Annotated in this window: 103 protein-coding genes, 2 tRNA genes and 1 pseudogene (2 of these 106 only partly in view); 48 read left to right on the top strand and 58 right to left on the bottom strand. The window is 55.0% G+C overall.

Annotated features, from left to right (window positions below; all coding sequences use genetic code 11):
- Together purH and ACO6S1_RS04165 are read left to right on the top strand one after the other, a co-directional pair.
- On the top strand, positions 1-1,208 hold the 3' portion of the coding sequence (gene purH / locus ACO6S1_RS04170; RefSeq protein ID WP_422345073.1) for a bifunctional phosphoribosylaminoimidazolecarboxamide formyltransferase/IMP cyclohydrolase. Its footprint begins 385 nt before the window's first position; 1,208 of the gene's 1,593 nt are visible here — the last part of the coding sequence; the start codon falls outside the window, past its left edge; it ends in the stop codon at positions 1,206-1,208.
- A gap of 146 nt (positions 1,209-1,354) precedes the next feature.
- Positions 1,355-1,966: a PEPxxWA-CTERM sorting domain-containing protein gene (locus ACO6S1_RS04165; RefSeq protein WP_422345072.1), complete on the top strand. Its 612-nt coding sequence runs from the start codon at positions 1,355-1,357 to the stop codon at positions 1,964-1,966.
- 77 nt (positions 1,967-2,043) lie between these two features.
- Here ACO6S1_RS04165 and ACO6S1_RS04160 read toward each other — a convergent pair whose 3' ends face one another.
- The 9 genes from ACO6S1_RS04160 to purE form a co-directional block, all read right to left on the bottom strand.
- Entirely contained in the window at positions 2,044-2,451 is a 408-nt protein-coding gene (locus ACO6S1_RS04160) for a DUF3035 domain-containing protein (RefSeq protein ID WP_422345071.1), read from the bottom strand.
- A 66-nt stretch (positions 2,452-2,517) separates the two neighbouring features.
- Positions 2,518-3,039 (bottom strand): signal peptidase II, encoded by a 522-nt coding sequence (lspA, locus tag ACO6S1_RS04155; RefSeq protein ID WP_422345070.1) that lies wholly within the window; start codon positions 3,037-3,039, stop codon positions 2,518-2,520.
- Positions 3,036-5,957, bottom strand: a complete 2,922-nt coding sequence (gene ileS, locus ACO6S1_RS04150) for an isoleucine--tRNA ligase (RefSeq protein ID WP_422345069.1) — start codon at positions 5,955-5,957, stop codon at positions 3,036-3,038. The genes lspA and ileS overlap by 4 nt, the downstream gene beginning before the upstream one ends.
- A gap of 73 nt (positions 5,958-6,030) precedes the next feature.
- Positions 6,031-7,014, bottom strand: a complete 984-nt coding sequence (locus ACO6S1_RS04145) for a glycerophosphodiester phosphodiesterase family protein (RefSeq protein ID WP_422345068.1) — start codon at positions 7,012-7,014, stop codon at positions 6,031-6,033.
- Entirely contained in the window at positions 7,011-7,931 is a 921-nt protein-coding gene (locus ACO6S1_RS04140; protein WP_422345067.1) for a bifunctional riboflavin kinase/FAD synthetase, read from the bottom strand. The genes ACO6S1_RS04145 and ACO6S1_RS04140 overlap by 4 nt, the downstream gene beginning before the upstream one ends.
- 8 nt (positions 7,932-7,939) lie before the next feature.
- Positions 7,940-9,154: a dipeptidase gene (locus ACO6S1_RS04135; protein WP_422345066.1), complete on the bottom strand. Its 1,215-nt coding sequence runs from the start codon at positions 9,152-9,154 to the stop codon at positions 7,940-7,942.
- The gene (locus ACO6S1_RS04130) at positions 9,151-9,645 is read right to left on the bottom strand and encodes a dihydrofolate reductase (protein ID WP_422345065.1); all 495 of its coding nucleotides are present in this window, start codon (positions 9,643-9,645) and stop codon (positions 9,151-9,153) included. The genes ACO6S1_RS04135 and ACO6S1_RS04130 overlap by 4 nt, the downstream gene beginning before the upstream one ends.
- A gap of 35 nt (positions 9,646-9,680) precedes the next feature.
- Positions 9,681-10,751, bottom strand: a complete 1,071-nt coding sequence (locus tag ACO6S1_RS04125) for a 5-(carboxyamino)imidazole ribonucleotide synthase (protein ID WP_422345064.1) — start codon at positions 10,749-10,751, stop codon at positions 9,681-9,683.
- 9 nt (positions 10,752-10,760) lie between these two features.
- Positions 10,761-11,249: a 5-(carboxyamino)imidazole ribonucleotide mutase gene (purE, locus tag ACO6S1_RS04120; protein WP_422345063.1), complete on the bottom strand. Its 489-nt coding sequence runs from the start codon at positions 11,247-11,249 to the stop codon at positions 10,761-10,763.
- 280 nt (positions 11,250-11,529) lie between these two features.
- On the opposite strand from purE, the gene ACO6S1_RS04115 reads away from it, so the two are divergent.
- Positions 11,530-12,051 (top strand): GGDEF domain-containing protein, encoded by a 522-nt coding sequence (locus ACO6S1_RS04115; RefSeq protein ID WP_422345062.1) that lies wholly within the window; start codon positions 11,530-11,532, stop codon positions 12,049-12,051.
- Positions 12,052-12,069: 18 nt separating this feature from the next.
- Here the strand turns inward: ACO6S1_RS04115 and gpmA are convergent, their stop codons facing one another.
- The 4 genes from gpmA to ACO6S1_RS04095 all read right to left on the bottom strand — a co-directional run bounded on the left by gpmA (position 12,070) and on the right by ACO6S1_RS04095 (position 16,978).
- The gene (gpmA, locus tag ACO6S1_RS04110) at positions 12,070-12,756 is read right to left on the bottom strand and encodes a 2,3-diphosphoglycerate-dependent phosphoglycerate mutase (protein ID WP_422345061.1); all 687 of its coding nucleotides are present in this window, start codon (positions 12,754-12,756) and stop codon (positions 12,070-12,072) included.
- Positions 12,757-13,044: 288 nt separating this feature from the next.
- Positions 13,045-14,118, bottom strand: a complete 1,074-nt coding sequence (locus tag ACO6S1_RS04105; protein WP_422345060.1) for a HupE/UreJ family protein — start codon at positions 14,116-14,118, stop codon at positions 13,045-13,047.
- The gene (locus ACO6S1_RS04100) at positions 14,111-14,962 is read right to left on the bottom strand and encodes a peptidyl-prolyl cis-trans isomerase (RefSeq protein ID WP_422345059.1); all 852 of its coding nucleotides are present in this window, start codon (positions 14,960-14,962) and stop codon (positions 14,111-14,113) included. The genes ACO6S1_RS04105 and ACO6S1_RS04100 overlap by 8 nt, the downstream gene beginning before the upstream one ends.
- 108 nt (positions 14,963-15,070) lie before the next feature.
- A complete protein-coding gene (locus tag ACO6S1_RS04095) occupies positions 15,071-16,978 on the bottom strand; it encodes a DUF3604 domain-containing protein (protein WP_422345058.1) in 1,908 nt (635 codons plus the stop codon).
- Between the two features lie 272 nt (positions 16,979-17,250).
- Between ACO6S1_RS04095 and ACO6S1_RS04090 the strand changes: the two genes are divergently transcribed.
- The 8 genes from ACO6S1_RS04090 to ACO6S1_RS04055 all read left to right on the top strand — a co-directional run bounded on the left by ACO6S1_RS04090 (position 17,251) and on the right by ACO6S1_RS04055 (position 27,672).
- Positions 17,251-19,731: a TonB-dependent receptor gene (locus ACO6S1_RS04090; RefSeq protein ID WP_422345057.1), complete on the top strand. Its 2,481-nt coding sequence runs from the start codon at positions 17,251-17,253 to the stop codon at positions 19,729-19,731.
- 348 nt (positions 19,732-20,079) lie between these two features.
- Positions 20,080-21,240 carry a TonB-dependent receptor gene (locus ACO6S1_RS04085; RefSeq protein WP_422345056.1) on the top strand — a complete coding sequence of 387 codons (1,161 nt, stop codon included), beginning with the start codon at positions 20,080-20,082 and terminating at the stop codon, positions 21,238-21,240.
- A 30-nt stretch (positions 21,241-21,270) separates the two neighbouring features.
- The gene (locus tag ACO6S1_RS04080; RefSeq protein WP_422345055.1) at positions 21,271-22,659 is read left to right on the top strand and encodes a TonB-dependent receptor domain-containing protein; all 1,389 of its coding nucleotides are present in this window, start codon (positions 21,271-21,273) and stop codon (positions 22,657-22,659) included.
- A 122-nt stretch (positions 22,660-22,781) separates the two neighbouring features.
- Positions 22,782-23,942 carry an iron-containing alcohol dehydrogenase gene (locus tag ACO6S1_RS04075; protein ID WP_422345054.1) on the top strand — a complete coding sequence of 387 codons (1,161 nt, stop codon included), beginning with the start codon at positions 22,782-22,784 and terminating at the stop codon, positions 23,940-23,942.
- The gene (locus tag ACO6S1_RS04070; protein WP_422345053.1) at positions 23,932-24,375 is read left to right on the top strand and encodes an acyl-CoA thioesterase; all 444 of its coding nucleotides are present in this window, start codon (positions 23,932-23,934) and stop codon (positions 24,373-24,375) included. Before ACO6S1_RS04075 ends, ACO6S1_RS04070 begins: the two co-directional genes overlap by 11 nt.
- Before the next feature lie 24 nt (positions 24,376-24,399).
- Complete coding sequence (locus ACO6S1_RS04065) at positions 24,400-25,542, top strand: acyl-CoA dehydrogenase family protein (protein WP_422345052.1); 1,143 nt, start codon at positions 24,400-24,402, stop codon at positions 25,540-25,542.
- 41 nt (positions 25,543-25,583) lie between these two features.
- Positions 25,584-26,498, top strand: a complete 915-nt coding sequence (locus tag ACO6S1_RS04060) for a DMT family transporter (RefSeq protein WP_422345051.1) — start codon at positions 25,584-25,586, stop codon at positions 26,496-26,498.
- A gap of 7 nt (positions 26,499-26,505) precedes the next feature.
- Positions 26,506-27,672 carry a winged helix-turn-helix domain-containing protein gene (locus tag ACO6S1_RS04055; RefSeq protein ID WP_422345050.1) on the top strand — a complete coding sequence of 389 codons (1,167 nt, stop codon included), beginning with the start codon at positions 26,506-26,508 and terminating at the stop codon, positions 27,670-27,672.
- A gap of 9 nt (positions 27,673-27,681) precedes the next feature.
- On the opposite strand, the gene ACO6S1_RS04050 is transcribed toward ACO6S1_RS04055, so the two are convergent.
- Positions 27,682-28,239, bottom strand: coding sequence for a hypothetical protein (locus ACO6S1_RS04050; RefSeq protein ID WP_422345049.1), 558 nt, complete (start codon positions 28,237-28,239; stop codon positions 27,682-27,684).
- Between the two features lie 251 nt (positions 28,240-28,490).
- Here ACO6S1_RS04050 and ACO6S1_RS04045 point away from each other — a divergent pair, with 251 nt between their 5' ends.
- A complete protein-coding gene (locus ACO6S1_RS04045; protein ID WP_422345048.1) occupies positions 28,491-30,662 on the top strand; it encodes an autotransporter assembly complex protein TamA in 2,172 nt (723 codons plus the stop codon).
- Positions 30,662-34,843 (top strand): translocation/assembly module TamB domain-containing protein, encoded by a 4,182-nt coding sequence (locus ACO6S1_RS04040; protein WP_422345047.1) that lies wholly within the window; start codon positions 30,662-30,664, stop codon positions 34,841-34,843. Before ACO6S1_RS04045 ends, ACO6S1_RS04040 begins: the two co-directional genes overlap by 1 nt.
- Positions 34,844-34,889: 46 nt before the next feature.
- Here the strand turns inward: ACO6S1_RS04040 and ACO6S1_RS04035 are convergent, their stop codons facing one another.
- The 5 genes from ACO6S1_RS04035 to map all read right to left on the bottom strand — a co-directional run bounded on the left by ACO6S1_RS04035 (position 34,890) and on the right by map (position 40,816).
- Positions 34,890-35,516, bottom strand: a complete 627-nt coding sequence (locus ACO6S1_RS04035) for a hypothetical protein (RefSeq protein ID WP_422345046.1) — start codon at positions 35,514-35,516, stop codon at positions 34,890-34,892.
- A gap of 140 nt (positions 35,517-35,656) precedes the next feature.
- Complete coding sequence (gene glnA / locus ACO6S1_RS04030; protein ID WP_422345045.1) at positions 35,657-37,069, bottom strand: type I glutamate--ammonia ligase; 1,413 nt, start codon at positions 37,067-37,069, stop codon at positions 35,657-35,659.
- Between the two features lie 81 nt (positions 37,070-37,150).
- Positions 37,151-37,489 (bottom strand): P-II family nitrogen regulator, encoded by a 339-nt coding sequence (locus ACO6S1_RS04025; RefSeq protein ID WP_108811770.1) that lies wholly within the window; start codon positions 37,487-37,489, stop codon positions 37,151-37,153.
- A gap of 235 nt (positions 37,490-37,724) precedes the next feature.
- Positions 37,725-39,887, bottom strand: coding sequence for a PQQ-dependent dehydrogenase, methanol/ethanol family (locus ACO6S1_RS04020; RefSeq protein ID WP_422345044.1), 2,163 nt, complete (start codon positions 39,885-39,887; stop codon positions 37,725-37,727).
- Between the two features lie 101 nt (positions 39,888-39,988).
- Positions 39,989-40,816 carry a type I methionyl aminopeptidase gene (gene map, locus ACO6S1_RS04015; protein WP_422345043.1) on the bottom strand — a complete coding sequence of 276 codons (828 nt, stop codon included), beginning with the start codon at positions 40,814-40,816 and terminating at the stop codon, positions 39,989-39,991.
- A 121-nt stretch (positions 40,817-40,937) separates the two neighbouring features.
- On the opposite strand from map, the gene ACO6S1_RS04010 reads away from it, so the two are divergent.
- On the top strand, positions 40,938-42,656 hold the full coding sequence (locus ACO6S1_RS04010) for a sulfatase-like hydrolase/transferase (RefSeq protein ID WP_422345042.1): 1,719 nt from the start codon (positions 40,938-40,940) through the stop codon (positions 42,654-42,656).
- A gap of 132 nt (positions 42,657-42,788) precedes the next feature.
- Complete coding sequence (locus ACO6S1_RS04005) at positions 42,789-43,547, top strand: competence/damage-inducible protein A (RefSeq protein WP_422345041.1); 759 nt, start codon at positions 42,789-42,791, stop codon at positions 43,545-43,547.
- Between the two features lie 2 nt (positions 43,548-43,549).
- Here the strand turns inward: ACO6S1_RS04005 and ACO6S1_RS04000 are convergent, their stop codons facing one another.
- Together ACO6S1_RS04000 and ccmA are read right to left on the bottom strand one after the other, a co-directional pair.
- Positions 43,550-44,197, bottom strand: a complete 648-nt coding sequence (locus ACO6S1_RS04000; protein WP_422346132.1) for a heme exporter protein CcmB — start codon at positions 44,195-44,197, stop codon at positions 43,550-43,552.
- Positions 44,197-44,835, bottom strand: coding sequence for a heme ABC exporter ATP-binding protein CcmA (ccmA, locus tag ACO6S1_RS03995; protein ID WP_422345040.1), 639 nt, complete (start codon positions 44,833-44,835; stop codon positions 44,197-44,199). Before ccmA ends, ACO6S1_RS04000 begins: the two co-directional genes overlap by 1 nt.
- A 54-nt stretch (positions 44,836-44,889) precedes the next feature.
- Here ccmA and ACO6S1_RS03990 point away from each other — a divergent pair, with 54 nt between their 5' ends.
- Complete coding sequence (locus tag ACO6S1_RS03990) at positions 44,890-45,186, top strand: 4a-hydroxytetrahydrobiopterin dehydratase (protein ID WP_422345039.1); 297 nt, start codon at positions 44,890-44,892, stop codon at positions 45,184-45,186.
- A gap of 10 nt (positions 45,187-45,196) precedes the next feature.
- Here ACO6S1_RS03990 and ACO6S1_RS03985 read toward each other — a convergent pair whose 3' ends face one another.
- Positions 45,197-46,030: an SDR family oxidoreductase gene (locus ACO6S1_RS03985; RefSeq protein ID WP_422345038.1), complete on the bottom strand. Its 834-nt coding sequence runs from the start codon at positions 46,028-46,030 to the stop codon at positions 45,197-45,199.
- 117 nt (positions 46,031-46,147) lie between these two features.
- Between ACO6S1_RS03985 and ACO6S1_RS03980 the strand changes: the two genes are divergently transcribed.
- Genes ACO6S1_RS03980 through ACO6S1_RS03970 form a run of 3 tightly spaced genes read left to right on the top strand, consistent with a single transcriptional unit; the run spans position 46,148 to position 49,020 of the window.
- Complete coding sequence (locus ACO6S1_RS03980) at positions 46,148-46,948, top strand: ATP-binding cassette domain-containing protein (protein ID WP_422345037.1); 801 nt, start codon at positions 46,148-46,150, stop codon at positions 46,946-46,948.
- A complete protein-coding gene (locus tag ACO6S1_RS03975; RefSeq protein WP_422345036.1) occupies positions 46,945-48,492 on the top strand; it encodes an ABC transporter permease/substrate-binding protein in 1,548 nt (515 codons plus the stop codon). Before ACO6S1_RS03980 ends, ACO6S1_RS03975 begins: the two co-directional genes overlap by 4 nt.
- Positions 48,493-49,020, top strand: a complete 528-nt coding sequence (locus ACO6S1_RS03970; RefSeq protein ID WP_422345035.1) for a hypothetical protein — start codon at positions 48,493-48,495, stop codon at positions 49,018-49,020.
- 96 nt (positions 49,021-49,116) lie between these two features.
- Here the strand turns inward: ACO6S1_RS03970 and ACO6S1_RS03965 are convergent, their stop codons facing one another.
- Positions 49,117-49,734 carry a DNA-3-methyladenine glycosylase family protein gene (locus ACO6S1_RS03965; RefSeq protein WP_422345034.1) on the bottom strand — a complete coding sequence of 206 codons (618 nt, stop codon included), beginning with the start codon at positions 49,732-49,734 and terminating at the stop codon, positions 49,117-49,119.
- A gap of 103 nt (positions 49,735-49,837) precedes the next feature.
- On the opposite strand from ACO6S1_RS03965, the gene ACO6S1_RS03960 reads away from it, so the two are divergent.
- Entirely contained in the window at positions 49,838-50,155 is a 318-nt protein-coding gene (locus tag ACO6S1_RS03960) for a 2Fe-2S iron-sulfur cluster-binding protein (protein WP_422345033.1), read from the top strand.
- A 69-nt stretch (positions 50,156-50,224) separates the two neighbouring features.
- On the opposite strand, the gene ACO6S1_RS03955 is transcribed toward ACO6S1_RS03960, so the two are convergent.
- On the bottom strand, positions 50,225-51,154 hold the full coding sequence (locus ACO6S1_RS03955) for a hypothetical protein (protein ID WP_422345032.1): 930 nt from the start codon (positions 51,152-51,154) through the stop codon (positions 50,225-50,227).
- Entirely contained in the window at positions 51,155-51,907 is a 753-nt protein-coding gene (gene rlmB / locus ACO6S1_RS03950; RefSeq protein ID WP_422345031.1) for a 23S rRNA (guanosine(2251)-2'-O)-methyltransferase RlmB, read from the bottom strand. It lies immediately after the preceding gene.
- Between the two features lie 155 nt (positions 51,908-52,062).
- Here rlmB and ACO6S1_RS03945 point away from each other — a divergent pair.
- A tRNA-Tyr gene (locus ACO6S1_RS03945) sits at positions 52,063-52,148 on the top strand.
- Positions 52,149-52,219: 71 nt separating this feature from the next.
- Here the strand turns inward: ACO6S1_RS03945 and ACO6S1_RS03940 are convergent.
- The 4 genes from ACO6S1_RS03940 to ACO6S1_RS03925 all read right to left on the bottom strand — a co-directional run bounded on the left by ACO6S1_RS03940 (position 52,220) and on the right by ACO6S1_RS03925 (position 56,591).
- Positions 52,220-53,449, bottom strand: a complete 1,230-nt coding sequence (locus ACO6S1_RS03940; protein WP_422345030.1) for an acetyl-CoA acetyltransferase — start codon at positions 53,447-53,449, stop codon at positions 52,220-52,222.
- An 11-nt stretch (positions 53,450-53,460) separates the two neighbouring features.
- Positions 53,461-54,918: a carotenoid oxygenase family protein gene (locus tag ACO6S1_RS03935; protein ID WP_422345029.1), complete on the bottom strand. Its 1,458-nt coding sequence runs from the start codon at positions 54,916-54,918 to the stop codon at positions 53,461-53,463.
- A 122-nt stretch (positions 54,919-55,040) separates the two neighbouring features.
- Positions 55,041-55,949, bottom strand: a complete 909-nt coding sequence (locus ACO6S1_RS03930) for a winged helix-turn-helix transcriptional regulator (RefSeq protein ID WP_422345028.1) — start codon at positions 55,947-55,949, stop codon at positions 55,041-55,043.
- Between the two features lie 567 nt (positions 55,950-56,516).
- Positions 56,517-56,591 (bottom strand) — tRNA-Thr (locus ACO6S1_RS03925).
- A 105-nt stretch (positions 56,592-56,696) separates the two neighbouring features.
- On the opposite strand from ACO6S1_RS03925, the gene ACO6S1_RS03920 reads away from it, so the two are divergent.
- On the top strand, positions 56,697-56,840 hold the full coding sequence (locus tag ACO6S1_RS03920) for a hypothetical protein (RefSeq protein ID WP_422345027.1): 144 nt from the start codon (positions 56,697-56,699) through the stop codon (positions 56,838-56,840).
- Positions 56,841-56,847: 7 nt separating this feature from the next.
- On the opposite strand, the gene ACO6S1_RS03915 is transcribed toward ACO6S1_RS03920, so the two are convergent.
- On the bottom strand, positions 56,848-57,333 hold the full coding sequence (locus tag ACO6S1_RS03915) for an acyl-CoA thioesterase (RefSeq protein ID WP_422345026.1): 486 nt from the start codon (positions 57,331-57,333) through the stop codon (positions 56,848-56,850).
- A 76-nt stretch (positions 57,334-57,409) separates the two neighbouring features.
- Positions 57,410-59,191, bottom strand: a complete 1,782-nt coding sequence (locus ACO6S1_RS03910) for an aminopeptidase P family protein (RefSeq protein WP_422346131.1) — start codon at positions 59,189-59,191, stop codon at positions 57,410-57,412.
- A gap of 182 nt (positions 59,192-59,373) precedes the next feature.
- Here ACO6S1_RS03910 and ACO6S1_RS03905 point away from each other — a divergent pair, with 182 nt between their 5' ends.
- Positions 59,374-61,446, top strand: a complete 2,073-nt coding sequence (locus ACO6S1_RS03905; RefSeq protein ID WP_422345025.1) for a S9 family peptidase — start codon at positions 59,374-59,376, stop codon at positions 61,444-61,446.
- Entirely contained in the window at positions 61,443-61,841 is a 399-nt protein-coding gene (locus ACO6S1_RS03900) for an acyl-CoA thioesterase (protein ID WP_422345024.1), read from the top strand. Before ACO6S1_RS03905 ends, ACO6S1_RS03900 begins: the two co-directional genes overlap by 4 nt.
- 3 nt (positions 61,842-61,844) lie before the next feature.
- Here ACO6S1_RS03900 and ACO6S1_RS03895 read toward each other — a convergent pair whose 3' ends face one another.
- Genes ACO6S1_RS03895 through hemC form a run of 3 tightly spaced genes read right to left on the bottom strand, consistent with a single transcriptional unit; the run spans position 61,845 to position 64,520 of the window.
- Entirely contained in the window at positions 61,845-62,819 is a 975-nt protein-coding gene (locus ACO6S1_RS03895) for a mitofilin family membrane protein (RefSeq protein ID WP_422345023.1), read from the bottom strand.
- Positions 62,820-62,877: 58 nt separating this feature from the next.
- Complete coding sequence (locus tag ACO6S1_RS03890; protein WP_422345022.1) at positions 62,878-63,564, bottom strand: uroporphyrinogen-III synthase; 687 nt, start codon at positions 63,562-63,564, stop codon at positions 62,878-62,880.
- Entirely contained in the window at positions 63,561-64,520 is a 960-nt protein-coding gene (gene hemC, locus ACO6S1_RS03885) for a hydroxymethylbilane synthase (RefSeq protein WP_422345021.1), read from the bottom strand. The genes ACO6S1_RS03890 and hemC overlap by 4 nt, the downstream gene beginning before the upstream one ends.
- A gap of 41 nt (positions 64,521-64,561) precedes the next feature.
- Between hemC and tsaD the strand changes: the two genes are divergently transcribed.
- The 3 genes from tsaD (at position 64,562) to ACO6S1_RS03870 (ending at position 68,253) form a co-directional block, all read left to right on the top strand.
- The gene (gene tsaD, locus ACO6S1_RS03880; protein ID WP_422345020.1) at positions 64,562-65,596 is read left to right on the top strand and encodes a tRNA (adenosine(37)-N6)-threonylcarbamoyltransferase complex transferase subunit TsaD; all 1,035 of its coding nucleotides are present in this window, start codon (positions 64,562-64,564) and stop codon (positions 65,594-65,596) included.
- Positions 65,593-66,588, top strand: coding sequence for an NAD(P)H-dependent glycerol-3-phosphate dehydrogenase (locus tag ACO6S1_RS03875; protein WP_422345019.1), 996 nt, complete (start codon positions 65,593-65,595; stop codon positions 66,586-66,588). The genes tsaD and ACO6S1_RS03875 overlap by 4 nt, the downstream gene beginning before the upstream one ends.
- Before the next feature lie 147 nt (positions 66,589-66,735).
- Positions 66,736-68,253 carry a lipopolysaccharide biosynthesis protein gene (locus tag ACO6S1_RS03870; protein ID WP_422346130.1) on the top strand — a complete coding sequence of 506 codons (1,518 nt, stop codon included), beginning with the start codon at positions 66,736-66,738 and terminating at the stop codon, positions 68,251-68,253.
- A 21-nt stretch (positions 68,254-68,274) separates the two neighbouring features.
- On the opposite strand, the gene ACO6S1_RS03865 is transcribed toward ACO6S1_RS03870, so the two are convergent.
- The gene (locus ACO6S1_RS03865) at positions 68,275-69,273 is read right to left on the bottom strand and encodes an adenosine kinase (RefSeq protein WP_422345018.1); all 999 of its coding nucleotides are present in this window, start codon (positions 69,271-69,273) and stop codon (positions 68,275-68,277) included.
- 107 nt (positions 69,274-69,380) lie between these two features.
- Here ACO6S1_RS03865 and ACO6S1_RS03860 point away from each other — a divergent pair, with 107 nt between their 5' ends.
- A complete protein-coding gene (locus ACO6S1_RS03860; RefSeq protein ID WP_422345017.1) occupies positions 69,381-70,079 on the top strand; it encodes an EI24 domain-containing protein in 699 nt (232 codons plus the stop codon).
- Between the two features lies 1 nt (position 70,080).
- The gene (locus ACO6S1_RS03855; RefSeq protein WP_422345016.1) at positions 70,081-70,449 is read left to right on the top strand and encodes a hypothetical protein; all 369 of its coding nucleotides are present in this window, start codon (positions 70,081-70,083) and stop codon (positions 70,447-70,449) included.
- On the opposite strand, the gene queG is transcribed toward ACO6S1_RS03855, so the two are convergent.
- Complete coding sequence (gene queG, locus ACO6S1_RS03850) at positions 70,427-71,575, bottom strand: tRNA epoxyqueuosine(34) reductase QueG (protein ID WP_422345015.1); 1,149 nt, start codon at positions 71,573-71,575, stop codon at positions 70,427-70,429. The genes ACO6S1_RS03855 and queG overlap by 23 nt on opposite strands.
- Before the next feature lie 44 nt (positions 71,576-71,619).
- Between queG and ACO6S1_RS03845 the strand changes: the two genes are divergently transcribed.
- Positions 71,620-72,600: an ABC transporter ATP-binding protein gene (locus tag ACO6S1_RS03845; RefSeq protein WP_422345014.1), complete on the top strand. Its 981-nt coding sequence runs from the start codon at positions 71,620-71,622 to the stop codon at positions 72,598-72,600.
- The gene (locus tag ACO6S1_RS03840) at positions 72,597-73,799 is read left to right on the top strand and encodes an ABC transporter permease (RefSeq protein ID WP_422345013.1); all 1,203 of its coding nucleotides are present in this window, start codon (positions 72,597-72,599) and stop codon (positions 73,797-73,799) included. Before ACO6S1_RS03845 ends, ACO6S1_RS03840 begins: the two co-directional genes overlap by 4 nt.
- Here ACO6S1_RS03840 and ACO6S1_RS03835 read toward each other — a convergent pair.
- Complete coding sequence (locus ACO6S1_RS03835) at positions 73,796-74,404, bottom strand: PEPxxWA-CTERM sorting domain-containing protein (protein ID WP_422345012.1); 609 nt, start codon at positions 74,402-74,404, stop codon at positions 73,796-73,798. The two genes, ACO6S1_RS03840 and ACO6S1_RS03835, sit on opposite strands and share 4 nt — an antisense overlap.
- Before the next feature lie 217 nt (positions 74,405-74,621).
- Here ACO6S1_RS03835 and ACO6S1_RS03830 point away from each other — a divergent pair, with 217 nt between their 5' ends.
- Both ACO6S1_RS03830 and msrB read left to right on the top strand, forming a co-directional pair.
- Positions 74,622-75,935: a cytochrome P450 gene (locus tag ACO6S1_RS03830; protein ID WP_422345011.1), complete on the top strand. Its 1,314-nt coding sequence runs from the start codon at positions 74,622-74,624 to the stop codon at positions 75,933-75,935.
- Positions 75,936-76,035: 100 nt separating this feature from the next.
- The gene (gene msrB / locus ACO6S1_RS03825; protein ID WP_422345010.1) at positions 76,036-76,542 is read left to right on the top strand and encodes a peptide-methionine (R)-S-oxide reductase MsrB; all 507 of its coding nucleotides are present in this window, start codon (positions 76,036-76,038) and stop codon (positions 76,540-76,542) included.
- A 10-nt stretch (positions 76,543-76,552) separates the two neighbouring features.
- Here the strand turns inward: msrB and ACO6S1_RS03820 are convergent, their stop codons facing one another.
- The 5 genes from ACO6S1_RS03820 to ACO6S1_RS03800 form a co-directional block, all read right to left on the bottom strand.
- Positions 76,553-76,936 carry a VOC family protein gene (locus ACO6S1_RS03820; RefSeq protein ID WP_422345009.1) on the bottom strand — a complete coding sequence of 128 codons (384 nt, stop codon included), beginning with the start codon at positions 76,934-76,936 and terminating at the stop codon, positions 76,553-76,555.
- 48 nt (positions 76,937-76,984) lie between these two features.
- Positions 76,985-78,775: a hypothetical protein gene (locus tag ACO6S1_RS03815; RefSeq protein ID WP_422345008.1), complete on the bottom strand. Its 1,791-nt coding sequence runs from the start codon at positions 78,773-78,775 to the stop codon at positions 76,985-76,987.
- Between the two features lie 2 nt (positions 78,776-78,777).
- On the bottom strand, positions 78,778-80,148 hold the full coding sequence (locus ACO6S1_RS03810) for a sulfatase-like hydrolase/transferase (protein WP_422345007.1): 1,371 nt from the start codon (positions 80,146-80,148) through the stop codon (positions 78,778-78,780).
- Positions 80,145-80,603: a GtrA family protein gene (locus ACO6S1_RS03805; RefSeq protein WP_422345006.1), complete on the bottom strand. Its 459-nt coding sequence runs from the start codon at positions 80,601-80,603 to the stop codon at positions 80,145-80,147. Before ACO6S1_RS03805 ends, ACO6S1_RS03810 begins: the two co-directional genes overlap by 4 nt.
- Before the next feature lie 131 nt (positions 80,604-80,734).
- Positions 80,735-82,297, bottom strand: a complete 1,563-nt coding sequence (locus tag ACO6S1_RS03800; RefSeq protein WP_422345005.1) for an NAD(P)/FAD-dependent oxidoreductase — start codon at positions 82,295-82,297, stop codon at positions 80,735-80,737.
- Between the two features lie 334 nt (positions 82,298-82,631).
- Between ACO6S1_RS03800 and ACO6S1_RS03795 the strand changes: the two genes are divergently transcribed.
- Together ACO6S1_RS03795 and ACO6S1_RS03790 are read left to right on the top strand one after the other, a co-directional pair.
- Complete coding sequence (locus ACO6S1_RS03795) at positions 82,632-82,889, top strand: YjhX family toxin (RefSeq protein WP_422345004.1); 258 nt, start codon at positions 82,632-82,634, stop codon at positions 82,887-82,889.
- Between the two features lie 11 nt (positions 82,890-82,900).
- Positions 82,901-83,380 carry a GNAT family N-acetyltransferase gene (locus ACO6S1_RS03790; protein WP_422345003.1) on the top strand — a complete coding sequence of 160 codons (480 nt, stop codon included), beginning with the start codon at positions 82,901-82,903 and terminating at the stop codon, positions 83,378-83,380.
- Between the two features lie 56 nt (positions 83,381-83,436).
- Here ACO6S1_RS03790 and ACO6S1_RS03785 read toward each other — a convergent pair whose 3' ends face one another.
- The 3 genes from ACO6S1_RS03785 to ACO6S1_RS03775 form a co-directional block, all read right to left on the bottom strand.
- On the bottom strand, positions 83,437-84,753 hold the full coding sequence (locus ACO6S1_RS03785; protein ID WP_422345002.1) for a hypothetical protein: 1,317 nt from the start codon (positions 84,751-84,753) through the stop codon (positions 83,437-83,439).
- Entirely contained in the window at positions 84,753-86,003 is a 1,251-nt protein-coding gene (gene nhaA, locus ACO6S1_RS03780) for a Na+/H+ antiporter NhaA (RefSeq protein WP_422345001.1), read from the bottom strand. The genes ACO6S1_RS03785 and nhaA overlap by 1 nt, the downstream gene beginning before the upstream one ends.
- A gap of 282 nt (positions 86,004-86,285) precedes the next feature.
- Positions 86,286-86,957, bottom strand: coding sequence for a TetR/AcrR family transcriptional regulator (locus tag ACO6S1_RS03775; RefSeq protein WP_422345000.1), 672 nt, complete (start codon positions 86,955-86,957; stop codon positions 86,286-86,288).
- A gap of 424 nt (positions 86,958-87,381) precedes the next feature.
- On the opposite strand from ACO6S1_RS03775, the gene ACO6S1_RS03770 reads away from it, so the two are divergent.
- Positions 87,382-88,185 (top strand): LytR/AlgR family response regulator transcription factor, encoded by an 804-nt coding sequence (locus ACO6S1_RS03770; RefSeq protein ID WP_422344999.1) that lies wholly within the window; start codon positions 87,382-87,384, stop codon positions 88,183-88,185.
- 190 nt (positions 88,186-88,375) lie between these two features.
- Positions 88,376-91,330 (top strand): TonB-dependent receptor, encoded by a 2,955-nt coding sequence (locus ACO6S1_RS03765; RefSeq protein WP_422344998.1) that lies wholly within the window; start codon positions 88,376-88,378, stop codon positions 91,328-91,330.
- Positions 91,331-91,420: 90 nt separating this feature from the next.
- On the opposite strand, the gene ACO6S1_RS03760 is transcribed toward ACO6S1_RS03765, so the two are convergent.
- From ACO6S1_RS03760 to ACO6S1_RS03750, 3 genes are all read right to left on the bottom strand, one after another.
- Positions 91,421-92,197 (bottom strand): glucose 1-dehydrogenase, encoded by a 777-nt coding sequence (locus ACO6S1_RS03760; RefSeq protein WP_422344997.1) that lies wholly within the window; start codon positions 92,195-92,197, stop codon positions 91,421-91,423.
- An 88-nt stretch (positions 92,198-92,285) separates the two neighbouring features.
- Entirely contained in the window at positions 92,286-93,032 is a 747-nt protein-coding gene (locus tag ACO6S1_RS03755; protein WP_422344996.1) for a class I SAM-dependent methyltransferase, read from the bottom strand.
- A 290-nt stretch (positions 93,033-93,322) separates the two neighbouring features.
- A complete protein-coding gene (locus ACO6S1_RS03750; RefSeq protein ID WP_422344995.1) occupies positions 93,323-94,258 on the bottom strand; it encodes an NAD(P)/FAD-dependent oxidoreductase in 936 nt (311 codons plus the stop codon).
- A 137-nt stretch (positions 94,259-94,395) separates the two neighbouring features.
- Between ACO6S1_RS03750 and ACO6S1_RS03745 the strand changes: the two genes are divergently transcribed.
- Genes ACO6S1_RS03745 through ACO6S1_RS03735 form a run of 3 tightly spaced genes read left to right on the top strand, consistent with a single transcriptional unit; the run spans position 94,396 to position 96,599 of the window.
- Positions 94,396-94,755, top strand: a complete 360-nt coding sequence (locus ACO6S1_RS03745; RefSeq protein ID WP_422344994.1) for a thiol-disulfide oxidoreductase DCC family protein — start codon at positions 94,396-94,398, stop codon at positions 94,753-94,755.
- Positions 94,755-95,249 carry a DUF427 domain-containing protein gene (locus ACO6S1_RS03740; protein WP_422346129.1) on the top strand — a complete coding sequence of 165 codons (495 nt, stop codon included), beginning with the start codon at positions 94,755-94,757 and terminating at the stop codon, positions 95,247-95,249. The genes ACO6S1_RS03745 and ACO6S1_RS03740 overlap by 1 nt, the downstream gene beginning before the upstream one ends.
- 3 nt (positions 95,250-95,252) lie before the next feature.
- The gene (locus ACO6S1_RS03735) at positions 95,253-96,599 is read left to right on the top strand and encodes an ABC1 kinase family protein (protein ID WP_422344993.1); all 1,347 of its coding nucleotides are present in this window, start codon (positions 95,253-95,255) and stop codon (positions 96,597-96,599) included.
- A 7-nt stretch (positions 96,600-96,606) separates the two neighbouring features.
- On the opposite strand, the gene ACO6S1_RS03730 is transcribed toward ACO6S1_RS03735, so the two are convergent.
- From ACO6S1_RS03730 to dcm, 4 genes are all read right to left on the bottom strand, one after another.
- Positions 96,607-97,509: a hypothetical protein gene (locus ACO6S1_RS03730; RefSeq protein WP_422344992.1), complete on the bottom strand. Its 903-nt coding sequence runs from the start codon at positions 97,507-97,509 to the stop codon at positions 96,607-96,609.
- A gap of 129 nt (positions 97,510-97,638) precedes the next feature.
- A complete protein-coding gene (locus ACO6S1_RS03725; RefSeq protein ID WP_422344991.1) occupies positions 97,639-98,862 on the bottom strand; it encodes a type II restriction endonuclease in 1,224 nt (407 codons plus the stop codon).
- The gene (locus ACO6S1_RS03720) at positions 98,849-99,316 is read right to left on the bottom strand and encodes a very short patch repair endonuclease (protein WP_422344990.1); all 468 of its coding nucleotides are present in this window, start codon (positions 99,314-99,316) and stop codon (positions 98,849-98,851) included. The genes ACO6S1_RS03725 and ACO6S1_RS03720 overlap by 14 nt, the downstream gene beginning before the upstream one ends.
- Positions 99,309-100,544, bottom strand: coding sequence for a DNA (cytosine-5-)-methyltransferase (gene dcm / locus ACO6S1_RS03715; protein WP_422344989.1), 1,236 nt, complete (start codon positions 100,542-100,544; stop codon positions 99,309-99,311). The genes ACO6S1_RS03720 and dcm overlap by 8 nt, the downstream gene beginning before the upstream one ends.
- 783 nt (positions 100,545-101,327) lie before the next feature.
- On the opposite strand from dcm, the gene acnA reads away from it, so the two are divergent.
- From acnA to ACO6S1_RS03700, 3 genes are read left to right on the top strand one after another with little or no spacing between them, the layout of a single operon-like run.
- Positions 101,328-104,006, top strand: coding sequence for an aconitate hydratase AcnA (acnA, locus tag ACO6S1_RS03710; RefSeq protein ID WP_422344988.1), 2,679 nt, complete (start codon positions 101,328-101,330; stop codon positions 104,004-104,006).
- Positions 104,007-104,050: 44 nt separating this feature from the next.
- Complete coding sequence (locus ACO6S1_RS03705) at positions 104,051-104,704, top strand: carboxymuconolactone decarboxylase family protein (protein ID WP_422344987.1); 654 nt, start codon at positions 104,051-104,053, stop codon at positions 104,702-104,704.
- Positions 104,701-105,249 (top strand): VOC family protein, encoded by a 549-nt coding sequence (locus ACO6S1_RS03700; protein WP_422344986.1) that lies wholly within the window; start codon positions 104,701-104,703, stop codon positions 105,247-105,249. The genes ACO6S1_RS03705 and ACO6S1_RS03700 overlap by 4 nt, the downstream gene beginning before the upstream one ends.
- Here ACO6S1_RS03700 and ACO6S1_RS03695 read toward each other — a convergent pair.
- A complete protein-coding gene (locus ACO6S1_RS03695) occupies positions 105,241-106,011 on the bottom strand; it encodes a sulfite exporter TauE/SafE family protein (protein WP_422344985.1) in 771 nt (256 codons plus the stop codon). The two genes, ACO6S1_RS03700 and ACO6S1_RS03695, sit on opposite strands and share 9 nt — an antisense overlap.
- A 68-nt stretch (positions 106,012-106,079) precedes the next feature.
- Positions 106,080-106,718, bottom strand: coding sequence for a TetR/AcrR family transcriptional regulator (locus ACO6S1_RS03690; RefSeq protein WP_422344984.1), 639 nt, complete (start codon positions 106,716-106,718; stop codon positions 106,080-106,082).
- Positions 106,719-106,876: 158 nt separating this feature from the next.
- On the opposite strand from ACO6S1_RS03690, the gene ACO6S1_RS03685 reads away from it, so the two are divergent.
- From ACO6S1_RS03685 to ACO6S1_RS03675, 3 genes and pseudogenes are all read left to right on the top strand, one after another.
- Positions 106,877-108,439: a DUF389 domain-containing protein gene (locus ACO6S1_RS03685; RefSeq protein WP_422344983.1), complete on the top strand. Its 1,563-nt coding sequence runs from the start codon at positions 106,877-106,879 to the stop codon at positions 108,437-108,439.
- A 77-nt stretch (positions 108,440-108,516) separates the two neighbouring features.
- A pseudogene (locus ACO6S1_RS03680) lies at positions 108,517-109,895 on the top strand (DUF4139 domain-containing protein).
- 113 nt (positions 109,896-110,008) lie between these two features.
- Complete coding sequence (locus tag ACO6S1_RS03675; protein WP_422344982.1) at positions 110,009-111,595, top strand: DUF4139 domain-containing protein; 1,587 nt, start codon at positions 110,009-110,011, stop codon at positions 111,593-111,595.
- A gap of 193 nt (positions 111,596-111,788) precedes the next feature.
- Here the strand turns inward: ACO6S1_RS03675 and ACO6S1_RS03670 are convergent, their stop codons facing one another.
- Together ACO6S1_RS03670 and ACO6S1_RS03665 are read right to left on the bottom strand one after the other, a co-directional pair.
- Complete coding sequence (locus ACO6S1_RS03670; protein ID WP_422344981.1) at positions 111,789-112,205, bottom strand: acyl-CoA thioesterase; 417 nt, start codon at positions 112,203-112,205, stop codon at positions 111,789-111,791.
- Entirely contained in the window at positions 112,198-112,497 is a 300-nt protein-coding gene (locus tag ACO6S1_RS03665) for a hypothetical protein (RefSeq protein ID WP_422344980.1), read from the bottom strand. Before ACO6S1_RS03665 ends, ACO6S1_RS03670 begins: the two co-directional genes overlap by 8 nt.
- Positions 112,498-112,635: 138 nt before the next feature.
- On the opposite strand from ACO6S1_RS03665, the gene ACO6S1_RS03660 reads away from it, so the two are divergent.
- Positions 112,636-113,064, top strand: a complete 429-nt coding sequence (locus ACO6S1_RS03660) for a CBS domain-containing protein (RefSeq protein WP_422344979.1) — start codon at positions 112,636-112,638, stop codon at positions 113,062-113,064.
- A gap of 41 nt (positions 113,065-113,105) precedes the next feature.
- The gene (locus ACO6S1_RS03655) at positions 113,106-114,344 is read left to right on the top strand and encodes an adenylate/guanylate cyclase domain-containing protein (protein WP_422344978.1); all 1,239 of its coding nucleotides are present in this window, start codon (positions 113,106-113,108) and stop codon (positions 114,342-114,344) included.
- A 2-nt stretch (positions 114,345-114,346) separates the two neighbouring features.
- Here ACO6S1_RS03655 and ACO6S1_RS03650 read toward each other — a convergent pair whose 3' ends face one another.
- Together ACO6S1_RS03650 and ACO6S1_RS03645 are read right to left on the bottom strand one after the other, a co-directional pair.
- Positions 114,347-115,153 carry a sugar phosphate isomerase/epimerase family protein gene (locus tag ACO6S1_RS03650; protein WP_422344977.1) on the bottom strand — a complete coding sequence of 269 codons (807 nt, stop codon included), beginning with the start codon at positions 115,151-115,153 and terminating at the stop codon, positions 114,347-114,349.
- A 43-nt stretch (positions 115,154-115,196) separates the two neighbouring features.
- On the bottom strand, positions 115,197-115,343 hold the end of the coding sequence (locus ACO6S1_RS03645; RefSeq protein ID WP_422344976.1) for a lipopolysaccharide biosynthesis protein. It continues 1,365 nt past the right edge of the window; only the last 147 of its 1,512 coding nucleotides appear in the window; the start codon falls outside the window, past its right edge — the gene reads right to left on this strand; it ends in the stop codon at positions 115,197-115,199.

Genomic DNA, 115,343 nt, shown 5'->3' with positions numbered 1-115,343 from the left:
TTGGCGGACCCAGCATGGTGCGCAGCGCGGCGAAAAACCATGATTTCGTGACCATCGTTACCGACCCGTCAGATTACGACACCTTGCTGGCGGAACTGAAGGAAAGCGGCGGCGCTACCAGCATCGCTTTCCGCAAGAAAATGGCGGCAAAGGCCTTTGCCGCGACCGCCAGCTATGACGGCATGATCGCACAATGGTTCGGCTTTGCCGATCAGGGCCAGATGTTCCCGCCGACCCTGCCGCTCACGATGAGCCAGCCGACCGAATTGCGCTATGGCGAAAACCCGCACCAGATGGCGGCGCTCTATCTGCCCGATGGTCCTTCGGCCAAGGGCATTGCACAGGCTGAACAATTGCAGGGCAAGGCGCTGAGCTATAATAATTATAACGACGCGGACGCGGCGCTGGAACTGGTCAGCGAGTTTCGCGATGGCCCGCCTACGGTGGTGATTGTCAAACATGCCAATCCCTGCGGTGTAGCAAGCGGTGACAGTATCTTGGAAGCCTACAAGCAAGCACTTGCTTGCGACAGCGTCTCGGCCTTTGGCGGGATCATCGCAGTGAACCGGCCGCTGGACGGTGCGGCTGCGCAAGCGATGACGGGCATTTTCACCGAGGTCGTCTGCGCCCCCGAAGCCGATGCGGATGCGCGCGCAATTTTTGCGAAGAAGAAAAACCTCCGGCTCTTGCTGACCGGCGACCTGCCAGACCCGGCGCGCGGCGGCATCGGCCTGAAGACGATAGCGGGCGGCTATCTGCTGCAATCGCGCGACAATGGTCAGATTGCCGAAGATGACCTGAAATGCGTCACCAAGCGAGAGCCGAGCGCGCAGGAAAAAGCGGACTGCCTGTTCGCCTGGACTGTCGCGAAACATGTGAAGTCCAACGCCATCGTCTATGCCAAAGACGGCGCTACGGCTGGCGTGGGCGCAGGGCAGATGAACCGGCTCGAATCCGCGCGCATTGCGGCGTGGAAAGCCAAAGACGCGGCGGAAAAAGCTGGCTGGAACGAAGCACGAACCATCGGCTCCGCGGTGGCTTCTGATGCCTTCTTCCCCTTTGCTGACGGCTTGATGGCGGCGGTCGAGGCTGGCGCAACAGCGGTTATTCAACCAGGCGGCTCGATCCGTGATGATGAGGTTATCGCGGCGGCCGACGAAGCCGGTCTGGCGATGCTGTTCACCGGGATGCGGCACTTTCGGCATTAACGGCAGAAGTCCGTACCTTTGACCGTCTCATTATGGGACGCAAGAAAATTGCACTATGGTGTAAAATCTGTTAACGGGCCAGTGGGTTCGCTAAATTCGCGGCATGTTCGGCTGTCCGGCCGGCAAGCCCAATAAAAGGGATAATCATGAAAAAAATACTTCTTGCCTCTGCAGTTGTGGCAGCCGCGGGCATGACCGCGCCAGCACAAGCTGCCAACATTCTTGTCAATGGCGACTTCGAAAGCGGCGATCTGTCGCCCTGGTTCCAGGACCGCGAACTTGGCGGCACAGTGGATTGGGCAACGGGTTCCAGTTTCGCTCGGACAGGCGCGTTCGGTGCAGGTAATTTCGGCAATTATGAATTGCGTCAGAATTTCGCTGGCGTCGCGGGCTCGGATATTACTGAAGCTTCGATCTGGGTCCGGCATATGAATTCGTCCAATGGCGCGGCCGTGGCTTTTGCCTTCTTCTACGATGATAATACGGAAAACCAGTTTGTCCTTTCCACATCGTCATCAGATTATGAATTTTTTGATCTGACCAGCCAGCTGGATGTTACAAAAACCCTCGTCGCCTTCTCGCTTTTCGGCAATAGCGGTAATAATGTCGAAGCGGCGATCGATGATGCGCAGATCCTGACAGCCATGGCTGCGGTGCCTGAGCCGGCCACATGGGCATTCATGATCTTTGGCTTTGGTGCCATCGGTTCTGCCATGCGTCGCCAACGTAAGGTCAATGTAAAAGTCAGCTACGCTTAAACGGCGCCAGCAACAGAAAAGAAAAACCCCGTCGGAGCGATTTCAGCGGGGTTTTTTCATGTCTGCGATCAGCGTGTTTATTCCGGCGTGGCGGCCTGAGCGTTTTGCCCATCACCTTCCGGCGCGGCGATAATGTCGCGGGTTACGCTGCCTTTATCGACAGTAAACGTATCGGCATCGCCCACGGAAGAGCGGATGCCGGCATCGGCGTCACCGGCCTGACCAACAATCGCGGACTCGGTCACGCTACGGGCTTGTGCTCCGCCAAACATGGCTTCCAGGGTCTGCTGCTGCACGCCGCCGGTCTGGGGACGCGGTTGACCGGGTTGTGGAGGTGTCAGACCGAAATCGGGGGGAATGACCAGGGGAGGCTGGCGCGAGACGGCGAATTCGTCAGGACGGTCGCGGTCAAACAGGCCGCTGGAGCCGCATGCGGATAGTCCGACCAGCGAAACCAGGCTGATACCGATAATAGATTTACGCATATTCACTTCCCTCAAAATTACTTGCCCTGCATGCACAAAGCTCTTTGGCTGGCTCTTTGCCACGGGTCAACTGTCGCCAAGCTGAATATTATCTTGGTCCGGCTTTTCGCGTATAAACAGCGCGCGTGCAAGCAGGATTACGACCCCGATGGAAATGCACGCATCGGCGACGTTGAAAATCAGGAACGGACGGAAATCGCCGATATGCAAATCCGCAAAATCAGCGACATAGCCGAGCCGAGCGCGATCCAAAATATTGCCCATCGCGCCGCCGAGAACGAACGAAAGCGCAATAATGTCCCACTTCGCCTTTTCCCGCCACATCCAGATCAGCACCGCAACAGCGATCAGGCCGGTCAACGCGACCAAGGCCCAGCGCTGGAAATCTGTCGAAGCGGTCAGGAAACCCATCGAAACGCCGTAATTTTCCGCCCAGGTCAGGTTGAAAAAGGGCAGCAGCTCAATCTGGCCCTTGGCTTTCAGATCGAGCGGAAACATCACCATATACTTGGTGAACTGGTCGATGATGAAGATCAGGACCGCGACAACAAGGCCGGCGATCCGGTATTTCGATACGGCTTCGGTCATGCGTTAAGAACCCCATCACAACGGCCGCATAGCGCGCCATCTTCTTCTACATCGGGCAACAAGCGCCAGCAGCGGCCGCATTTGCTGTGCTCCGTTTTGGTCACGGTGATCTCCGCGCCATCCTTCACATCGGCGACGATGCAGATTTCAGTAAACTCTTCGGCGGATAGCGACAGTTCGGACAATGGATAGGTGACTTCTGCTTCCAGACTGGAGCGGATTGTCTTTTCCCGACGCAGGGGTTCTATCGCTTCGGTAATTGCCGAGCGTTGTGCTGCCACAATATCCCATTTGCTGGATAATTCGACATCGTCCCAACCGCGATCCATCTCTGGCCATTCTTTCAAGTGGATCGAGTCATTCTCATCCGGGAAGCGGCTCTGCCAAATTTCCTCTGCGGTGAAGACCAACACCGGTGCGATATACCGGGTTAGGGCGTGAAACAGGATATCCATGACTGTCCGGTACGCCATGCGTTTCGGATCGTCGGCTGCATCGCAATAGAGACAGTCTTTACGAATATCGAAGAAGAAGGCGCTAAGATCATCATTCACGAAATCACTAAGTGCTCGCATATAAGGACCGAAGGCGAAATTATTAACATGCTCACGTAGGTCGGCATCGAGACGATATAGCTTGTGCAGCACATAACGCTCCAGCTCCGGCATATCGGCGACGGCCACCCGCTCACTTTCCTCAAAATCGCTGAGACCGCCGAGCATATAGCGGAAGGTGTTGCGCAATTTGCGATAGCTGTCGGTGACGCCTTTGATGATTTCATCGCCGATCCGGTGATCCTCGGTGAAATCGACGCTCGCGGCCCAGAGGCGCAGGATATCGGCACCATTGACGTTGATAATCTTCTGCGGATCAAGCGTGTTGCCAAGCGACTTCGACATTTTCTTGCCGTTTTTGTCGAGCGTCATGCCGTGGGTCAGCACCGCCTTGTAGGGCGCATGACCGCGGGTGCCGCAGGACTCCAGCAGGCTCGACTGGAACCAGCCGCGATGCTGGTCGCTGCCTTCCAGATACAGGTCAGCCGGTGTCTGATGATCCGGCCATTTGCCGCTTTCCAGCACAAAGCTATGGGTGCAGCCGCTGTCAAACCAGACGTCGAGAATATCGGTGATAACCTCATAATCATCGAGGCTGTACTTGTTGCCGAGAAATTCCTGATGGTCGGCATCGAACCAGGCATCAGCACCGCCGGTTTTAAAGGCCGCGATAATCCGTTCGTTGACCGCCGGGTCATTGAGATAGTCGCCGGTCTTGCGATCGACATAAAGCGCAATCGGCACGCCCCAGGCGCGCTGGCGGCTCAGCACCCAGTCCGGGCGGCCTTCGACCATGGATTCCAGACGGCGTCTGCCGCGTTCCGGTACGAAGCGCACTTTGTTGCGGATTTCGTCCAGGGCAATGTTACGCAGGGTAGCGGCGACGCCTTCGGCATGGCCGACCACCAGTTCCCTCTCCCCTTCAGGGGGGAGGGTTAGGGTGGGGGGAACATCGCCTTGACTGCCCCTCTCCCAACCCTCTCCCCTGAAGGGGAGAGGGCTATCCATCGGCACAAACCATTGCGGCGTGCAGCGATAGATGATCTTCGCTTTCGAGCGCCAGCTATGCGGATAGCTATGCTGAAAATCATCGCTGGCCGAGAGCAGGGCGCCCGCTGCACGCAGGTCTTCGCAAATCGGACCCGTGCTGCTTACAAATTTCTTGTTGATCACCCCGCCTGCACGCTCGTCCCCGCGCGGCAGCCAGTCCCAGTCCTCGCGATACACGCCATCCGCATCGACGGCGAATACCGGGTTGATGCCGTTGGCTTTACACAGTTCGAAATCATCCTCGCCGTGGTCGGGGGACATATGAACGAGGCCGGTGCCGGCCTCGGTGGTGACGAAGTGCGAGCCGTCGAGGAAGGGTCGAGGCTTGGTGTAGAAATCGCTGTCCGGGAAGGTGTCTGCCATCGGGTGCTTGGCGATAGCGCCAGCGAGTTGGGAGCCTTTGCCTTCCCAGTAAATTTCGTTCATCTCAGGAGTTGCGAACCGTCCATGTAACTCGCCGGACTCAACCAGTTGCTTGGCGACCAGATGTTTTTTACCACTGTGCTCGCCGAGTAAGACGTATTCAACATCCGCTCCATAGGCGAGCGCCTGATTGACAGGGATTGTCCAGGGCGTTGTCGTCCAGATCACCGCATGCGCGCCGACCAGTTCCGGCGCATTCGGCGCTTCAACAATCTCAAACGCCACGTCAATCTGGGTCGAGGTAATATCCTCATATTCCACTTCGGCTTCTGCCAGCGCGGTTTTCTCGACCGGCGACCACATCACCGGTTTCGCGCCGCGATAGAGCTGTCCCGCTTCGGCAAATTTCAGAAGCTCCGCGACAATCGCCGCTTCGGCATCATAATCCATCGTCAGATAGGGCTTGTCCCACTGCGCCAAAATGCCGAGCCGTTTAAATTCCTCGCGCTGCACATTGACCCAATTGTCCGCATAGGTACGGCATTCGGCGCGAAATTCGCTCGCCGGAACGTCGTCCTTATTGCGCTTTTTCTTGCGATATTGTTCCTCGATCTTCCACTCGATCGGCAGGCCATGACAGTCCCACCCGGGCACAAAAGGCGCATCCTTGCCGAGCAAATTCTGGCTGCGGACAACCAAATCCTTGAGCGTCTTGTTCAGGCTATGACCGATATGGATATTGCCATTGGCATAAGGCGGACCGTCGTGGAAAATGAACTTTTCCCGTCCCTCACGCGCTTTACGCAGCTTCTCATAAAGCCCAATTTTCTGCCAGCGCTCCAGAATCGCCGGTTCCTTATTCGCAAGGCCGGCTTTCATCGGGAAATCGGTTTTCGGCAGGAAAACCGTGTCTTTATAATCGCGCTCTTTGGCGGGTGCATTATCGGTCATGATTGGCGGGGATTAGGCGAGGCAGCGCGCGGGCGCAAGCGGGATTTCACGGTCGCCCGATCGCCTCGATCGGCTAGCGAATAAGGGCTGGCCCGACCTTCCTGATATCATCGACCATGACATAGCCGTTAAAGCTGACCGGAATGTCCGTCAGCTGATGGCCTTCGGTCAGTCCGCGTGTCGATTCGTGATCGTTCATCGGGCCGATTATCAGCGTGCGCGCACCCACCGCTTCCATCCGGGCCGTGGTGCGGTTGGGCCATCCGGCGAAGGCCCATTGATAGTCGAGGGGAACCACCAAAGTGCCGTTTTTGCAGCTATCGGGCGTTATGCCGAGCCAGCCCATCCACAGATAATCTTTGGTGCAGGCTTTGACGTCCGGTTTTGACCAGGCCCAGATGCCGGGCACAAGTTGCTTCATGCGCTTGACCGGGGCTTCGCCGCCGTAAAACCCGTCGCCTTCCTTCAAAGGGTCGCGACCGGCCGCTTTCAGGATCGCATAGAGTTGATCGGCCTCGTCCGGGTTTTTGCTTTTGAAGTTGAACAGAAACGGCCTGAAGGTTTCTGATGCCAGTGCCTCTTCGACGGTAGGAATTTTGCCGATGCCCTTGCCGCGCAGGGGAAAAGTCTGACCGCCGTCAGATGAATAGCCATAGCCGATATCAAGCGCTTGCAGTTCCGCCAATGTCAGATCTCTCGTCTTTCCCTTGCCATCGGTCCGGCAATCGACGGTCCAGTCATGGAACAGCACCATTTTACCATCCCTGGTCGGGGCAACATCAACCTCCACCATATCCGCCTGCATGTTAACTGCTGCGCGAATGGAATGAATCGTATTTTCAAAAATTTCCAGATCTTCCTGGCCCGGGAGCATGCGAATGGCGGTGCAGTCATCTCTGCCCACACCCGTCGGATCATAGATATGGTGGACTCCGCGATGAGCGATCATCTTGAACTGGCCCTCGGGCACCGGTGCCCAGCGAGAGGAATTGAGCAGCATCATCGTTAGAAAGGTCATCCAGATAATCCCGAGTGACCAAAGGATTTTACGCTTCATGTTAGTATTGTTCGGGCCTTGTCGCAGTCTATTGCCATTTGCGCCATCAACGCATCGAGATCGTCAAATTTCGCTTCGCCGCGCAGGAAGTGGTGCAATTCCACTTCAACCGTCTGGCCGTAAAGATCTTCGGAAAAGTCAAAGAAATAAGGTTCGAGCAATTCCTTGGGCGGATCGAAACTTGGCCGAATACCCAGATTGGCTGCCCCGTTGACGACGCGGCCATCGGGCAGCCGGCCCTTTACCGCATAGATTCCGTATTTCGGCCGCAGATAATGGTCAATGTCGATATTGGCGGTAGGATAGCCGAGCTTGCGGCCATTTTTATCGCCGTGAATAACCGGGCCTTCAATGGCAAAGGGTCGCGTCAGCAGCGCGGTCGCCGTCTCGCAATCGCCCGCCTTCAACGCTTCGCGGATACGGCTGGAGGAGATGACTTCGGTGCTGTCGCTAACCGGGCCAACGGCCTTGGTCGACAGACCCAGAGGCGCGCCGAGCTGTTTCATCACGCCAACATTGCCTGCGCGACCCTTGCCAAAGGTGAAGTCTTCACCGGTGACGATGCCGGCTGCGCCAAAGCGCTCGACGAGCAATTTGGTCACGAAATCCTCTGCGGTGGTGCCAGCCAGTTCGCCGCCAAATTCAAACACCAGCATCGCATCTGCACCGGCGGCGGTGAACAGCCGTTCACGCTGGTCGAGGGTGGTCAGACGAAAGGGAGGCGCGTCGGGTTGAAAATACCGAACGGGATGCGGATCAAAGGTTGCGATGATTGCCGGTCGGCCCTCGGCCTTCGCCCAGTCGATCGCGGTTTGGGCAACCGCCTGATGGCCTTTGTGAAAGCCATCAAAATTGCCCAAAGCGATGATCGCTCCGCGCAGCTCGTCCGAAATTCTGTTTTGCCCACTCAACCGCATGATTTGCGCTATTGGCCAGTTTCGGTGGTTTGTTCAACCGCTTGTTTGGGTAAATCTTTTAACGGCATCAGGCCCTGTCGCAAAACGCGCAGGGCATTCCCGCCCATTACAGCGCGAATTTCCGTTTCGCTGAAACCTGCCTCCATCAATGCCTGGGTGACGTGAACGATACCGCTGGTATCAAAGCGGGTCGTGACAGCGCCGTCAAAGTCCCCGCCCAGCGCGGCATGCTCAATTCCAACAAGATCGCGGACATGTTTGACGGCTTTGGCGACGGTTTTCGGATCGGTGTCACACATGGCTCCGTCCCAATAACCAAGCCCGATGACGCCACCGGTTGCGGCCACGCCCCTGATCTCGTCATCTGTCAAATTGCGATTAACGCTGCAGACCGCCTGCACGCCGCCATGGCTCGATACCACCGGCCGCCGCGCCATTTTCAAGATATCAGCAACTGTTGCCCGGCTACTGTGGGCAATGTCGACGATCATCCCCTTATCTTCCATGTCGCGGACAATCTGCCGGCCAAAGTCGGTCAGCCCGCCTTTTTCTTCCCCGTGCATGGAACCGGCCAGCTCATTGTCAAAAAAGTGCACGAGCCCCGCCATTCGCATGCCGGAGTCATAAAGTGTTTGCAGATTTTCGCGTTTGCCTTCCAATGTCTGCAAACCTTCGGCGGAAAACATCACGCCGATCACTTTTTCCCCGTTGGAGCGCGTTGTCGCCAGGCCATCGACATGAGAAGGCGTGCTGATCGCGGCTATCGCTCCATCAGAATCGGCCACTGCGCGGTCAAGCTTGGTGGCATGCCATAATTGGCGTTCCAGCAATGATTGCCAGGTACGTATGGGTTGCAACTGCGCGATGGCGAGCATTGTGATATTGTCGGTTTCGGCGCTGTTGCTATCGTAATTCTGGTCTTTGGGCGTTTTGGTAACACTGGAGAATATTTGCAGCCCGACATTGCCGTCCTGCATGCGTTTCAGGTCGACATGGCCATAATCGACGCTGTCGGTTATCTTGCGTTTCCATAGCAGGGTATCGCTGTGAAGATCGACGATCATCAGGCTGTCATGCAGCTTCTGTGCTTCGGCGGAAATTTCCGGCAACGGCTCGCCGTCAATCATATTGGTCTGTTTTTCAAATATGCTCGGCGCAAAAGTGAAAAAGGCCGCCGCACCGACAATCAGAACGATCACCAATCCAACGACAAATTTCTTCATGCCTGTTTCCGTTTTAACGTGACAAAGGAAAAGGCAGGTTTGCCATCCTTGGCGTCATAGCTCTCTCTTTCAGTTTCTTGCCAAATGGCAGGATCAAAACTGTCCATAACGGTGTCCCCTTCCACTTCAACATGCACTTCGGTGAGCGCAATACGGTCGGCTTTTGGTAGAAAGAGCCGGTAAATTTCAGCACCACCAATGACGGCGATATGCGGAGCGTTGGCGGTCTTTAAAGCATCCCGAATATCATGCACCACTTCCGCGCCTTCGGCTTCCCACTGTGTATCACGGGTCAGGACGATATGGCGTCGTCCGGGCAACAGGCCGGGCAGACTGTCAAAAGTCTTGCGCCCCATGATCATCGGTTTGCCTTGCGTCAGTGATTTGAAGTGCCGCAGGTCGGCTGGCAGGTGCCAGGGCATGGTACCGTCTTTGCCAATGACCCCATTGTCAGCGCGCGCAAGGATCAGGATGATTTCTGGATGGTTCATGAAATGCGCCTAGCTTAGATCAAACCTTGTGCAAATCAGAAAAACAATTTCGTGACATGACCCATTTTCCTGCCCGGGCGACTTTCACCTTTTCCATATAGATGAAGGTGGTTGGCCGGGTCCGAAAGCAGCGTCTGCCATTGGTCCGCATCACCGCCAATCAGGTTGGTCATTTCGACTTTTTCAGCGGCGAGCCCGGTATCGCCAAGCGGCAATCCGCAGATGGCCCGGATATGGTTTTCAAACTGGCTGGTGACCGCGCCTTCGATCGTCCAGTGTCCGCTATTATGGACGCGCGGGGCCATTTCGTTGAAAACGGGGCCGTCAGTGGTGGCGAAAAACTCGCAGGTCAGCACACCGACATAGTTCATCGCCTCTGCCATTTTGGCGGCCAGTGCACGGGCGGCTTGTTCCTGTGCGATGATTTCCGTCGGCGCGGGCACGAGCGATTGGGCCAATATGCCATCTTCATGGATGTTATGCGGCGTATCCCAGTAACCGATGATACCATCTTGTCCGCGAACCAGGATGACCGAAAATTCGTGAGAGAAAGTTACAAAACCCTCTGCCACACAAGGCTGATGTCCGACGGAATCCCAATGGGCGGTCAAATCGTCGCCCGGTTTTATTCGCGCCTGACCCTTGCCATCATAGCCCATGCGGATGGTTTTCAAGATGGCGGGCGCGCCCACCTCATCCACTGCTTTTTCGAGCGATTCCCGATCCGTTACTTCAGCAAAAGGGGCGGTCGTGCCGCCATGAGCGCGCGCGAATGTCTTTTCGGCGATCCGGTTTTGCGCAACATCAAGCGCTGCGACCGGCGGATATAGCGGTGCGCGGTCTGCTATCGCAGCGAGTGGTGCAACCGGGACATTTTCAAATTCAAATGTGATGACGTCGCAGCAATCGGCAAAACCGCCCAGGGATGCGACATCGTCATCCTGGGCGCAGGTAAATTCGGCGGCCACTTCTGCAGCGACGCTCGTTTCATCCGGCGCATATATATGGCAGCGATAGCCGAGCTGCGCGGCTGCGATCGACAGCATCCGGCCGAGTTGGCCGCCGCCCAATATACCGATGGTCGAACCGGGAGGAAGCGGAGTCATCGCTGCCCGTTATTCCGGCTGCTCGGCAACAGCGTCGCTTTGCGCGGCGCGCCAGGCATCCAGTCGCTCCGCCAGATCTTCATCTTCAATGGCGAGGATCGCTGCGGCCAGCAAGGCGCTGTTTTTAGCGCCAGCGTCTCCGATAGCCAGGGTTCCCACCGGAATGCCAGCGGGCATCTGTGCGATAGACAACAGGCTGTCGACTCCGTTCAGGCTGCGCGACTGAATCGGTACGCCCAAAACCGGAACCCGTGTCATGGCTGCTGCCATCCCCGGCAAATGTGCTGCGCCGCCTGCGCCAGCGATAATCACCTTTAGATTTCGTGCCGCCGCACCTTTGGCATAGTCATAGAGCCGGTCCGGCGTCCTGTGGGCCGAAACGATTTTAACTTCATGGCTGATTTCGAGTTGTTCAAGAATTTCCGCGGCCAGGCGCATGGTTGTCCAGTCAGACTGACTGCCCATGATAATTCCAATTTTCGGAGTGGCTTCGGTCATGCTTGCACCTGCATAGTGTCGCGGAAGCACAATCGTTTAGCCATGAAATGCCGGGCGCGCAATGCGCCAATGCAGGTGCCCATCCTTTTCTAATCATAGTTTTACAATAAAGGACTTTTGCTGGCCAATATCTGCCATTGCTATTGACTAAAATGATCAATCTGAACTAGGTATCAAATAATTATACAGTACTAATGAATAATAATATCTTTCTGGGGGTGTCGGGGTGGTGGATGAACTTGTCGGGGAGAAAGAAGTTAAAGAAAAATGCGCAAATTGTATGCTTCTTCAGGTAGAAAATATTCGCTTGAAAGAAGAATTGTCTGAAATGGAAAAACGTGCCAATCATGATGCTTTGACTGGATTGCCCAACCGCCGCCATTTCATCGAGAGCCTGCAGGAACGGATCGTGCGCTGTCAGCGCTACGGCGACAACACGGCATTGTTATTCCTCGACGTCGATGATTTGAAAATGATCAACGATCAGCACGGCCACGGGGCGGGTGATGTGCTGCTCGTGCATCTGGCGCACATTTTACAAACCAATATTCGAGTCTGTGACATGGTTGCCCGTATCGGTGGCGATGAATTTGCTCTGCTGCTCGATAATCTTGATGCCGATGAGGTGGAACGCAAGATTTTGGCGCTGATAAACCGGATCAAGACCACCCAATTGCTCCACGACGGACGCTTTCTCGAATTTGGCGCTGCCATTGGCTATAGTTTTGTTGGGCCAGCGGATACCGTATCCGCCCTTATGTCGCGCGCCGATGAAGTGATGTATCAATCCAAAAAGGATTAAATATAAGCGTTTCCGATTCTATCGTTCCGACAGATAATAGCGCTCATTCTCGTTCAGACTATCATCGAGATCATAGATAATCGGCTGTCCAGTCGGGATCTCCAGACCGGTGATCTCATCATCGGAAATACCCGACAGATGCTTGACCAGCGCGCGCAGGCTGTTGCCATGGGCAGAGATGAGAACGCGCTTGCCGGACTGCAGTTCCGGCGCGATGCGGGTTTTCCAATAAGGCAGCACGCGGGCGATAGTGTCTTTCAGGCTCTCTGTCGCGGGCACTTCTATGCCGGCATAGCGCGGGTCAGAGGACATTTGATATTCGCTGTCGGCGGCCATGGGCGGTGGCGGCGTATCAAAGCTGCGGCGCCAGATATGGACCTGTTCATCGCCATGTTTGTCACGGGTTTCCTGCTTGTTGAGGCCGGTTAGCCCGCCATAATGCCGCTCGTTCAGCCGGTAATTTTTTTCCACCGGCAACCATAGCCGGTCCATTTCTTCCAGCGCCAGATTGAGCGTCTTGATCGCCCGGCTTTGCAAGCTGGTGAAACACAGGTCCGATTCAATGCCTTTTTCTTTCATCAGGCGACCCGCCGCCTTGGCTTCTTCAATACCTTTTTCGGTGACATCGACGTCCCACCAGCCGGTAAAGCGGTTTTCCAGATTCCATTGAGATTGGCCGTGACGAAGCAGAATCAGTTGAGGCATAGAATGTCCTTAAATTTGCTGTTGAGGCCTCTCTAGCGGTGAAGGCAGGGTCCGCCAAGCCAGATATTCATTCATATTGGGAAGGATAAAGCTGAACTATTTATACAATTTCTACGCAAAATGGCGGTCAAATTGCGACGAACCGAGCCGGGTAGCGACGATTGCGCAACCTGTCCGGTGACGATAGAAAACGGGCGTTGATGTCGAGGTGGCGTAATCATAGCGCGTAAAATATAGGAAAAACCCGCCATGTAGGAAAGCGGTTTCAGTGCGGCGCCTGATTGGCGATCACAATATCCTGCTGAGAGTATAAAAGGCCCCGAGCCCGCCGACCAAATAAGCGGCCGGCATCTCCGCCCATCTGCGGCGGTCAACCGGTGATCGGCCAATCAGCCAAAGCAAGGCGAGCGCCAGCGCGACAAATAGTATCTGTCCGATTTCAACGCCGAGGTTGAACAATAGCAAGGCCCATATTTCTTCGCCTTTCGGCAAGCCGATATCCGCCAGCGCGCCAGCAAAGCCGAGGCCGTGGAGCAAGCCAAAGCCCAGTGCGATCAGCCAGGGTTTGCGAATGGTCAGGCTCGTCTTGCCCGCCCATTTGCGCACCACTTCGACGGCGAGGAAAAATATCGACAGCGCGATGAGCAGCTCCACCGGTTCACTGGGCAAGGTGAACAGGCCGAGCGCGGTGATGGCCAGCGTGACACTATGGCCGACAGTGAAGGCGGTGATGACCCACAAAAGCTGCCTTGGCGCTGTCAGCAGCAGCAGTCCAAGAACAAACAGCAAGTGGTCCCAGCCAAAGAGCATATGCTCTGCACCAATCCGCAGATAGGCGCCGGTCGGGGAACCAGCCGGATCGCCCAAGGCAAAGGACGCGCTGGCGGGGCGCAAGATATGGGTGCTTTCTTCGCCGCTTGCTGTGCGGAGGCGGACAAACACATCGGTGAGGGTGCGGTCGAGGCCTTCTATGGAAACGTCGCCACTATCGAGCCGGCAGGGCACCTGCCAGCTTTCGACAATCGCATCGCCGGATATGACCTGGCGGGTGGTCTCTGGCTCGGGGCACTGATCCGGCAGTACGGGTCGCATTTTGAGCTTGCGGCCAGACAGGATCGGTTGTTTCCAGACAACCGCGACGGTGCCATCCGATTGTGCGGTCAGTTCGAGGGCGGCGGGACGAATTTCATGGGCGCTGGCGGGGAGGGCAAATGCAAACGCCAACCAACAAAAAGCCAAACCCATAATCCGTTCGGGCTTAGCCCGTCGAAGCCAGTCCCTTGTTTCAAACGCGGCGTGCGCCAGCGCCTTCGACAGGCTCAGGACGAACGGGGTGTGGGATTTCGCGTTTCCGCTATTCACCCTTGCCACCCTCAATCACCACATCATAGCCGCTGACCAATTCTTGCAGCGCCGCTTGCTTGGCCTTGCTGCTCTGGTCTTCCTGCCAGGCGGCGGCGACTTCGGCTTTGATCGGTTCGAAATTTGCCTCGGCGGCGCTGTCGATGGTTTCGATGCGCACCAGATGCAGTCCGAAAGCAGACCCTATAGGCGGGCTCCATTGTGCCGCCTCCAACTTGAAAATGGCGCTCGCAAAATCCGGTCCGAACAGCCGCGTCACTTCGCTTTCCGGCAGCGCGGCATAGCTGCGTTTCTGAATGAACGGATCGCCCAGACCTTTCCAGTCGGCACCCGATTTTGCAGCATTCAGGGCGCTGGCCGCAACCGCCTCAATCGCGCCACCATGTTTTTCGGGGCTCAGATAGATATGGACAAAACTCCGCCGTTCGGGCGCGGCAAATTTATCGCGATTTTGTTCGAACCATGTCTTCAGCTCTGCATCGGAAGGATTGGCCGCCTTGCTTTCACCGCTGACCAGAAAATCCATTTTTTGCGCCAGACGGCGCTGGATGATGGTGTCTTCATCGCCGAGGCCCAGCCGCTCCGCCTCGCGAACCAACACCTGCTGCTGCACATATTGGTCGATAATCTGCTGTCTGTCCTCACCGGTGGGCAGGCGGCCAGCGGTATTGGCCCATAGCGCGCTGAGGCGGTCCATCTCGGCGGCACTGACGGTTATCGTCCGGCCCTGTTCGCCCTGATAATTTGACCATATGTGGTTGATGGCAACCAGTGCCAGTCCGATCAGAACAAAATGCGTGATCGGGTCACGGAAGGCTTTTTTCAAAATGGTTATGGCTTTCACGATGATCTCAAAACCCGTTCGTCCTGAGCTTGTCGAAGGATATTTCTGCTATTGGAAATGGCTTCGACAGGCTCAGCCCGAACGGTAAAGGGAACGGATGGCAGGAACTTAAACCGTTGGCACATACCAGATCGGCGAAGACCAGGCGCGTTCCTGAATGGTTTTCTGCAAGGCCGGGTTAGGCGGCACGCCTGCGCGTATCGCATCCCATGTCGACCAGCGGCAAACCGGGTTTTCCAGCACGCGGACATAATAGGATGCACGCTGTCCCGGCTTATGCTCGGGATCGCGCCAGAAGGTTTTGAGTTCCGGTGCGCCTTTGTCGGTCGAGATGGAGCAATCGGACAGATTGACCGTCGCGCCATTGTCGGGACAGCGCGCGGTGGCCGGATCGACCGTGCCGCCATCGGAACAGGCGACATCGAAGACTTTCTCATTGGTCTTGCCGCTATCGGTCCAGACTTTGACAATCTGCACCCGCTGCAACGGCGCGCTCATCGCATCGCGCATCGCCCAGACGATGAAGCCGGGGGCCTTGCCCTGACCAACCAGATCGCCGCCCATGGTCACGCCATTTTTATAGGCCTTGGACACCATGTCGGGATCATCCAGCATGGCGGCGTCAAAACCAAAGCCGCCAAAGAAGCGCAATTTGATCCGCGTGCCGGTGGTTGCATAGGTTTCCTTGCGCCGCATCGCGTCAAAAATCGCCTCGCGGGTATTTTCCTCCGCCCAGACCGCTGCATAACCTGATGCACCCCAGCGGGAGAACCAGCTCGCCGCCCGCGGATCAACAGTCACGCCTTCCCAGCTTTTCTTGCCGCCGGGTGGAATGGAGCCACGGGCTTCTGCCGTGCCGTCAACAACGCCGATTTTGGACCAGAAGAATTTTTCGTCAAACGAGCCGCCAGCAACATGGGTGTCGGTGGACCCGATCAGGCCGAATTTATAGGGATTGCTGCCGATTTTATCCTCGAGCATCAGACCATTGGCATAAGCCTGCCGGACATAGTCACCGCTGACAGTCTTGGATTTGATCTGCGAGGACAGCAGATATTCGTAAATCCCGAAATCGGCCCATTCATCATTGGGGGAAAGCGACGGATGGGTTTCCGATGTGCCTTTAACCTGCGTAATTTCGACAATCGGCTCGTTGCGCATGCGCTGGTCGGCATAGGCCTTGGTCAGCGGCTGGCCATTATAGGTTTCCAGCTTGAACATCTCGCCGTCAGACACATTGCTGTTATGGGGTATCGAAAGCCCGTCATTTCCGGCCGCGCGCTGTTCGTCCATCCAGTTCCACAAATCTTCGGGATTGGTCGAATCCAGCGTTCCGAAAGGCATATCGGGGGCGGAGCCCCGGAATACGACGTTACGGTGGAGATTGCCCCCGGCAAAACCGCCACCTTCGCCCTGGGTTACGCGCGTCGCGGTATATTCATAGGCGGAGAAGGTCGTGAACTTGCCGGGCTTATAATATTTGTCCGCTGCATCGATGGTGGCTTTCCAGACGTCTCCGACAATTTTCGGGTCATAGACACCGTCCATCTTGCGGCCATCGCGCACGGCGCCGCCGATCAGCTGGAACGCCGCGATGATCTTGTCGGGATCCGCGCTGAACATGTCCCGGGCCATTTCCAGCTTGGAAATTTCGGTGCCCTCGGTATCCATCGCGGGCAAGTGGCCCAGATAGGCCGCATGATCGGTGACTGCCATAAAGTCGAGCGCCGGGCCTTCGAGTTTCAGGTCATAGCCGGAGGGGTGGGTAATGCCTTCGCCCATGCCGAATTTATACGCATCTTCCGGCGTGGTTCGGACGTTGAATATATAGGCGTCAAAGCTGTTGCGGGTATGGATATGGAGGTCGCCGAAATAGACATTGCGGTCCGGATTGGGTTGCTCGGCCGTCTCGCCCGGTGCCAGCGCGATATCGTTTTGGTCCTCGGCTGCATTCCCGCCCGTACAGCCAACCATCAGCGCGCCAATCGCGGCCAGACTCAAATAATTGCGCATCATATCTTTCCCCTCCCGTGCGTCTCATTGACTGGACGCATCTGTCTTATACCCCATTTTACACCGCTCTACCATATGGCTTTACAGCGCCGAGAAGTGCCTGTTTCTCTAATGGCACAACGCTTTTTTATCTGCGCTTTATCCCACTTCTCCGGTTGATTTAATGACCTAGTTAAATGACTTATGCAAGCGTAGCTGCAGCAGATAAGACCATTCCCCACCAACCCCACCCAAAATGGCGACGCTGTGGTTACATTCAACTGGAGAGAATGATTATGAAGAGTATGAATCGCGTCCTCATGGCGGCCCTGTGCAGCACTGCCCCTATCGCCGCAATCACCCCCGTTCATGCGCAGGATCAGGGTGCCGAAGAAACAATGGATGACAATATCATCATTGTGACGGCGACCCGCCGGGCACAGGATGTGCAGGATATTCCCCTCGCTGTGACGGCGGTCAGCCCGGTTCAGCTGGAGCGGCAAGGCGTGGTCAACGTCCAGGATATCACACAGGTTTCATCAAGCTTTTCAACCTCTAACGCCCAGGCGGCGTCGGGCAGCGTCGTGCTGCAAATCAGGGGCGTCGGCACGACATCCAACAATATCGGTTTTGAAAGCGCCGTCGGCATTTTCATTGACGGCGTTTATCAGTCCCGCCCCGGCATTGCCCTTTCCGAATTTGTCGATGTGGAACGGGTGGAAGTCCTGCGCGGACCGCAGGGCACATTGTTTGGGCGCAATACCTCTGCCGGGGCGTTGACGATCACCAACGTGCGGCCTGATGTCAGTGAGTTTGGCGGTTTCGTGAACGCAACCTATGGCAATTATGACCTGATCAATGTGCAGGGTGCGATTAACGTCCCGATTGTTCAGGATACTCTGGCGCTGCGCCTGACCGGTGCCTATCGTGAGCGCGATGGCTTTATCGATGTGGTTGATGAAACCGGCAAAATTGGCGAGTCCAACGAGAAAGACCAATATCTTATCCGCGGTCAGCTCGGCTATGAAGGTGATAGCGGCCTGACCGTGCGGGTGATTGGTGATTTTTCGAAGAGCACAGCCAATTGCTGTTCTGCGGTGGAACTGCTGGCATCGCCGCTGGAAACGTCGGGACTGTTTGAGGCGGTCGGTCTTGGTCCCCGTGGCGGACAGTTTCAGCCCAATACCGGACAGGAAGCGGCTGATGACCGGATCGCCTCGGCCAATTTTGCGCCTCGTGGCGACCTCGAACAATGGGGCGTTACGGCAGAGGTGGAATATCCAATCAGCGACAGCGCCGACATCATCTATATCGGCTCCTATCGGGAGTTTGACAGTTTAGAAAGGTACGACTCCGATTTCACCGCGCTGGATATTTTCGATGTCGATCGGGCACGGGCCAATATCAACACGATGACCCATGAACTGCGGGTGCAGGGTGAGGCGTTTGACGGCGCGCTCAACTGGCTCGTCGGTGGCTATTATTCCGACGAGGATATCAAGCAGGATGTCAGCTTCTCACTCGGTGAAGACTATGACGCGCTGGTCGGCGCGCTGTTGCAAGGGGCGCTGGGCGCCAATCCGCTGGAGCAATTGTCCGGCGGCGTTGATCCTTCTGTAGTGACCGCGACCAACAGCTATACGCAAAACAGCAAAAGCTGGTCGCTTTTCACCCATAATACGCTGGAAGTGATTGACGGTTTGAAATTGACTGTTGGTTTGCGCTACTCGGATGAGAGCAAGGATGGCGGTTTTGAACAAACCGCAAGCAACAATCCGCTTTGCACCAGTATCCGCGCGGCGTTTATCAACAACCCGGCCGCCGTACCTCCGGCCGCCGTGTCCTTGGGATGCTTTGCCTTTCTTGCTCCGGCGACCGGATCAGATGCGACGGATGCAGAAATTCCATTCGCCTTTCTGCCGCGTCCCTTTGAAGGCGAGTTTAACGACAGCGAGCTTATCTACACCGGCAAGATCGCTTATGAATTTGCCGATCCCGTCAATATTTATGCCAGCTTCACGCATGGCTACAAGTCTGGCGGGTTCAATCTGGATTCAACTGCGGGGGCCGGTGGCTCAGATCCGCGGTTTGATTCCGAAGAGGTGGATGCTTACGAGGTCGGGCTGAAGGCCAAGTTTCTCGATAACCGGGTGACGTTGAACGTTGCCGGCTTCCACGAAATATTCACGAACTTCCAAATCCTCGAGTTTACCGGGGCACAGTTCCAGACGTTCAATGTTCCGAAAGCGAAAACCACGGGCGTCGAAATTGAAACTGTCATTCGTCCGGATGACAATTTCACCCTGAACGCCGGCCTTACTTATACCGATGCACGATATCCCAGCGACTGTGCCGGCGATCTGACCGACCTGCAGGTTCGGAACCTTTGTGGGGCCTCTTTAACCAATGCACCGGATATCGTCGCCATAGCGGGTGCGACCTACGAAAATGATCTCGGCAATAACCTCGATTTCTTTCTCAACGGTCAAATCCGCATGGAAAGTGATCGCCGGACATCGACCCAGCCTTCCAATCCTGCCGATCTGGCGGATCAAACGCCACTCGCTTTTGATATTCAGGACGGCAATACAAAAATTAACCTGCGCGCCGGGATTGGTAGCCAGGATGACAGCTGGGGCATAGAGGCATGGGTCAATAACCTGACCAATGAAGTCACCCGCGGGGTGACCTTTAACACCGTCCTGCGGTCTGGGTCCCGGTCAGCCTATCTGCAGGAACCTCGCACATTTGGTGTTACGCTGCGCGGAAAATTCTAAAACTATAGTGGTTTAGGGGGCATTTCGTCAGCATGATTGGGGCCGGTCTTCCGGCCCCTTTTTTGTGCCACCATCCTTTTTGGTACACGTCAGATAGTGTATCGATAGCATCATATATACCACAAATTGTGTTTATGGCCTCCCATGAATCGCAGATTTACGCTGTTTTCAATGTAACATTTTTACCACGGCTGGCCATATTCTGCACAGATATGCGCATATCCTCTTGATTTAATAGTCCGATTAACAGACCTATGCCGGTGAAACCAATGCAATAAGATCATGGTCCTTCCCCAAAATACCGGGACAAATGACAAGCGGCGGCAAGTTCAACGGGAGAGAATGTTTATGAAAAGTTTGAATCGCGTCCTCATGGCTGCATTGTGCACAAGCGCAATGACGGTCCCAGCTTACGCACAAGATGCCGGTGCCGAAGAGGTTGATGACAATGTCATCATCGTGACCGCCACCCGCCGTGCCCAAGATGTCCAGGACATTCCGCTTGCTGTTACCGCGGTTAGCCCGGTCCAGCTCGAACAGCAGGGCGTCGTCAACGTTCAGAATATCGGAAGCGTATCCCCAAGCTTCTCAACCTCGAACGCACAAACAGCATCGGGTACAGTCGTGCTGCGTATCCGCGGCGTTGGTACCACCTCTAACAATATTGGCTTTGAATCGGCCGTTGGTATTTTCGTCGACGGTGCCTATCAATCCCGTCCAGGCGTTGCATTGGGCGAGTTCGTCGATGTGGAACGTGTCGAAGTCCTGCGCGGCCCACAAGGCACATTGTTCGGACGGAACACCTCGGCTGGTGCACTGAACATTACCAACAAGCGCCCTGATCTTGATGAATTTGGCGGCTTTGTAAACGCGACCTATGGCAATTTTGATCATATCAGTGTGCAAGGTGCGATCAACGCGCCGATTATCGAAGACACGCTGGCACTGCGCGTAACCGGTGCTTACCGGCAACGTGACGGCTTTGTTGATATTATCGACAGCAACGGCGCAAGCGTAGGTGATTCCAACGACACCGAACAGTATCTTGTCCGTGGTCAGCTGGGATATGAAAGCGACAGTGGTATTCAGGCGCGCCTGATTGTCGACTATTCGAAAAGCACGGCAAGTTGTTGTGCCGCGATTGAAGTCTTGCAATCCGGTATCGAAACGGCCGGTCTTTTTGGCGCGGTTGGTCTTGGCGCACGCGGCGGCATGGCCGGTCCGGATGTTGCTTTGACACCGTTTGATATCACGTCAGCCCAGCGCGCTGTCGATAATCGCATCGCTACGTCCGATCAGAGAGCAGATCCTTCCAACGATCAGTGGGGCATAACCGGTGAGATAGAATTTCCGATCAGCGACTCAGCTGACCTGATCTATATCGGTTCCTACCGCGAATATCGCGCGGAAGAGGCCTATGACTCGGATTTCTCCGGCCTTGATATTTTCAATGTCCTGCCTGGCAGTGATACCGCAATCGACACGATGACCCACGAACTGCGTGTTTAGGGTGATGCCTTTGACGGTGCTCTAAGCTGGTTGGTCGGCGGCTATTATTCTGATGAAGATATTACGCAATCAACCAACTTTGGTCTGGGCGCAGATTATGACCGGTTGGTCGGCGCTTTGCTGGCTGCTGGTACAGGTGGAGCTACACTGAACCCGGCTAGCCCGCTGTTCGCCGGTGCAACGCCGTTGCAAACATTGACCGGTATTGACCCTGCAACGGTTCGGACGACTAATGCTTACACGCAAAGCAGCAAAAGCTGGTCCGTTTTCACGCATAATACACTGGAAGTGGCTCAAGGACTTAAGCTGACAGTTGGTCTGCGCTATTCGGATGAAAGCAAGGACGGTTCGTTCACCCAACCAGCGATCAACAACGATCTCTGCCCTGCCACTTTGGGTCAGATTTTCGCAGGCGGTCTGCCAGGTGGTGCTGGTAGTCCTCTGACCAACAGCTACTTCGGACTGGGTTGTTTCGCATTTGTGGCTCCGGCTATCGGAACAGATGCAAACCCGTTCCCACTGCCGCGGCCTTTCGTCAGCGAATTTAGCGATGAAGAGCTGATCTATACCGGTAAAGTGAGCTATGAATTCGCCGATCCTGTAACCGTCTATGCCAGCTTTACGCATGGTTATAAATCCGGTGGTTTCAACCTTGATTCCACAGCAGCATCCGGCGGCGCTGATCCGCGCTTTGCTTCGGAAGAAGTCGATGCCTATGAAGTTGGTCTGAAAGCCAAGTTCCTCGATAACGCTGTGACCTTGAATGTTGCAGGTTTCCATGAGGAATTCACAGACTTCCAGGTTCTGGAATTCACTGGCGCTCAGTTCACCACGTTTAACGTTCCAAGTGCAAAATCAACCGGTGTTGAAATTGAAACAGTCATTCGCCCGGATGATAACTTCACTATCAATGGCGGTCTGACCTACACCGATGCAAGATATCCAAATGATTGTGCCGGTACGCAAACATCGGCCAATGTTCTGAGCCTGTGCGGTAATTCGCTCACCAATGCTCCGAAATGGGTTGGTATCATGGGTGCTACCTATGATCGTGATCTTGGCGATAGCCTGAAGTTCTTCGTCAACGGTCAGATCCGCATGGAAAGTGACCGCAGAACATCTACGCAGGCGATTGTTGTACCAAATGCTGCAGCCATTACTGCGGCAGGCAGCGTGCAGGCAGCGGTTGATGTGGCTCCACTCAATCCGTTTGACGTTCAGAACGGCACGGTCAAAATCAATATGCGCGCCGGTCTTGGCGATATTGATGATGCCTGGGGCATTGAAGCCTGGGTCACTAACCTGACCAATGAAGTGACCCGCGGTGTGACCTTTAACACCGTGTTGCGCTCTGGATCACGTTCAACCTTCATCCAGGAACCACGCATGTTTGGTGTGACCCTTCGCGGGAAGTTCTAAGATTTGATAAGTTTGGGGGCATTTCGTCACCACAAGGAGGGGCCGGATTTTCCGGCCCCTTTTTATTGCCGCCACGGTCAATGCCGGTTGCGTGACAGGTTCATCGGTGCAAAAGTCTCCCAATGAGCAGCTATAGTTTTCAAACCGTTCCTGTCCTGCATTTTGGCGAGGGCTGTCTTTCTCTTCTGGCCGGTCAGATTACTGCCTTGGGCGGTTCCCGACCGCTAATCGTGACCGACAAGGGCATTGTCGGCGCGGGCCTTATCGCACCGGTGCAACAAGCGCTAACCGATGCCGGGTTGTCGGCGCAGATATTTGATGCGGTTATCGCCGATCCACCGGAGGCCATTGTCGAGCAAGCCATTGATATGGCGAAGAGCGCCGATGTTGATATTGTCATTGGTCTGGGTGGCGGCAGTTCGCTCGATACCGCAAAGGTTGTCGCAGCACTGGCAATTGATGGTGCACAAGGTCTTTCCGAAATTTACGGCGTCGGCCAATTGGCCCGCAAAGGATTGCCAACCATATTGATCCCGACGACATCGGGAACGGGCTCGGAAGTCACCGCCATTTCCATTCTTACCACTGGCGAGACGACCAAGGCCGGGATTGTCTCTCCCCATCTGTTTGCCGACGCGGCAATCCTCGATCCCTCGCTGACACTTGGTTTGCCGGCTGATGTGACGGCGGCTACCGGCATCGATGCGATGGTTCATGCGATCGAGGCCTATACCGGCCGCCATGCGAAAAACCCGCTGTCGGACATGCTGGCGATAGCGGCGCTGAAACTGCTCACCGCCCATATCGAAACCGCCTGTTCGGACGGCACCAATATAGTGGCACGCGAAGCCATGCTGCGTGGCTCGATGCTCGCCGGGCAGGCTTTTGCAAACTCGCCGGTTGGCGCGATCCATGCGCTCGCTTATCCGCTCGGCGGGATTTATCATATTCCTCACGGCCTCTCCAATGCGCTGGTCATGCCGCATATCATGCAGTTTAATCTCGACGCAGCAGCACCGCTTTATGCAGAATTGGCTGATGCTTTGGATGTGCCGAAAACCGGCCCCAATAGTGCCGAAGCCCGCGCGCAGGAATTGATCGACTATCTTGAAGGCATGGCCGTAAAGGTAAAAGCGCCCCGCCGCTTGCGCGAAGTCGGAATAGCCGAAGATGCGGTGGATGCGCTGGCTGAGGCTGCCATGTTGCAGACCAGACTGCTCGTCAACAATCCCAAAGAGCTGGACCTCGCCGACGCCAAACGGATCTATGCCGATGCCTGGTAAAGAGCGCACCCCGCCGCCAATGTGGGATGATTATCGCGATGGCTCATCGATCACCACGCGCTGGAACGACAATGATCCCTATGGTCACGTCAATAATGCGGTCTATTATTTCTGGTTTGATAGTGCGGTGAACCGCTATCTGATCGAGCAGGGCGCGCTCGACATTGAAAAGAGCGATGTCATCGGGTTGGTGGTCCAGACGTCTTGCGAATATTTTGCACCTATCGCCTTTCCCGATCTGGTCGAGGCGCGCATCCGGGTCGAGAAGCTCGGCCGGACCAGCGTGACCTATGGTGTTGGCCTGTTTCGCGGTGATGAAAAAACCGCGTCGGCGGCAGGCAGCTTCACCCATGTCTATGTGGATCGGGAGAGCCGGCGGCCGACACCCTTGTCCGCGCCCTTGCGTTCTGCGCTGGAATTGATAACCCTTTAACTGAGCAGTTAAAGGACCAGGACCATGCGCCACGCCGAGGATACCGAAGAACGCCAGCAATTTCGGGAAATGACCCGGCGTTTTATCGAAACCGAGTTGCAACCTTTTGCCAATACGTGGGACGAAGCGGGAGAAATTCCGTGGGAAGTCCATCAAAAAGTGGGGGCGCTGGGCACCTGGGGCTTTGGTGTGGCCGAGCAATATGGCGGTCTTGGTTTTGACGATATGTATATGCGCTGCATCTGGGGCGAAGAGGCGGCCCGGGCCCATAATGGCGGCACGTTGGCGGCGCTTGGCGGACGCAGCATCTCCATTGGGCCGATCGAGAAACTGGCGTCTCAGGAGATCAAGGACCGTATTCTCAAGGACATTGTCCAGGGGCGGGTCGGTTCCAGTCTCGGCGTGACAGAGCCGGGCGGCGGCTCCGATGTAGCCAATATGAAAACCACCGCGCGGCAAGACGGCAATCACTGGATCATCAACGGGTCCAAGACATTCATTACGGGTGGTATGACTTCCGACTATTTCGTTGTCGGTGCGCGAACCGGTGGGGAGGGGCTGAACGGAATTTCCCTCTTCCTGGTCGAGAAGGATATGGAGGGTTTTTCCCGCACCGCGCTCGACAAGAAAATGGGCTGGTGGGCGTCGGATCAGGCGACTTTATATTTCGATGATGTCCGGGTTCCGGCTGGGAACATGCTGGGTGATGAAGGGCGTGGCTTCATCCAGATCATGCATAATTTCAACTATGAACGGCTCGGCATGGTCGCCCAGTGCCTTGGCATGATGCGGGTATTGCTGGAGGAATCCATCGCTTATGCGCAGCAACGCGAAACTTTCGGCAAACCGCTCAGCCAGCATCAGGTGATCCGCCACAAAATCGCGGAAATGTCGGCCCGTGTCGATGCGACCGAGGCTTGGGTCAACCAGATCTGCTTTCTGGCCGAAAATGATCAAATGCCCGTGGATCAAATCTGCAAAGCCAAGTTTTTCAGCACCAAGAATCTCGAATATTGTGCGAGCGAAGCCATGCAAATCTGGGGCGGGGCCGCCTATTTGCGCGGCAATGTCGTGGAGCGTTTTTACCGCGAGGTGAAAGTCATGGCGATTGGCGGCGGGTCAGAGGAAATCATGCGCGATCTGGCGGTGCGGCAAATGGGGCTTTAACATAGCTAGACATTTTTGCTCTTCGGTCCGATAGCATTTCGATGGCTGCTCCTTCTGATCTCCAACACCAATCTGCGCCCATATTGCCCATCGGTTCCGTACTGACAGGGCTTGCCTTTTTCTGCCTGATGGACGTGACGATGAAAAGCCTCAGCATCGCGCTGGGAGCGTATAATGCGATTTTTTGGCGGGTGTTATTGGCGCTGTTTTTGGTCGGTATTCTCTATCTCGCACGTCGCCCGAAAATGCCGGCCAAGCCGACCCTGAAAATTCATCTCCAGCGCGGGATCATAACGGTCTTCATGGCATTTCTGTTTTTCTGGGCTTTGGCGCGTGTGCCGATTGCTGAAGCCGTTGCGCTTTCCTTTATCGCGCCGATTATCGCACTATATCTTGCCGCCGTCTTTCTCGGCGAAACCATCCACCGCAATGCGATTTTTGCTTCTGTTCTCGGCCTCGCCGGGGTTGTTGTGATCGGTTGGGGCAGAATGAGCGGGGATTATACCAATGACGAACTGCTCGGGTTCGGCGCGGTGCTGCTATCGGCGCTTCTCTATGCCGCCAATCTGGTGATCCAGCGCAGCCAGGCGCTGCTGGCTGATCCGATCGAGATCAGTTTCTTCCAGAATCTGGTAGTAGGGGTCAGCTACGCGCTGGTCGCTCCGTTCCTGGCGGTTGTGCCGGATATCCAATATGCGCCGGAATTTTTGGCCGCTGCCCTGCTGTCGATCATCTCGGCGCTGTTCATCGCCTGGGGCTATGCACGGGCGCAGGCGCAGGTTTTGATCAATCTGGAATATAGTGCGTTTATCTGGGCCGCGATATTCGGCTGGGTGTTCTTTTCAGAACCCGTCACTCTGCCGACGATATTTGGCACGGCTTTGATCGTCGCCGGCTGTATAATGGCCACCCGCCGCGACCGTGCTGTCTCCCATGTCGAGCCAACGGCGCTATAATGGTCCCATGCCTCTAAAGATCCGGAACCGCGATGCGCGCCGACTGTGGCTGGATCGACAAGGACTGGCGCGCGCGCCAACGGGGCCTTTGGACCTGCTGCAGATGATCAGGGATCTCGGCTTTGTCCAACTTGATACGATCCGTAATGTCACCCGCGCGCATCATCATATCCTGTGGAGCCGGAATCAGAATTATCGTGAGCCGATGCTCAATGATCTGCTGGCCAAAGACCGCTCGGTCTTTGAGCATTTCACGCATGACGCTTCGGTGCTGCCGATGGAATTTTATCCGCTATGGCAGCGGCAGTTTCGTCGGCTGGGCCAGCGAGCCGGTAAGCACAAGGTTATGGAAGCGGCGGATATCGCAGCTATCAAGGCGCGGATCGCCAAAGAAGGCCCGCTATCAACCCATGCGTTCGATACGAAAATTACCGGCAAGAAGGAAATGTGGGCGCGCCCGCCGCATAAGCGGGTGTTGGATCAGCTCTGGTATGCCGGTGAACTGGCGACATCGCACCGCGAAAATTTCATTAAATATTATGACCTTGCCGAACGGGTCGTGCCATCTCACCATAGAGAGATGGAACATGATGACGAGCAGCAGCAGGACTGGCTCTGCAAAGCCGCGCTCGATCGGTTGGGGTTCGGAAGCCTGGGCGATATTCAAAGATTTTGGGCGGCGATGGATGCGCAGGAAGTAAAGCAATGGGCGGGCAAGGCATCCGATCATCTGGTGCCGGTAGAATTGGAGACCGTCGACGGTGACTGGATCAGCATGGTCGCGCCGCCGCAAATCGAAACGCTGCTGGCGGGGGTCGGCCCGCCAACATCGCGGCTGCGGATCATGAGTCCATTTGATCCCGCCATTCGCGACCGTACCCGTCTTTCCCGACTGTTCGGCTTTGATTATCGCATCGAGATATTCGTGCCTGCAGCAAAGCGGCGCTGGGGCTATTATGTCTATCCGCTACTTGAGAGCGACCGGTTTGTCGGGCGTGTTGAGTTAAAGGCCGATCGTCAGGCCGGGCTGCTGAAAGTCATTCAGATTTGGCCTGAACCGCGGGTCAAATGGACAAGTGATCGCGAGAGAAAACTTGATGCCGAGCTGGCGCGCCTTGCCCGATTGATTTGCGCTGGAACGATCGAATGGCAATGCAATCGCATTACCAGTTAATATAAAGCCCTATTTCACAACGCCGCTGAAACGCAATTCACCGGAGGCGCCAGCTGCGATAGCTTTGTCAAACGTCCAGCGAATATGCGTCACATCACTTGGCTGAGCTGCCCGGGTGATGCTTACGCTTTCCGCACCTGTATCATTTTCGGTGACGGTAAATTCGGTAAGCTTGCCAAAATTCTTGCCACCATCAATCGAAACCGTGGCCCATTCTTCCTGAACCTTGGCAAAGGTAACTGCAGCATGGATGGGATTGTTGACAACGAATCCTGTCACCGGCGTCACACCTCTATTGTGGTAGGTGTTTACAAAGACCAGCCTGTCTCCCGGAATAACTTTGACATCGCTGGGATTATACAATTTGGTCTGGATTTCACCAGCCGCATTGGGTTCTGTTCGTTCAACAAGCACTTTACTGTCAATTTTTACATTTGCTCTGGCGTCCGTTGCCTGGAGCACGGCTTGCAGGGGCGCCGCATGCGCGGCCTGTGCTGCAGTTAACCCGGTAGCCAATACCCCAATGACCAGAGCAGCTTCGAATATTATAGTCCGTTTGCTCGACATGACTTTACATTCCCACTTTGTTGCCAGCCCGTTACGCAGGGCCGTTCATATCAATGAGGGAAAATATGGGCGAACTTGGTTAACGATCCGTTAAAATTACCGACAATCGGCGAGTCTGATAAGGGCGACTGCGGCGCCCAATCGTGCCAGAATATCCAAACATATGCGGATTGTCGGTTAATCTGATGCCCTTGTCTGAAATCCCGCCTATTTTATTAGCTTCCTACCGTGGGAGCGGCTAAAGATCCGCCATGGGCCTGACCGCGTATCGTTGCTGCCTTTTCAAGTTGCTGGTTGGAATTGTCCTTGCGGCGTTGCATCTTGTTGGCTTCCTGAGCCTGTCTTCGCCGTTACAGGCGCAGCCTATCGACAGCGATAAAACACAACCAGTGCCGCAGCAGCCTGAAACGGCAAACAATATTGCGGAAAATGAACCGCTTGACCCTGATAAGCCGCTCGCCGAGTTTCCCGATTTTGGTGTCGATTGGCCCGATCTCAGTGAGCCTGATAAGGATGCCGAACAGCTCGAACAGGTTCCAGAAACGCCGCGCGATCTGGAAATGGATCGCCGGCTTGCCGAAGAAGAAATTGCCGAGATTGAGGATGATTCGATCCGGCAAGAGGCCGAGGCTGAATTGGAAGAAGGCATTGCTGCAAGCTTCCTGCCCGCCGATTCCATGTCCGAACACGACTATACGGTAGGTTTTGCTGGCTTGCCGGAAGGTTTGGATGAGAGTTTCAACACCCGCTTTCAAATTTTATCGGCGCTTGATCAATATAAGGGCGAAGAAGCCAATTTCGCGCAAATCAAGAGACGTGCTGAGGCTGACCGGGAATTGGTGGAGCGCTTGCTACGCATCAGCGGCTATTATGATGCGATCGTTCTCAACCGTTTTGCCGAAAAGCCGGGCGGTGACATAGTTGTAACCTTTGCGGTGACGGCGGGACCGCAATACCGGTTGGATGCTGTTAGCCTCACCGGCGTAGATAAGGCAGAAGGCGAAGACCCGAAAAGACTACGGGAATCCTTTGGTCTGCAGTCCGGAGATATCATCAATAGTGACGCAATTGTGGAGGCAAAGGCCAGGCTGGACACCGACATGGCGGAAAGTGGTTATGCTTTTGCCGAAAGCAGCCAGCCGGAACTCACCATCGATCATGCCGAGCGTGAGGGTGACCTGGATATCATCGTCACCCCTGGCGGCAAATATGTATTCGGTTCCATATTGCTGGAGAATACAGAGCTTTTTGGCCCCGAACATGCCGCGCTAATTGCTCGGTTTGACGAAGGCGATCTCTATCAACTGTCCGAAGTCGAAGACTTTCGCCGGGCTCTGATCGCGACTGGCCTGGTATCGACAGTCACGTTGGAACCCGTCGCTTCGGAAGACAAACCTGGTGTTGTCGATCTGGCGACGAATATCACACCGGCACCGCTGCGCACCATTTCTGGCGCAGTGGGCTATGGTACCGGTGAAGGCCTGCGTTCCGAAGTCAGTTGGGAACATCGGAATATGTTTCCACCGGAAGGATTGATCCGGTTGACCGGAGTGATGGCGACACAGGAACAGTCAGGCAGCATTACCTATCGTCGCAACAATTTCCGGCGGCGAGACAATGTGCTGAATGGGCAAGTGGCACTGAGTAATGTCGATAACTCGGCTTTTGAAGCACGAACCTTTTCTGTCTCCGGCAGTATCGAACGGCAGAGCAATCTGATTTTTCAAAAGAAATGGAACTGGTCAGCCGGTATTGAACTGCTGGCATCGCAAGAACGCGATATTGACGGCGACAACCAGACGACATCGCGCGAGACGTTTTTCATCGGCGCATTACCAGCGAATCTGGCTTATGACGGCAGTGATGACTTGCTGGATCCGACAACCGGGTTTCGGTTGAGCGCGCGCATATCGCCAGAGGCTTCACTGCAGTCCGGCAGTTTCTTTTATGTGCGCAGCCAGATTGACGGCAGCGCCTATTTCCCGGTTTCAGAGAAAATCGTACTGGCCGGTCGTGCGCGATTTGGTTCTATCGTTGGTGCTGGCAGCAACCGGATTGCGCCGTCACGCCGGCTCTATTCCGGGGGCGGTGGTTCGGTTCGCGGCTTTGGTTTCCAAAGGATCGGACCGCGCGATGTGAATAACGATCCTTCGGGCGGACGCTCCCTTGTCGAATTCTCGCTCGAGGCTCGCGTCAGGCTGGATTTGTTCGGCGGAAATTTTGGTGTGGTGCCGTTTATCGATGCTGGCAATGTCTACACGGAGTCTTTGCCTGATTTTTCCGGGTTGCGTTACGGAACAGGCCTGGGTGTGCGCTACTATAGCGACTTTGGTCCCATTCGTGTGGATGTGGGTACGCCGATCAATCCGCAACCGGGAGATTCACGGATCGCCGTCTATGTTTCCCTGGGGCAGGCATTCTGATGGTTAGCGAGGAACCGGAAATCACTCCCCCATCCGGCAAAAAACGCTTCCGCGTGCGCCGAACAATTTGGAGCGTGTTGGGAACAGCGGCGCTATTGTTCGCCATCATTCTTGTTGGCGGTGCCTTTTGGCTGGACAGTGATAGCGGGCATGAATTCATTATCAGCGAGATTGAAGCGCTGGAGCCCGAAGATGGATTGCGTATTCGCATCGGCGCTATCGACGGTTCAATCTATAACGAGATGGAGATAGTTGACCTTGCGCTGGCCGACCCCAAAGGCGTTTTTTTTGAGGCTGGCAGCGTCGCGTTGGACTGGAGCCCGCTGGCCTGGATTTTCAATGAGCTGAATATTTCCGATGCCGTGGTTTCCAAGGCCCGGTTGAAGCGTCTCCCTGAACTGCTGGATACCCAGCAGGATGCGCCTCTGCTTCCCGATTTCGATATTTATCTGGGGTCTTTCCGCGCCGATGGTCTGGTTCTTGAGGAACCCGTCATTGGCGAAGAGCAGCGCGCTGATCTGGAAGGGGCGGCGGATATCCGTTCCGGTCGGATCATGGTGACGCTGGACGCTGCGACAACCCGTAGCGGTGACAAGATCATCCTTAGTCTGAACGCAGAACCGGATCGCGAAAAGCTTGATCTCAATGCAGAAATCACGGCCCCGGCGGAGGGTGTAGTCGCGCGTCAGCTTGGATTGAATCGGGACTATGCGATCACACTTGCCGGCGAAGGCGATTGGACGAAATGGGATGGCAGCCTGCTGGTGAACAGTGCCGAACAATCGATGGCCGAACTGACACTGGAAGCGCGTGATGGGCTGTTCGGTTATGACGGCAATATTGAAGCAGATCTGTTGCCCGATGGCATTGCAGCAAAATTGGCTGCGCCGCGGTTGGCGGTCAATGGCAACATGTCGGTTGAAGACCGGTTGGTGCAACTCGATCTCGCCGCTCGCTCCGCCGTCATTGAACTGACGGCCAAGGGTGGGATTGATCTTGCCCGCAACGCGCTGGATGCTTTGCGAATAGAGACGGCGGTCCGCGATCCTTCGGTATTGGCGGCGAGCATGAAAGCACAGGATCTTGAACTAAAGGCATTGCTCAACGGAAAATTTTCGGAATTGCGTTACCAATATTTGCTGACCGCACCGCAAATCGCGTTTGGCAAAACCCTGCTGACCGGCGTGCAGGCATCCGGAGAAGGTCGCCGCGATCCTGATGGTTTCTATATTCCGGTTGAATTGGCGGTTGGCTCGATGATCGGCAACGGGGAGCTGCTCAAGCAGCTCTTATCCGGCTTTAACGGGCAGGCCAATTTGCGGTTGGAGCAAGGACGATTATTTACCGAAAACGCGGTAATCACGACAGATAGCGCGCGGGCTACGGCCGACATAGAAGCACGGCTGGCGACGGGCGAATTTGCAGTTAACATCGATGCGCAAGCGCCCGGCTTTGCCGTGAATGGTGTCGGGATTGCCGATATCGTGGCGGATATGGAAATTGGCCCCCGTGCTGGTGGCCTTGCTCTCGATGGGACAGTGACGGCAAATTTGCGGCGGTTCGACAATGCTTTCCTGAGAGAATTGGGCGGCGGTCTTCCAAAGGTTAAAACCGGTTTGGTTTTGGGCGCAGACCGCAAGTTGCGTTTTCCCAATTTGAATATCGAGGCGCCCAAGCTGCGCTTTAGCGGCAGCGGGGTGCAGCAAACTGCGACAATATTCGAGTTTTCCGGGCGCGGCGATCACGATCAATATGGCGCTTTCCAACTCGACCTTAACGGTCCATTGGCCCGCCCCGAGATAGCAGTTTTGCTCGATAGCCCGCTGCCTGCTGCTGGTCTTTCAGCCGTGCAGGTAAATCTTGATCCTGTCGAAAATGGCTTTGCCTTTACAGCCGCTGGCGGCTCCACATTGGGCCCATTTGCCGGTAACGGAGCAATCGTAACGGTCGCGGGGCAAGAAACGCGTGTCCGGTTCGACCAGCTCAAAGTGTCGGATACAATTGCCACCGGGGTTATCCTGCCCACTGCTTTGGGACTTGCCGGCAATCTTGCCATTAGTGGCGGCGGTGTGAACGGGAATGTCTTGCTGGAACCCAGCCAGAACCGCCAATTGATCCGGGCAAAACTGACCGCCAATAATGCCCGGTTCGATGGTGAGCCACCGATCCTTATCCGCACCGGTGCGCTAGATGCCGATATCGTCTTGATTGACGGACAGTCTGACATTGATGTGACCGTGCGTGCGCAAGGGATAAGCCGTGGTGACCTGATTGTCGGCCGGATCGCCGGAAATGCAAAGCTGATTAACGGGACTGGCAATGCCACATTCTCTGTCGCCGGCACGCGGGGCAGCACTTTCAATTTCCAGGCCAAAGCCGATATCAAGCCAGACCTTTATGTCATTTCCGGCAATGGGCTGTTTGAAGGCCGCACGCTGCGGCTTGTCCGCCCACTCGAACTGCGCCGCATTAGTGGTGGCTGGTCTGCATCGCCGACGACATTGAGCTATGGCGGTGGCAGTGTACGCATTTCCGGTGAATGGGGCAGCGGCGTATCGCGACTTGATATGACGCTGAAGAAAATGCCGCTGACACTGATAGATATTGCGGCGCATGATTTGGGCCTCGGCGGGGAAGCCAATGGCACGGTCAAATTGACTCAGACCGGTTCGCAAATGCCGGTCGGTGAAGCGAAGCTCAATATAAAAGGTCTAACTCGCTCTGGATTGATCCTGACATCAAGGCCGATCGATCTGGGTTTGAATATAGCGATATCAAACCGCAACGCGGCTGCCCGCGGGATTATCCAGTCGCAGTCCAAGACAATTGGCCGCTTTCAAGGGCGTGTTACCGGTTTCGGCAACGGAGACTGGCAGGATGAATTGCTACGTAGCCCCTTGTTTGCACAAGCGCGTTTCAACGGTGCCGCCGATGCCCTGTGGCGGCTGACCGGGGTCGAAACATTTGATTTGACGGGGCCATTGGCGATCAGCGCCGATGTTGGGGGAACGCTCGCCAATCCGCAAATAAGCGGCCAGCTACGGACCAGCAACGCGCGTCTGGAGAGCGGCCTGACGGGCACCGTTATTTCCGGTATCAAGGCACAGGGTGAATTTGATGGTTCGCGTCTGGTGCTTCCCAATATTACCGGTTCGACCAGGGGCGGCGGTTCGGTGAGCGGTTCCGGCAATTTCAATTTCGCGGTTGCACCGGGCGAGGGTATAGGCATCATGCTGGACCTCAATGCCGAAAACGCCCGACTGATTGCCCGTGATGATTTTGCTGCGACAGTAAGCGGACCGATTCAAATCCGCAGTTCAGCTGATGGCGGTCTGATTTCCGGTGATGTTACTTTGAACCGCAGTTTCTTTCAATTCGGCAATGCCAGCGAGAGTGTGGTCTTGCCACAGGTCAAGGTTCGCGAAATCAATCGCAGGGCTGATGAACGCCCGCCGGTTGTTCGCAGCCGTCCGTGGCGATTTGCTCTCAATGCGAATGCGCCCAATCGCCTGCAGGTTGAAGGACTCGGACTGGACAGCGAATGGCGGGCCAATCTGAAAGTGTCCGGCCCAGTCGACAATTTTGCGATGGTTGGCAGCGCAAATCTTATCCGCGGTAACTATACATTTGCCGGTCGCCGCTTTCAGCTGGAGCGCGGGACCATCCGCTTTGTTGGTGACCAGCCACCCAATCCAATTCTGGATATCGAAGCGGAGGCAGACTTGACTGGCTTGAATGCCACAATCAATGTCACCGGACGCGGCAACAGCCCGGAAATCGCCTTTAACAGTGTGCCGGCCCTGCCAGAGGATGAATTGCTATCGCGCGTTTTGTTCGGAGCCTCCATCTCTGATCTCTCTGCGCCAGAGGCAGTGCAGTTGGCGGCGGCGGTCGCGTCGCTCAATAGCGGCGGTGGGCTGGATCCGATTAACCAGCTGCGCAAGGCCGTTGGCCTTGACCGGCTGCGCATATTGCCGGCGGATATTACAACCGGACAAAGCACTTCTATTGCAGCGGGCAAATATATTACACGCAGGGCCTATGTGGAGCTGATCACCGATGGCCAGGGATATAGCGCAACACGTCTGGAGTTTCAGATCACCCGCTGGTTGTCGATACTATCCAGCATTTCCACCATCGGTCGACAAAATGTAAACATACAGGTTTCGCGGGATTATTGATATTCTCATTCAAGTTTGGTCAAAGCCCATCCTTTAAAGGCAGCGCCTATTCTAATAAGGCATTGTCAATCTGCTGGACAAGCAAGTCCCGAGCATAAGGATTATACAGGCGGATATTTGCATTGAATCGTGGACTGCAATTTGTGGAGATGATTTGCCCATCCGGTTTCATCTGACCACCAAATTCCATCGGTGCCTTCAACCGGAAATGAGATGGCGAGTTCTCTCCCTTGGGCACGCCATATTTCTGTCGTGTCTCATCAGCAAATTTATGGCAGTTGGGAAACGTTCGCTGCATCCAGGGGACGTTACTGGGAAAAAAAACAACTGACGTAACGACGGTTTCATTAACGAACGGCATGAAGCCGATTACTAAATGGCCGTTATCGTTTTCGAAGCGCAGTTCAGCGGTTGACTGATAAATTTCGAATTTTTCTGGATCCGCGCTTTTGATTGCAACCAATTGTTCAAAGCTGCTGTGATATTTTAGCGGAGCGCCTTCTCCACCAACTTGTTCAAAGTGCTGCGCTTGCATGGCGGCGCGGACTTGCGTTTCTGTCATTTGAAGCGAGAGTCCCTCCAGCACGAGACGTTCTGGTTCATCGGCCAGAGCCAAAGTGCTGGAAAAAGCAAATGCCGCTGTAGCGGACAATAAAGCCGGAATCAGTTTCATTGGCGGATGCTCCTTTGGTAACCAGAAGCATGGGCAACCTGTCAGGTTACTGAACCGACAGCTTTGTTGATGCCCTGAACATTAAAAAGCCCGGAGCAATTTCTTGCCCCGGGCCTTTTGATCCAATGTGATCGGTAGGATCAGCTCGAATAGTACATGTCGAATTCGACAGGTGCCGGTGTTGTTTCCAGACGGCTGACTTCTTCCCATTTCAGCTCGGCATAAGCATCGATCTGGTCTTTGGTGAAGACATCGCCTTTGAGCAGGAATTCATGATCCGCTTCCAGTGCTTCGAGTGCTTCGCGCAGCGAACCGCAGACGGTTGGCACTTCGGCCAGTTCCGCTGGCGGCAGGTCATAGAGGTTTTTGTCCATCGCGTCACCGGGGTGAATTTTATTCTCTATGCCATCAAGACCAGCCATCAGCAGTGCTGCTGCGCTGAGATACGGGTTGGCCAACGCATCCGGGAAACGGAATTCAACACGCTTCGCTTTATCGCCTGCACCGTAGGGAATACGGCAGGAAGCGGAGCGGTTACGGCTCGAATAGGCCAGAAGTACCGGTGCTTCAAAACCAGGAACCAGACGCTTGTAGCTGTTGGTCGTGGCGTTGGTGAAGGCGTTACAGGCCTTGGCATGTTTGATCACGCCGCCAATATAGTGAAGGCACATTTCCGACAGGCCGGCATATTCATTGCCTGCAAAAAGCGGCTTGCCGTCTTTCCATATCGACATGTGGGTATGCATGCCGGAGCCGTTATCATCCTTGATCGGTTTTGGCATGAACGTCGCGGTTTTGCCATAGGCATGGGCAACCTGCTGCACGACATATTTGTACACTTGCGTGCGGTCAGCAGTTTCGGTCAACGTACCAAAGGTAATGCCCAGTTCATGCTGCGCAGCGGCCACTTCGTGGTGATGCTTGTCCATCGGCAGACCCATTTCCATCATGGTTGCAACCATTTCGGCGCGAATGTCCATGGCGCTGTCTACGGGCGCGACGGGGAAATAGCCGCCTTTGGCGCGCGGGCGGTGTCCCATATTGCCGATCTCATAATCGCGTCCGGTATTTGTGGGCAGCTCGACATCATCAATTTTATAACCGCTACGGTCATAACCATCCTCGAATTTCACATCGTCGAACATGAAAAACTCCGGCTCCGGACCAACGTAGACAGTGTCACCAATGCCAGTCGATTTGAGATAGGCTTCGGCACGCACAGCGGTAGAGCGGGGATCGCGGCCATAGAGCGAGCCATCGCCTGGCTCGACAATGTTGCAGACCAGAACCATCATGGGCGTTGCTGAAAACGGATCCATATATACGGCATCGAGATCCGGACGCAGGATCATGTCGGATTCGTTGATCGCTTTCCAGCCTTCGATGGATGACCCATCAAACATGAAGCCTTCTTCCAGCACATCTTCGTCAACAACATCGGCGCACATGGATAAATGCTGCCATTTGCCACGCGGATCGGTGAAACGCACGTCGACCCACTCGATCTCATGTTCCTTGATCATTTTCATGATGTCTGCGGTAGTATTGCCCATTATTTCGTCCCTTGGTTTGTTTTGGAGTTTGGTTTGTTGAATTGAAAAAATTGAATGAAGTCTATGCCTTGCAGTACAGCGTTAAATCGCGTCGCTGTCGCGTTCTCCGGTACGGATGCGTAGTGCCGATTCGACCGGGATGACGAAGATCTTGCCATCGCCGATCCGGCCTGTTTGGGCGGCGGTCGAAATGGCTTCTACAACCCGTTCCGCGAGATTGTCATCCACGACAACCTCCAGCTTCACCTTGGGCAGGAAGTCCACAACATATTCAGCGCCGCGATAGAGTTCGGTATGGCCTTTCTGACGGCCAAAACCTTTTGCTTCGGTGACTGTGATGCCGGATACGCCGACCTCGTGAAGCGCCTCTTTAACTTCGTCGAGCTTGAATGGTTTGATGATCGCTTCGATCTTTTTCATTTTAAAGTCCTATCCCTGTATTTTGGTCGCGTTACCTTATACTCTGGCATGCGGATGCAACACCAAAATCGGGCGCACTTGCCCGCTACAATTCAATTACCATGCCAGATTGGAATCGTGAAAAGAATCGCTGGTAATCTGCTAAAGCCAAACGAAGACAGTTTCAATGCCGCCCAAAAAACAGGCATTTTTGAGCGGACCCGCCTAAATATTAGGCAGCATCATTGGGTCCCGCTTACCGACCGATCGGGGCGCTTAGGTCTGCGACATTGGCCTTGGTCCAGTTAGACCGGTCAATGACATAATGCCGCAATGCTTCGACGTCATCGGTTTCCAGCTGCGATGAAAAACTGACCATGCCATGCTGTTTCAGCGCTCCTCCGGTGATGATTGATGCCCAGGCTTCTTCGCTCGCCAGGGTGCCGGATATTCGCAAATCAGGCGTGAACCCATTGCCCACTGCGCTGTCGCCATGACAGACGAGGCAGAAACGGCCATAGAGGGCCTTACCCTCGGCGACTTGTTCCGGCGTGCCGGTTGGCTCTGGCGGATCCCAGACAACTTCGCTTTTCTCTGGCACGGCGGGCAAAGTCGTCTTGCCGCCCAGCTTCATGACAACCAGCCGCGGAATATTGGGAACGGTGCGCGATGCCCCGCCCGCAACACCGGCAACCAAGGGAAAGGCCCCGCCTTTGCTGGTCAGGAAAGCGACATATTGCTCGCCATCGACCATATAGGTTGAAGGCGCGGCAACGATGCCGGATTGCATATCCATGCTCAAAAGCTCTTCGCCGCTATCGGCGGCAAAGGCTTTAAACAGGCCAACGCTGGTGCCTTGAAAAACCAGATTGCCCGCTGTTGTCATCGTCCCGCCGTTCCAGGCTGCGGGATAATCAACGGACCAGGCGACCTTGCCGGCTTTAGGATCAAAGGCAACCAGCTTGCCGGTTGTGGCAGCTATAGCGGCTTTATAAACGTCTTTGTCATCGGGCAGCTGGCCAATTGCCCAGCCAATACCGACATTAAAACCCAGCCGCTCGCGCTTCTTGTCGAGATCAGAGGTCGGCACTTCATATCCCTGCGGGATTTGCTGGGCCGGAATATAGACGAGACCGGTCTTCGGGTTATAGCTCATCGGATGCCAGTTATGCGCGCCGAGAGCGCCGGGAATCGAGACAAACGGTTTGCCGGTTTTATAAAAGCGCGCCTCGGGATTTTCGATCGGGCGGCCGGTATCCAGATTATATCCTTCTGCCCAATTGATATTCTCGACAAATGGTTCTGCGCTCATCAACCGGCCATTGGTCCGGTCGATAACAAAGAAAAACCCGTTTTTCGGCGCATGGAAAAGCACTTTGCGCCTTTCAGTGAGGGCTGTTTTTTCTTCACCTTCTGCGGTCTCTTTGGGCCAGTCAATCTCGGCAATGATGATATGTTGTGTGGCAGTATAGTCCCAAGTCTCGGCAGGTGTTTCCTGATAGTGCCAGAGATATTTGCCCGTATCGGGGTTTACCGCAACGATGGAAGAGAGAAACAGATTATCACCCTCGCCGCCGGAACGCAGTCCGTGGTTCCAGGGATTGCCATTGCCGACGCCGAAATAGAGTTGATCAAGTTCTTTGTCATAGACAATGCTGTCCCAGACGGTTCCGCCACCGCCGGATTCCTTCCACTCGCCATCGCCCCAGGTTTTGTTGGCGGCTTTGGCAAAAATTTCGTCGCTGGCCGCGCCATCCGCTTTGCCTTCGGGATTGGGGACAGTGTAGAACCGCCATTTCTGCGAGCCATCAGATACATTATAGGCCGTGACATAGCCGCGCACGCCGAATTCGGCGCCGCCATTGCCGATAATGACCATATTTTTTACCACCCGCGGTGCGCCGGTAATCGTGTAAGGTTTGCTGTTGTCAGTGGTCTGTTTTTCCCACAGCCGCGCACCCGTATTGGCATCCAGTGCAATCAGGCGGCCATCAATCGTTCCGAAGAACAGCTTGCCGCGCGAAATGGCGACGCCGCGATTGACGACATCGCAGCAGGCATCCACCGCTTTTTCGCCCGGCACTTCAGGATCATAGGACCACAGTTCCTCACCGGTTTTCGCGTCATAGGCAAAAACCTTGGACCAGGCGGTCGAGATGTAAAGCTTGCCATCAACGACAATCGGGGTTGCTTCCTGCCCGCGGGCATCGGGCAAATCCTTGAACCAGGCGATGCCGAGTTCCCCGACATTGCTCTCATTGATCTGATCGAGAGGACTGTGTCGCTGTTCTTTGGCGTTAAAGCCGATATTGTTCCATTCAGCATCAACAATTTCGGTTGATACACTGTTGTCATCTGCGGTCTGGTTCTGGCAGGCGGCCAGCAAACATGTTGCAAAAAATAATCCTAAACGACGCATCGTCAATTCTCCCGAGCTGGCTAAACCTTCATGGGTTCCACCTGATTTAACTGACTAGCTAAATTTAAGCGCTGCGGTCAAGGCTGATGCACGTTTAAGCGTTAAGCGTAAGGCGGACAGTCCAGACCGGCAGGGCTCTTGGTGAATATCTCGCAGCCGGTTTCGGTAATGCCGATGCTATGTTCAAATTGGGCCGACAAAGAACGGTCACGGGTCACGGCTGTCCAACCGTCTTCGAGCATTTTTACCGCATATTTGCCGATATTGATCATCGGCTCGATGGTGAAGAACATGCCGGGGCGCAGTTCCGGTCCCGTGCCCGGGCGTCCGGCATGGACAACCTCTGGTGCATCATGGAACATCTGGCCCAGACCATGGCCGCAAAAATCGCGGACGACGCTATAGCGGTTTCCTTCCGCATGGGTCTGGATCGCGTGCGCGACATCGCCCATGCGGTTGCCCGGCTTGGCTTGTTCGATGCCGAGCATCAGGCATTCATAGGTAGTCTGGACCAAGCGCGCCGCCTTTACCGGGGCCTTGCCGATGATGAACATCCGGCTGGTGTCACCATGCCAGCCATCGACGATGACGGTCACATCAATATTGACGATGTCGCCTTCCTTGAGTTTTTTGTCCCCGGGGATACCGTGGCACACGACATGGTTGATCGAGGTGCAGCAGCTATGCGTGAATCCGCGATAGCCCAGTGTTGCAGGGACAGCGCCTTCGCGAAAAGCATGCTTGCGCACCATATCATCAAGCGCGCCGGTGGTTACGCCCGGCACCACGTGGGACACCAAGGTATCGAGAATTTCGGCGGCCAGCCGTCCGGCTTTGCGCATGCCTTCAAAGCCTTCCGGGCCGTGGAGTTTGATCGCGCCTGTCCGGCTCTGCGGCGTGGCATCTTCTACGGTAAGATAATCGGTCATAGCTGATATATAGCGGTTCCCGCCTGATTTGGCGATACCAGAAATATGGCAAGCATTTGGCTAAAATTAACGCCCTTCTTCTATCAGCCAATTCCGATATTGGAATATTTTCGGGACCTTGATGCGCAACAAGTTGAAACTCTTGCTGATCCTGTTTTCGGTGCTGCTGGGCGGCATGGAAGTGGTGCGCCGGATTGAGGCACTGGTCCGGCCGGATATCCAGATTGCCGGATTGGCAGCCTATGCTGTGTTGTTTCTGCTCTGTGTGGTGAGTGCCGCCGGTGCGGGCTTCTTTTTGCGCGCCTGGTTGCGCTGGTCTCTTGCCATAGCATTTGCCGGTGCCGCTTGGATTGTTGACGGTTATCAATGGGTTGTCGGTGATTTTATGACCTACGACGCGTTCGTCACCATGACGCAAAGCGCGGGAGATCTGGGCAGCGCTTTTGATCAGCAAGCCGAGATCATGCTGATGGCTGCAGGCAAAGCGGTTTTGCTGTTGCTTGGCATTGGCTTGCGACCGGCATTGCCTATCCCCTGGGCTGGCCGGATTGCCAAAATCGTTGCCATACCTTTTCTGGCGATGCTGGTTCTGCTGCTCTATTTCCGCGGCGGTGAAGGGGCCAGCGGACTGCTCTCGGCACATGGCGGGCTCAGCTTCGGCCTATTGCAGGGATATGAGCTGGTTCGATACCCAAATGGTGAACGCGAGACCGTGACGATTCCCAAAAGCGGTGCGAAACTATCCGGTGATATCATCCTGATTATCGATGAAAGCATTGCCGGTGCCTATCTCGATATCAACAGTCCGAATGGTGTGTATTCGGGGTTAGATCGCCCCGCTTCGCCGGTGCCGATACACAATTTCGGTCTGGCGGCGTCCATTACCCATTGCAGCGTCGGGTCCAATCTGTCGCTGCGCTATGGCGGGACACGGTCCAATTATCTGGAGATGGCACGTTCTGGTCCGGCTATCTGGGCCTATGCCCGAACGGCGGGTCTGGAGACGATCTACATTGATGCCCAACGCACCGGTGGAGCCTACCAGAATCAAATGAATGATGCAGAGCGTCAGTGGATTGATCAATGGGATCAATTTGACAATGTCGCCGTCATGGACCGCGACCAAGCGGTTGCCGACCGTCTGACCCGCTATCTGGAAGACGGCAAGCCGCAGTTCATTCTGGTCAACAAGGTCGGCGCCCATTTTCCGGTCAACGACAAATTCCCTGACAGCCATGCCCGCTACCAACCCATGCTGGAGCGCCGCCAATATGCAGATGTGACCGACATGCGAGCGCCCGATGCGCTCTACAGCCGTGCCGGTAACTGGCAGCGATACCGGAACAGCTACCGGAATACATTATCCTGGAATGTCGGAGCCTTTTTCGACCGCTTGTTTAACCAAGCCCAGCTTGATGGCGCGACGATCATATATACCGCCGACCATGGGCAATTTTTGCATGAACAACCAGACAGCGGCGCTGCTACGCATTGCACCCCGAATCCCGAGATCGAAGAAGGGGTCGTGCCGCTAGTGGTTATCGGGGGACCCGACAAGGGAAATAACAATTGGCGACAAGCAACCAAAGCGCAGCACAACCGAACGAGTCATTATCGCATATTCCCGACCTTGCTGTCGCTAATGGGTTATGAGCAGCAAGCCATACAGGGCGTTTATGGCCCCGACCTGCTGTCGCCCGAAGCGGACCCTTATACTTTTAATATTCGCTATAATGCCCGGTTGGGCAGCAGCCCGATCTGGAAAAGCATATCAGTGGAAAACGTCGCGCAGCCGCCGCTCTCTGATCATGCAGATATAAAGCGGACTGCTGCGCCATAGCCGCGCGTCTCGACAGACTGGCGTAAGGCTTGATGGAATAGAAGTCGAGCATCGGGGGGATCCGGCTATCATTTCTGGTCGCGGGGACATGAAATCGTTGATGATTCCCGCAACTGCTCTATATCCAGCGCGATGACCTCATCCCGAATTTACACCGCCGCCCTCATCGTCATTGGTGACGAAATCCTCTCTGGCCGGACCCAGGACAAGAATATTGCGCAGGTCGCCAAGTGGCTGAATGTGCAGGGGATTAGATTGGGTGAAGTGCGGGTCATTGCCGATGACATGGACGCGATTGCCGAAGCGGTAAACATCCTGCGCGCGCGCAATGATTATCTCTTCACCACCGGCGGCATCGGCCCAACCCATGATGATATTACGGTCGATGCGATTTCCAAGGCGCTCGGCGTCGATGTGATTATCCACCCGACTGCGCGCGCGATACTGGAAAAATATTATGCCGATAAGGGCGGGATCAACGAAGGCCGCCTGCGCATGGCGCGTGTGCCCGATGGTGCCGAACTGATCGAGAACCGCATGTCCGGCGCGCCGGGGATCAAGATTGAAAATCTCTTCCTGATGGCCGGCGTGCCGCATATTACCGCCGGCATGCTCGACGCGCTGACCGGAACATTGGAAGGCGGCGCGCCCCTCTTGTCCGCAACATTGGGCGCCTGGGCTCCGGAGAGTGAAATTGCCGATGTTCTGACTGCCGCCGAAAACGCGCATGACGGCTGCCAGATCGGCAGCTATCCGTTTTTCCGCAATGGGACAGTGGGCGCAAATTTTGTCGTGCGGTCAACGGATGCGGGAGATTTGGCAACCTGCACAGCGGCGCTCAAAACCGGATTGGAAGAGGCCGGTTATGAAGTGACCGAGGGCGGGATATAAGGCTATTCTCTGGCCGCGCGCAGTGCCGCACCCGCAGCAAAAGGCGTGATCGCGACGAGCAACAGCGACACGGCACTCAGAAATAACAGCGCGCTGCCGCTTTGATCGGCCAAGCTGCCCGCTCCGAAGATCAGCAATGGTATTGCGAGCGGAACCAATAAAAGCCCGCCCAGGGCCCCGGCGCCTTTCAGGCCAGCGGTCAGGGCTGCGATCATCACCGCCAGGCCCGCGAGGGCCGGTGTTGCGATGGCAAGGCTGGCGAGCAGCGTGACCAGTGGCGGGCCTTCGAGCCCCATTAATCCGCTGGCGAGGAGCGCTGCAAACAGCAAAGGTGGTCCAAAGGCCAGCCAGTGAGAAATCAGCCGTGCAAAGGCGATGAGTTCATCGGTTATGCCGCGCACCAGCAGTTGATCATAGAGGCCATTGTCGAGATCAGGCTGTACCAACCGGTCGAGCGGCAACAATGTCGCCAGCAATGCCGCGATCCACAAAATGCCACCGCCGGTCTGGAGCAGCAAATCAGGATCCGGCCCCACTGCAAAAGGAAACAGTGTCGCGGCCGAGAGATAGAAAATCACCGGCAACCAAGTCCCACCACTGGCGTAGCTTTGCCGGACATCCCGCCAGATCAAAGTGCGCATCGCACTTATCATGACTGCGGTTTCATTTCGTCAACCGCCGTCAGTTCGAGCGACAGGTCAAAGGCAATGGGCAGCGTGATATGGCTCGCCGCCAATATCATACCACCGCTGTCGAGATGGGCTTGTAATGTGCGGCCCAATAGTTCCACAGATGCTGTGTCAAGGCCATTGGCTGGTTCATCCAGCAACCACAAATGGGCGTCTGTCAAAAAGGTGCGGGCTAAGCGCGCGCGCTGGCGCTGACCGGTCGAGAAATAGCGGATGGGCACTTCGGCAAGATGTCCGATACCGGCATCTTTCCTTGCCGCATCGCAATCCTCAACGCTCCTCCCGTCCAACGTGGCCCAAAACCGGAGCGCGTTTTGCAGTGGCAGATTTTCATCGAGAGCCATCCGCTCGTCACATAATGCTACCGTTGCCGGAACATGGATCGCACCCGAAAAAGGGGCCAGCAATCCTGCAATCAATCGCAACAGGCTGGATTTGCCGACACCATTGGGCCCGGTCACCAGCCCCGCTTGTCCCGGTGCCAGCGCAAAATTCAGATTACGGAACAGCAATTTGTCACCGCGCACACAGGAAAGGGCTTCGGCGCGCAGATTATCGCTGCCTTCTTCCCGTATTTTGGTTGACGCCCCTCGGTTCATGGGGAAGACTTAAGCCACGAAATGGCGGCAAAGCCAAGCAAGGAGTATCGAAATATGGTTGCGCAACTGAATGATGCCGAACGGCAGGCTGCTCTCGCTACCCTGCCAGACTGGGAATATGACGGCAAACGGGATGCGATCAACCGCACGTTCAAATTTGCCGATTTTACCGAAGCCTATGGGTTTATGACCCGGGTCGCGTTACACGCGGAAAAAGCCGATCACCATCCCGAGTGGTCTAATGTCTATAACAAAGTCGACATTACGCTCACCACCCACGACGCCGGCGAGAATGGCGGATTGTCGCAACGCGATATTGATCTCGCCACGAAAATAGAGGCTTTGCTCTAGTCTTTAGGCTCTAGTTTTTGGGCTCTGCTCCAGCCAGAACATTGCCCAGATCGGCCAGCTCGACAGATTGTTTGCGCAAGCGGCCGGGCATCCAACGGGCAGCAAAGGCCAATTGTTTCGCCATTTTATTGACTGGCGTATGGACCTTTTTGCCATGAACGGCTTCCCATGCTGCCGGACCGATAATCGATACCGGGCTGACGAGTACACCGCTTTCTTCGAGCCGCTCTTTGCCGGTTTGATTGGTGCCTTCCACCACATCCGAGATGATGTTGGTATCCACAAAGCCGGGCATCAATGATCGGGACTTGATGCCATATTTATTGAATTCCAGATCATGCGATTCCGCCAGGCCGCGCACCGCAAATTTGGTGGCGCTATAGACGCTGAGGTCGGCGACACCATATATCCCCGCAGCTGATGCTGTGTAGAGCACGCAGCTGTCAGGCGTATTTTTCAGCATTTCGAAACAGGCCCGCGTGCCGCTGATACAGCCGGTGAAATTAATCGCGATCATCAGGTCGATATCCTCGTCGGTCATCTCCTGAATCGGGCCGCCTTCACCAATGCCGGCATTGTTAAACAGCACGTTCATCGTGCCGCCGGTCAGTTCGCCGAAATTGGCAACTGCGGATTTCCAGTTGGCGCGGTCTGTGACATCCAGCTTGTGGATCGAGCTTTGGCCTTCGGGTAACAGTGCTGCGGTTTCAGACATGCCGGTATCGTTGATATCGGCAATACCGATAAACCAGCCTTTGCCTGCGAAATAGCGAGCAACCTCACGCCCCAACCCGGATGCGCCGCCAGTGATGAATATAGATTTCTGTCCGCTCTGATATGCCATGATCGTCCTCACCCTTTTTCATTGTCTTATTGACATTGATGTTTATTCGAGCGGTTTTTCCGCATCAGGTCAAGAGCGATTGGACATATGGGGGAAAGCTGGCCAATAGTAGCGACAATGATTTCAAGCCCTTCCGCCTCCGGACCAGCGATCAGTCTGCAAAATGTCAGGCGCACTTATGGTGCCATCACCGCCGTGGACGACATATCGCTGGAGATCGCCGCCGGTAGCTTTGTTGCGCTTGTCGGTCTCTCCGGTTCCGGCAAATCCACCTTGTTGAAAATGATCAACCGGCTGACAGACCCGACAGCGGGAGAGGTCTTGATTGCGAATGATAATGTCAAAGCGATTGATCCCCATATCTTGCGCCGCCGGATCGGTTATGTGTTCCAGAATATCGGTCTTTTCCCGCACATGACTATATCGCGCAATATCGCTATCGGTCTGGAGCTGGCTGGCGAAAAGGAGGGGCGCAGCGAGCGCGTCGCCGAACTGCTGGAATTGGTCGAATTGCCGCAGGAGATGGCGACCCGAATGCCGCATCAGTTAAGTGGCGGGCAGCAGCAACGTGTCGGCGTCGCGCGCGCCCTTGCAACCCGGCCGGGATTGATGCTGATGGACGAACCTTTTGGGGCGCTGGATCCGGTCACACGCGACAGTCTGGCGGGGCAATATAAGGCGCTGCATGAAAAGCTGGGGCTGACGACGATCATCGTCACCCATGATATGGCCGAAGCGCTCTATCTCGCTGATCGGATATTGGTCATGGAAGACGGGCAGATTAAAGCAGACGCGACGCCAGCGGAACTATTGTCGGGCGATGTTGGCGATGAAGCCGAAGCCCTGGTTGCTGTCCCGCGCGCGCAGGCGGCGCATCTCATCGCGCTGAGCAAAAAAGACGGAGCGAAAAAGGCGTGACAGAGGCATGGCAACCGGCCTTTGCGCGGGTGCCCGAATTACTGGCAGCCCATGTGCAGCTTAGTTTTTCGGCATTGCTGCTCGCCATGGCGTTGTGTTTGCCGCTGGCCATCTGGGCAGCACGCGCACCGAGAGTGGCGGCGGTAATTTTGGGGTTTGCGAGTCTGATCCAGACGATTCCCGCGCTGGCTTTGCTGGCGCTCTTCTATCCGGTTCTGCTCGGGCTATCGGCCTTGCTGGGCGGCGAGATATCGGCGCTTGGCTTTTTGCCGGCGCTGCTGGCGCTTACGCTCTACGCGCTGTTGCCCATATTACGCAATGCGGTCACCGGACTGACCGGTGTGCCGCCGGCCGCAAGGCAGGCCGCAGACGGGCTTGGTATGACGGCAGCACAAAAGCTGCGTCTGGTTGAAGCGCCTTTGGCTGCGCCGACGATCATGGCCGGTATCCGGACAGCGGCTGTTTGGACTATCGGCGCTGCGACATTGTCCACGACGGTGGGGCAGGCCAGTCTGGGAGATCTGATCTTTGCCGGCCTGCAAACGCAAAACTGGACATTGGTTCTCACGGGATGTTTTGCCTCTGCGGGGCTGGCGATTATCGTCGATCTGCTGCTCGGTCTGGTCGAGCGGGGTATCCGGGAACGGCGAAAGGTCATGGCATGGGGCAGCGCGGCGGTCATTGGTATCGGTTTGGCCATCGCGCTGTTGCCGATGCTTGCTGCGCGCGATGATGTCGTCGTGATCGGCGCAAAGGGATTCTCCGAACAATTCATATTGGCGCGCCTGATCGGTTCGCGGCTGGAGGAAGCCGGTTATGAGGTCCGCTATCAGGACGGGCTTGGCTCGGCGGTGGTGTTCCAGGCCGTCGCCGCCAATGATATTGATATCTACGTCGATTATTCCGGCACCATCTGGACCAACCAGATGAAGCGCACCGATACGGTGCCCGCAGACGACATGGTGCGTGAAATTGCGAAATGGAGCGCTTTGGAACATGGCGTGATGATGCTGGGCGCGATGGGATTCGAAAACACCTATGCCTTTGCGGTGCGTCCTGAAGACGCGGAAAGCAAAAAGCTTGAGACGCTGGATGACCTCGCCCGCGTGTCGTCTGATTTTGCGTTCGGCACGGATCTCGAATTTCTCGAACGGCCGGAATGGGCGATGGTCAAGGCGGCTTATCCTATTCAGTTCAAAGAAGCGCGTTCGTTTAATCCGACCTTCATGTATCCCGCATTATCGAGCGGGGAAGTCGATGTGATTTCAGCCTTTTCCTCAGACGGAAGGATCGCGGCCAATGGCTTTGTCATATTGGAAGATACCAAGGGCGCGGTGCCCTCTTACGAAGCAATGATATTGGTTGCTCCACGGCGCAGCGGAGATGAGATATTTATGAACGCAATCAAACCTCTGGTCGGTGCAATTACGGTGGAAAATATGCGAGAGGCGAACTATAAAGTCGACCGTGAAGCGGACAAGCAATCGCCTAGACAGGCGGCGCGATGGCTGGATGAGCAGATCAGAAACGGGAAAGATCAATAAGTGACAAAACAGTTTTTTGTGATGTTCCGGCTGCGTTTTCTGGCCGTTCTCGTTCCGCTATTCATGGTCGCCATGCCCGCGCAGGCGCAAGTCGCGGTGACCTTCTATTCCCATGATTTTGGCAAGAATTTCCCCCACGCCTTCTTTGTGTTGAAGGGCAAGCTGGAAAACGGTGAAGCAGTAGACACCAGCTTCGGATTTACCGCTGTGAATGTCTCTCCGGGTATTTTATGGGGATCGGTCAAAGGCAAGGTCGAGACGCCCAAGCCCAAATATATTGCCAATAGCAACCCGCATTTCACCGTGACGGTGGGGGACAGCAAATATCGCGAGCTGATGGCTCTGGTCGCCAAATGGCGCAATATGCCGCAGAAAAGCTATAGTCTCAACAAACGCAATTGCGTGCATTTCGCTAGCGAGGCCGTGGCGATATTGGGTTACCGGTTTAATCTGAAGACCAAATTCTGGAAAAAGCCGCGATCCTTTATGGAGGAAGTGATGGCGCTCAACCCGGGGCTGAAAAAATAGCATCGATCTTTTGACCCGTTCGTCCTGAGCCTGTCGAAGGGCCCTGTTAACGCGCGCGATCCTGGGGATGTCCTTGCGCGGCTATTTGCCACCCGTTCACATCACCATCGTGTTGTAATGATGCCAGATAAAAATTGCGACCGACCCGCGATGGGGTGACCAAGGCAAGGCAATTTCCCTGAGATCCTGTTCTGATGGGCGCGTGTCATGGCCCAATATATCACCGACACCAGCCTGTATCGCCAGATCACCGGCCGGCCAGATATCGGGGCGGCCCAAAGCGAAGAGCAGGTAGATTTCCGCCGACCAGCGGCCAATGCCCTTGACCTGGGTGAGCCGCGCAATCGCTTCTTCATCATCGTGCGGCAGATTATTGAGATCCAGCCCGCCGGACAATATCAGTTCTGCCAGACTGCGCGCATAGCCTTGCTTCTGGCGCGACAGGCCACAAGCCCGCAGCTCGTCAAATTCGGTCGCGATCAGCGCTTCGGCCGGGCAACCTGCACCCAAGAGCGCCTCCAGCTTGTTCCAAACGGAAGCCGCAGAAGCCACGCTGACCTGCTGCCCGACAATCGTGCGGAGCAGGGTTTGATAGCCCTCGGGATTGATCCGTGGTTCCGGATAACCGGCGGCCTTGATGGCCTTCCCCAATGTCGGCTCGACTTTGCTGATCGCGTCGAGGCTGGTCTTTATCGTCTCTTTTGATAGGCCCATTGCGGCTTCGCCTCAGGTTACTGGCCTTTTGGCCTCTTGATTCTTTTTGGTCGAGCGGACATAGCGTGCCGGATTTTGAATGAAAACAGCTTAAGGGGTTTCTATGCCAACCATCCACGTCACCGGTCGTACCGGAGAAGAAAAAGCCGTTACTGTCGACAGCGGCATGAACGTCATGGAAGCGATCCGCGACAACGGTTTTGACGAATTGCTAGCGCTGTGCGGTGGATGTTGTTCTTGCGCGACTTGCCATGTGCATGTCGATGCCGACTGGAAAGACAAATTGCCGGCGATGAGCGAAGACGAAGATGATCTGCTGGAAAGCAGCGATCATCGCAATGAGTTTTCGCGGCTCAGCTGCCAGATCGAATTGAATGATGACCTCGATGGCCTGAAAGTGAAAATCGCCGAAGAGGATTAAGTTTTTCGGTAAAGCGCCAATAAAAAAGGGGAGCCGTGAAGCTCCCCCTTTTTGTATCCCATATAAAAATCAGAATCGTATCAGCGCGCGCGGACCTTCTTCGGTCGCAGCACTTTTGCCGATTTTCCAGCTCATCACTTTGCGGCCGTCTTTTTCGGTAAAGCCATCGACGCTGTTATTGGTCGCCACCGTGCCATTGGTTTCCACCGTCAAAACACCGTCAATTTCAGAAATTTTCGGGGCTTTTCCGCCGCTTTCTTTCATCATCATCATGTTGAACATGCTACCTTGACCAGCAATGCCGGGTGTCAGCAACTCCACCGCTCCATCGCTGCGCCGAATGAGCTGGAAGAACGGATATTGCATCTGTGCGTCCGGAAGCACAGGAAAGCTGAAATAATTGCCGATGGGTCCGGTTTCACTATATTCTACGTCGAATATATTGCCGCCTGCATGTTCGACCTTCTTCCAGCCCTGATATTTGCTTAATTTCTTGGCGAATGCGACCATGCTGTCGTCATCACCCGGAATAGGACCGCCGAAAAACGCGCCCGCCATGGCAGATTCTTCTTCATAACGCTTCTGTTTGCGGGCTTGATCGCGCTCATACCGGTCTTGCCTGTTGGTGACTTCTTCGTCGGTGCATTCCCGGTCAACCACTTCATAGCTGAGATTTTCATTATCAATAGAAGGATCTGCATCCTTGCCATACCGGTCATATTCGTCCCCATAAACAGGGCTTTCGGCATTTACTTCACCATCGCTTTTATACACGCGATCGCGACATTTCAGCTTGGCCGGGTCAAATGGTTCGTTGCTTGGCTTTTTCATTTTGCCATCTTCAGGCATGGTCATCTGAATTTGACCGGTATAGCCAAATTCATACCGATCGCCGTCAAGAATGGTGAGCTTCGCATTGAACTTTCCGGGTAACAAAAAACAACCTGAAAGCAACAACGGTGCCGACAGTGCGGCTACAAATTTAAAAATCTGTTTCATCTAATTCTCCCGGTTTCGCGTATATTCTGCATAAAGCGCAATTGCTGCGGCATTGGACACATTCAGGCTTTCCATCTGCGGGGCCATGGGCAGGCGTGCCAGCGCGTCACAATGCGCCGCGACATTCTGCCGCAAACCTTCGCCTTCGGCTCCCATCACCAAAGCGACTTTGCTCTGCCCCATAATATTGCCAAGTGTTTCGTCCGCTTCCCCGTCCATACCGATGCGCCAATATCCCGCTTCGGCTATTTCATCGAGCGCCCGCGCCAGATTGACCACCCGGACCCAAGGTACAATTTCCAAAGCGCCAGAAGCAGATTTTGCCACTGTACCGGATTCCGGCGGCGCGTGCCGATCCTGCGTCACAATCGCGGCGGCATCAAATGCGGCGGCAGAGCGCAATATCGCACCAACATTATGGGGGTCGGTCACCTGGTCCAGAACCAATATCGGACGGCCTTTGTCAGCGACCTTGTCGAGCAAGTCGCCCAGCCAGATTTCAGGCAGCGGATCCACATCCAGCACCATTCCCTGATGCGGCGCCTCGCGCGGTATGACCCGGCCGAGGTCAGCGACGTCGCTATATACGACCGCCAAGTCTTCGGGCAGGTCGAGCGTTGCGAGCGCTTCGCGTGTCCCTGAAATTTTCTTCACGAACCGATGGGGGTTGGCGAGCGCGGCTTCCACCGCATGCCGGCCCCAGAATTTCAAACCGCCACCGGTTTTTTTCGCAGATCTATTTTTACGTGCCATAAGGCTCCTTAGCGGTTCGTCCGTAATGAGACACTCTTTTTTGGACCTTTTTCGCGGGAAATTTGCGATTTTGGAAGGGCAGGCATTGACACTGCGCGATGCTTTCGTCATTGAGCCGCATCTTGCCGATAAACGGTCAAGATAGGCAACCAAATGGACAGGTGGCCGAGTGGTTAAAGGCAGCAGACTGTAAATCTGCCCGCGCAAGCGTACATAGGTTCGAATCCTATCCTGTCCACCATTGCTTTGGCCCTTGGGGTTTCCTCCATATGGCCTCGCAAACCGAATGCGATAACGATTTCTCGCTGAAGTCTATAGGCCAACAACAAATGCGCAATTGGTGGTCCCAGAGCCGCCAACATTGAATGTTCCGACTGTTTTAGCCGCTTCGACTTGATAGTCTCCAGCATTGCCAGTGACTTGCTTGGATGCATCCAGCATCATACGAACGCCGGTTGCACCAACAGGATGACCCATTCCGATCAAACCCCCAGACGGGTTGACTGGTAGGCTGCCGTCGAATGTGATGACGCCTTCCTCAATCGCTTTCCAGGCTTCACCGGGTGCGGTGATGCCGAAATGCTCTATCGCCATATATTCGGTGACCGAGAAACAATCATGGGTTTCGATCGCGTCCAGCTGATCCGGCCCACTGATGCCAGCGCGACGATAAGCGTCGGTAATCGCCTTGCGGGTCCATGGCAGGACATAGTCATCATTGGCGCTATCGACCAATTTTGTTTGCATGAGCATCGGCGCTGTCGTGTGGCCCCATCCCTTGATCTGGGCGAGGCTCTCCAGCGGAACGCCGTGACTATCAGCATATTGCTTCGCACGGGCTTCTGAGGCCAGAAAGACAACAGCCGCGCCATCGGACACCTGCCCGCAATCCTGCCGCCGCATCCAGCCTTCGATCACCGGATTATATTCATCATCCGCGGTAAAACTCTTGTCCTCAAACTGCCAGTTGCGGCTTTGTGCATTGGGATTGCGCCGCGCATTGTCAAAATTTGTCTTGGATATTTCCATGAGATGCTCGTGGCGCAAACCATAGCGGCGATCATATTCTTCGGCGAGATCAGAGAACATGGCGGGCCAGATATATTTGGCATCCTGTCCCTCTTTACCAACGAAGATCGCGGCGCCCAGATTATCCGCGGCTTGCGCACCGGATACATTGCGCATCAATTCAACCCCGGTGACACAGGCGAGATCATAGCGGCCGCTTTCGATATCCGTCATCGCGCCCAATATTGCCAGCGAACCAGAGGCGCAGGCACCTTCGTGGCGGGAGGCGGGCATGCCGGAAAAATCCTTGTGGACATGTCCGAAAAAGCCGCCGAGCATTCCCTGACCGGTAAAGAGTTCCGCCACAAAATTGCTGACATGGCCGACGTCTATATCTTTCGGCTCCAGTCCCGTTTTTTCGAGCGCTGTGAGCACGGTGGTGGAGAAGAGATCAAATAGAGTCTGGTCTTCACGCGTCCAGTTTTGAGCAAAATCCGTCTGATGACCGCCCAATATGTAGATATTCTGTGACACGCTTGTCCCCTTTATTTCAACTCCTCAGCATCCGCCCAAACCGCATGGGTACCGCTGCAAATGCGATGCGGCAGGATGATTTGGCAAACCGGTCCTGCTGCAATATTCTTGGCATCCAGTATCACACATTCCGAGCGATCCAGATTCATATCGGTAATGAAGCTGATCAGATAGCCATCATCCTCTGATGTCGCATTTTTACGCGCAATGAAAGGGGCCTCTGACCCATAGCGGCCTTCGCCAAATTCATATTGCTGGGCAGCGCCGGTTTCCAGATCATGCTTGATCATGCCGGTGAAGAGGAAATAGCCGTCCTCGCCGGTCACGCTGTAGACATATCGATGTTTCTTGCCGGCATAAGCGGGGTTGATTGTTCCGAACTCAACAATCTCGTCGTCATATAGCCGTTCTTCCAGCGTTTCACCGGTGCTGAGGTTAAACCGCCAGCGATGCAAATGGGTTTTCAGAGAATGAAGATCGAGATTGGCGCCCATGGCCTGATATTCGCCAGGCAGGGATTGCAGCGGATCGGGCCGGGGATCTTCCTGAAAATAGCCGTCCATGATCAGCTCGTCGCCGTCTTCATAAGCATTCATGAAATGCAGCACATAAGTGGATTCGGCTTCAAACCACTTTATGTCTTCCTGGTTGCCAAAGCGCGGAACAACCGCAAAGCGCGATTTCATCGTCTTGTCGAAGACTGGGATATAGAAACCATTATCCAGCATCGCCTGCGGCCAGAACATCGGAAAATCATTCAGGATCGAATAGTTTTTCGAAAAACACATGTCGTGGGGCAGACGCGGAGCGGGCAAGTCAACTGGGATATAATGCTTGAGCTTGTTGTCAGCGCCAACGACGCCGTAATGCATGTAAGGCGCGTGAGTCGAATAGTTGAAAAACAGCAATTCGCCGGTGGCAGGGTCCAGCTTGGGGTGAGCCGATATACCGTCAATGGGAGCCCAGCCTTCTATCCCCAAAGTGTCCAGCGTGTGCGGGTCGAGCCGATAGCCCTCACCGCATTGCCAAAAGGTCGACAGGATATTGCCGGCATGAACCACAACATCGGTCGACGAGCTATCCTTGATATGACCATGCGCGCCCCAGCCTTTGCGTTCCGATTTTTTGGGATTGCCCATACAGCCGATCCAGAGTGACCGATCGGCCTCCGCTTCTGCTTCGAAGGCGCGAGTACGAATGAACCGGTTCTTATATTCCGCTTTGCCGCCAGACAGGCGCATCATGTGGAGCATGCCGTCGCCATCAAAGGGATGATAGCGGCCAATGGCATCATGCACGGGATTTTCGGTATTCCGAATATAAACGCCATCAATATCCGCTGGAATCTCTCCAATAACGGTCAGATCGTCGGCATCATATTCATCAAAATTCGGAGTCCATGCCCCGTTGAGATAGGGATGGTCGTTCTCGGAAAGGGTCGCTTTTACGCGGTTGACGAGTTGGGGCAAATTGCATGACTCCAATATTGGTATGGTTATAGAAGTCACTGGGCTATCATGTATGGATGCCGTCGGGTCAAGCGAAAATAGACCCGTTTGATAAGCGCCACGCTAAGCACTTGTTTGTGAGGTTAGTTTTTCAGTCCGGTGATCGTTACCGACTGGGGATGCACCGTCTGCTGGCAATCGCGACAGGCAATCTCCGGGACCAGCGGCTTACCGCACGTGGTGTGTGTCAACAGCACCGGAGGACCTTCCGGCGCGCCATAATATTTGTCACCCCATAACATCAGCATCATAATGACGGAATAATAGTCGACGCCCTTTTTGGTCAGAAAATAATCATAGCGGATCGGGTTTTGTTGATAGGGGACCGTTTTTAATACATCGGACTCCACCAGATCCTTGAGCCGTTCGGATAATATTGCTGGTGCGGCTCCGCTATCCGCCGCGATGGTGTCGAAACGGTTTAAACCGGTAAAAACGGCTCGCATGATCAAAGCCGACCAACGATCTCCCAATATTTCAACGGAGCCGCGAAGCAGAGATGGTTGATCGGACCGGAAAGAAACCTGATTGCGTCGGCGGCTATAAGAAGCCGGCATTTCCCCAACGCCTGGCCCTTCCACAAACGATACTTCCCGCAATTCAAAACTCTGTTTGCATGCTCCGCACACTGGCACGGGCTTGAGTGCAGAACCGCAGCTCTCGTGGCGCAATTCAAGATTGCGCCGTATATCAGCCGTGCCCCACTTGCGTTCCCAGACATAGAGGGTCAACACTGTCGGAAAGAGATCCACTCCTTTGGCCGTCAATCCATATTGAGGATGCTTTGCCAGTCCAGAATTCCTGTCTTTTCGAAGAATACCTGCTTCGATGAGGCGGCCCAGTCGATTGGACAGCAAAGCCTTTTGGATGCCCGTACGTTGCTTTAGTTGAGTGAAGCGGGTTGCTCCCAACCAAATCGATTCCAGAATCAACAAGATAGGGGTGTCGCCCAATATCTCGAGCGCCCGCCAGATAGAACAGGTTTTAATCATCGCTGGATCGGAAAAGGAATGGCTAGTAGATGGCATAAATGTAAATGATAAAATGAATAAGGAAGTAAAGCCTACAGCGAGCGGGAAACCTTGGCAACGGCGATGGATCACCCCATTGAGCGATGTCGTCCGAAATTCGCCATTGCCTGGACATTCAATACAGCTTGTGGCGATTAGGGTCAGATTATTCGCAACGGCATCTGGGGAAGCTTGCCAGGCTGAGTTTCCTCGCACCCGATATTACCAAAGCCATTATTCAAGGGTCGCAACCCGTCAATTTGACGGGAAGGCGCTTTCTGCGAGCTGGCACAATTCCCCTGGATTGGGAAAGCCAACGAACCATGTTCGGGTTCGAATAAAGCCAAAATCAATCACATTCTGACAGTGCATCTGGGATCCGTGTTTCGGGGCATCGAGATAATCCGGCCATTTGCAGACATATGGCCGGCGACAAATGGTCTCTGAGACGAAGTTCACCCAACCGGAACGAGCTAAGTTACCGAAATTTAGTGGTTAAATGGACGATCCATTTCTGCCGCCGGAGACGCTCGAAATCGGGGAAAGAAATGGTGCTGCTAGGGAGAATTGAACTCCCGACCTCGTCATTACCAATGACGCGCTCTACCACTGAGCTACAGCAGCACTAGTTTCATTGCAGGAGCCATCTGCTCCAAGCCCCGCGCCTATGGCGAAAGGGTTAAGGACTTGTCAAGCGGAGTTGCATTTTTGATTGCGGGCTGTCAAATAATGGTCATGCCCAAGCCACAACCAAAGTCTGAAAAACAGCGTAAGGAAGCCGCCAAGGCCGAACGGCTTACCGAGCAATTGCGCGCGAATTTGCGGCGGCGCAAGGCGCAAGCCAAGGATTTAGAGGATGGAGTCCGGAAATAGGGCGTAGCTAGACGGCAACGACGGCCCGTTCCGGTTCGATAATCTCAAATTCCGTGACCGCATCGATAAAGCTCTGGGCCACCGGCGTGACTTGTTCTGTCGCCGGGTCGAACCAGACATAGGTCAGTTTAACGACATTCAGCAGCGTGTTGTCCCGCACGATATGGGCGATGGCGGAATAGCTTGTCCGGCCGAATCGGGTGATCCGCAGACACACATCAATCAGATCATCTGCCTTGGCCGGAGCCAGAAAATCAACCTCGGCATGGCGAACCCAATTGTCGCCGCCAAATAGCTCCATAAATTTACCGAGGGAATCTTCGTTACCCTTGGCACCGACGAGCGCGCGGAAATATTCGGTCACGCCGATATCAGCAAAAGCGAGATAGTTGGCGTTGAACACGATGCCCTGCATGTCAGCTTCGGCATAGCGCACGCGGACGGGGGTTATCAGGCGAAAACCTTCGCGCGGGTTCTGGGCTTCTTTTATCATTTGATTTTCTGTCGTCCTGAATCTGTCAGTATTCGTCATCCTGAATAAAGTTCAGGATGACGAGAATATAGGAATGCTAAAGAGCCGCCGTCTGCGCCTTGAGCCAATCCAACGCTTCACCGGAAATCTGTGGCCCGACGATAGCGAGCACCTGGGCGTGATAGTCATCCACCCACTGGCGCTGAGCATCCGACAGGACCGTGACATCAATCAGCCGCCGGTCGAGCGGCGCAAAGGTCAGCGTCTCGAAACCGAGCATTTCCTGCTCCGCGCCGGGTACGTCGCGTTCTTCGACAAGGATCAGATTTTCGATACGAATGCCAAAGGCATTGTCTTTATAATAGCCTGGCTCGTTGGAACAGATCATGCCCGCCACAAGCGGTTCGTTAAACCCGCCAAAAGCGGCAATCCGCTGCGGCCCCTCATGGACCGACAAATAGGCGCCGACGCCGTGGCCTGTACCGTGGGCATAGTCGACACCATCAGCCCAGAGATATTGCCGTGCAAGTATATCGAGCTGCCCGCCTGTGGTTCCCTTGGGAAAGACCGCTTTGGCAAGCGCGATATGGCCCTGCAAAACCTGCGTGTAGCGCTTGATCATTTCCGCCGTGGGCTCGCCCACCGCCATGGTGCGCGTCACATCGGTCGTGCCATCACGATATTGACCGCCGCTATCGACCAGATAAAGCGTGCCGGTTTCGATTTTACGATTGGTTTCCTCGTTCACGCTATAATGGCACAATGCGCCATTCGGACCGGCACCAGAGATGGTGCGGAAAGACAGGTCCATCAGCTTGTTCGATTGCCCGCGAAATTCAGCAAGCTTGGCGGCGACTGACAGTTCATCATGGCCGCCTTTGGGTGCTTCTTTTGAGAACCAGTGCAGAAACTGGCTCAGCGCCGCGCCATCGCGTGCCTGAGCCGCTTTGTGGCCATCGACCTCGGTTTCATTCTTGATCGCCTTGGCGAGGATCGTCGGATCACGTTTCTTCACGATCTGCGCGCCGGCGCCTTCAAGCTGCCCGAATATTGCCGCCACGGACCGCTCGGGATCAACACCGATCTTCTGGCCTTGATATTCCGTCAAAGCATCTGGAAATTCGCTGTAATCCCGCAGGGCAACCGCATTGCCCAGATGCACACGCACATCATCGGTCAGCTTTTCCGGTGCGACAAATAATTCTGCATTGCCATCGGCCTTGACGATCGCATAGCCCCGCGGAACGGGGGTATTGGAGATATCCTTGCCACGGATATTAAACGCCCATGCGACCGAATCGAGCGCGGCAATCACGGTTGCATCGAGCCCCTCTTCCTTCAGCCAAGCAGCAATGTCAGCGCGCTTTTCGCTTGCGCTTTTGCCCGCAAATTCATCCGGCTGCACATCCAGTTTCGCCAATGATGGTTCTGGTTGGTCATCCCAAACTGCGTCAATGGGATTATTCTTGACCGCCACCAGTTTCGCGTCTTTTTTTGCCAGCTTCGCCTCGGCCGATTTGGCCCAATCCTGTGTATGCAGCCACGCATCATAGCCGATGGATGACCCTTCGGGCGCGTTCTCACCCAACCATTCGGTCACGCTTTTATCCGCCGTGCCAACATATTCATATAATTTGCCATCAACCTGATCGCGCACCTGGATCGTATAGCGCCCGTCGACGAAAATCGCCGCCTGGTCCTTCAGCACGACCGCCGATCCCGCCGATCCTCCGAAACCGGTGAGCCAGGCGAGGCGCTGGGCATAGTCACCGACATATTCGCTCATATGCTCGTCACAAATCGGCACGACGAAACCGTCCAGACCGTCTTTCGCCATTTGCTCGCGCAAGGCAGCAAGCCTTGCTTCATAGGTGGACATCAACATCGGCTGCGAAACTCCTTGAATTAGCGGTTACACAAACACATAGGTGTTTCAGACGATTTCCGCCACCAATTTCACCGATAAGAGGCGTTATGAAACAGATCATATTACCGTTCCTGGCAGTCGCAAGTCTGTCTGCTACTCCCGCTTTCGCTGAATCTGAAACTACAGAAGAAACCATGACAAAAAAACTGGAAAAACCGCCTGTTGCCGAACAACGGCCATATAGTTACGAACGCCACGGCTATACGATCAGCGATCCCTATCACTGGCTGAAGGATCAAAGTTACCCGAAGGTCGATGACGAAGATGTGCTGGAATATCTGAAAGCGGAGAATCAGTGGTTCGAACAGCATATGGAAGGCCAAAAAGCGCTGACCAAAACCCTGTTCGAAGAAATGAAAGCGCGGATCAAGGAAGACGAAAGTTCTGTTCCGCAGAAAGATGGCGACTGGATTTACTGGGCCAAATTTGAAGAGGGCATGCAGTATAAGCAGCATTACCGAAAGTCTGTGGCTGGCGGTCCAGATGTCCTGATGCTCGATGAAAATGTACTGGCCAAGGATAAGGACTATTTCCGGCTGGGCGCCATGTCAGTCTCGCCTGACGGCAAATTATTGGCTTTTTCGGTCGATGATACCGGCGCAGAACGGTTCGAGGTCCGGATAAAGAATCTGGAAACCGGCGAGATGCTGGCGGACGTGATACCTGGCACTTTGTCGAGTTTGGTCTGGTCGGCGGATTCAACCAAGCTGCTATATGGTCTGGCTAATGCCAATTGGCGTACCGACAATGCCCGGCTCCACGTCATTGGCAGCGATCCAAAAGATGATATCGAACTATATAAAGAGACCCAGGATGGTTTCACGGTCGGCATTGGCCTGACCCAATCGGAAAAATATATCGTCATCGCCACCGGTGACAACGAAACCAGCGAAGTGCGGCTGGTGCCGACCGACGATCCGACCGCCGAGCAGATCCTGATTTCCCCCCGCAAAAAGGGCCGCGAATATTCGGTCGAGGAACATGATGGCACGCTCTATATCCTGACCAATGATGATCATGTGAATTTCCGGCTAGCCACCGCAACTCTGGACCAACCCGATGAGTGGACGACCTTGCTTGCGGGATCAGACGAATTTTACCTGACCGGCATGACGCCGTTCAAGAATTTCTACGTTACCGAAGGTCGTGAGAACGGCCTCGATCAGATAGATATCTGGTCCTATGGCAGTTCCATCAAGGACCGCATCAAATTTCCTGAAGCCAGCTACAATGCGGGTCTCGACGATAATCCGGAATATGACGTAACCAAATTGCGGATCGCTTATGAATCCATGGTGACGCCCGATACGGTTTATGATTTTTCTGTGGCCGATGGGATTTTGGAAACTTTGAAGGTTCAGGAGATTCCATCTGGCTATGATGCCGATGAATATGTGACCGAGCGGCTCACCATTAAGGCCCGCGATGGCGCGATGGTTCCGGTATCCTTGGTCTATAAAAAGGGCACCAAACTGGATGGCAGCGCGCCGCTTCATCTCTATGCTTATGGCGCTTATGGATATGCCGTGCCGCCAAGTTTTTCGACCAACCGGTTGTCGCTGGTTGATCGGGGTTTCGTCTATGCGATTGCCCATATCCGCGGTGGGGATGATCTGGGTCGCGACTGGTATCTGCAGGGCAAGCTCATGCAGCGCACCAATACCTTCAACGACTTTGTCGACGTCGCCAAGGGCCTGGCGGAGAAGGGTTATACCGCCACGGGCCGGATCAGCGCGTCCGGTGGTTCGGCCGGCGGTGAGCTGATGGGCGCTGTCGTTAACAGCGACCCCGATCTGTGGGGCGCCATTGTCGCCCATGTCCCGTTTGTTGACGTGCTTAACACGATGCAGGACGAGAGCCTGCCGCTCACCCCCGGCGAGTGGCCGGAATGGGGTAATCCGATCACCGATAAAGCGGCGTTTGAATATATCCGCAGCTATTCACCTTATGATCAGGTCAGCGCGCAGGACTATCCGCCCATGCTGATCACCGGGGGCCTTAATGATCCGCGCGTGACTTATTGGGAACCTGCAAAATGGACCGCCAAATTGCGCGCGACCAAGACCGATGATAATATCCTGCTGCTCAAGACCAATATGGGCGCCGGCCATGGCGGAAAATCGGGTCGCTGGAACCGAATCGAGGAAACTGCGGAAGAATTTGCTTTCATTCTCTGGCAGATGGGAATGACCGAAACAGGAAAATGAACGAGTATACCCTCGAAATTTTAGCGCGTGCCGAAGATATTGATGAGCTCGGCCATGTGAACAATGCGGTTTGGGTGCGCTGGATCCAACAACTGGCAACCGCGCATTGGCAGGCGTTAGCGCCGTCGGAATATATCGAGCGTTACATTTGGGTCGTTACCCGGCATGAAATTGACTATCGCGGTAATGTTGGCGCTGGCGAGACTGTGATTGGGCGCACCTGGATATCGGAGCCACCCAGGGGCGCACGTTTCTGGCGCAATGTCAGTTTCGCAGGCGCTGACGGGAAACTCAAAGTATCAGCGAAGACCAATTGGGCTATTATTGATCAGACCAGCGGCCGCCCCGTGCGGGTTCCGCAGGAACTGGCGCAGATGTTCCTGTCCGACAGCTGAAAATCAGGGCGCTGGTATCGGTGTTACGGGAGCGAGAGGTGATGGCTGATCAACGCGTTCGCCTTCTGCGGTGCGCAGTTGTTGCGGCTCCAATATCGCGGCTGTTTCAATAACATCCAAAGCCCGGCGCGCTTCATTATAGCGCCGCGCTTTTTCCATCCATTGATTGGTCAAGTCATCACCATTGTCACTGCCGGGCAGTTTATCAATCTCGGCGATAGCGGCATCGACATTGCCATTTTCGACATATCGTTTCGCCCTCGTCAGCCTTTGTTGCGGCACGGGGGAGGGCGTGCCATCCCGGCGAATAACGAAAAGTTCAGACATCTCGCGCTTGAAATCTGTCCAGAAGCCCTCGCCGGTTGATCCGCTGGTCAGGGCGGGGCCGATATCATCCAATCCAGCCGCCAGTTCTTCAAGGGTTACGGGCTCTCGCGATGCATTGACGATTGTTGTTACCGCCTTCGGTTGCGCATCGCCAAATCGCAAGCGGAGCTGCGATTCAATATAACCAAGCGGTGATCCGCGATCGAGAGCGCGCCGAGCTGCAAATGCAATAAGCAGGCCTTCTGCCCGTGCGGCATTGCCCGATGCGGCTTGCGCTTGGACATTGATCCGCGACAAACGATCTTCAAGATCGGCAACCCGCACCGCCAGCGCGCGCTCTTTATCGGGTGTGAGTGCTGGAATCTCGGTCGGCACAGGTTTGACCGGGGGAGGGGGCAGTACCTTGCCGTCTGCATCAATTCGTTTTGCCAGTGCCGCGGCAGGATCAACCGCAGCTGCGGCATTACCGGCTGCTGTATTGGCTGCTGCCACAGCGGTTGGTTCATCGTTTCCGAACGGGTTGTAGCGCGAGAATATCCAGCCTGTCAGGATCGCACCACCAACAAAGGCAACGACCATCAGGACCAGAACGTTCCGGGTCAAATTGCTTTTTTCCCCCGAAGACGCGATTTTTTCATAGTCCCGGCTCATTCAACTTCCCTACATCCTGCTGGTGGGATTAGCGCCCACCGTCCAAAGTCCCAAAAATTCATTTTCCCTGACATAGTCGCCCCGCCAGAGACAGTAAAGCATCGTCGGTCGGACTCTCGGCTGCCTGCACGCTTTTCCATCCCTTGCCTGCGGCCTGCGCGACATTGGGGGACAGGGCCGCGACGTCATGAAGCGATCTGTCCAATTGCAGACGGTCCGATTCCGCAGCCAATATCTTTGCCGCTCTGACAGAATATAACAATATTATTTGCCGTTGACGCAAGGCCGCCTGTGCCGTGTCGCCCAATGGCAATGCGCGTGCCTGATAGACTTGACGCACGGTGATCTGCTGAGTGGCTGCTTCGGTCTTCACATGATCTTTGCCTGTCAGCCGCAAAATATGACTGAATTGGCTGGCGCCGGGTGATTGCAGCAGTTGTGCGGCGCCGCCGTTGCCCGTGTCGGCTACTTGGAACCCGGCATTCCGTGCAGCCGCAGCCGTTGCTTCGCCTACCGCGAGCACCGGCAATTGCGAATATTCCAGCAGTTTGTGTCCGCCATATTTGATCGCATTAGCGCTGGTCAGCATCAAGGCGTCATATTGGGAGGCTGCGAGCGCGGACCACGCCATGGGTTCAATCACAAAGAACGGGTCTATTATGGTTTGCAGGCCCTGATCTTTGGCACGTTTGGCGGTTTCAAGAGCGCCTTCCGTGGGCCGTAAAATCAGCAGGGAACAACTCATCGACCAAATATTGCCTTCAAATCAGCGCTGGCCTGTCCCAAAAGCTTGCGGGCGAGCCGTGCGGGACCGTACACGTCGCCCGTCGCAAATTCAGACGTGCCACTGACGCATTCCGTGCCATCCGGTAGCAATATTTCAGCCCGCAGACGGATCTTGAGTCCCTCTACTGTCGCATTGGCTGCCACTGGGCTGTGACAATCTGCAGTCAGCTCTTTGAGGAATGATCGCTCCGCTGTCACGGCGCAGGCGGTATTTGAACAGGAAATTTCTCTCAACACACGACGCAAATGATTGGAGTTGGACAAGGTTTCAACACCAATTGCCCCTTGTGCCGGGGCCGGCAGCATCTCGTCGTCGGCGATGACATGCCCCACATCGTCCATATCCAACCGGTTGAGACCAGCAGAAGCCAATATAGTGGCCTCAAATTCACCCGCCTCGATTTTCTGGAGGCGCGTCTGGACATTGCCGCGAATGAGCCGAATATCCAGATCACTCCGCGCACGGAGCAATTGTGCCTTGCGCCGCGGAGAAGCAGTCCCGACAATCGCCGCCTGCGTCAGACCGGCGATAGAAGTTGCTCCGATCAGCCGGTCCTGAATATCCGCCCGTTCCATGATCGCTGCCAGAGTAAAGACTTCTGGCCTCAGTGTCTCGACATCCTTCATGCTGTGCACGGCGCAATCAATTTCACCGTCGTGCAGCGCCCGGTCGAGTTCCTTTGTCCACAATGCCTTGCCTCCAACCTCGGCCAGTGCGCGGTCCTGGATCTTGTCACCTGCGGCTACCATGGGCACCAGCTCGACTTGATCGGGATGCCAGCCATGGGCTGCCAATATCGCCGCAGCGGCCATTTCCGCCTGTACCATGGCCAGAGGGGACTGCCGTGTGCCGATCCTCAAAGGCCTGTCTAAACCAGCCAATATTTCCCGTTCGGGGTCGCCATATTCTGTCATGACCCTTGTCCTAATCCCACCATGGCTTAAGTAAAAGAAATATGAGTATTATTTTGGGCATTGAATCAAGCTGCGATGAGACAGCGGCGGCACTGGTTACGTCAGATCGCAAGATATTGGCTCATAAGCTGGCCGGACAAGAGGCTGCCCATGCGCCCTTTGGCGGCGTCGTTCCGGAGATCGCCGCCCGTGCGCATGCCGAAATCATAACACCGCTCATCGCAGCGGCATTGGACGAAGCCAATCTGACATTGGACCAAGTGGACGCGATTGCAGCGACGGCTGGCCCCGGTTTGATTGGCGGTGTCATGGTCGGATTGGTGACCGGCAAAGCGCTGGCGATGGCGGCGGACAAACCGCTGGTGGCGGTCAATCATCTCGAAGGTCATGCGCTTTCTCCGCGCCTCGCCAATGCTGATCTCGACTTCCCTTATTTGCTGCTGCTGGTATCGGGCGGGCATTGCCAGATTTTGCGGGTGGAGGGTGTCGGGCAATATCGCCGGCTGGCCACGACAATTGACGACGCTGCAGGTGAAGCTTTTGATAAAACAGCAAAAATATTGGGCCTTGGTTATCCCGGCGGGCCGAAGGTCGAAGCGTTAGCCAAAAGCGGTGATGCCAAAGCAGTGCCGCTACCGCGCCCGCTCAAAGGATCAAAGGAACCGCATTTCTCCTTTGCGGGCCTCAAAAGCGCGGTGGTCCGAGCCCATCAAAGCGGTGAGCACAAGGCTGAAGATATTGCCGCTGCTTTTCAGCAAGCGACCGTTGATTGTCTGCAAGATCGTTTGGAAAAGGCGATTGGCGATCACGGGAAAGTGCCCCATCTGGTGGTCGCTGGCGGTGTCGCGGCTAATGGACCAATCCGGGCGATGCTGGAGCAATTGGCAACGGATCATGACATGCAATTTACCGCGCCTCCTTTGTGGCTATGCACCGATAATGCGGCAATGATCGCCTGGGCGGGTGCCGAGCGCTTTGCGGCAGGATTAACCGACCCGCTTGATTTTGTTGCCCGCCCGCGCTGGCCGCTCGACCCGGCTGCTGAAAAAGCGCGCGGGGCAGGTGTGAAAGCATGACGGCGTTGCGAGCGAGACTTGGCGTGATCGGGGCCGGTGCATGGGGTACGGCGCTCGCGCAAGTGCTGTCAGACGGGCAGGATGAATTGTTGCTCTGGGCGCGGGAGCCTAACGTTGTTGAACAAATTAACGAAGCCCATGAAAATCAGACTTTTTTGTCCGGTTATCCATTGCGAGAGAATATTCGCGCAACGCAGAATATGGACGAACTGGCTTTCTGCGAGGCCTTGCTGATCGTTACACCGGCTCAGCATTTACGGGCCAGTCTAGAGGATTTGCCTGATTGTGATGCCGCTCTGGTCCTGTGCAGCAAAGGCATCGAAGAAGCGACCCGGCAACTGATGAGCGAGGTTGTTCAGGACATTCGGCCCGATAACCCGCTGGCGGTGCTTTCCGGGCCAACATTTGCCCATGAAGTTGCTCAGGGACTGCCGACCGCCTTGACGCTGGCCTGCGATAGTGCAGCACTTTGGGACAGGCTCAATCCCCTGATCTCCAAACCTTCTTTCCGTCCCTACTATTCTGACGATATCGCCGGTGCGGAAATTGGCGGGGCAGTCAAAAACGTCCTCGCTATTGGCTGCGGTGTGGTCGAGGGTGCCGGCCTCGGCCAAAATGCGCGCGCCTCGATTATCAGTCGCGGCTTTGCCGAAATGCTCCGCTATGGTGTCGCGCGCAGCGCTCGGGCCGAGACGCTTTCCGGCCTGTGTGGCCTCGGGGATCTGGTCCTGACCTGCTCATCCGACAGTTCCCGCAACTTCTCATTAGGTATGGGATTAGGCAGGGGGCAGTCGGCAAAAGACCTTTTGTCAGACCGCACAACCGTTGCAGAAGGGGCTTTTACCGCTGCGGTGTTGCAACGCGATGCAAAAGCGCGAGGCGTTGATATGCCGATTGTCGATGCGGTTTGCGCGTTGCTTGCTGGCGAAACCGATTCAAAATCGATCGTTGCCCGGCTTATGCGCCGCCCACTGGTCTCAGAGCAGCGCTAGTACAAAAGATGACAAGCTCGATTGAGTGGGGTAAAGCCCGTCGTTGCATTTTAACCCGCATTTTTTGAATAGCTTCACCAGCCGGAGATTTGTTTTTTGACCAGCCCGGAATCATCAGGCGCATCTTCCGGCACATCATCGGAGCCGATGTCTGGCAAGGAAGCAGCGGCCACCGATGGCGCACTTTCTGCAGCAGCGGGCGAGCAAGACGGTAAAGAGGATATCGCAGCGCTGGCCAAAGGCGGCCGGACAAATGTTTTCGGTTTCCTGCTGCGGCTGGCGGCACGATTGCCCTTCCTGTTCATCGCCGGACGCATTTACGGAGCGGAAGCCCTGGGGCGCTTTGCCTACGCAATATTGATCGTCGAATTTGCGGCACAGCTGGCAACGCTTGGCCTGAAACGGGGATTGGCGGAGCAACTTAGCCGGACGGAACGGCCGCATGTCCATGTTGTTTGGGATGGATTGCTGGTCAGTCTCTTCGCATCGATGCTTGCCGCGGTGCTGCTAATCCTGGTGCCACAAATCATGTTTCCGAACAGCGAAATTAACGGCCTCGACCGTTTCCTGCCGCTCGTGATTTTCGCCATTGCAGGCGCGGATATTGCGCTTGCCGCTCTCGCCTATCGCTATGATATCGCATCGACCGTCCGTGCGCGGTCGATCGTTGAACCCTGGACGATCAGCATCGCCGCCTTTTTGTTCTCCTACTATTCGCTGCGCGACGGTTTGATCCTCTCTTATGTCGTTTCGATGGCTGCAGCTTTGCTCGCATCACTCTGGCCCTTGTTCAAAAGCTATGGCCTGCCATGGGGTTGGCGGCCCAAACCGATCGCTATCGCCAAGCTGGCACGCCGCAATATGCCGCTTGCTGCCGCGGATGCTGCAGAATGGGGATCGCGGCGGCTGGACCTTGCCATTCTCGGCCTTTTTGCTTCCCCGGCCATTGTCGGCATCTATTATATCGCGCAACAGGTTGCGAGTCTGCCGCAGAAGCTCAAGACCAGTTTTGACCCGATTTTGGGGCCGGTCATTACCCGCAATCTCGAAGCGGGCAATATGAAGGCAATTGCCAATCAGGTCAGTCAGGTCGGGTTCTGGATTATCGCGGCGCAGGCCGGTATTGCACTCGCTCTGGCCATTCCCGGTGAAGCCGTGATGGGGCTGGTCGGTCCCAATTTTGTTGGCGGCACCGGCGCACTGGCATTCCTTTTGGCAGCAGAGGCGGTCGCCGCCACCGCCGTTGTCAGCGAAGCCGCGCTTGTTTACATAGCACGGCACCGGAACCTGTTGATCTCGCTATCGATGCTGTTGTTGCAAGCCGCATTGAGCGTCACCTTCATTCAGATTTGCATGCGGCTGGGCTGGCCGCCACTCTTTCAAGCGGCATCGGTCGCCGCGGCACTTATGGTTGCGCTGGCCTATGCTTCGGTTGTCAAATCCATATTCCTGTCAAAGCTGCTCAAGGCACCCGTCAATGGCTGGCGCTGGTCGCTCATAATTGCCGTCGCGGCCGCCACGGCTGTAGGCTATCTCGCAACCTATTTGCCGGAATGGGCAGAACTGATCGTCGGCATTCCGATGATATTGGGCAGCTATGCCTGGGTCATCTGGAAATGGGGTTTCGGGCCAGAAGACCGAAAACTGTTCAAGATGAAGAGTTAGGCAAGCAGCAACTCGGGTTATCTAGCCCAGGCGCTGTTTTACCAGTTCCCGCAAATCCGTCTCTGGCCGTGCACCATAGTGCGAAATCACCTCTGCGGCGGCAATCGCACCGATGGTCAGGCAATCTTCCATCGAACGCTCTTCAATATATCCGCTAAGAAACCCGGCTGCGAACAAATCACCGGCTCCTGTGGTATCGACAATCTTTTCAACCGGCTCGGCGCCGACCGCATAAGTCTTAGCATTCCGAATTGCGATTGCACCTTTCTCGCTGCGCGTCACAACAAGTGTTTCGACTTGCGCTGCGGTTTGCGCCACCGCCGCATCAAAATCATCAGTTTCACAAAGCGATTTGATCTCCGCTTCATTAGCGAACAAAATGTCGATCATGCCGTCTTTGATAAGACGCACGAAATCATCCCGATGCCGCTCAATGCAAAAACCGTCTGACAGGGTGAACGCAACCTTGCGGCCATTTTTGCGTGCAATATCAATCGCCAGCGCCATCGCCGCTTTGGGCTCTTCGGCGTCCCACAAATAGCCTTCAAGATAGAGAATGGCCCCGCTGGCAATCAAATCGGCATCAACCGATGCGGGGGGCAGAAATTGGGAAGCACCCAGAAATGTGTTCATCGTACGCTGTGCATCGGGGGTCACCAGGATCAGACAGCGTGCTGTCGGTGGCTCTTTGCCGAGTGGTGGTACGTCAAAATCAATGCCGGTGGCGCGGATATCATGGGTAAATACTTCGCCAAGTTGATCATCGGCAACCTGTGCAATCAAAGCGCACTGCCGGCCCAAGGTGGATGCGCCCGCCAATGTGTTTGAACCGGAACCGCCACTAATCTCGCGCGCCACGCCCATGTCGCGATAAAGCTGTGTTGCCCGTTCCGCATCAATCAGTGTCATGGAACCCTTGTTGAGCTGCTCCTCTTCCAGAAACGCATCGTCTGCCTGTGCAATCACATCCACAATGGCATTGCCGACAGCGACAATATCGTAACGGGCTTCGGTGGTCATAAACATGTCCTTATAAGGCGAGCAGATAAGCGCTGTCCGTTAAGGGTAAGGCGCTGCAGGTTCAAGCAGAATTGACCCGAAGAGCAATTTCATGACATGGGGTTGCGATGATTGATGCCTTTCTTCTTTCCATCGGCCAGCTATCGGACCGAAGGATTTTATCGCTGCTGCTTAAGGTGTTCGTCATCTCCTTGCTGCTCTTGGCCGTTTTTGGCGTTGGAGCCTATTTTCTGCTCGCATGGATATTGTCGCTCACCGGATTGAATGACGGCGGATGGTGGGCGGCGACAGCCGCTGCGATTATCACGGCGCTCACCGCCATATTTCTGTTTCGCGTCATCGCGATCTTTGTGCTCAACATTTTTTCCGATGATATCGTCGATGCGGTTGAGGCACAGCATTATCCATCGCGTGCTGAACTGGCCAAGCCACCAGGCTATCTCCTCGGCCTAAAAATGGGGCTGGCTTCGGTTGGCCGGGCGATCGGTTATAATCTCCTGGCATCGCCGGTTTACATCATGTTGCTGGTTACCGGCATTGGTGCACCGATTGCCTTTTTTGCGGTCAATGCGATCCTGATCGGACGCGATTTACAGGATATGGTTGCTGCCCGCCATGTCGGCGATGTTGCGCAGATGGACGAGGCTTGGCGGATCAGCAAGGTAACCCGTTTTGGGCTCGGCCTGACCACTGCGCTGTTGCTTGCCGTCCCAGTTGTCAATTTTCTTGCGCCGGTTTTGGGAGCCGCTATGGCTACCCATCTGGTTCACAAGAAACGTGAATCCGGACTGGAAGAAAGCAACTGACATGATCCGCAAGCTTATCATTCTATCTGCGATACCTGCACTATCGGCATGTGTATCAAGCGGTGCGGTGCGGGCGCCGGCCAGCCTGCCGACTGCTGCAGAATCGCCGCTGAGCAACGTGCAGGGACTGGAATCGGTTATGGGTAAAACCGCCGGCCAGTTGAAACGGCTGTTCGGCGACCCGCAGGCTGATGTGGTTGAGCCACCGGCAAGGAAGCTGCAATTTTCCAGCGGGGCCTGCATATTGGATGCTTATCTTTATCCGGAAAAGGCCGGTGGTGAAGGCCGGGTCACCCATATCGATACCCGCCGCAGCGATGGCGCGGAGGTCGACCGGGTATCCTGTGTCAACGCGCTGCGGGTGCGCTAGCTTCGGTACCTTGCCATTCCATAATCACATCAGGATCCTGTTCGGCTGACAGGCGCAGTTGTTTTTCCTGATCAAATCGTGCGGTATCAAGTTGAGACAGAGCCCAGATTGCGGAGCCACGCACGGCGCTGTCCTCATCATCCAGCAACGTTATAATTGATGGAACCAAGGACACATCATCACTATTGCCCGCCGCGATCAAGCAGTTGCGCACCATCCTGTTGCGGCCTGATCGTTTGATTGGCGATCCGGAAAATATCTGCCGAAAACCGGCATCGTCCATCGCCAGTAAATCGGCAAGGGCGGGGGCTGCCAGTTCCGCTCTTGGCAGGAACGCCTTGTTGGCTGCTGCGGCCTGCGCAAACTTGTTCCATGGGCAAACGGCCAGACAATCGTCACAGCCGTAGATATGATTGCCCATGGCTTTGCGATATTGGGCTGGGATCGGACCCCTGGATTCGATCGTCAGGTAGGAAATGCAGGCCTTGGCATCCAGCCGATATGGTTCCGGAAAGGCATTGGTCGGGCAAATATCTTGGCAAGCAGAGCAACTACCGCAGCGGTCCCGTCCGCCAGTCGATGGTTCCAGTTCCAAGCTTGTATAAATCGCGCCAAGGAACAGCCAGCTACCGTGGTCGCGGCTAACCAGATTGGTGTGCTTGCCCTGCCAGCCGAGACCTGCCGCCTCGGCAAGCGGTTTTTCCATTACTGGTGCGGTATCAACAAATACCTTTACCTGACATCCGGCATTCTCAACCAGCCATCGTGCTGTCCTTTTCAGCGCCTTTTTTACCACGTCGTGATAATCCTTGCCCTGCGCATAAACCGATATGCGCCCGCGATCGGGCAGTTTTTCCAGCGCAAAAGGATCGCGTGCCGGGGCGTAACTCATCCCCAACATGATCACCGAGCGGGCCTCGGGCCACAGGGTTTGCGGACTAGCACGCTCATCGGCGCGGCTTTCCATCCAGATCATGTCGCCATGCTGACCGCCTGCGAGCCAGTCCTGTAGCCGCTTGGCTGTCACTGGCGCCAAAGCCGCGGGCGCGATACCAAATGCAGCGAAACCCTGTTCCCGCGCCATTTTTTCCAGGCTTTTGGTTAATCTTAACTTGTCATCAGGCATAGCAGTTCACTATCACCGACCGCGTCCCAATAGGAAAGCCGTAAATGACTTCCCACGCACAAGAAAATTCCTCAACCAATGCCATTGAAGCCCACCATATCGTAAAGAGATTCGATGGTGAAACGGCTGTTGATGGTATCGATCTGACCATCAAAAAGGGGAGCATTTTCGGGATTTTGGGCCCCAATGGCGCGGGTAAAACCACGACTTTGCGAATGCTGCTCGGCATTATCGATCCCGATGAGGGTGAACGTTTTCTGCTCGGTTCGCCCGATCCGATCAGCAAAGCGCACCAGGTCGGCTACCTTCCCGAGGAACGCGGTTTGTACCAATCAATGAAAGCCTATGATGCGATTGCCTTCATGGGAGCGCTACGTGGTTTGTCGCTGGCTGAAGGACGCAAGCGTGGCCGCCAGATGATGGAAGATCACGGCCTGGGTGATGCAGCAGACAAACAAATCCGCCAATTATCCAAAGGCATGGCCCAGACGGTGCAATTGCTCGGCACCATTGTTCACGAACCGGATCTGATCATTCTCGATGAGCCCTTTTCCGGCCTTGATGCGCTCAACCAGGGCAAGCTCGAACGCTTAATCCGCGGACAGGCTGACAAGGGCGTCACCGTTATTTTTTCTACCCACGTTATCGCTCATGCCGAACGGTTATGCGAGGAAATTGCAATTGTCGCGAATGGCAAGATTCCTTTCGCTGGCAAGGTATCCACTGCTCGCGACCGGCTGCGTCCGCAGGTGCATTTGGAAACCCGTAACCTGGAGGGCCGCTGGCGCTCCGCCATTCCCGCTGATTGCCAGCCACTGGGTCACAACTGGCATTTTACCTTGCCGGAAAGTGGCGTCGAACCTTTGCTTAGAGCTTTGATCGAGGGCGATGCCGGAATTCAGTCCCTGTCGATCGAAAGGCCGGGCCTGCATGATGCCTTTGTCCACATAGCTGGCGAAGCGGTGGCGAAGAAAATGGAAGAAGATCTTGCCGCAGATGCAGCACTGCAAGGAGAGGCCGCATGATCGAGACTATTCGCGCCGCCTTTGTCATCGCTCGCCGTGATTTTACAGCAATCATCTTCTCCAAATCCTTTTTCTTTTTCCTGCTCGGGCCTTTATTTCCTCTGATCATCGGGATTGCTGCCGGAGGACTGGGCCAGCAGGTCCGGCAGGATATTGACCAACCGGTTGTTGGTGTGGCCTTGGAAGAAAGCGAGGCAACAAAGCTGGTCGATGCCCGGGCGGCACTGGCGAAGAATCTCGGAAACGGTGCTTTGCCGGAATTGCTCCTTTTGCCTGACACCGATCCCAATGACCCTGATATCAAGGGAAGGCTCGATACCGCCGAAAAGCCTCTCACAGCGATTATTTCCGGCACACTGGCAGCGCCATTGCTGACGGGATCTGAGGAGGATGTGAAAAGATGGGATGGCAAAATTGCACTTCTATCCGAAACCGCCCTGTCCGGTTCCAATCCTGTCACAGTGCAAACCGACTTTGTCGCTGCCACGGGAAGCTCCAAAAAACGTACACAATTGGCGACTGCCCAAGGGGGGCAGATCATATTGATTCTGCTCACCATGATCCTGGCGGGCATGGTGCTTTCCAACCTTGTCGAAGAGAAGACAAACAAGATTATTGAAATTCTCGCCGCCGCCATACCGATGGACGCAATTTTCCTTGGCAAGCTGTTTGCCATGCTCGGGATGGCATTGGTCGGGATTACCGTCTGGTCGGCTTTGGGATTTATCGGCATTTCTCTGGTCGTTTCCGGAATCCCCGATTTACCCTCTCCTGCGGTGGGTTGGCCGCTTTTCTGTGTGCTGATGGTGCTCTATTTCTCGATGGCTTACCTGCTGCTGGGCTCCCTGTTTCTCGGCATCGGCGCGATGGCGACCACGGTTCGTGAAGTCCAGACTCTTTCGATGCCGGTCACGATGGGACAGCTGCTGGTCTTTTTCCTCGCGGCCTTCACCGTAACCAAGCTTGGCGAACCGCTGGAATGGATTGCCGTGGTCTTTCCGTTCAGCTCGCCATTCGCGATGATCGCCCGCGCCGCACAGATGGATAATGTGTGGCAGCACGGGCTGGCGCTAATCTGGCAGGCCATTTTTACCCTGATCATCATCCGATTCAGCGTGATGCTGTTCCGGCGCAATGTTATGAAGTCAGGCAATAGTGGCCGGAAAAAGTCCGTCTGGAAACGGGTGACTGGTGCTTAGGCGAGCGCCAACTGTGGGCGACGACGTCGAAACGCGCCACCGGCCAAGCCAAAGCCCAAAATCATCATCGCCCAAGTCGCGGGTTCGGGCACCGCAGCTCCAGGCGTGAAGCTGAAGTCGTCATAGAGCACGCCGCCAGCATCCGTACTGGAAATAAGCAAGCTGGTGACGTCGCCAAATCCTGCAAGCGAAACCAGGTCGAACGTGCCGAAAATATCGGAATCGGCTACGATAACATCGACCACGCCAAGCAGAGTCGCGCCTGAGAATATCTGCACGTCGCCAATATCCGCCCCGACGGTCGTGATATTGTTGCCAGCGAAAGTGAAGCTGATATCAGACACCGCGCTGTCGAAGATCACGCTCAAATCATTTGAGCAGTTGGCTGGACTGGCCGCAGAAGTCGACGTGCAAAGCGACTGTGTGCCGCCAGCGGTAGCGATAAAGTTAAATCCGCCGAGTGTTTCAAAAGTGGCGCCGGAAATGGTAAGAGGATTCGGATTATCTCCAACCGGAAGGCCTTCAAAATCGACCAGAGCGGCCGAGGCAGGAGAAGCTGCAAATGCAAGGGTGGCGGCAGTGGCCAGCAATAGTTTTCGTAGCATGAGTCATTATCCTATTCAAAAATAGTAGCACGACCCAGTTGTGGCTTTAGCCTAAATAACAGTCTTTTACAAGCCGACTGCCGTTTGAATGGATGTGAACGGATTCATCACCATTGACATTTTTGTCAATAACCGCACTATATGGGTTGCAAAATAAAATCGAGTACGCGGGACTGAATTTAGTCCAATACAGATCGCGTCTCGGCAGGAGAGACTTATGGCTACCAATCCCGTTTTGGATTCGAAAACCCTCACCACATCACCCACTGCAGCGGAGGCTCTGGAAGCCTGGTATAAAGATAATCCGCCGGTAGCGGACACCAACCCGAATCCGCGTGATGTCAGCAAGGCCGATCTCTACAGCAAAGACTTGTGGCGAGCGCCGTTTGCAGAAATGCGCGCCAACGCGCCGATCAACAAGGTCGAAGATTCCGATTATGGCCCCTATTGGAATATCTGCGATCACAAAACCATCCAGCATGTGGAAGCCCTGCCCGAACTCTATTCGTCTGATGTCAACAATGGCGGCATCACCATCGCGGAAGAGCGCGAGGACTCGGACTTTCAGCTGCCGATGTTTATCGCCATGGACCGTCCCAAACATACCGGACAACGGCGCACTGTAGCACCGGCCTTCACGCCCTCGGAAATGAAGAAGATGGAGGATGAAATCCGCCACCGCACCGCCGAAGTGCTCGACGGCCTGCCATGGGACAAGGAATTTGACTGGGTCGACAAAGTGTCGATCGAGCTGACCACCGGTATGCTGGCGATTCTGTTCGGTTTTCCGTGGGAAGACCGCCGGCTGCTGACCTATTGGTCGGACTGGGCCGGTGATGTGGAGCTGTCTCTTGCTCCGGAACTGGATGAAAAGCGGCGCGAAATTCTCTTTGAAATGGGCGCCTATTTCCAGAATCTGTGGAACGAGCGGGTCAATGCCGAACCGACCCCCGATCTGATTTCGATGATGATCCATAGTGAAGCCATGAAAGACATGGATCAGATGGAATTTATGGGCAATCTGGTGCTGCTGATTGTCGGCGGCAATGACACCACCCGGAACACCATGTCCGGCCTTGCCTATGGGCTCGACCAGTTTCCCGATCAGCGCGAAAAATTACAGCAAAATCCGGATCTCATTCCCAATGCGGTGCAGGAAATTATTCGCTGGCAGACGCCGCTGGCCCACATGCGGCGGACCGCGACCGATGATGCTGATCTGTTCGGACATCAGATCAAAAAGGGCGACAAGCTGATCATGTGGTATATCTCGGCCAACCGCGACGAGAGCGTGTTCCCCGATGCTGACAAGCTGATCGTTGATCGAGAAAACGCCCGCCGTCATCTGGCCTTCGGTTACGGCATCCACCGCTGTGTCGGTGCGCGTCTTGCTGAGCTACAAATCCGCATCTTGCTCGAAGAAATGGCCAAGCGACGCATGCAAGTGAACGTTACCGGAGAGATCAAACGGGTTCATGCCTGTTTCGTGCACGGTTTCCGCAAGATGCAAGTCAAGCTCTCCAAATATTAGGTTTAGCCAGGCAGACCGATAAGCCCTTGTTCAGCCAATATATTGTAACCATCTCTGCAAATAGACCGAATAGCAGTCGAGCAGCAGAGAAAGGCTGAATATGGCAGGCTTGAACAGACGCACATTGATTCTCACCGGGTTGATCGGTGCGGGCGCTTATGGTGCTGCAAACTTTACTGGAATTTTAAGCAATAGCGCCAGCGCCAAATCGGGCAAGACATTCAAAATCACCCGGACACCGGAAGAGTGGAAAAAGCGGCTGGGTCCGGCACGCTATCGGATTTTACGCCAAGCGGGAACGGAGCGCGCCTATTCCAGTCCATTGGACAAGGAAAAACGCGAAGGCATATTCGCCTGCGCAGGCTGCAATCTCGGCCTCTATTCCTCGAAAACCAAGTTTGACAGCCGCACCGGTTGGCCCAGCTTCTGGGCGCCGATCAAAGGGCGGGTGGGCACCTCAACCGACTATAAAATAGGCTATCCGCGCACCGAAGTGCATTGCAGCCGCTGCGGGGGACATTTGGGTCATATTTTTAACGATGGTCCCAAACCGACCGGGAAGCGGCATTGCATCAATGGACTGGCTCTGAAGTTTATCCCGGCTTGATCCGCAGTGCCTAGCCGCCCGCTTCCGGCGCATCCAACTGTTGCCAGAACTCAATCTTGATCCCGTCGCAATCGAGGATCCAGGCAAATTTGCCATAACCTTCATCGACCTGGCCAAGAATTTCGAGCCCCTTGGAGCGCAATTGTCCGACATAAGCATCCAGATCATCAACACGCAGGTTGATCATGAACTTCGCTTTGCTCGGTGCCAGATAATCCGTATCGGGGGAGAAATGGCTGATCAGGCTATAGGGGCTATCGCCCTTTTCTTCCGACCAGTTCAACATCGGACCATATTCACCGTCCAGGCCCAGAAAGTCTTTATACCATTGGCGCGTCGCTGCCGGGTCTTCTACAACATGGAATATCCCGCCTAGTCCCGTTATCTTCGCCATTCCATCCTCCCCGTTAATTCACAACCATGTAAATCTGTGTAACATCACCTATATGCTATCCGGTAATTCTTTCAACACGACTCTCCAAACCAATAGTCTGCTGTCAGGAAGTTTGACTGGTTGCAGCCATTTTGGCCGGTCGCCTTTGGCGATCATTGCCCAAAGACCGTCGGGATGTTTCCTGCTATATGTATTCAGTTCCGGTTCGTCAGGACAGGCGATGATATAATCGATTCCTCGCTCCGCCATGATAGTGCGTGCTTTGTCCGGTGTCCCGGTAAAGAAGCGAATCTGGTCTGCCATCGCAGCATCATTACGATGATGGCTAGTTGCCAGAACACTATGCTGTGTCTGCACCAGTATCTCGGGACCAAAATCAAAAGGGGCGATCAGGTTCGAGGGGGGCAAGCTGTTAAGCTGTGCCAAGGATTCAGATGAATCGCAGGCCGGACCATCTTCGGCTGATGCCGATTGATCGGCAACCGTATCTTTGTCTCCCCCGCTGATGACATTTACAAGTCCCAGCATGAGCGGACCGGGCAGGATCAGAAAGACTACCGCAACAGTTGCCAGGATTCTGGTAACAGGGCGTTTGATTGTGCGCGCGCGGACAAATCCCTTGTGAACCGCCCAGCCGACGAGCGGTAATGCATAGACAGCAGCAACGGCGGCGGCCCGCTGAACCAGCAATGATACGACGAAGGCCCAGAGCAGAGCATAGCTCAACAAAAACAGTTTTTGGCGATCCGCCACATCAGGCTGTCGCGATTGAATATAGATCAGGCAACCGATACCTACGACAATGGATCCGCCAAACAGATTGGCGATCTCGTTCCAAGGCTGCGTCCAGATCGGCATGCCTTCGCGGACGTTGACCAACCAATAGTCCCGCACCAGCGGGTCCAGCTGCCCAAAGGCACTGCCAGCGCATTGCGGGGCGATGAGATAGAAAGGAAGCGCTGCGGCAATGCCAGCTACCGCCATAGCTACCAGGCGGATAAGCCAGGAAGCGGGAGCCAATTTAATCTCCGGCAGGATGATCAGCGCACCGGCGGCACAGGCAAAAAGATGGGCCGGCGAAATGGCGTCGCAATAATTGGCGATGATATCTATCTGTCCATGATTGACCAGATAGAGAAGCAGGGAGCCGACCAGAAAAGCGGTCAGCGTCCAAAACAGCCGAACACCTTCGTCCAGTGAAACGATCCAGCGAAATGCCAGCAAAGCAATGAAGGCGACCGACAGGGGCAAGCCTTCAAGCGAGATGGATAGCCAAAGTGCCAGCGATACGCCCATTACCTGACCAGCCTTGCGCTTGTCCGGCCAAAACATGGTCCACAAGACCAGCAGTGCAATTACGATTTGCCATCCGTGATGGTCGATCCGCATCGGCCGTAACTGGGCCACCACGGCAATAGCGGTTGCTGTCAGCGCTGCGGCAAGCAAAGCGGTTTGGCGATCAAATAGCTGCTCGGTGATTTTTGCAACCAGCCACATAGCCAAACCCAGCGTCGCCAATGGCACGATGACCATCGCTGCCAGTTCGGCAGAGGCCGACCCGATGAGTGGGCTCAAAACCACAATGACCAAGGCCAGTGGCAGTTCAATCAGACGCGGCCAATGCATGGGTTTGCTATCGGGCAAAGCAATGCGATGCTGAGTGCTATCAAACCAGCTTTGCCCCGCGAGCCAGTCGCGCAATTGCACTTGTCGCAATTGGTCGTCCGGTCCCCAACCTATCCCGGACATGATCTGGTCCAGTGATACAAAAATGATCACCGCGCAAACCGCAAGCCAGATGAATATCAGCGGAAGCCTGTTCCGCAGTCGGTCGGTCATGGTCATTCGCCGGTTTCGGACTGTCCTTTGGCTTTCAGATAAAGCCAGGGAACCCGCTCAGGGTCAAATTGGGAACGATTATGCCGATCAAAATAAGGGGGCATGTGGTCGCCGACCAATAATATGTCTGCCTCCGGAAAATCGCTGGCGGTAATCTCTTGCACCAGCGCCTTGTCAATATCGTCGAATATTGCAAATTGCCGGCAGATCATCGGATATTCTTTTGCCAGTTCAGGCGAGACTTTTGAACAATCGTCGACATTCAAATTAAGTCCGGTTGGCACAGGCAAGTGCGCGTTCAATGTCAACCAATAGAGAAATGTCGGTTTCTCTGCCTGTTTCAGGTTTTCTGCGATCAATTTCGGTATCTGCCGGTCACAGGCACCGGCAAAAACGCCGCCGCACCATTCTGCGCCCTTTTTCTGCAGGTCGGACCAGAATTCCTGTGTTTCGAAGCCGATATTGGGATACCATACCGCCCGCTTGAAGAACGCGCCCTTGAAACTGTGCATCGCATGGGTTGCATAGCCTTTTTCCGCCAGCATGGCGGGAAGGCAGTTCAGCTTCGCAGCCGCGTCGGCATCAAGCAGCTCATAATAATCGCCCCACCGACCGCACATTTCACGAAATTCGCCTGAGGTCGTGCTGTTATAGTAGAGGCTCGTTCCCTGACTGACGTCATAGCGCGCCTGGATGGCGCTGTTCTGATAATAAGCGAAGAGCTTGTCAGACATCGCCTGATTGTCACGGGGCACGCCAAGGGACTCGACCATGATCAGGACCAAATGCCGTTTGCCATCCGCGCGTTCCGCCAAGCCGGTTTTTTCGACAGCCGATTCAAAAGTCGCGCCTGCCGGAGCCTCCCGGAAATAATGACCGCGCATCCCTTGCCCCATGGCAAAGTCCGCGCCGACCAAGCCGAAGATCATCGCGCCACCCGCCAGAATATGCAGCGGCTTTGCAAAATTGGTATCGCGCTTCAGCAGGAACCAGCTCGCCACCAATATCGCGACAATGACGATACCGGCCGTGATATATTCCAGAGAATTGGAAGGCTTGATTTCGGCGAGAAACTGGATGGAATATAAAAGCGAGGACATCCCCAGATTGAAAAGACCCGCGACGAATGACAGTATGGAATATGCAACCACACTGGCAAAGGCGATCCACTGTATTATCCGCGGCATGCGCTTGACGATCAGTCCGACAAAGCCCGCCATCGCAATTTCAAAATAGCGCGGCGGCGCGCCAACGAACCACATGGCCATGAAGGGAATATTGGCAAGGCCAATCCAGATCAGGGACCAGTTGAGCAGCTTCTTGAATTCCGCTGACAAACCGGCCCGCGGGGCGTCCATTGCAATTGCTGTCACCGGAACACTCCAAATCTGCGAGTCAGATAGACGGCGAAGAAACTCACTGCCACCGCGACACCTTTTGCCACTACGGGCAAGGTACCCAGCTCGGTGAGGGCGCTGACGATGCTCACCGTGATGCCGAGCCCCAATATGGCTGTTCCGATAAAGCCGATCCGTTGCAGTTGCAGTGCGGCGCCTTGCCGTGTTTTACCGGGAAAAACGAAGCTCGACGAAATCAGCCAGTGCACGATTATACCGGCGCTATAGCCTGCTGCTGACGACCAACCAGGGTCGGTTGCGAAGGCAACCAGCACCATGAACAAGGCGACATCAAAGGCGAGGCTGACCACGCTGGCCAGCAAATAGCGGGTGATGGAGAAGCGATTAAACAAAGCCAGTGGTCCGGGCAGATTTCCTACCCAGATCCCGACGGTAGACCGTCTATCCTGACCGCTACGCTCCATAACCATTCAACCTCGCGCCGCCACTATCCCCGCGGAGGCGGGGATCCATCTCCAGCCGTTGCAAAAAAACGCGGCCTCAGGAGATAGGCTCCTGCCTTCGCACGAGCACAGATATGGAAAAGATTCAAAGTACACCGTTACGCCGCCTTGCTGGGCTTGCTTTCGGGCTTATCGTCTTCGATCCGCGTTGGTACATCACGCATGCTTTCCAGCGCGGCTGCCCGATCTTCGGAAATCACGGTTTCTGCGCCCTCGTCACCGGCCTCATGATATTCGGCATCTTCGTTGACGTTCCACACATTCCATTTGCGCGAGCCGGCTTCGATATTCTCCACCGTCAGCATTGCGGTCATCATCGCATGATCCTGGTTATTGTAGCGGTGCATACCGTTGCGACCAACCATGTGGAGCGTCGGGAAGCGTGCTTCGAGATCGTTGCGCATGGTTTCGACATTTTCTTCATAGCTGTCGTCATAGACGGGATAGGCTTTTTCCTGACGGACAACCGCGCCGCCCACAACCTGTTCAGGTTTGCACAGACCAAGGATCGCCATTTCTTTCTTGGCCAGTTCGACCAGATCTTCATCGGTCGAGGACCAAAGGCCATCATTTTCGAAGCAGAAATATTCCAGACCGACACAAGCAATCGACTCATCCGGCACCATTTCCGGCGACCAGCTACGGAAATTCTGAACGCGGCCAACCTGCACACGATCATCATGGATATAGATCCAGTTGTCGGGGAACAGGTCTTCGGATTTCACCATGATCGCCACTGTCAGGAAGTCACGATAGTTGAGATCCTGCGCTTCCGGCAGTGATTGCGGCAGCGGGTGAATACGGGTGGCCAGTTCGCGCATCGGCGCAGAGCTGATTACATGTTTCGCGTTGATAACGGTTTCGCCATCTTCGGTCGAAGCCGACACGCGCCAGTTGCCATCGGCATCCTGCGCCAATTGTTTCAGGCTGTGACCCATCAGCACTTCATTGCCCTTGGACCGCACGAAATCACGCGCGGCATCCCACATCATGCCAGGGCCGAGGCGGGGATAGCGGAAAGTTTCCAGCAACGTCTTGGTTTCCATGCCGTCATTGGGTTTCTTGTTCAGACCCAAGGAGCGTTTCAAACCGTCAACAACTGCGCTCCAAAGGCTGAGGCCCTTGATCCGCTGTGCGGCCCAATCGGCCGACATTTCGTCGCAGGGCATGCCCCAGACTTTCTCGGTATAGGTTTTGAAGAAAATCGAATAGAGCTTCCAGCCAAACTGGTTGACCGTCCAGTCTTCAAAGCTTTTCACATTTTTGTTCGGGAAGACTTTCGCCTTGGCATAGCTGACCATGCACAGGGTAGAGCGCCAGATGCCGAGATTCCACAAGGCTTCAAAAGCGCGCAATGGATAGCTGTAAAATTTGCCTTCATAATAGATGCGGCTCATCCGCGGGCGCTGGATAAAGTCGTCGGGCAGAATTTCGTTCCACAGATCGACAACTTCCTTGGATTTTGAGAAAAAGCGATGCCCGCCAATGTCGAAACGAAAACCTTCATATTCGACCGTCCGGCTGATTCCGCCGACATAGGTCGGGTCTTTTTCGATCACTTTTACCGAATAGCCTTTTTTGCTGAGCAGATAAGCGGCGGTAAGGCCCGCTGGTCCTGCGCCGATAATGGCTACATCTACGGGGTTAGTCGCTTCAGTCATAAATCCGATCCCTGTTCAAAACACGGCACTCGACAGCGCCAGTTCATGTTTCAGAAACCGGAGTGAACGAAATTGGTTAGCGATAAGTTAATAGGGGCGTAAAATTGACCATTACGCGCCAAAAAATGTTGAGTTTCAGCGGAAACTGGCATATTTCGCGATTCGCAATGGCAGAATGCCGTTGCCAACACTCGGAGCTTTTTTGTTAGAGATTGCAACAACCAACTGATTTGAAACCCGTTTAGCGGTTCAAATCACAGCAACGACGAAACCGGTGCGCGTGGCGCACAGGCGGTTTTGTCGCTCCCTATGGTTTAATCTCCGAGTATAAATAATGAATATTTCGAAAGCTGAACAGCGCGTGCTTCACGTGCTCGCTCAAGGCGGACATATCCGCCACAAACGCAACAAGAACAGCAAGATCGACGAAGTGATGTGCGTCACTCGCGACGGTTATGTGCTGTCCGATTGTACGCTCGACATTTTCGCGCGCCTGAAACGCAGGGGGCTGATCATGTCCCGCAACGGCAGTCCCTATCGCATCTCACATCTTGGCCGGGTGTCTGTACGCCCTCAGCCTGACAATAGATAAAGGAATTACAAATGAACCAACATAGGCCCAACCCCATAAGACCGGTGGTCCCGGATGATCTGCCTGCTCTGAAGCGGATTATTGAAGCCACCGAAATGTTTCCCCCTGACATGCTGGATGAGATGATTGCCGGTTTTTTCAATGCAGAGGGCAGCGACGAGATATGGCTGACCCATGACAATGATGGAGCCAAAGCCATTGCCTATTGCCGGTCGGAGGAAATGACCGACAGGACATGGAATCTGCTTCTCATCGCAGTCCATCCGGACAATCAGGGCGAAGGCATTGGCGCTGCCCTGATGAGCCATATTGAGGAGCATTTGGCCACTGAGGGTCAAAGGGTGCTGATCGTGGAAACATCGGGAACGGACGCTTTGGCCCGTACCCGTGAATTTTATCGATTATGTCAATATGATCAGGAATCACGCATCCGCGATTTCTACGCGGATGGTGACGACAAGATCACATTCCGGAAAGCTCTGCAGGGCTGACATATCTTGATATAATGCCCAGCCTGTCTCGCGACAGGTTGGGCATTTATTGTCGATCACTCGACCAGATCATCCGGCAGCATCGGCTCGCTGAGCAGTTTCTCCATCGCCTTCCAGCGCCAGACAGGGGCATCGCCCTGTCGCTCGATCCATGCCTTTACCATATCCTGACCCAGGCCATAGTTGATCACATAGCTGCGATACTGATCGTTGAACGACAGGGATTGCTGGGCCCTTTCGCGGCTGACCAGTTGATATTTCTGAATGAGTGCCAGCGCCTCATCCTTTGTTATGGTCTTGTCGAGATAGGCTTGTGCAATGACAAAGCGCGCGCCCTTCAGCTCGCTCAGCGCCTGTTGTAGCTTGAAGTAATCGGCTGCTGTGCTCGGATCCAATCCCGCGAGCGGATAAAGTACGTCCCGTTCAAACGCCATACGCTCTTCCCCGGGAAAAGCGAGATCAATGCCATAATTGGCAGAGCCTTCGGCAATGAGCGACTGCGGCGAATAGAGCGGGTAGATGGAGAATTCCTGCCAGCCAAGCTCGCGTGTCAGGCGCTGTTCGAGCAGCATGTTATAAACATGATGGCCCGGATAACCTTCATGACAGCCCAGATCGACAGCCCGCGATATCCTGATCGGCAGGTCGGTATTAATCTGGATCAGGCTTTGGAAGTTGCCCTGATAATAGTTGTAACCGCTCCAGCTCTTGTCGGTGACAAATTCCATCCTGAAATTTTCGTCGGCTGGCAGGCTTATATGCTGTGCTGTCCGCCGCTTGCATTCCGCAATGGCAGCATCGAAGACGGGCTTTAGACGGTCGGTAGGGATGGTGAAACGCGCCTGATAGGCTTCGACACGTTCATGAAGCGCGCCTTCACCGGGGACAAGCGCTTCGATCTTCGCCAGAGCCGAATCATAGCTGCTGAGTGGCTGAAATACGGGCGTCACGCCGAACAAACCTTTGGCTTCCCTGATAAAAGGAAACACCTCTCCCTGCATCATGGCATGCCGGGTCAGGGCGGCTTCGAGCTGTGCTGATAAAAACCGCTTGCGGGCCTCGACCAACGCATCATCGCTGTACGGCAGTCCATCAAGCCGCAGCATCAGGTCAACGATGCCATTACCCAATTCCCGCATATCACGAGGTTTCGCCTTGGCGGCCAGCGCCCAGTCTGGGGGGCCATAATAGGCATCGACATAGCCTGCTTCTTGCTCGCCGAGCTCCAGAGTAAGCTTTACATAGTCGCGGCTGATCAAGTCGATGGCTGAAACCGATGCTGCGGTCGGCGCAGCTTCAGTTACGGGTGGCATCGAGCTGCACGCGCTGAGCAATATCGCCGCTGACCCGGCGAATATGCAGCCGATCCGCATCAACCCGCTTTGGCCGGTTCAGCCGCTGTTACGTCGCCCTCATCCGCTGTCGGTTGCGGCGCGAAGCGCAGGATACAAAAGCCAACCACCGCAGACAGGAAAGAGCCCATCAACACGCCGATCTTTGCCTCCTCAATCAAAAGCGCTTCACCCGGGAAGGCGAGCGCACCGATGAACAGGCTCATCGTGAAGCCAATGCCGCAGAGCATGGAAACGCCATAGACTTGCAGCCATGTGGTTCCGCCAAGACGTTGCGCAAAACCGGTTTTCACCGCAATCCAGACGCTGGCAAAAATACCGACCTGTTTGCCGAGGAACAGACCCGCGGCAATGCCGAGCGGCAAGGGCGCGAAGATTTGCTCCATTCCAAGACCTTCCAGCGACACGCCGGCATTGGCAAAGCCAAATATCGGGACGATCAGAAACGCACTCCATGGCGCAATTCCGTGCTCCAGCCTGTGCAACGGGGAATCCACGGCATCTGGTGATCCTGGTGTCACGACAATGGGTATCGCCATCGCTGCCAGTACACCGGCGATGGTGGCATGGACGCCGGACAGCAAGACAGCAAACCAGAGCAACAAGGCCAAGGCCAGATAAGCGATCAATGACTTAACGCCGGCCTTGTTCATCGTGTACATGATGCCAAGAATTACCGCCGAAGCGAGCAGAGCCGCGCCATTAATTTCCGCTGTGTAGACCAACGCGATGATAGCCACGGCACCCATATCGTCCACAATCGCAACCGTGACGAGAAACAGCTTCAGCGATGTCGGTGCGCGCGGCCCGAGCAGCGCCAGAACGCCAATGGCAAAGGCAATATCGGTCGCGGCTGGGATCGCCCAGCCATTGTAGAGTTCCGGCATATCACGAACAATTGCGAGGTAAATCAACGCGGGGACCACCATGCCGGCCGCAGCAGCCAAGACAGGCAAGCGCCGCCGTTCCCAGGTGTTCAAGCGGCCGTCGACAAATTCGCGTTTGATTTCAAGGCCGACCAGCAGGAAAAATATCGCCATCAGGCCGTCATTAATCCACAAATGCGGAGTCATCGGGCCCAGTTTTTTCGATAGTACCGGCCCCTTCAGTTCGTGCAGGAAATGATGGTACATGTCATAAAGCGGACTATTCGCGACGATCATCGCCAACGCCGCTGCGACCATCAGCAATATGCCGCCCGCTGCTTCGCTTTCCAAAAAATTTCTCAGCGCAGAATCGGTTCCGGCTCGCGCTTGTTTCTTAGAGGACATAGAAGGCCTTTTGTTGATCCATAGATTGCATAAACCCATGCGCAGACATGTCCGCAAAATCAAGGGGCGTCTTGGTTTCTTTCGGTATGAAATTGAAAACGTCTATCATGGACTGGTCCGATGGCCCGTTGCTGGTTCATTCGGTGTGCAGACCGGCAGCCATTATCAGGAAAAATGCAAAACATGCCGCCGTCGGGATCGGCGGCGGCATGTTCTATGATTGGGGTTTGCGCTGATTATTCAGCTTGCCCAGGCCAAATCATGGCCCGGTAAACCGTCTGCCTATGCAGGCGCACGGTCTACCAGCGGCAGTCGCTTCATATATATCTCGGCAATTTCACTCGGTGTGAAAACGGGCGGATGTTTCAAGTTGGATTCAGCATCGCCGTCATCGCCGACACACGCATTGATCGCCGACAACAGGGAATCGGCCAATGGTGCAGGGTCGGTATTTTCAATATCGCCCTTTAACATGAGACTTTGCAGAAAATGCTCGATTTTAAGCCGAAGCGGTTCGTCGATCCGGTGGTGATATTGTTCCTCGATCCAACGAAAAGCGCGCCGGTCTCTGGCCCGCGAGGCTCTGAGTTCGAAGCTTTCGGGCGATAGCAAAACCGCGATTCCCGTCTTGCAGAAATGCCTGAGCATTTTTTCAACCGGCTGATCGAGATCAAATTTTATCTCGGACAGGGCAAGGTCGATCTTCTCAAACAGTTCGAGCCGGGACGCGCAATAAAGCTCTTCCCGATTGGCAAACTGGTTATAGACGGTCCGGCGCGAAACACCGGCTTCGGCAGCGACCGCTTCCATCGCAAATTCATTGAAGCTTTCCGCACGCAGCTTTCTCCGCGCCGCATCCAGAATCAACCGACGGGATGATGCCGGGCGCCAAGCGGAGCCTTCTGCATTTGCATCAAATTTGGGATCTTTCTTTGACTGTACTCGGGTTACCATTTTACGCTCCTGTGTCACTATCAGCCGGGGGGTCGGCCTCTAAAATGCACGAAGCGGGTTACGTAAAATCATGTAAAATATCTCGCGCAATTCTACGAACAGCTACCAAGAAGCGACAAATATTGCCGCAGAACAATAAACGACATGTCTAGCCAAATGAACGACATGCGTTACCCGTTTCGCAGCAAAAAAATCAGCCGCATAAGATTGGCATGGGCATAAGCTGCAGAGCCGTGAGGGGAGGGATATCCTTCCTCCGCTTCCTCCTGCTTGCAGGTTTGGCTATCATTGCGCGCAGGGGCAATTGCCTTTTGTTCAACTGCCTGTCGTTCAATCCAATAAACGTTGCCGTTCAGCCCGTCGTAATAAGGCGGGCGATATCTGTTTCACTTCCGTCGATTTCAGTCTCCATCAGGTTCCGGCTATGCTTCCGATCACTCTACTGATAAGCGATGACGAGCCGCTGGCCATATCGCGTCTGGCAGAGCTTGTTCGCCAAATAGACGACGTGATTTTGGTTGGCGAAGCTACTGATGGTCAGGAAACATTGCAGCTCATCGGCCAACTCAATCCCAATGTTGTCTTGCTGGATATCGAAATGCCGATCTTCGACGGATTTGATGTGATCGAACATCTGTCGGCGTCAATGCAAAAGGACGGAGGCCAGATCCCGCTGATCATCTTCGTGACAGCCTATCCGCAATTTGCTGTCCGCGCATTTGAAACAGGCGCACTGGATTTCATACCCAAACCAGTGCGTTATACGCGTTTGGTGGAGGCGATTGATCGTGCCCGTTCTGCCTATGCAGACCGCGAGGCCCGCCAGCGTCTGGCTCTGCTCGGCAAAACGCTGGATCAACTGAGGCAAGAACGGTCGAGAGTCGTGACCGAAGATCATTATCTGTGGGTTCCGCGCCATGGAGAGATCGTCAGGGTAGACTGCGACAGCATCGACTGGGTGAAGGCGGAAGGCGAATATGTCCGCCTCTATTGCGATCAAAAATCCTATCTCTATCGGCAGATGATAGGCGATTTTGTCGCCAGTAACGCTGCGATCGGATTTTTGCGCGTTCATCGCTCTGCCGCCGTAAATGTGGGACGAATCACGGCCGTTCGCCGGAACAGGAATGGCGGGCGCCTGTTGCGCTTGATTACGGGTGACGAAATTCCTGTGGGCCGAAAATATGCCAAAGATGTGATGGGTATCATCTCGCCCGAGATTGAGTGAAAAATACTTTAAAATGAGGGGTTTGAGGCAAGCTATTCTGGAAAAAACGCTTTGTTTCACAATCACGTAAACCGACCGTTGCTATAAATCTTCATGCATTTGGCAATGTTCAAAATATTGTCATATTTGATTGCTGAACCGCTCTTTGGTCTTATTTGGTTGCCGCTGTAATTAACCAAGGGAGCCAGCAATGCGGCCGAATTTCAAGACCAAAACCTTACGTAAATGCCTTACTTCAGCAGCGATCGTGGCCGTGGCCATCTCTGCCACAAGCGCCAAGGCACAAGATCAGGAAGGCGCAGACAGCGAAGAAATGGCGGATGTCATTGTCGTTACCGGATCACGGATTGCGCGTCCTGACCTTGACAGCGCCAGTCCTGTATCCGTTATCGGATCGGAAGAATTCCAGCTTCAGCAAACAGTAAATGTTGAAGAAGTGCTGAATGATATGCCGCAAGTCATCGCGTCAACAACCGGCACATCAAATAACCCAGGCGGCGGTGTCGCAACGGTCGATCTTCGTGGCTTGGGCATTGAGCGTACGCTGGTGCTGGTCGATGGGCGTCGTTATATTTCATTCGATCCAACACAAACTGTCGATCTCAACACGATACCGTCAGCATTGATCGAACGTGTTGATATCGTAACCGGCGGTGCTTCGGCAGTTTATGGCTCCGATGCTATTGCCGGTGTTGTCAACTTCGTCATGAAAGACGATTTTTCCGGTGCAGAGCTGAATACAAGCTATGAGCTCAGCAGCCGCGGAGATGGTGGTCGCTGGAACATTGATGGCACCATTGGCGGTAATTTTGATGATGGTCGTGGCAATGTCGTGCTTCATGCCGGTTACTATAAGCGCAAGTCCATCTTTGCCGGTGACCGTGATGCGACCGCTGTATCATTCAGTGACGATGGAGCAGGAAACTTGTTCCCCGGTGGTTCGTCATCAATCCCGGGCTTTCGTTTCTCAATCCCTGGTGCCAACCTCGGGGATCCCGGCTTTAACGATCTGGTAGGTTTGCCGGGCTCGACTGCAAGATTTGATGCGGACGGCAATCCAATTGCTTATGATCCTGCTACCGATCTCTACAACTTTGGGCCCGTTAATTATCTTCAGGTGCCTCAGGAACGTTTCACCGTTTATGGTAAGGCGCAATATGAGATAAACGAGAACTTCCAGCCCTATCTCGAAGCGCAGTTCATTAACAACCGCGTCGATACGCAATTGGCTCCTACACCAATTGGAAATAGTACACCATTTGGTGATGGCAGCCTGGGCGAGAACCTTCAGGTCCATGCTTTTTCACCCTTCCTGAGTGCTGACGCTCAGGCGGCGCTGCAGACGTTGGATGCCGATGGTGACGGCTATGTTTCGGTCCCTACATTTGGACGGCGCTTTCTGGAAACTGGTCCCCGTATCAACTCCGATGATCGCAATGCCTTCCGTATTGTTGGCGGCATGAAAGGTACTATTACCGGAAATTGGGAATATGACGGTTATTATTCCTATGCCCGAACGAAAAACTCTCAGGTGCAGCAGGGCAACGTTCAGCTTTCGGCACTTTTGGCTGGCGTTCGGACAGGATTTCTGGATCCCGTTACAGGTCAGGTAAGTGCTACTCCGGTTGCAGGTGGCACATTGGTCTGTGCTGACGCTGGTGCCAGGGCCAATGGATGTGTGCCAATCAATATTTTCGGTCCGAATAACATCAGCGCCGAAGCGGCTGAATATATCTCAATCCAGGCACAGAACCAGCTGGAAGCAGTCACGGAAAATGCCGTATTTGCTGTTACAAACAATGATCTGTTCGATATTGGTGCGGGCCCAATCGGTATCGCACTTGGTGTAGAATGGCGCCGGGAAGAAGCGGAATTCATCCCTGATACATTCCTCGCATCCGGGGACGTTGGCGGATTTAACGCCGGTCAGCCCACAGCAGGCGACTATTCCGTGACGGAATTTTTCGGTGAGATCAATATCCCACTTTTAAGCGGACAACCATTCGCCGAAACACTGGAACTCACTGGTGCTGCGCGTTATTCTGACTATTCGAATGCTGTTGGTAGCGCGTTCACATGGGCAGCTGGTGCTCGCTGGGAACCAATTTCTGGCCTGACATTCCGAGGCAATTATCAAAAAGCAATCCGCGGTCCGAATGTTAATGAACTGTTCGGTGGCCAGACAGTCAGTTTTGACGGTGCCATAGACCCATGTGCTACAGCGGAAGCGGCAACGGGCGCGCTCCGTGATGCATGTATAGCAAACGGGGTTCCTGCAGCCGTAGTTGGCACGGATAGCTATCTGTCCGGCAGTACCTCTTTTCCCGCGCTACAGGGCGGAAACGAGGATTTGACTGAAGAGAAGGCCAAAACATGGACTCTTGGTGCCGCTTTTGTACCTGATTTTATCAGTAATCTTTCGATTACCGTCGATTATTACAATATCACGATCGACGATGCGATTGGTACAGTGGGTGCGCAAAATATTGTGGATGCCTGCCTGAGGTTTAACGATCCTTCATACTGTGCCTTGATAGAACGCTCTTCAACTGGCGAGTTCCAGCGCTTTGTCGACCTCAACTTCAACGCTGCAGAACTGAAAACGCAAGGTATTGATGTTGGCGTCAACTGGCGCGTTCCTCTTGGATTTAGCATTACCGGAGGTGATGAAAGCAGCTTGACGTTCGATTTCAAAGGCTCGCGATTGCTGAAACTGGACTATGTACCAGTGGTTGGTTTGCCAATTGAAAACGAGTGTGCGGGTCGGTTCGGTCGAACATGTTCCGATACCGTAGCCTTTGGCCCAACACCGAAATGGCGTCATAGCATGCGGTCGACCTTCCGAGATGGTCCAGGATTCGTCTCTTTCTTGTGGCGGTATATCGGTTCCAGCCGAGACGATGATGACAACACGCTATATGCTCTCGAAAAGTTGAACGCTAAAAGCTATTTTGACCTGACAATGGGTTATGATGTAAATGACAACCTGTCGTTCGCAGTGGGCGTTGATAATATTTTCGACACCGGGTTCCAGCCAGGTGCTTCAACGCAACAGGGTGGCAACGTCCAGCAGTCCAATACCTATCCAGCCACTTATGATGTGCTAGGTCGCTATTTCTCAGCTTCGGCGAGACTGCGCTTCTAGATTTCGAAGTCACTGAAACTTTATAAAAAGGGCGGCCGGGACACCTGCCGCCCTTTTTTGTTATCATCACCAATAAAATATCGTGGTCAATCAGGGCCGCGAAATCATTCCGCCGTCGAGTGCAATCGTCTGCCCGACCAACCAGGATGACGCCTGTGAGCACAGATAAAGTGCCGTCCCGGCAATATCTTCCGGCGCGCCCATCCGCCCGCGGGGGATTTGTGACAGCGCCATTTTGGTCATCCCGTCATTCTCGACAATCTGCTTCGTCATATTGCTCGGGAAAAATCCGGGGGCAATCGCGTTGACGTTGATGTGATAGGACGCAAGATCCGTGGCCAGATGCTCGGTCAGATGGATCACACCGGATTTACTCGCCGAATAGGCATAGGTCGGCATGCCCGAATTTCGGATGCCGTTGATCGACGCGATATTGATGACCCGCGCCGGATCATCCGCATTGCCCGATGCTTTGAGCAGCGGCAGAAACTTCTGGGTAGCAAAGAATATCGCCTTGATGTTGATATCCATCACCTTGTCCCAGCCTTTTTCGGGAAAATCCTCAATCGGCGCGGCCCAGTTGGCGCCGGCATTGTTGATCAGGATATCGACCTTGCTCTCGCGCGCGCTGACGGCGGCAACAAAATCCTCGATCCCTGCGACATTGGATAGATCGGCTGGAATAGCGATACACTCGCCCAGCTTGGAAAGCTCTTCGGCCATCGCAATCAACCGCTCTTCCTTGCGTGCGGTAATATAGACTTTCGCTCCGTTTTCGACCAATCCCCGCGCCATCATCGCCCCGATACCGCTCGAACCGCCCGAAACAACGGCGACCTTTCCGCTGACATCAAACAGGTTTTTCATATGCTCTCCTTTATCTTTCAGATCAGTCCGCCATCACACAGCAGGGCGCGCTTGTCCACGGATCACGGGTGATTAGATAGCGGCGCGATCATTCCCGGTCCAAATGATCGGCGACAATCAATCGATATCCGATGTCCAGAGTCTCCAATTCCATCAGATGTCCGTACTGTTTGTCCCAATCGCCCGATGCCAGATCCTGTTCAAGCCGGGCCAAGCCATCCGCTGCATTATCGAGCTTGGCAAAAGTCGATATAGCCGACCGGATAGCCGAGTCTAGATAGGCACTTGGGCGCCGCCAATAGGCGCCAAGAAAGCCATCCGTACAATCGCAGGGTATCAGAATATTTTCGATCGCCAATTTACCGAGAATTTTCTCATATGCGCTGATTTTCGGCATGATTGGCTGATCAATTGTGATGATTTCCGGGATATAGTCGGCCAGCCAGAAATAGTCAGAGGCCGGATCAAAGGTCAGTATCACAACCCGATCCTTGGCAACGCGTCGCATCTCGCGCAGCCCGGCATCCAGATCCGTCCAATGATGCACCGTAAGAACAGCCATGACCGCGTCAAACTGATCATCTGCGAAAGGCAGGTTTTCGGCAATGCCCTGATGCGCCTTTGCTGATTCCGGAGGACGTTGCCGGATCATCTCGGCTGACGGTTCCAGTGCGGTAACGTGCCGATCGGCGGGTTCATACGACCCGGTACCGGCGCCGACGTTCAGGACCGATTGCGCGCTCCCAAGTGCATCATGAATTGCTTTGGCTATTCGCGGATCTGGCCGGCGAAGCCCTGCATAACCGATGCCGATCCTGTCATAAAGTGGCCTCATGGGTGCAATTTAGAACGGGATCCGGTGTTGTGCCAGTGTCTTTTGTCCGCTCTTTTTTCTACTAGACGAAAGCTCTCTATAAAATTTTCCAAACTGTTCCCGCATTCCGGATACGGGCCGAAAAGCGGTCAGGATGAGAAAGAAGGAAGGCGCGGTTGCGGGCATGGTCAGCGGACTGGCGTTTACGTTCAGCGATATCGCCTATTGCAAGTTGATCGACTCAATCCGCGTGCCGTGCGGAGCAGCAGAGGCCGCCACGCATGGAGGTGCCGTCTGGAACGATGACAGCGTCATGCAGATAGCAACCTGGCCAGTCTGGTGCCAGACAACCATGCGCATTCCACGCGCGGGCCGATCAGCCAGTCGCCGCAAACGCCGATTCTGAGACTGTCGTTATAATGGGCATCGCTGTCCGAGCTGCCCGAACGGGCATAGCGCCAGCGATGCGCCGATGCGACAAGAGGGGCAGGGATAGTGGTGCCGGACAGCGCAGCAAAGCGGCCTGAAAGGCTAGCGATCACCTGTTCCTGACTGTCTTCTAGATGGTCCACTGACCATTGTGGAGACGCCTGAATTACCCAGCTTTCCGGTCCGGCCCGGCCCGGCTTGTCGGAATTGCGGGCGGCCCATCCGATCACCGGATCATCACGGAAAATGGGTTCTGTCACTTGCAGCGATTGTTCAAAAGCCAGCATCAGGGTCCAGCATGGCGCGGAGACGGTCGCAGCGGCGAGGCCAGCCAATGCCGAGTCCCATGGCGCCAGCAATTCCGCGGCCTGTTCCGCCGGGATGGCGATGATCACCGCGTCGAACAGGGCATCAAGCACTCCCTTGTCACCTTGCAGCTGCCAGCCATCATCGTTCCCGACCAATCCCTCGATCCGTGTCGACCAGCTAACATCATGCGCTGATGCGAGCGCCTTTACCGGTGCGTTCATCGACGGCACCCCGACCCAGGAATCCGCTCCGGCGGCGGGCCAAGGCGCAGCCCATTGCTGTTTTTCCCAATCTTTCACAACCGCCTGAAAAGCCGGATCGCGCGCGGTAAAATATTGCGCGCCATGGTCAAAGCGGACTTCTCCGGCGGGACTGTCCATCCGGCGCGTGGACATGCGGCCACCGGGGCCGCGGGCCTTGTCATAGAGCCAAACCCGATGCCCAGCGGTAACCAGCTCGTCCGCGCAGGCCAGACCGGAAAGACCGGAACCGATGATCGCAATTTTCATAACTAGGTCTTTCAGCCGTATGGCGTTGCAGGATGGGAAAGCGGTATGTTGCCCTGAATCATTTATCAACCATGTGCTGATGAAGCGAAAAAGCAACAATCGGCAGTGATTATATGCCAGGTGGCGAGTATGGAAATATGACCAAAGTTACAGTCTGGTATGATGGCGATTGCCCGCTATGTATCCGCGAAATTGCGTTGATGCGGCGTTTGGACAGGGGAAAGATGATTTCCTTTGTCGATTTGACGCGCTTTGAAGCACCATGTCCGGTAGACCGGCAGTTGATGATGGACCGCTTTCATGCTTCGGAAAATGGCGAGCTATATTCTGGCGCCGCTGCCTTTGCCGCGATGTGGCGCGCGATCCCGCTGCTGCGTCCGCTGGGACTGGCGGCCCGGCGGTCATGGGTGTTAAATCTGATCGAACGGGCCTATCTGCTGTTCCTGCGTTTCAGACCGCGTCTGCAAAAACTGGCCGGCGGAAGGATAAAGAGATGATGAGACCGCAACCCGATCCGGTTGGCGAGGGCCAGGAAAGCGTGTGGGACTATCCCCGCCCGGCGATTGCAGAGCCGAGCCCGTCGCGGATTATGATTGAACATGACGGCGTGACGCTGGCCGACACCAGCCGAAGCATTCGTACGCTCGAAACCAGCCATCCACCTAGCTATTATATCCCGCGCGAGGATATCGCACCCGGCATATTGCGCCGGGCAGAGGGCAGCTCCTTTTGCGAATGGAAAGGCGCGGCGACCTATTGGGATGTCGTTGTCGGTGACACTGTTCTGCCAAGGGTGGGCTGGAGCTATGCCACGCCCAGCGCAACCTTCACCCTCCTTCGCGACCATGTTGCCTTTTATGCCGCGCCGTTTGACCGTTGCAGCGTGGATGGCGAAACCGTCATCCCGCAGCCGGGCGAATTTTACGGTGGCTGGATCACCAGCAAGCTGGCCGGGCCGTTCAAAGGGATTCCCGGAAGCCGGGGTTGGTAAGCTATGGCAGATGATAATAACGACCCCAAGGGCCGCAGCGTTCCGAGCGGGCGACTGTCGCGCTTTGGTCAATTTGGCCGGCTCGCTGGCGGCGTTGCCGGCGGGATGATGGCCGAGGGCGCGCGCCGTCTGGCCAATGGGGAGCGTCCGGCCATGCGCGACATGATGCTGACGCCCGGAAATGTTTCACGCGTGGCGGACCGTCTGTCGCATTTGCGCGGCGCGGCGATGAAGCTGGGGCAGATGATCTCGATGGATGCGGGCGACATGCTGCCGCCGGAATTGTCCGAGATCATGGCCCGGCTGCGCCAGAACGCGCACCGCATGCCGCCGCAGCAGTTGCAACAGGTGCTCGCGGAGCATTGGGGCAAGGACTGGCGCAAGCGCTTTGCCCGCTTTGGCGCGACCCCGATTGCTGCCGCGTCGATCGGACAGGTGCACCGCGCCTCGCCGCCCGATGGCCGCGATCTGGCGATCAAGGTGCAATATCCCGGTGTGCGCGAAAGCATTGATGCCGATGTCGATAATGTCGCGACCCTGCTGCGCATATCCAACCTCCTGCCCAAGGAGCTCGACATCGCGCCGCTGCTGACCGAGGCGAAAAAGCAATTGCATGAAGAGGCCGACTATGTCCGCGAAGGCAAATATCTGACGCTGTTCGGGGACATGCTGGCGGGCTCGCCCGATTATGTTATCCCCGTCCTCGACGAGGAATTTACCACCGGTCAGGTGCTGGCGATGAGCTTTGTTGCGGGCAAGGCGATCGAGACGCTGGAGGACGCGCCGCAGGACACCCGCAACACAGCAATGGGCCTGCTGTTCCAGCTGGTCCTGCGCGAGATATTCGAATTTGGCGTGATCCAGTCCGACCCCAATTTCGCCAATTACCGCTATCAGCCGGAGACGGGCAAGCTCGTGCTGCTCGACTTCGGGGCGACGCGGCCGGTGACGCCGGCCATTACCGAAGCCTATCGCCGCCTGATCCAGGCCGCGTTTCAGGGGGACCGCGACGCAGTTGCAGAGGCCGCGCTGGCGGCGGGCTTTGTCGGCGAAGCGGCGATGACCAGACACCGCGCGCGGATCGACACCATGATCGACATCATCCTTGGCGAGCTTAACCGCCCCGGCCTGTTTGACTTTAGCGACCGGCGCTTTGTCGCCGCGCTCACCGAACAGGGGATGGCGGTCGCCGCCGACCGGGCGACCTGGCATATCCCGCCGACCGACCTGCTGTTCATTCAGCGCAAGATCAGCGGCATGGCCATGCTCGCCGCGCGGCTGAAGGCGAAGATCGATGTCCGCGCGATGGTCGGCGAGCATCTGGACATTGCCCCCGCCCCGGCGCCATAAACCGCGCCTATTCCCGGCCGCATTCCCCTCGCTGGTCCGCCCCCTTGCTTTCCGCCACCCCGCCGGGATATTCGGCGAGAAACGCTGCCTTGGCCGCTTCAAATTTTTCCGGGGACAGCCATTTGAACTTTTCGGGCAGCATCACCCGCCCGCCCGCGACAAAGCGCTGGACCGCCTCGACCACTTCGTCGGTCATGCCCTCATTGGTGCGCAGGTTGATGTTGCGGCTGCCCATCTCGCTGATCCGCTCGCTGATCGCCTTGAGCTTTTCCTCCAGCCTGTCCTTGGGCGCGCCCGGCGCCGGTTCAGGCGTGGCGAGCCATTGGGGATAGACCTTTTGGCCCCCGATCATGGTGGGCTCATCCACATCGACAGGCTGACTGGCCATAGGGAGCAGCCGCTGCGCTGCCGCACCCGTCGCCCCACCGGCCACCTCACCGGCATCCACATCCGCCCGCACATCCGTCCCCGAACCTGCCGGCGCAAAGCGCCCCTGCGCGTCGCGGCCCGCGCCGTTGGTGTCATGCTGATAGAGCAGGCGCAGCAGGTCATTGGCATATTTGGTGCGCTTGCCGACCACCTTGCCATAATACCAGACATCCTCCTCTACGCCCTCCACCGCGCGCTGCCACGTGACTTCGCCAATGGTCGTCTCTGCCCGGCGCAGCGCGAGGGCCCAGCGTTCGGCAAAGGCCTTGCTGCGCCTGCGATGGCGATAGGCGCTGTTCCAGCTGATCCCCGCCATGCGGCTGGCGTCGCGCACGCAGCGCGTCTTGGCCAGCGATTCAATAAAAATATTCTGCCTCTCCGCCGTCCAGCCATCATGGCGCACTCTATAGGGGCGCTCCGGCGGCGGCTCCTGCGCCGCGGGGACGGGAAGATTGGAATCATGGGGGGTGTCATCTGCCATGGCTGCGGCCCTTTCGTTCTTCTTTTGTTCCTTTGATTCGGGCCGGTGTATCAAAGACTGGGGGTTGTAGGAAAGGGGGTTTGTCGGTGTATATTGCGCAAAACCTTTTTGAGACCTGTTAAAAGGTTATCAATGTCTGAGGTGGGTCAAAAAAGTTTCGAAGGAAGCAAGTCGCGGACGTACATTTTTGGGATACTTATTGTGTAGTCCTTCAGGGACAACCAACTGAACACCTTCTTCCTCCATTTCGGAAAACTGGTTTTCGGAAACACCTTCCTGCAGTGTGAGCAAATGCAGCGTCGGGATCCGGTCCCGGTCGACCTCGTTCCTGATCTGTCTCCAGCGGTCCTTGCAGGTTGTTTTGGCGGCGAGCATTGTTAAACTTCCAGCCGGAAAAGTATCATCAAGATATGCATCTTTCGATGGAAAAAGAAAATCCGGTCGTTTGCCATGAATCTCGACATTCCATGCAAAATCCCGATCCTGCTCAAAACCTTCTTCCCTTAGAATTTCAATAGTATGATATTCTAGCGATTTTCCTGAACGGCTCTTTCGGCTTTGCAGGACGGTATTAGCCAAACTTACAAAATCGTCCATTTTGTCGAAGCCACTTTTTATCTGATCGAGATAAAATTCCTGTTCAACACTTTTGAATATTTCATATTCGCAATCGCGGCGTCTAAGCAGTCGGGTGTCAACATTGGTGGCGGTGGCAGGTCGTAATTCAATCGTTTTTTTAACAATCTCTCTTCCTGTCGGAAATTTTATCAACCAGTCATCGGGAATTTGGTCAGGTGTCAGCCAACAGCTTCCATGCGGTTTGATCTGTTTAGAAAATAGGTCACCTTGTATAGCCGCCATGCCCGGACGCCAAATGACATATTCACCCGGTTCAACTGGCCCCAGCCTTTCCTCAAACAAATCAGACTGGACTTCGTCATCGCAAACCCAGCAATGACAAATCCATTGCGTGTCACTGCTATTTCGAACAAACGCAAATATGGTAAGCGTGCCTGTACTTTCTGGATTCAGCACAGCAGACTCTATCCCGCCAAAACGTGTAAAACGGCTTTCATTACGTGTTTTCTGATTGTACCAAACCGCTCTTATCTGACGGTGCGAGAGTTCGGAAATATGAGAATCTAGATGGAATTCGAAAACTGTATCTGGGTTTTTTTCTTCAGGGCGATTCATTTCGGGGAACATTTCAAACAGAAATTCTTTTGCTATGTATGGACCGGCCTGATTTGCCTTAGTCGCCAGCGTATCATTTGCGGCAAGGCGCTTGGCATACCAGACCACTCCTTCACGCCCGAACATGTCTATCCAGTCTGTTAAGTCAGCAACCGCCATAGTCATTCCCTCTGATTTCGAGACGACTGTTATCGCCCTTAAGCCATTCGGCAATCTTTCTGATCCAGTCGGCAACTTCGAGCGACGTTTTCCCCTTTATCGCACATTCCCAAATATCGAGCACCCGCCACCCATGATTATTAAGTGCTGTTCTGGTTCTTGCGTCCCGCATCCTGTTACCTTCAATTTTAGCCCGCCAGAATTCGGTTCTGGTTCCTGGTAACCGGAACAAGTGGCAGTCATGGCCATGCCAGAAACATCCATTGACAAAAATCACGGCATTGTATTTTGGCAGTTTGAGGTCTGGCTTGCCTGGAAGGTCTTTTGCATGAAGGGAATATCTAAAACCCAAACTGTGTAGGGCCTTCCTGACTTGTAATTCAGGTTTGGTGTTCTTGCCTCCGATACCTGCCATCATTCGGCTACGAACCTGCGGTGAAACAATATCAGGCAACAGCCTTCTTTCCGGTCTCGGTGCCTGCCTTGATATGGCTTTCCATACATTTAGCTACAGCCTTTACAGTTGGTACGACCACTGAATTACCAAACTGTTTATATGCCTGTGTGTCCGAGACAGGAATGGAAAAGTCGCTCTTGCCCGGTTCGTCAAATCCCATCAGTCTTGCACATTCACGCGGTGTCAGCCGACGCGGCCTTTGCCCTTCCTGCTGTATGAGAATTTCCGATCCATCCTTGTAATATCTGGCTGACAGAGTTCTTGCGACATCATCAGGACCAAACAGTCCGAAACCAAAGCCGTTGCCCTTTGCCCGGTGTTTGGCCGCATAACCTTGCAAATATGTCCACAGCTTTTCTGAAAGTGTATATTTTTCCAGAACATGGGCGATGTTACCCCCAGTATATCTCTGCTCGATGACTTCACTACCGTCTTCAGGATGCAGGACCGCAGCAAGCTTCGGACCGTCCATTACGTCGGGGATTTCAATATTATCGAAGCTGAAGTCCACATCATCACGGAAACCGGCAATAAAGATCCGTTCTCTATTTTGTGGAACCCAACTTTTGCCGTTTATCACTTTCCAATCGACATGATAGTTAAGCTGGTTTTCGAGAACATCACGAATGACGCGGAAGGTATGTCCTTTATCATGATTCACGAGATTCTTGACGTTTTCCAGCAGAAAAGCCTTCGGCCTGTGATGCTTTATTATTTCAGCGACATTATAAAATAAGGTTCCCTGTGCATCACAGGCAAAACCATGAGGTCGGTTGAGTGCATTTTTCTTAGAAACCCCAGCTATGGAAAACGGCTGGCAGGGAAACCCTGCCAGAAGAACATCATGCTCTGGTATGTCATCCATTTTGACCTCACGGATGTCACCGGCAATTTCATGATCGTCAAGCGGATTGTTAGCCCGATATGTTTCGCGGGCAAATCGATCCCACTCACAAGTAAATATGCACTTGCCGTTGATTGCCTCAAAACCTTTTCGCAGGCCACCTATCCCTGCAAAGAGATCTATGAACGTAAAGTCGTGGTTCTCATTGCCAGGGGCTGCACGATGCTTACGAAGCCGTCTAAGCATTTCGAGGACAGGAGCTTTGGGGAAGCACTCTTCGTTCTCCCAGCGATAAATCTGGCGTTCGCTTTGCTGAAGCAAAAGAGCCGCTTCTGCCTTGCTCAATCCAGCCTGTTTTCGCAGTCTTGAAAATTCGGACATACAGATACTCCCTGGGTCATTTTTTGCCGTTGTGACACAATGAGTCCGCTAGAACAAGAGTAGAACATAAGATTTTCGCCATTTGTCTGTGATAGTCTTTTTCCTCTGTCTAAAGTCCTTTTTGTTTAGGTCGGAAAACTCGGTTCAATATTCAACAATATCCTCACCTCACATAGTACCCTTCCCCAAATCCAACAGTTGGGCTAAAGCGCTCTCGAACATCGTTCATCTGCTGCAGAAAATCACACCCACACCCCCGCTGTGACAAAAGCGGCCATATCAAATGTAACGGCTTGTAAAAAACATCGTTTCGACTCACCATGCAAATATAGCGAATACCGGGATTAGCGTTAGTCGCGCGAAGTAGGCATTTTGAACTGGGGATATGGTGCCTGCTGCTATCCGTCGTCACGCGTTATGTTTGTGGCCACCTCGGTCCCCATCGCTATGCTCGTCATCCTGAATTTGGTTCAGGATGACGAGCTGGGTTCGGGAAAACGGGTGTGTGTGGCCAGTGGCCCGTGCTCCGGGCTTGATCCGGAGCCTAGCGTGTTTGTTGATCGGGGGCGTAATCTCTCCCTGGGTTATCTGCGATGAACTTCGTTTCCGCATTCCCCGCCTTCGCGAGGACAGGCAAGTGCGGAACACTTGGGCTCTTCCCATTGCACCCCGGCACCCCCTGCGCTAAAGCCCTCTCGAACATCGATTCATCTGCTGGTTTGCGCCTTGTTGGCCGCTTTCCCCAAACCGGCAAAAGCACAGATTAAAATAAGGGACTTTAATATGACCACCACCGGACAAGACTCGCTGGGCACGCGCTCGACCCTCTCGGTTAATGGCACCAACTATGCCTATTATTCGCTCGCCAAGGCGGCGGCGAAGCTCGGGGATATAGATCGCTTGCCCTATACGCTGAAAGTCCTGCTCGAAAATATGCTGCGCTTTGAAGATGGCGGCCATACGGTGGCTGCGGGGGATGCGCAGGCGGTGGTTGACTGGCAGAAAGAGGCCAAGTCCTCGGCGGAAATTCAATATCGTCCGGCCCGCGTGCTGATGCAGGATTTTACCGGCGTTCCCGCCGTTGTCGACCTCGCCGCGATGCGCGACGGGATCAAGGCTTTGGGCGGCGACGCGCAGAAGATTAACCCGCAGGTGCCGGTGCATCTGGTGATTGACCACTCGGTCATGGTCGACGAATTTGGCACGCCGCAAGCGTTCGAGAATAACGTGGCGCTGGAATATCAGCGCAATATGGAGCGCTATGAATTTCTGAAATGGGGTTCAAAGGCGTTTGACAATTTCTCCGTGGTGCCTCCCGGAACCGGCATTTGCCATCAGGTGAATCTGGAAAATATTGCCCGCGCGGTCTGGTCATCGAAAGATGCGGACGGCGTGGAAGTGGCCTATCCCGACACCTGTGTCGGCACCGACAGCCATACGACGATGATCAATGGTCTGGGCGTGCTCGGCTGGGGCGTGGGCGGGATTGAGGCGGAAGCCGCGATGCTCGGCCAGCCGGTATCGATGCTGATCCCCGAAGTGGTCGGGTTCAAGCTGACCGGCGAGCTGGCCGAGGGCATTACCGCGACCGATCTGGTGCTGACCTGTGTGCAGATGCTGCGCGAAGTGGGCGTGGTCGGGCGCTTTGTTGAATTTTACGGTCCGGGCGTGGCGGCTTTGTCGCTCGCCGATCGCGCGACGATTGCCAATATGGCGCCGGAATATGGCGCGACCTGCGGCTACTTCCCGATTGATGACAAGACGCTGGATTATCTGCGCCTGACCGGTCGCAGCGAAGCGGATATCGCGCTGACCGAAGCCTATGCCAAGGAGCAGGGTTTCTGGCGTCTCGATGATGCGGCGGAGGCGATTTATACCAAGACGCTGGAGCTGGACATGACCAGCGTGGTGCCATCGCTTTCGGGGCCGAAATTGCCGCAACAGCGCGTGTCGATGGCCGATCTCGACGAGGGCTTTAACAAGGATATTGTCGACGTGTTCGGCAGCACCGAGCCGAATAAGCGCGTGCCGGTGGACGGCGCGGATCATGATCTGGGCCACGGCGATGTCACCATTGCGGCGATTACGTCCTGCACCAATACGTCGAACCCCAGCGTGCTGATTGCCGCAGGGCTGGTCGCGCGCAAGGCGCGGGAGCGGGGCTTGCAGCGCAAACCATGGGTGAAGAGTTCGCTGGCGCCGGGGTCTCAGGTGGTGACGGATTATCTCGACAAGGCGGGGCTTTCCGAGGATCTCAACTATCTCGGCTTTAATCTGGTCGGCTATGGCTGCACGACTTGTATCGGGAATAGCGGGCCTTTGCCGGCGCCGATTTCCAAGGCGATTAATGACAATGATCTGGTCGCCGCGTCGGTGCTTTCGGGCAACCGGAATTTTGAAGGCCGTGTGTCTCAGGACGTGCGGGCCAACTATCTCGCGTCGCCGCCGCTGGTTGTGGCCTATGCGCTGAAAGGCACGGTGCGTGAGGATATGTACGAAACGCCGATCGGGCAGGGCAAGGATGGCGAAGATGTTTTCTTGCGCGATATCTGGCCGACCAATGACGAGGTTAATGAAGCGATGGGCGGCGCGGTGAACCGCGACATGTTCATGAGCCGCTATGCCGATGTCTATAAAGGTGACGCAGCGTGGCAGGATATCGACGTGACCGGCGGCGACACCTATCAGTGGCGTGCGGGTAGCACTTATGTGGCCAATCCGCCTTACTTTGATGGCATGTCGATGACGCCGGAGGCTGTGGGCGATATTATTGACGCCAAGACGCTGGCATTATTGGGAGATTCGATCACGACCGACCATATCTCGCCCGCCGGTGCGATCAAGGAAGACTCACCCGCCGGAGAATATCTCCGCGATCATCAGGTGGCAAAACAAGACTTTAACAGCTACGGCAGCCGCCGCGGAAACCACGAAGTCATGATGCGCGGCACCTTCGCAAATATCCGCATCAAAAACGAAATGGCCGACGGCAAGGAAGGCGGTTACACCAAATATAATGGCGAGATCATGCCCATCTACGACGCCGCCATGCGCCACAAAGCCGACGGCAATGATCTGGTTGTTATTGGCGGGGAGCAATATGGTACCGGCTCGTCCCGCGACTGGGCCGCGAAAGGCACGAACCTGCTGGGCGTGCGGGCTGTGATCGTGGAAAGCTACGAGCGTATTCACCGGAGCAATCTGGTCGGTATGGGCGTGCTGCCGCTGCAATTTGCGGAAGGTGTTGATCGCAAGACTTTGAGCCTTGATGGCAGCGAAAGCTTTACGATCAAGGGTGTTGCGACGCTGAAACCGCTGCAGGAAGTGGAAGTCGAAATGACACGTGCTGATGGAACGACGGCGACGTTCAATACCGTATGCCGGATCGATACCGCCAACGAGATGGAATATTTCCTCAACGGCGGCATCCTGCATTATGTGCTGCGTAATCTGGCAGGCTAGCACGCGCGAAAATTATGTGCATAGTCGGGGCATAGGAGAAACCCATGCCCCGACTGCGCGAGATTCCACGCTCTGAAGTTACGGACGATTATGTCCTGAAACTGTATCAGACATTGTTCGGAGATCGTGATCCGGTCGCAGAACCGGGTACTGCAACCGGGACACCGGGAAATTGGTGGACTGTCTTTGCGCAGGTCCCCGATGCTTTTAAACATACGACCGAAGGCTTTGGCTTTTACCGCTCACCCAATCGCAAGCTGGATTCGAAGCTGCGCGAGCTCGGCCAAATTCGTGCCGGTTACGCAGTGGGATCGCAATTTGTCTATTCGCAGCATAGCAAGGCGATGCGCTTTGAAGGGTTTTCCGAAGAGCAGGTCAAAGCCATTCCCAATTGGTCAGTGGCGGATTGTTTCAGTCCGGTTGAGCGCGCCGTGCTCGCCTATACGGATTGTCTGGTGTTGGAGCACGGCCGGGTGCCCGATGGCGTTTTCGACGCGCTGAAAGATCATTTGTCGGAAGTCGAGATACTCGAACTTACCTATATCACTTCCACCTATATGATGCATGCAGTGATGAGCCGGGCGCTGCGGCTGGAATTTGATGATGTCGATGAGCGGGTGGTGGAAGTGCCAGCACCAGCAGGCGCGACTGCCGATGTCATGGGCATGGTCGACAAGCGCAAGGAGTCAGATCAATGAGCTATCATCATCTCGCATTGGCCGCCAAAGACATGGCCACGATCCATAAATTTTACGAAGACATCATGGGTTTTGAACTGGTGACGGTCGAAATTGCACCGGTCATGGGTGGCGGCTGGGGCAAGCATTTTTTCTATCGGATGGATGGCGATGACAGCAAGTTTATCGCCTTTTGGGAATTGCATGATGTGCCGGGGCAAGAGGCCCATGAGTTTGATTTAAATGCAGCGGCGAAAACCCCGCCTGGTACCAATCATATCAGCTTCGGAGTGGAAAGCGCCGAACAACTCACCGAGCGCAGGGAGCAATGGAATGCGGCGGGCCTGGATGTTCTGGAAATTGACCATAATTGGTGCCATTCCATCTACACCCGCGACCCCAATGGCAATATGGTCGAATTTTGCCTGACCACCGGCGGTTTTGGCGAGGCAGAGCGGGAACGCGCTCTGGCCGCACTGGATGAAAAGGAAATGAAGCCAACGCCGCCGCCGGCGATGATGAAGCAGTGGCTAGCGAAAGATGTCCGGGAAGCGCGTTCAGAGTAGCTTGATCAGAGCCACTGCCGCCGCGATTGCAAGCAATACCATGACAAAACCGCGCCAGACTGGTTCCGAAACCGCGCCAAAAAATTTCGAACCCAGATGATTTCCGCCGATCATCAGCGGGCAGGTCAGCGCGGTGAGGACCAAAAGCTGTATGTCCACCATATCGCGCCAGAAGGCGACTAATGTTGCCATCGCAGCGGTGGCAAAAAATATCGTGATCATCGATCCGCGTGATACTGCTGGCGGAACTTGCTTGCGGACAAAATGCAGTACAACCGGCGGGCCAGGCATCGCGGCAAAGCCATTCAATAGTCCGGATATGGTGCCAACTAATGTGATATGAAGAGGAGAGACATTCATTGTCTGCGGACGCTTCATCATGAAGGCGAAAAAGCTTCCGATAGCAATCACGGTGATTATCAGTCGCGCCACATCGGCGCTAACGATATCCAGCAACCAGAGTCCGAGCGGTGTCGTCAAGCAAGCGATTGCGGCAATTTTTGCAACCATCGGGACATCGATTATCCCGCGCGCCTGTCTTACACCAAATGGCCCGATGATCAGTTGCATCAGGATCGCCATCAGCACGGCGACCGTTGGAGTAGCCACCAGACTCACCAGCGGCACCGATAAAATGGCATAGCCAAACCCGGTCAGGCCGCGAAAAAAAGCGGCGCCAGCTACAATCAGGCATATGGAAAGAAAGGGCAGGAGAGCTAATCCCGCATGGGTGCTTAGCCAAATATCTAGCGCATCAATCATGGCGGCTCTTCGCCGATTACTTCCCCAAGAGCAATAAGTTATTGACGCGTGGGGGGATGATTCCAGCCTTATCGGGCAATATGCAGTTCTGTTTTCCTGGGCTTTTGATTGTCGTGCGCTTTCAGGCCGGTGAGGATCGTATCGATCACCTGCCGCAACCGGTTTTCGTCGGCGAGATGCATCATGTCCATCATCAGATTGGGATTGCAAAACGGTTGCACCATCGTGTTGACCAGCGAAACAATCTGGTCGAGCTCAAGCCCTTCGAAATAGCCCTCTTCCATCGCTTCAGCGAGGATCATTGCCATATAATGGTCGGTAAGGTCGACATAGCCACGGATGACTTCAAAGTGCTCGTTCCCCAATTCCATGTACGAACGGAAAAGGTCCGGGTCTTCCTCAAACCGGGCGCGTTTAATGGCCAGCCGCCGGGCAAAAAATTCGTAGAGTTTTTGTTTGGCGGGCATGTCCGCCTCGACCAGATCCTCGATGATCGTAATCAGCTCGGCAAACCAGCGGCCGGCCATCGCCTCGGCCAGCGCATCCTTGTTTTCGAAGAAACGATAGACGTTGGACTGCGACATTCCGGCCTCCGCTGCGAGATCTGTGATGGTGAAACTGATAGCTCCGCGATCCCGGATAATGACTTCCGCTATCTGGATCAGTTGTTCACGGCCGGCTTCAATATCGGTTTCGGGACGGGGCATTGTTGGCTCCTGCTTGGCTTCACATATCTGTGCTATATGTACCTCATACGGTTTTATGATAAAAGATATAATTATTTATTTTTCAATTACCCTTGAGGTAATGAGGTTTGTGTCATTTCTATATTGTCGTCCCCACTGCCGAAGGACTATAGAAGACCATGATCGAAAAATCGCAAACCGAGGCTAGTTCGCCCGCATCTGAACCGGAAAAAGAACCTGGCCCGTTTGAGCCGATAACCGGCAGCATCCTGCTGTTTCGCCGCTGGTGGCGGGTTGTTGTCTGTTCCGGCGTGGATCAGCAGGCCGTAATCGCCAAGGTCAAGGAAGATAGTTTTTTCAACCCGCGTTACGCGTTCATGACCTGTATGTCGGCGGGTATCGCAATATTGGGCCTGCTTTTGTCCTCGCCTGCGGTTGTGATTGGCGCCATGCTGCTGTCCCCGCTTATGGGACCGATCATGGGGGCTGGATTTGCTCTGGCCATTGGTGATTACGCATGGTTGAAGGGGAGTGCCAAAGCCCTTGTTTTGGGAACTCTCGTAGCCGTGCTGTTTGCCGCCTTGGTGGTCGCCTTGTCGCCGTTGCAGACGGTCACGACCGAAATTGCCGCCCGCACCCGACCGAACCTGTTTGATCTGGCGGTCGCGCTATTCTCTGCGCTGGCCGGTGCCTATGCGATGATTCGCGGACGCATGGGAACGATTGTCGGCGTCGCCATCGCGACCGCCTTGATGCCGCCACTGGCGGTGGTCGGCTTTGGTCTGGCGACGCTCAACATGTCTGTATTCGGCGGATCGCTGCTGCTATTTTTCACCAACTTGATGACCATCGCATTGACCGCGGCCGGCATGGCGCGGCTCTATGGTTTCCGTTCCAGCCTGTCGGAACGCCAGTCACAGTTCCAGATCGGCGCAATGGTAATTATTTTTGTCGGACTGGCCATTCCGCTGGGCTATTCGCTGCAACAAATTGCGTGGGAAGCCAATGTGTCGCGTCAGGCCAATGGCTATATCAAGGACCAGTTTGGCAACCGCGCAAGAGTGTCGCAGATCGAGATTGACTGGGACGCGGAACCGATTCTGGTCAGCGCTTCTGTCTTCACGCCAAAAATTGTCGGCGATGCCGAACAGCAAAGCGCCCGCGTTTTGAGCCGCGCCTTTAACCGCCCGATTGACGTTGCGATCGAGCAATATCGCGTGGAAACCGGCAGCGATGCAGCAAGTGCGGAATTGATGGCTGCTCGGGCGCAGCAGCAGGCACAGGAAGCCGAGATCCGGGTGGTCAAATTGCGTGAAAGCCTCGCGCTCGTGGCTGGCGTGTCTGCCGATGATGTCACCATCGATACGACAAAACGCCGGGCTGTCGTATCGGCAAAACCCCTGCAGGGCGCATCGCTCGATACCTATTATGCACTGGAAAAGCGGATCGCGGATCAGGCGGCGGATTGGACAATCGAGATCAAACCGCCAGCGGTTGCCTTGCCGTCTCTGGTTGTCACAAATGGTGCAATTAATGAAAAATCTGCAGAGGAACTTCCCTTAATTGGTTGGGCGGCTGCGCGTGTCCAATTGCCGCTCGGGGCCTACGGGTCACCGGAAGATGTTGAAGTTGCCCGAAAAACTTTGTTTGATACGAATGCAACAACCATCCGGGCAGCCGGACTGGGGGCAGCCCGCGGAACCGTGCGGTTGCGCTGGTTGTCGCCGCAAGAAAGTGAATAAGAGACGCCATAGCCGTTTAAGCTACATTCATTCTCGCGGCGTTAGGCCGTGCAGCACAAACGATGGAGAGAGAAAATATGCGGCTTCTAGCTTGTACCGGCCTCGCACTGGTTACCCTCGCAACCCCGGCGATCAGCCAGTCCTCCGATCAGGGGGATATCGCGGTCACGATTTATAACAATAATCTCGCGCTGGTGCAGGATACGCGGCGGCTGAATATTCCATCCGGTCGTTCAGTGCAAACCTTCCCCGGCGTTTCCGGCCAGATCCGCGCCGAGACCGTTGGTTTCAATGCCGCCGACACCGGGATTGTCGAACAGAATTTCGACTATGATCTGCTCTCTCCGCAAAAATTGATGGAAAAAGCCGTCGGCGAGACGGTTACGATCGTCCGCATCAACCCGGCCACCGGCAATGAGACGCGCGAGCGCGCCAAAGTGCTGGCGGCCAATGGCGGTGTGGTGCTGCAAATAGGCAGCCGCATTGAGGTGCTGCGCGATGACCGGCTGCCGACGCGCGTGATTTTCGACAAGGTACCGAATAATCTGCGCGCACGCCCGACATTGTCTGTAACCCTTAACAGCACGCGCGGTGGCACCCGGCCAGCGCAGCTCAGCTATCTGACCAGCGGCATGGGCTGGAAAGCCGATTATGTTGCGCTATTCGATGAGAGCGCAGGGAAGATGGATGTGCAGGGCTGGGTGACACTCACCAACAATACCGGGACGACATTCAACAATGCGAAAACCCTGCTGGTGGCTGGAACGCCCAGCGTGAACGGGCAGTCGAACCGTGGCGGCCGAAACAATATCCGCCGGGCCGGTACCGAATCCGCCAATCGCGAATCCCTCGGCGATTTCTATCTCTATCCACTCGCGGCGCGTACGACGATTGCCAATGCCCAGACCAAGCAGGTCAGCTTTCTCGACGTGACCGGCGCATCGGCGCAAAAGGCTTATGAATTTACCAACCGCTGGCTCGGCAGCCAGAATGAACCGCAGAGCGCTGCGACGGTGTTGCAGTTCAGCGCATCAGCCGATGGCGGCCTTGGTGACGCACTGCCCGCTGGAACCGTGCGGGTCTATATGAAAGACGCCTCTGGTCAGCCGCAATTTATCGGCGAGAATAATATTGGTCATACGCCGATGGGATCAGAGCTCGGCCTGAAAACCGGCGAGGCTTTGATGTGAAGGTCAAACCGACCGTGACCGAACGGCGGCGGCTGTCATCCACCAAATGGCGCAGCAGCATGTCCTATGAATTGACCAATGCGCGAGCGACGCCAGTGACAGTTTCGCTGATTCAGGATGGTCTAGATTTCTACTGGAGCGATACCCGGATTGTCAGTGAAAGCCTGAAAAGCGAGCGGCGTTCGTCTGACAGCATCATATGGAAGGTTCCGGTTCCGGCTAACGGACGGACGACGGTGACGGCGACGTTCGAGACGCGGTTCTAGAACCCGGCGCTATGATCGCTGTGGTATCTTTCCATCTTAGACCGTTCGCCCTGAGCCTGTCGAAGGGCTTCTATGGCCTTGAACCGTCCTTCGATAGGCTCAGGACGAACGGCTTGTTTTGTCTGTTGGTTCTGCTTTTGGGGCTGCCATTACCTGCCTTCGCGCAAACCGAACAGGCTGCTTCGGAATGGGCGCGTCAAGTCGTCACATCCGATGGACCGTCCTCCGTTTCGGTGACCGTCTATCGCGATCCGCGGCGCTCCGGCGATAACGGCATGAACCTCAACTATCTTGGCGGCTATGCTCTGATTACCGAGCAGCGCACGGTAACGTTGCCCGCGGGTGAAGTGGATTTGCGCTTCGAGGGGGTTGCGGGCGGGATCATTCCGCAATCTGCGATTGTTACCGGTTTGCCGGACGGGGTGATCGAGAAAAACCGCGACGCGGCGCTCTTGTCGCCATCGGCTTTGCTCAACGGCTATCTCGGGCGCGGGGTCACGATCCGCCGGACCAGCGCCGTGACGGGTGAAACCGACGAATTTGACGCCCAAATCCGCACCGATGCGAGCGGCGGCGTGGTTTTGCAAACGGCGGAGGGTTTCGAAGCCCTGCAATGCACCGGTTTGAATGAAACGATCGTCTATCCTGCCATTCCCGAAGGACTGTCGGCCAAGCCCACTTTATCGGTGAAAAGCCGTGTCGCAAAGCCGACGCGGGCGACAGTGACCTTGTCCTATCTCGCGACGGGTTTTGACTGGCAGGCCAATTATGTGGCCGACGTCAGTGCGGACGGTCAGACCATGAACCTGTTTTCCTGGGTGACTCTGGCCAATGGAGACGAAACATCTTTTGCCAATGCCCAGACGCAGACGGTCGCCGGACAGCCGAACAAAGGTCGCGATAATATTGCCCGTGCGACCGGTGGCGCGATCAGCTTGCGGTGCTGGCCGCAAGCCACAACCAGCGATATCATGGTGAAGCGATTTGATCGCGCGCGGAGAGAATCGCGCATGTTGGGTAAGGCGTTATTGGCTCCCATGGCTGCGATGGAAGCTGAAAGTGATATGGTCGTTGTTGCCGGCTCACGACAAGTCGAGGCCAAACAGGAAGATCTTGGCGACCTGAAACTCTATCGCATTCCGGTTCCGGTGACCGTCGCCTCGCAAAGCCAGAAACAGGTCGCGATGTTTGAAAAGAGTGTGATCCCGTTTGTGCAAATTTATGAAGCGGAGATTTGGGCGAATGACTATGAGGAAGCCACTCCGCTAGTCACGACATTGCGGTTCCAGAACAGGAAACGCGATGGTCTCGGGCTAGCGCTGCCAGCCGGTAAGCTGGTCGCGTTCAAGGCCGCTGGCGGTGAGCGCCTCTTGCTCGGTGAAGGCGGCGTCGATGATAAGGCGATTGGCGAAGAGGTGGAAGTCAGCATCGGAGAAAGCCCGCTGGTTCGATACCATCAGAAATTGGTGGAAAATGTCGATAATGAGGACAGCCGCTGGGCAGCCATGGAACTGACTGTCACCAATGCGTCGCGCGCTCCGGCGCAGGTCGAAATCAAGATTGATCATCAGGACAATGAAAAACTGCGCAAACTCAGTCAGAAGCTTGGCCGCAAGGACGGCAAGGATTTCTGGAAAGTCACGATTCCCGCGAATAGCGAGCGCATTCTGACTTATCGGGTGGTGCGGGATAGGCCATAGGCGGTCGCGTTGTGCAATAGAGCTTTCCTACAAGCGGAAGGCTGTGATAATATTTTGTTGCTTTTCTCTAACCGTTGAAAACTTATTGGTGTGTCCCGATTGCCGGGGTGCAGGCTCTTTTTTGGTCGATTCTGTGTAGAAGCTGTATAATCTCGTTCAGGAAACGATAGGTTATTCTGAATATCAAGGCGAATCAGCTCTTATATTTGGTTTTGGAGCTTTCCGGAATCGCGCGTGGGCGATGCTGTTCATCCAGTGCAACAAAGGTAAATAGCCCGCTGGTCACCGGCACATGTTCTTCACCGCGATTGCGCTCGGCGACGACATCAATGCGCAGGCTGACCGACGTATTGCCGATCCGTTCGACCTGCGCATAGACCGACACGATATCACGGGGCAGGATCGGGGCGAGGAAGGACATGGCTTCAATAGCCACAGTCGCGGTGGAACCCTGCGCCACCCGGGCGGCCATGATGCCGCCGGCAATATCCATCTGGGAAAGCACCCAGCCACCAAAAATATGGCCATTATTATTGAGATCCCGTGGCTGTGGTGCGACGCGCAGGACGGGTTGCAGCGCGATCAGCTTGCTCAATTCCTCATCACTCATCGGGCGAAATATCTCGGCTCACTGGATCATCGATACAATCATCATGACCGGTTCCACTCGACAGGAATACCAGCCCCATCAACGCGGCGGTTAACAATACGGCAAAACCGACGCCGGCTGCGGCAGCGACATACATATGGATCGAAACCAGGCCGTGGAGATAATATAAAAAGCCCAGAGCAGCGACGATGCACATGAAAGTCAGCGCGGTCATCCAGCGCATCAGGCGCCAGTAACGCGACCAGGCGATGCCGGCATATAGGGGGTCATCAAGCTGCGAGGGGCCAGGCAATATATATAACTCCGTTGGGGTAGGTCCTCTTTGGACGTTATTGGATTTGCCATCAAGCCCAACTTCGGCCAAAAATATGCTATGCTATGATTAGGAAGAGAATCGATAGCGATTTTGGAAGATGGGGAGAGGGCGCGGATGACAATTCAGACGATATTACAGGGACGCGAGGGACCGATATTTAGCTGCAGCGCTGATCAGAGCGTGGCAGATGCGATTGCTATATTGTCAGAGAAGAGAATTGGCGCCTTGCCGGTTCTGGACGGCGACAGGGTTGCCGGCATTTTTTCGGAGCGGGACGTCCTGCATGGTATTCAAAATCTCGGCCCCGCTTTGATGGACAAACGGGTTGCAGAGGTGATGACCGCTGATGTGATTTCCGTCGATTTGCAGAAGAGCGCGATTGGCGCGCTATCCCTGATGACCAAGCGCCGCATTCGTCACTTGCCCGTGGTCGAAGAAGGAAAGCTGGTTGGCTTTATTTCGATCGGTGATCTGGTCAAATATCGTATCGATAAAATAGAGAGCGAAGCCGCTGCCATGCGGAATTATATCCAGTCCGCATAATCTGGTCGGCTGCAGACAGTTGATAGCGGGGGCTATAAAAAATGGGGCTATTGAATCGCTTTGCCGATCGGGCAATTGAAAACCAGTATGTTACAGGTGAACGGCAGGCACGGCGGACGGCTACCCGTACACTGATCATTATTGCCATTGGGGTGTATGTCGCTTTTACGATTTTCAACCCGATGTTCTTTCCCGGCGCAGTACTGATTATATATAACAGCCTTTCTGCGCTGATGATCCTCGCCCTGGTATTTGCCTATTATGTCGTCGGGACGCGCTTTTATCTGGAATGGGTCTGGCTCGATTTCCTGATCTTTGCGCTGATGTCGGTCGCGGTCGTGATCCTGATGGCGTCGCTGGCCCGTACGGAAGATACCACCGGCACATCCTTTCTTGGCATGGCGGTCATTAATCTGGGTATCGCGTTCGCCTATGCGAGCATCGCTTTCGTTGCCAATGTGCGATGGTTTTTGGCTTGGGCGATTAGCGTGATGCTTATCTATGTCGGCTATGTGGTGGTTGTCGACATTCCGGTTTTTCCGAAAATATACATGATCGCCAACGTCTCGATCTTTCTGACCTTCGCGCTTTTCGTAAACTGGGACATCGACCGGCGCGCCAGGGACGTCTTTGTCGCCAACGAAGCGCTGGATGCCGAACGGCAAAAGACCGAGCAGCTATTATATAATGTGTTGCCGCAGACTGTCGCCAAACGGTTACGTGCCGGAGAGGCGGTGGCCGATTCCTTTTCCGATGTATCGGTAATCTTTGTCGACATTGTCGGTTTTTCGCGGCTGGCCAAAATATTGTCGCCCGGTCATTTGGTGGAACAGCTCAATAATTTCTTCTCCATGGCCGATGAATGCGCGGATCGATATGGCATCGAAAAAGTAAAGACTATCGGTGACGCCTATCTTGCGGTTTCGGGCGGAACCGCTTCCGGTGGCCAGGGAGCGCGGGCGGCGATTAATTTCGGACGCGAGCTGATTACCATGATGCAATCCCGTGCGGAAGAAAGCGGAGTCGACATTAAATTGCGTATCGGCATCCATTCCGGACCAGTGGTTGGTGGTGTGGTGGGCTCAAACCGGTTGGCCTATGACTATTGGGGCGATACCATGAATATCGCGAGCCGCATCGAAGGGACGGCAGACGCCAATGGAATTGCGGTCTCTTCTGCCACTTATTTTGAGTGCGGCGACGGCTTTGCATTTAGTGAGCCAGAGAGCCTGACGTTAAAAGGCGTCGGCGATACCGAAATATACCGGCTTCAAATGTGAGACTACTGCGCGATAGTTATGTTGTGACGGTCAAAATAATCCATCGCTGCAGTCCGCACTTTCTTGGCGCGTTCGACAGGATCAGGATAGTTATCGCGATAAGCCTTTGACCGGACTTCGAGGCTGAGCGGGATTGTTGATGGCAGCGCGGACATTATATCAACGAGCGGCAGTTCGCCCTCACCTGGAACACTGCGCAAATCAACCGCATCATCCAGGTAGGAATCGAAGTCATCGGCGCATTGCAGGTTGCCGTCACATATCTGGCTATAGCTGAGCAAATTGCGGTCGAGGGCATTGAGATCGGCGGGGCTATGGCCTGCGCGCTGAAAATGCAGCGAATCAACAAGAACCGCCGCAGCAGTGTGATCGCAGCGTTTCACGATATCCCGTGCATCATCGAGCGACTGTACCGCCGTGATCATCAGAAATTCCAACGAGACCCGCATGTTGGATGGCGCAGACCATTCGCATAGCTGATGCAAGGCGGCGGCGGTCCGGTCCGGATCAGGCTCTGAACTGACCACCAGAACATTGGGCGCGCCCAATTCTATGCCGGCATCGATAACGAGGCGGTGGTTGTCGGTCAGCTTGCCGCCTTCCGGAATCCATACCACTTCGACATCCAGCACCGACAGATCATGTTGCGCAAGTGCAGCTTTTGTCGCTTTGATTTGTTGCCGGTTCCATTGCTCTGGCTCTATCGTAAAGCCGACATGGCTAAATCCGGCCTGCCCGGCCGCATGGGCGACCTGATCGGGTGGAAATTCGGGAAGTGTGCCAGCGGCCAAAGACAATATATGAGACATATTCTTGGACTAGACGATGGTTGCGCCCACGCAATGCACGCTTTTAAGAGGGGCTTTCTGCCATGGTCGGATCGGGCATTGGCTCTCGTGGCTGTTTGCGGCGGATCAGCTGGATCGCCTCGATCAACGTCGGTTTGGCTAGCAACCATAACAGACCAATATAAGCGATGCCCCCGATAGCGACGAGTAT

It is taken from the genome of Parasphingorhabdus sp., from assembly GCF_965233695.1.
In the GTDB taxonomy this organism is placed as follows: domain Bacteria; phylum Pseudomonadota; class Alphaproteobacteria; order Sphingomonadales; family Sphingomonadaceae; genus Parasphingorhabdus.
The sequence above is the reverse complement of the archived record's forward strand: the minus strand, read 5'-3'. Positions and strand labels throughout refer to the sequence as shown.

Excerpts from the sequence above, each read along its gene's own strand:
- map (WP_422345043.1), bottom strand. The coding sequence starts at position 40,816 with ATGACCGATTATCTTACCGTAGAAGATGCCACGCCGCAGAGCCGGACA.
- ccmA (WP_422345040.1), bottom strand. The coding sequence starts at position 44,835 with ATGAACCGAGGGGCGTCAACCAAAATACGGGAAGAAGGCAGCGATAAT.
- ACO6S1_RS03725 (WP_422344991.1), bottom strand. The coding sequence starts at position 98,862 with ATGGCGGTTGCTGACTTAACAGACTGGATAGACATGTTCGGGCGTGAA.
- hemC (WP_422345021.1), bottom strand. The coding sequence starts at position 64,520 with ATGACAGAATATGGCGACCCCGAACGGGAAATATTGGCTGGTTTAGAC.
- ACO6S1_RS04070 (WP_422345053.1), top strand. The coding sequence starts at position 23,932 with ATGCCTGGTAAAGAGCGCACCCCGCCGCCAATGTGGGATGATTATCGC.
- ACO6S1_RS03915 (WP_422345026.1), bottom strand. The coding sequence starts at position 57,333 with ATGATAAAAGAAGCCCAGAACCCGCGCGAAGGTTTTCGCCTGATAACC.
- ACO6S1_RS04010 (WP_422345042.1), top strand. The coding sequence starts at position 40,938 with ATGCGCAACAAGTTGAAACTCTTGCTGATCCTGTTTTCGGTGCTGCTG.
- gpmA (WP_422345061.1), bottom strand. The coding sequence starts at position 12,756 with ATGCCTCAACTGATTCTGCTTCGTCACGGCCAATCTCAATGGAATCTG.
- ACO6S1_RS03685 (WP_422344983.1), top strand. The coding sequence starts at position 106,877 with ATGATCGAAAAATCGCAAACCGAGGCTAGTTCGCCCGCATCTGAACCG.
- ACO6S1_RS03795 (WP_422345004.1), top strand. The coding sequence starts at position 82,632 with ATGAATATTTCGAAAGCTGAACAGCGCGTGCTTCACGTGCTCGCTCAA.
- ACO6S1_RS03990 (WP_422345039.1), top strand. The coding sequence starts at position 44,890 with ATGGTTGCGCAACTGAATGATGCCGAACGGCAGGCTGCTCTCGCTACC.
- ACO6S1_RS04055 (WP_422345050.1), top strand. The coding sequence starts at position 26,506 with ATGCCTCTAAAGATCCGGAACCGCGATGCGCGCCGACTGTGGCTGGAT.
- ACO6S1_RS03910 (WP_422346131.1), bottom strand. The coding sequence starts at position 59,191 with ATGTCCACCTATGAAGCAAGGCTTGCTGCCTTGCGCGAGCAAATGGCG.
- ACO6S1_RS04115 (WP_422345062.1), top strand. The coding sequence starts at position 11,530 with ATGCTTCTTCAGGTAGAAAATATTCGCTTGAAAGAAGAATTGTCTGAA.
- ACO6S1_RS03655 (WP_422344978.1), top strand. The coding sequence starts at position 113,106 with ATGGGGCTATTGAATCGCTTTGCCGATCGGGCAATTGAAAACCAGTAT.
- ACO6S1_RS03890 (WP_422345022.1), bottom strand. The coding sequence starts at position 63,564 with ATGAGTTGTTCCCTGCTGATTTTACGGCCCACGGAAGGCGCTCTTGAA.
- ACO6S1_RS04085 (WP_422345056.1), top strand. The coding sequence starts at position 20,080 with ATGAAAAGTTTGAATCGCGTCCTCATGGCTGCATTGTGCACAAGCGCA.
- ACO6S1_RS04045 (WP_422345048.1), top strand. The coding sequence starts at position 28,491 with ATGGGCCTGACCGCGTATCGTTGCTGCCTTTTCAAGTTGCTGGTTGGA.
- ACO6S1_RS03985 (WP_422345038.1), bottom strand. The coding sequence starts at position 46,030 with ATGGCATATCAGAGCGGACAGAAATCTATATTCATCACTGGCGGCGCA.
- ACO6S1_RS04160 (WP_422345071.1), bottom strand. The coding sequence starts at position 2,451 with ATGCGTAAATCTATTATCGGTATCAGCCTGGTTTCGCTGGTCGGACTA.
- lspA (WP_422345070.1), bottom strand. The coding sequence starts at position 3,039 with ATGACCGAAGCCGTATCGAAATACCGGATCGCCGGCCTTGTTGTCGCG.
- ACO6S1_RS03745 (WP_422344994.1), top strand. The coding sequence starts at position 94,396 with ATGACCAAAGTTACAGTCTGGTATGATGGCGATTGCCCGCTATGTATC.
- ACO6S1_RS03830 (WP_422345011.1), top strand. The coding sequence starts at position 74,622 with ATGGCTACCAATCCCGTTTTGGATTCGAAAACCCTCACCACATCACCC.
- ACO6S1_RS03835 (WP_422345012.1), bottom strand. The coding sequence starts at position 74,404 with ATGCTACGAAAACTATTGCTGGCCACTGCCGCCACCCTTGCATTTGCA.
- ACO6S1_RS04020 (WP_422345044.1), bottom strand. The coding sequence starts at position 39,887 with ATGCGTCGTTTAGGATTATTTTTTGCAACATGTTTGCTGGCCGCCTGC.
- ACO6S1_RS03730 (WP_422344992.1), bottom strand. The coding sequence starts at position 97,509 with ATGGCAGATGACACCCCCCATGATTCCAATCTTCCCGTCCCCGCGGCG.
- ACO6S1_RS03760 (WP_422344997.1), bottom strand. The coding sequence starts at position 92,197 with ATGAAAAACCTGTTTGATGTCAGCGGAAAGGTCGCCGTTGTTTCGGGC.
- ACO6S1_RS03870 (WP_422346130.1), top strand. The coding sequence starts at position 66,736 with ATGTCTGGCAAGGAAGCAGCGGCCACCGATGGCGCACTTTCTGCAGCA.
- ACO6S1_RS04130 (WP_422345065.1), bottom strand. The coding sequence starts at position 9,645 with ATGAACCATCCAGAAATCATCCTGATCCTTGCGCGCGCTGACAATGGG.
- ACO6S1_RS03805 (WP_422345006.1), bottom strand. The coding sequence starts at position 80,603 with ATGGTTATGGAGCGTAGCGGTCAGGATAGACGGTCTACCGTCGGGATC.
- ACO6S1_RS04065 (WP_422345052.1), top strand. The coding sequence starts at position 24,400 with ATGCGCCACGCCGAGGATACCGAAGAACGCCAGCAATTTCGGGAAATG.
- ACO6S1_RS03920 (WP_422345027.1), top strand. The coding sequence starts at position 56,697 with ATGGTCATGCCCAAGCCACAACCAAAGTCTGAAAAACAGCGTAAGGAA.
- ACO6S1_RS03700 (WP_422344986.1), top strand. The coding sequence starts at position 104,701 with ATGAGCTATCATCATCTCGCATTGGCCGCCAAAGACATGGCCACGATC.
- ACO6S1_RS04005 (WP_422345041.1), top strand. The coding sequence starts at position 42,789 with ATGACCTCATCCCGAATTTACACCGCCGCCCTCATCGTCATTGGTGAC.
- ACO6S1_RS04140 (WP_422345067.1), bottom strand. The coding sequence starts at position 7,931 with ATGCGGTTGAGTGGGCAAAACAGAATTTCGGACGAGCTGCGCGGAGCG.
- ACO6S1_RS04145 (WP_422345068.1), bottom strand. The coding sequence starts at position 7,014 with ATGAAGCGTAAAATCCTTTGGTCACTCGGGATTATCTGGATGACCTTT.
- ACO6S1_RS03765 (WP_422344998.1), top strand. The coding sequence starts at position 88,376 with ATGCGGCCGAATTTCAAGACCAAAACCTTACGTAAATGCCTTACTTCA.
- ACO6S1_RS03845 (WP_422345014.1), top strand. The coding sequence starts at position 71,620 with ATGACTTCCCACGCACAAGAAAATTCCTCAACCAATGCCATTGAAGCC.
- ACO6S1_RS03785 (WP_422345002.1), bottom strand. The coding sequence starts at position 84,753 with ATGCGGATCGGCTGCATATTCGCCGGGTCAGCGGCGATATTGCTCAGC.
- ACO6S1_RS04095 (WP_422345058.1), bottom strand. The coding sequence starts at position 16,978 with ATGATGCGCAATTATTTGAGTCTGGCCGCGATTGGCGCGCTGATGGTT.
- ACO6S1_RS03965 (WP_422345034.1), bottom strand. The coding sequence starts at position 49,734 with ATGGGCCTATCAAAAGAGACGATAAAGACCAGCCTCGACGCGATCAGC.
- ACO6S1_RS04060 (WP_422345051.1), top strand. The coding sequence starts at position 25,584 with ATGGCTGCTCCTTCTGATCTCCAACACCAATCTGCGCCCATATTGCCC.
- queG (WP_422345015.1), bottom strand. The coding sequence starts at position 71,575 with ATGCCTGATGACAAGTTAAGATTAACCAAAAGCCTGGAAAAAATGGCG.
- ACO6S1_RS03980 (WP_422345037.1), top strand. The coding sequence starts at position 46,148 with ATGATTTCAAGCCCTTCCGCCTCCGGACCAGCGATCAGTCTGCAAAAT.
- ACO6S1_RS03815 (WP_422345008.1), bottom strand. The coding sequence starts at position 78,775 with ATGACCGACCGACTGCGGAACAGGCTTCCGCTGATATTCATCTGGCTT.
- rlmB (WP_422345031.1), bottom strand. The coding sequence starts at position 51,907 with ATGGCACGTAAAAATAGATCTGCGAAAAAAACCGGTGGCGGTTTGAAA.
- ACO6S1_RS03650 (WP_422344977.1), bottom strand. The coding sequence starts at position 115,153 with ATGTCTCATATATTGTCTTTGGCCGCTGGCACACTTCCCGAATTTCCA.
- ACO6S1_RS04050 (WP_422345049.1), bottom strand. The coding sequence starts at position 28,239 with ATGTCGAGCAAACGGACTATAATATTCGAAGCTGCTCTGGTCATTGGG.
- glnA (WP_422345045.1), bottom strand. The coding sequence starts at position 37,069 with ATGGGCAATACTACCGCAGACATCATGAAAATGATCAAGGAACATGAG.
- ACO6S1_RS04075 (WP_422345054.1), top strand. The coding sequence starts at position 22,782 with ATGAGCAGCTATAGTTTTCAAACCGTTCCTGTCCTGCATTTTGGCGAG.
- ACO6S1_RS03900 (WP_422345024.1), top strand. The coding sequence starts at position 61,443 with ATGAACGAGTATACCCTCGAAATTTTAGCGCGTGCCGAAGATATTGAT.
- ACO6S1_RS03930 (WP_422345028.1), bottom strand. The coding sequence starts at position 55,949 with ATGATTAAAACCTGTTCTATCTGGCGGGCGCTCGAGATATTGGGCGAC.
- ACO6S1_RS03690 (WP_422344984.1), bottom strand. The coding sequence starts at position 106,718 with ATGCCCCGTCCCGAAACCGATATTGAAGCCGGCCGTGAACAACTGATC.
- ACO6S1_RS03660 (WP_422344979.1), top strand. The coding sequence starts at position 112,636 with ATGACAATTCAGACGATATTACAGGGACGCGAGGGACCGATATTTAGC.
- ACO6S1_RS03770 (WP_422344999.1), top strand. The coding sequence starts at position 87,382 with ATGCTTCCGATCACTCTACTGATAAGCGATGACGAGCCGCTGGCCATA.
- ACO6S1_RS04125 (WP_422345064.1), bottom strand. The coding sequence starts at position 10,751 with ATGACTCCGCTTCCTCCCGGTTCGACCATCGGTATATTGGGCGGCGGC.
- ACO6S1_RS03670 (WP_422344981.1), bottom strand. The coding sequence starts at position 112,205 with ATGAGTGATGAGGAATTGAGCAAGCTGATCGCGCTGCAACCCGTCCTG.
- acnA (WP_422344988.1), top strand. The coding sequence starts at position 101,328 with ATGACCACCACCGGACAAGACTCGCTGGGCACGCGCTCGACCCTCTCG.
- ACO6S1_RS03955 (WP_422345032.1), bottom strand. The coding sequence starts at position 51,154 with ATGAAACAGATTTTTAAATTTGTAGCCGCACTGTCGGCACCGTTGTTG.
- msrB (WP_422345010.1), top strand. The coding sequence starts at position 76,036 with ATGGCAGGCTTGAACAGACGCACATTGATTCTCACCGGGTTGATCGGT.
- purE (WP_422345063.1), bottom strand. The coding sequence starts at position 11,249 with ATGACCGAAGCCACTCCGAAAATTGGAATTATCATGGGCAGTCAGTCT.
- ACO6S1_RS03735 (WP_422344993.1), top strand. The coding sequence starts at position 95,253 with ATGGCAGATGATAATAACGACCCCAAGGGCCGCAGCGTTCCGAGCGGG.
- ACO6S1_RS03895 (WP_422345023.1), bottom strand. The coding sequence starts at position 62,819 with ATGAGCCGGGACTATGAAAAAATCGCGTCTTCGGGGGAAAAAAGCAAT.
- nhaA (WP_422345001.1), bottom strand. The coding sequence starts at position 86,003 with ATGTCCTCTAAGAAACAAGCGCGAGCCGGAACCGATTCTGCGCTGAGA.
- ACO6S1_RS04165 (WP_422345072.1), top strand. The coding sequence starts at position 1,355 with ATGAAAAAAATACTTCTTGCCTCTGCAGTTGTGGCAGCCGCGGGCATG.
- ACO6S1_RS03860 (WP_422345017.1), top strand. The coding sequence starts at position 69,381 with ATGATTGATGCCTTTCTTCTTTCCATCGGCCAGCTATCGGACCGAAGG.
- tsaD (WP_422345020.1), top strand. The coding sequence starts at position 64,562 with ATGAGTATTATTTTGGGCATTGAATCAAGCTGCGATGAGACAGCGGCG.
- dcm (WP_422344989.1), bottom strand. The coding sequence starts at position 100,544 with ATGTCCGAATTTTCAAGACTGCGAAAACAGGCTGGATTGAGCAAGGCA.
- ACO6S1_RS03775 (WP_422345000.1), bottom strand. The coding sequence starts at position 86,957 with ATGGTAACCCGAGTACAGTCAAAGAAAGATCCCAAATTTGATGCAAAT.
- ACO6S1_RS04135 (WP_422345066.1), bottom strand. The coding sequence starts at position 9,154 with ATGAAGAAATTTGTCGTTGGATTGGTGATCGTTCTGATTGTCGGTGCG.
- ACO6S1_RS03705 (WP_422344987.1), top strand. The coding sequence starts at position 104,051 with ATGCCCCGACTGCGCGAGATTCCACGCTCTGAAGTTACGGACGATTAT.
- ACO6S1_RS03695 (WP_422344985.1), bottom strand. The coding sequence starts at position 106,011 with ATGATTGATGCGCTAGATATTTGGCTAAGCACCCATGCGGGATTAGCT.
- ACO6S1_RS03840 (WP_422345013.1), top strand. The coding sequence starts at position 72,597 with ATGATCGAGACTATTCGCGCCGCCTTTGTCATCGCTCGCCGTGATTTT.
- ACO6S1_RS03875 (WP_422345019.1), top strand. The coding sequence starts at position 65,593 with ATGACGGCGTTGCGAGCGAGACTTGGCGTGATCGGGGCCGGTGCATGG.
- ACO6S1_RS04035 (WP_422345046.1), bottom strand. The coding sequence starts at position 35,516 with ATGAAACTGATTCCGGCTTTATTGTCCGCTACAGCGGCATTTGCTTTT.
- ACO6S1_RS03820 (WP_422345009.1), bottom strand. The coding sequence starts at position 76,936 with ATGGCGAAGATAACGGGACTAGGCGGGATATTCCATGTTGTAGAAGAC.
- ACO6S1_RS04040 (WP_422345047.1), top strand. The coding sequence starts at position 30,662 with ATGGTTAGCGAGGAACCGGAAATCACTCCCCCATCCGGCAAAAAACGC.
- ACO6S1_RS03905 (WP_422345025.1), top strand. The coding sequence starts at position 59,374 with ATGACAAAAAAACTGGAAAAACCGCCTGTTGCCGAACAACGGCCATAT.
- ACO6S1_RS03960 (WP_422345033.1), top strand. The coding sequence starts at position 49,838 with ATGCCAACCATCCACGTCACCGGTCGTACCGGAGAAGAAAAAGCCGTT.
- ACO6S1_RS03755 (WP_422344996.1), bottom strand. The coding sequence starts at position 93,032 with ATGAGGCCACTTTATGACAGGATCGGCATCGGTTATGCAGGGCTTCGC.
- ACO6S1_RS03800 (WP_422345005.1), bottom strand. The coding sequence starts at position 82,297 with ATGACTGAAGCGACTAACCCCGTAGATGTAGCCATTATCGGCGCAGGA.
- ACO6S1_RS04090 (WP_422345057.1), top strand. The coding sequence starts at position 17,251 with ATGAAGAGTATGAATCGCGTCCTCATGGCGGCCCTGTGCAGCACTGCC.
- ACO6S1_RS03865 (WP_422345018.1), bottom strand. The coding sequence starts at position 69,273 with ATGACCACCGAAGCCCGTTACGATATTGTCGCTGTCGGCAATGCCATT.
- ACO6S1_RS03750 (WP_422344995.1), bottom strand. The coding sequence starts at position 94,258 with ATGAAAATTGCGATCATCGGTTCCGGTCTTTCCGGTCTGGCCTGCGCG.
- ACO6S1_RS03740 (WP_422346129.1), top strand. The coding sequence starts at position 94,755 with ATGAGACCGCAACCCGATCCGGTTGGCGAGGGCCAGGAAAGCGTGTGG.
- ACO6S1_RS04025 (WP_108811770.1), bottom strand. The coding sequence starts at position 37,489 with ATGAAAAAGATCGAAGCGATCATCAAACCATTCAAGCTCGACGAAGTT.
- ACO6S1_RS03855 (WP_422345016.1), top strand. The coding sequence starts at position 70,081 with ATGATCCGCAAGCTTATCATTCTATCTGCGATACCTGCACTATCGGCA.
- ileS (WP_422345069.1), bottom strand. The coding sequence starts at position 5,957 with ATGACCGATAATGCACCCGCCAAAGAGCGCGATTATAAAGACACGGTT.
- ACO6S1_RS03790 (WP_422345003.1), top strand. The coding sequence starts at position 82,901 with ATGAACCAACATAGGCCCAACCCCATAAGACCGGTGGTCCCGGATGAT.